Source organism: Halobacillus massiliensis, assembly GCF_900166625.1.
Classification (GTDB): Bacteria; Bacillota; Bacilli; order Bacillales; family Halobacillaceae; genus Halobacillus_A; species Halobacillus_A massiliensis.
The window spans coordinates 56,249-171,591 of sequence record NZ_LT800499.1; the positions used below are offsets into that span (position 1 = coordinate 56,249).

Here is a 115,343-nt window from a genome sequence, read left to right on the forward strand (position 1 = left end):
CAAATATAGTGTTCCGTTTACACCATCGCCGGTAAAGAGGCTGGGAAATGACGAGACTCCTGCAGGGAGATAGAGCCAAGGTGAGATCCGTGAGTGGAACGAGCTAGCTCACCGGCTTCTTGTGGAAAGCGAGTGATTTCCAAACCGTTTTTCTCTGTCTTAAACTAACGGAACATTAATTCAAGGGGTTAACATGCAAGCAGATCCCTTTTTAAGTGAAATACTCCAGAGAAGCTTCCGGAAAGAACTGATGGATGTAGCCGCCCAGCGTGTCCTTCATCTCATGCTGTTCATCCTTTTGATACACATACTTACCAATACCGTAACGTCCCCACTTGTACTGCCTTTTTTCTTCATCCATCTCAAGCTTTGTCATCGGATAGTTCTTCTGAATGACCCGCTTGGCTGGTTTAGTAAAACGGTGCTGAATGAGTTCAAATGTTAAGTCTTTTACAGCGTGAGGCGGGAGTTTGGCTTCAAGCTCTTCAAAAAGCTTCCGATAGCCCTGCTTCCAGTCATCATACAGGTAGATCGGAGCAATAATGAAACCAAGCGGATAACCGGCTTCGGCTACTTTTACAGCAGCTTCAATACGTTCATTCAGACGGGACGTGCCGGGTTCTAAAAACTTGATGACATAATCTGCATTTAAGCTGAAGCGGAATCTTGTTCTACCGTTGTGTTCGGCATCAAGCAGATGATCGACATGAGCGAACTTTGTAACAAACCTTAATCGCCCGTGCTCGGATTTTCCGAAATATTCGATGGCTTCTTTAAGTGTATGGGTCAGGTGGTCGACCCCAACGATGTCAGAGGTACAGGAGGCTTCAAATCTCGTTTCCTCTGGAGCTCTTTCCCGCATATATTTTTCGGCCGATTCAAAGATTTCATCTGTATTCACATAGGTGCGGATGTAAGGCTTGGTGCCCATCGTTGTCTGCAGGTAACAGTAATGACAGTGGCCCATGCAGCCGGTGGCAAATGGAATGGCATACTCTGCTGAAGGCTTAGACGTATCAAATTTTAACGTTTTTCGTACACCGACAACGAGCGTTGATTTAGCGACACGGTATTTTTGAAAGTCGTTTTCCCCCGGCAGGTTTCTCACCTGATTGTGGGAAGTCGTCTGTCTGATTTCTATATTCATATCTTCGAACTTTTTCTTCAGCTTCTGTCCAAGCGGGTACTCAAGCGCCCGCGGCTCCATATAGACGAGCTGAGGTACAAACGGCTTTACCATTCCAGTCCCCCCTCATAAGTAGAGCCGAAGCTTTCCTCGTAGGCCATTTCCGCTTCTCGCTCCGAAGAATAAATGGCGATTCCGGCGTCAAGCGGATAGTACGTTTCATATAAGAATAAAGCGAGCTCTCCTGGACGTTCTGGATTATTGACAACGGCTGCTTCCTGAACATTTGCGACATTGTACGTATGGGGATTGCGGTAAATCACATAGACGATATCTCCTGCTTGATAGTTTTGATTTCCTGGTTCCATCCATGACACACCCTAACTGTAGTGATATGTGTTCATTTTTCCACGGAAAGGTAAAATTATGTAGATTATTTCTTTGTTCTATAATTATAGAATATATTATTCGATATTTATGATATAGTAATAGGAGATAATATTAGAACAAAGAAAGGGTGGTACGATGGATCTTATCCATTCTACATATCGAAAGCGTGAAACTTATCAGATTACACTTTATTCTTCTCTTCTGTATGAATGCGCTCTTGGCATAGCGGCAGTAACGAATATTCCGTTAATCGATACATTGGAGCTGCCGTTAAAAACAACACGTAAATCTGTTTCAAAATCCCTGCAGAATCAATTAAATGAGGTAGAAACTCACAATTCGTGGAAAGCGCTCCTTCAGCTCCTTCACCAAGATTCCTTTTCCTCTCTCGATGCCTTTCTTTCTTATGTCAACAGCTTACCATCTGATCAGCTTCGATTGATTTGTCTTCCTTATCTCGGTCAGGCTCATGAAGAAGACCGTCAACAAGCATCTAAAGGAAATCAGTCCGCCATTAAGAGATGGCAGAGGGAAACAGCTGATCATCCTTTTTACTCCGACTACTTGGCATTTATTACATCCGAGGATACAAATAAGCTGAAAAAACATCTCACGAAGGTCATGACTTTATGGTATGAAGAGATGATAAGGCCTCAGGAAGAGAGTATGGAGACCATCCTCCATAACGACTTAAGAGAAAAACAGAAGATGTTAAATAAGCTGGATCCTGAAAGCTTCGTAAAATGGGTGACCGGAGGTATTGACTATAGGCCTGAGCCCAGTGTGTTTGAAGTTGTACTGATCCCTCACTATACGTATCGCCCATGGAACCTGGAGGCGGACTTGGAAGGGAAAAAGATTTACTATTATCCCGTTTCCAATCAAAGCATAGAAGGAAACGATGCGTATACTCCGAGCCAGTTTCTCGTTCAGAGATATAAGGCACTTGGTGATAAAAACCGCTTAAAGCTCCTGAAATATATCGCTGAAGGTGAAAAGACGCTTCAGGAGCTGACGGACTTAGTAGGCTTGGGCAAAACCACGGTCCATCATCATTTAAAAATGTTAAAATCAGCCCGGCTTTTAGAAAATAATCGGCAGACGTATAAGATACAAGGGCACACACTTAATATGCTGCCACATGAGCTTCAGCAGTTTTTAACAGGAGAAGAAAGTGAATAAGGGGGCTTATCAGCCGCCTCCCTGGAAAAAGAATTTCCCTGCGTTTCGACTAATCGGCGGCAGTGTCGTATCGTTTTTTGGAGATCAAGTTTATTTTCTGACCCTGCCGCTGATTGTGTGGGCACTGACCGGTTCTCCGCTTGCAATGGGCATCACAGCTTTTTTAGAAAGACTTCCGATTCTGCTGCAGCCTTTTCTTGGTGTATTAGCGGACCGCTATCCCCGAAAGCGCCTGCTTATTCTTTGCGATATCAGCCGGGGGATATTAATCGGCATCATCGGCTGTTTACATATCGCCGGTCAGCTTCAAATGTGGCAGCTGTACACGGCTGCTTTTGGAATGGGAATACTAAGCCAGCTTTATAACACGGCACAGTTTGCGTCCATTCCTTCCCTTGTTTTGAAAGCTGATCTTGAAAAAGCCAATGCGGTAAATGGCGGATTGTTTCAGGCAGCGGTTCTGCTCGGTCCGGGACTCGGGGGCATGATTGTCAGCGTGTATCACCCGGGCTATGCTTTAATAATCAACAGTATTAGCTTTTTCCTGGCCTTAGCTGCCGTGCTTACCCTGCCGATTCAGCCGCACGAAGCAGAAAGGAAAAATATGTGGCGGGAAATGAAGGAAGGATTTGCTCATGTGTTTCATATAAAGCCAATTCTTTATACAAATCTCGCTATGATGATTTCTGTTTTTGGTACGACACTGTTTTTAACGATCATGGTTTTTCATTTGAAAGAAGAAGCACAATTAAGTGCGACGGCTATTGGCTGGCTGTTGTCGTCAGGAGGAGCGTCGGCTGTATTCGGTGCGCTGATCACTCCATATCTTAAGAAAAAATGGAGCTACCGCCAAATTTTATGGACCGCTGCTTTTATAGGAGGACTTTCAATCATAGGTTTCAGCCAGACGAATTCATATTGGGTTCTTCTGGTAATGAATGCCACTGGTACGATGGCGGCTTCCATCCAGAGTCCATGTATTCTGACAATCCGGCAAAAATTAACACCGGCCGGGCTATTAGGACGAGTCCAGGCAACAAGCCGGTTAATCAGCTGGATATCGATGCCTGCTGCCGCCTTATCTGCGGGAATTTTTTCTGAAGCCATTAGTACAAACTTTACGATTTTACTGGGAGGATTGTTAGCCACAGCTGCATCGATGGTTTACTTACACCCTTCTTTAGCTTTATCATCAGAAAAAGAAGCAGCTTAAATGAAACCTGTTTAAGGAGTGAGACGTTTATATGAATATATCGCATGCAACTAGAGCAGAAATAGATGAGCTTTTACCGAGAGTTCAAGAATCACTGGAGGAAGGTTCCCGAGGTTATTACGAAGTGGACCAGGATAAAGCCTCTCGTATGATGGAGGATGTACTAAACCAGGACGGTCAGATACAAGTAGCTGTCGATGACGGACAGGTTGTCGGCTGGGTCGTCTATGGTCAGCAGGATGATAGTTTTTCTGGAGAAAAAGTGGGATTTATCTATGACCTATTTATGAGAAAAGAATTTCGTGGAAGAGGGCATGCCAAGGCTTTAATGGACAGTGCGCTGCGTGAGCTTCAGTTGCAGGGGATGGCGTCTGTAAGGCTTGTCGTCTATGCTGGAAACCATGCCCGCGAGCTGTATGAGAAGCTGGGATTTACAGACCAGCGGACTGTAATGGCAATGGAGCTTTAATTTAAAAAAGGAGCTGAAGCGATGAACCCGATCGTAAATGAAGTAGGCACTGTTTTTATTCCAGTAAGAGATGTGGAAAAGGCACGAGACTGGTATTGTGAACTTTTAGGACTGACGCCGGACGCAGAGGTGCTTCACGGCCACCTCTATGTTCTTCCGATGAAAGGCACAGGAGTGGTGCTCGACAGCAAAATCTTTTCAGAAGAGGCTGTTTTTAATGTGCCGGCTTTTCATTTTAATACAACAGACATTAAAGCAGCGTATGAGTTTTTAAAGGAAAAACAAGCCAATCTAGTAACTGAGATTGAGCATGGCCACTGGTTTAATTTAAAAGACCCTGATGGGAATATGCTGATGGTTTGCGAGTGCTGATGAAAGACCCGGTAATTAAGGAATATGAAAGTATTCATTTAGTCGGTTTTCGTGTCCTGTGTGAAGGCAGCGAATATGTACATGAAATCCCCAAAGCAGCAGAAAAACTGGATCAAAGAATAAGTGAAATACCCCGGCTAAAAAAGCCTGCCCTGCAGATCGGTGCCTTTAAAGTAAAGGAAACTTCTGCAGAAGAGGACGGGTACTGGGTTTGTTATCAAGTAGAATCCTACGATAAGGTTCCAGAAGGTATGGTCTCTTTGACGATCCCCGCTCAAGCCTACGCCGTGTATAGAGTGACAGGAGCAAATACGAAGATACCTCAAGCTTATGAACATATTCATCAATGGATGGAACAGGAAGGCTATCCCCGTCTGCTTGATCACTGGCATTTAGAAAAATATTTCCGATCGGGAAGAGCGGATGATATTGACGTAGAGCTGATGGATACGACAAAGGTTGATCGAACCTCGTCTATTACATTTAATTACATGTCGAGTAAAATGTTTGGAGAATATGCAGCAGCTAACCAGAGGAAATATGCAGAAGAGCTTTATAAATCGGAAAGGTTTTCCACCTTTGAAGAGGCGCTCGCTCACGCACGTAATCAATTTGCAGACCTGCTTCCAGAAGGGACATTAACGAAAGATCATCACCTGTTCACACTAAAGACAGATTTGATAGAAGACGCTGGAGTCCTGTGGGTTCACACCTTTATGGAAAACGAGGAAGCGATCCTTTTTATTTACGACATAGAAATTGTGGAATCTCTTCGCGGGCAGGGCTTTGGGAAAGCCGCAATGAAAGCTGTAGAAGAATTTGCGATTAAACAAAAGGCGAAGAAAATTAAATTACACGTTTTTGACCACAACGTGCGAGCCAGGAGCCTTTATGAAAAATTGGGATATGTTGCGGAAGGAAGAAACATGGTGAAAGATCTTCAAGGTTAGAACTGTTCCGTTTATCTTATATAGAGAAAAGCGGCTGGGAAATGACTCCCTTTCCGCGGGAGCCGATGAGCTAGCTCGGTACACTCGCGGATCTCATCATGGCTATCTCCCTGCAGGAGTCTCGAGATTTCCCATCCGACTTAACTTTAATAGGAAAAACGGCAAGCTATCGGTGATTTACCACTCTGTAAAAAAAGTTTTTTTTCTTACTAAATGTTCCGTTACTCTAAAAAACATAAAGGGCCGGGGGAAACGGCGAGACTCCTATGGGAGGATAGAACAGGGTGAGATCCCGGAAGGCTCTAGCCTGAGGACGCTCACCGTTCGCCCATGGAAAGCGAGTCTTTCCCCAGGCCCGCTTCTCTCTATTCAGGCAAACGGAACGCAACTTAAAAAGAATAAGAAAAAGAGCAGGGTTTTTAAAATCAATTATTTTCCTAATCTATTTATCCATTTTGATAATCGAAAAAATATTAAATATCTATTATAATATAAATTCAGTTTCAAAATTTATATAATACTGTCGAAAAGTGAACGATTAAATATTACGCTTCCTCGATACTTTAATATGCAAAATATGATAAAATAAATTAAGAGTAAAAAAGGCATATGAATGCGCAGCAGCTATTTTGCCTGCGGCGCTTTTTTCTATTGGCTGTGAATGTTCCACGTGAAACAGCTGTATGCCTGATCGCAAAAAGGTGGTGTTTGATCGTGTTACATCCTTTTAGCCGTCTGTTCGGACTGGGCGACAAGTCGGAAGCAGAACATGATGAAAGAGAAGAACAAATCGAACAAGAAGAATATAATCCAGACGAAGTCATTCAAGTTCCAGTTGATCGCGTTCAACCAAACCGCTATCAGCCGCGAGCTATTTTTAACGAGGAAAAAATCAATGAACTCGCCCAGACGTTACATACACATGGGATGATTCAACCGATTGTTATACGCAGGCTTAATGAAGAAGAATATGAGTTAATCGCAGGGGAACGGAGATGGCGTGCTGTTCAAACGCTTGGATGGGAGACAATCCCTGCGATCATTCGAGATATGGATGATGCGCAAACGGCTTCTGTCGCTCTAATAGAGAACCTTCAACGGGAAGAACTGACCGTAATTGAAGAAGCGGCGGCCTATGCCAGACTGCTTGAAATTCATGATTTAACACAGGAGGGCCTGGCACAGCGTTTAGGAAAAAGCCAGTCGACTGTGGCTAACAAGCTCCGATTATTAAAACTGCCGGAATCGGTACAAATGGCTGTTATGACTAAAGATATTACGGAACGCCATGCGCGAGCCTTAATCGCTTTAAAAGATGAACCGGAGAAGCAGGAAAAACTTTTGCAGGAAATTGTCGAGAAGCAGCTGAATGTGAAGCAGACAGAGGAACGGATTAAGAAGCTGCAGGATACGACCCCCAAGAAGAGAAAGCCGAGGCTCAAAGGGGTTAACAAAGATATGAGAATTGCCATGAATACAATTCGCCAGTCTCTTGATATGGTCACAGATACAGGCGTGGACGTGGAAACAAACGAAGAGGATCATGAAGACTATTATCAATTTACGATAAAAATACCGAAGAAAAAATCATAGAACTTAGACTTCAACCACCCATCTGCCTATATTTAGATGGGTGTTTTTAACACCGGCGATTGTACTCCAATAAAAAAGGCAGGTGACAGCATGGGTAAAGTGATTTCCATAGCCAACCAGAAGGGAGGCGTAGGGAAAACCACAACAGCCGTTAACTTAAGCGCATGCTTAGCGTATTTAAATTATAAAGTACTTCTCGTGGATATCGATCCGCAAGGAAATGCCACAAGCGGGGTGGGGATTGAAAAAGGCACATTGGATCAGTGCATTTATGATGTGCTCGTTGATAGTGTAAGTGCCGAAGACGTACGAACAGAAACAGTTGTTGGAAATTTAGATGCCATTCCGGCGACGATTCAATTGGCAGGAGCCGAAATCGAACTGGTGCCTACGATTTCCCGCGAAGTTCGTCTAAAACAGGCGATTGATGAAGTTAAAGCCAGCTATGATTACGTTATTATCGATTGTCCCCCTTCTCTAGGGCTTTTGACGATTAATTCATTAACGGCTTCTGATACTGTCTTAATCCCTGTTCAATGTGAGTATTACGCCCTTGAAGGATTAAGTCAGCTGCTAAATACAGTCCGACTGGTTCAGAAGCATTTAAACAAAAGCCTGATGATCGAAGGTGTCTTATTAACAATGCTAGATGCCCGTACTAATCTGGGAATTCAAGTGATTGACGAAGTAAAGAAATACTTTCAAGAAAAAGTCTATCAGTCTATTATTCCGCGCAATGTCCGTTTAAGTGAAGCGCCCAGTCATGGAAAGCCTGTGATGGTATATGACGCCAAGTCACGAGGGGCAGAAGTCTATTTAGAACTAGCGAAGGAAGTGGTAGCAAATGGCGAGAGGGTTAGGTAAAGGGTTAAATTCGCTGTTAAACGTGAAGGATGAAGATCAGTTAGAAGAAGTCAAGGTAAGAGAATGCAGGCCCAACCCTTATCAGCCCAGAAAGCATTTTACCGAAGCAGCGATTGAGGAGCTTGCCGAGTCGATTAAGGAGCACGGAATCCTCCAGCCGCTGATCGTAAGAAAAAGCATAAAAGGCTATGAGCTGATTGCCGGTGAGCGCAGATGCCGTGCGGCTAAGGCAGCAGGTCTTGAGACCGTCCCTGCCATCGTCAGGGAAATGACGGATCAGCAGATGATGGAAGTGGCCCTGCTGGAAAACCTGCAAAGAGAAGATCTGACACCAATTGAGGAGGCACAGGCTTACCAGAACTTGATGGTGAAGCTTAGTCTCACCCAGGATGATCTCTCGAAAAGGCTTGGAAAAAGCCGCTCTCATATTGCCAACCTCCTCAGGCTTTTAAATCTTGCACCGGAGGTTATAGAAAAGATTAACCACGGTAAGCTTTCTATGGGCCATGGCCGTGCCTTATTAGGTTTAAAAGATGAAGAGAAACTGCCGATGCTTCTTAGCAGGATTGAACGGGAACAGCTGAATGTCCGCCAGGTGGAAAAAATGATCGGTGAACTTAATGAGCGAAAGCCCCGTAAGAAGAAACAGCCGGCAGAAAAAGATATCTTTATTAAAGAGCGGGAAGAGACGCTGCAGGAACGTTTGGGAACAGGTGTAACGATTCATAAAGGGAAGAAAAAAGGAAAAATAGAAATTGAATTTTCTGATCAGGAAGATCTGGAGAGGATATTAAATTGGATGGAACAGAATAAGTAAAGGCCTGGTGGAAAGGCAGCCGGGCCTTTTCTTTGTTCGTTTCATATGAAACTTACATTGGAGAGGTAAAACATGGTTTTATTAGGCACGATAGTAAATGGAGTATGTATTATCATTGGGTCATTGCTTGGACTGTTTTTCACTAAAATTCCTGAGCGCTTTAAAGAAACCGTAATGTGCGGAGTCGGACTGGCAGTAATACTGATCGGTCTGCAAATGGGGTTTGAAACGAATAATATAGTGATTGTATTATTGAGCTTATTATCTGGTGCCATCATTGGGGAAGCTCTTCACTTAGAGGAGCGGCTGGAGTACATAGGGCGGTGGATTGAGCAGAAGTTTTCTTCACCGGAGAAAAAATCTACAATCGCCCAGGGTTTTATTACCGCTTCTCTTATCTTTGTCATTGGGGCACTTGCGGTAATCGGTGCATTAGACGGCGGCCTGCGTAATGATCATGAGGTATTAATTACAAAAGCGATTATCGATGGATTTGTCGCGCTTGTGCTTACTTCAACACTGGGCATCGGCGTTATTTTCTCAGTAATTCCTGTCATTTTATATGAAGGTTCGATTGCTTTATTGGCGACCCAGATCAACCGCTGGATTCCCCAGGATATGCTTGATTTGTTTATTATGGAAATGACGGCTACAGGAGGTTTGCTGATCGTGGCGATCGGCTTGAATTTATTAAAGCTGACGAAAATCAGGGTGGCGAACCTGCTGCCGTCTTTAATAATGGTCGGGGTCGTATTGTTCGTTGCCCAGTTGTTTAACTGATATTTTATGTAATTTCCTCATTTCGATAGATAATAAGACCAGCGAACGAGGTTTCTTTAGTTTTCAGTTATTTGGAAGAGTGTTTTCGTTTGTCTGTTTTAAGAGAGCCGGTCCGGGGGAACTCTTTGGTTCTCACTTAAAGGGAAAGGGAGTTCCGTTTACTATGATATAGAAAACCGGGCCAGGGGAAACAACTCGCTTTCCATGGGCGAACGGTGAGCTTCCTCGGGCTTTTAGCCCTCCGAGATCTCACCCTGTTCTCTTCTCCCATAGGAGTCTCGCCGTTTCCCCGGACCCTATATATTTTTTTGAGTAACGGAACCTTATCGTAAGAGGCCAAAGGTAGAGGAGCTTCTACAAACATAGTGTTCAGTTTACACCATCAACGGAAAAGAGGGTGGGAAATGGCGAGACTCCTGCAGGGAGATAGAGCCATGGTGAGATCCGCGAGTGCAACGAGCTAGCTCACCGGCTCTTTCTTTCTATTAAATAAACGTAACCCTATCTTATCCCCGGTCTCCTGTGAGAAATAAACAAGAAATCATGGACGAGACGTTCTCATTTCTGAAAAGAGCAGCACGATTTAGTGCTGCTCTTTTTTTGCTGTAATAAAGGTGCGTGGCGGCTGTTTTAAACGCGAGCTGATCCGCTTTTTTTCTGCTACTTTAATGGCAGCGGCGATCTTGGCGGCCATGTTCATGACAGTGTGCAGTCTCGTATTTTGTAAAACCGCATATTCCATAAAGCCTCCGACATTAACCATTCCGCTAATATGGTAATCTCCCACGGCCGGAAGATCTTTTTTTAGAGCGGCTCCTGGATTTAAGGAACCTTCAGCGAAAACGATATGGCCGATTGATGTTTTTTTACCAAGACAGGCGTCAATGGCCAGGATGGTCTGACCTTCATGCAGTTTTTTTATGGCAGATAACGTGTCTTTCAGGTTCAGTGCATGGACAGGCTCTTCAAGCGTTCCGTAAACGTGGAAGGTCTGCAGCCGCTGTTCTGATAGCATCGAGCCGACTAGTGGACCAAGGGAATCACCAGTGGAACGATCGGTGCCGATGCAGACGATGACAACTTTCTTATTGTAAGGCAGCGTGTTATGCAGATGATCGCTTAAGCTGTTGATCGTATGAGGATCATCAGCAGGTAAACGCAGATCTGTTTTTGTAAACTTGTCCTTCATACTCATAGCTTCTCCTCCACACACATATTAGTAACAGTATATAGAGGAAATCGTCGTTCTATACGTAGCAAAATACTTAGGGGCGGGGAGAGGTTCTGCATGCGGGCAGGGGTTAAATGGATTTTCTTAATAATAGGTACAACCATTGGAGCAGGGTATGCTTCCGGAAGAGAGCTGTGGCAGTTTTTTGGACAAGACAGCAGCCTGGCTATCCTTTTATTTGCGATTATGTTTATTATTTGCTGCGGATCTGTAATGACGATCAGCTATAGACAGCAGTCGATGCACTATGTGCCTGTGCTGCGGACGGTCGTTGGAAGGCACTTAACGGCTGTGTACGACTGGATGATAATCGTTTATTTATTTTCGACAACGGTTGTCATGCTTGCCGGAAGCGGTGCGACCCTGCAGGCTTACGATATCTCCTACAAGATTGGTGTGCTTGCGATTGTTATTCCTTTAATTCTGCTGTTTATTTGGGATATCAAAGGGATTGTCATTATGAACAGTTTGGTTCTGCCTGTGTTAATCGTCGGACTGGTGATGATTCTTACTTTGTTTATTACAGACCAGAAGCTGTCTTTATTTGCCCATGTCGGGGAAAACGCCAATTGGCTGGCTTCATTTCCCTTTACCGCTTTGAATGTCCTGCCGCTGATAGCGGTGCTTGGCGCGGTTGGCAGCAAGATAAAAAGCCGTGCCGAAGTATGGGTTGCGAGTATCGGCAGCGGACTATTACTCGGAAGCATTTCATTTCTTTATAACAGCAGTCTTATTCAAATCTCTGAGGAAATTCTTCTCTATGAAATTCCGTTGTTTGCAATATTAAAACACTATCCTTACTCAATGATGATCTTTATGTCGATTGTCATGTGGATTGCTATTTTTACAACAGCGGCTTCAGGAACACTTGGATTGGTTACGAGATTTAGAGAATACTGGAGACAGCCGCTCTGGCTGATCGCCTTCGCCCTTATCGCCGTAATGCTTCCATTTACTTCTTTTGGGTTTTCTACACTCATTCAATATTTATATCCATTGTATGGTGTCTTAAATTTGTACGTTTTAGCAGCATTACTTCTATATCCGATCACCCATCGATTTAAAACGAGCTGAAAACCTGTTAAAATAAGTTCAAACACTAAAGAGGCAGGGGAACAGCTTTGGTAGATGAAGCTTTAATAAATGTAGGTGAAGCCATAAATTATGTAACAGGGCCGGAACTTTGGGAAGCGATTGCCAGGGGTGCATTGAAGATTGTAATGATTATCATTATATCTTTCCTTATTATTAGAGTCGGCAGAAAGCTCGTATCCGAGTTTTTTGCCCAACGAAGGCAGGGACCCTTTTCAATCACTCAGCGCAGAGAAGCTACACTGAAAAAACTTATCATTAACACGTTAAGTTATATCGTTTATTTCTCGGCGTTTATTATGATTCTTGAAACCTTTACTCTCGACATTGGTGCATTGCTTGCGGGTGCGGGGATTGCCGGGCTTGCTATCGGTTTTGGTGCCCAGAACCTCGTACGTGATATTATCAGCGGATTCTTCATTATTTTTGAGGACCAGTTTTCCGTAGGCGATTACGTCATGGTCTCAGGCGCGGAAGGTTTTGTGGAAGAAATCGGCCTTCGCACTTCGAAAATTAAAAGCTGGACAGGCGAGATTCATATTCTTCCAAATGGCAATATCACTCAGGTGACGAACTATTCGATTCATAACAGTATCGCTGTCGTAGATATCAATATTGCGTATGAAGGCGATATTGACCGGGCAGAAAAAGTAATATTAGAATTGTTAGAGGAAATGCCGGATCGTTACGAGGAACTTGTAGCTACTCCTGAATTATTAGGGGTTCAGACGCTGGGGAATTCCGAAATTGTTTTGCGGATCATTGGAGAAACGTACCCAATGGAACACTGGGCAATTGGGCGTGCTTTACGAAAAGAAGTGAAAAACCGATTGGATCAGGAAGGCATTGAAATTCCATTCCCTCGCATGGTGATGTATTCACGCCACGAAGAACCGACTACACAGGACCCGCGTCAAAGCGATGAGTAAACAGGAGGAAGAATGATGGTGGAAAAAACCTATGAATTAAATGATGTTGTTCAAATGAAGAAAGCTCACCCATGTGGAGAGAACCGCTGGAAAATTATTCGAATGGGAGCCGATATCCGCATTAAATGTGAAGGGTGCGGACATAGCGTGCTGATTCCAAGGAAAAAATTCGAGTCGAAGATGAAAAAGGTACTTGAAACGAATTAAGTGTTAATCTTTCATTTTCACGTGATAAACAACCTCAATTTTTAAATTTAATCTCTGAAAGAAATAAAAGAACAAGCGCTGCTTGCGGGCTTGTTCTTTTATTTTGGCAAGCTTGTTATTTTCTATTAGAGTATCTATAATTGGTATGACCAACATACATGTATGTAAATCCTTAAGGAGTGGAATTTTAATATGGCATTAACAGCAGGAATCGTAGGACTGCCTAATGTGGGCAAATCTACGTTATTTAACGCGATAACGCAGGCAGGAGCACTGTCTGCAAACTACCCGTTTGCGACGATTGATCCTAATGTCGGAATTGTGGAAGTGCCGGATGTCCGTCTTCAAAAGCTGACAGAGCTTGTTAACCCGAAGAAGACGGTACCGACAGCCTTTGAATTTACGGACATTGCCGGGATTGTTAAGGGTGCGAGTAAAGGAGAAGGTTTAGGCAACCAGTTTCTTTCCCACATTCGTCAGGTGGACGCCATTTGTCATGTCGTTCGTGCATTTGATGATGAGAATATTACACACGTTTCCGGACAGGTTGATCCAATATCTGATATTGAAACGATCAATCTTGAGCTGATTTTAGCCGACCTTGAAACCGTATCGAAGCGGATGGACCGTGTGGCTAAAATGGCTCGTCAAAAAGACAAGGATGCAGTAGCAGAGCAAGCTGTCCTTGAAAAGATAAAAACTGCTTTAGAAGATGAACAGCCTGCCCGTGCGGTTGATTTTTCAAGCGATCAGAAGAAAATTGTTAAAGGGCTTCATCTCTTAACTTCAAAACCGATTCTTTATGTAGCGAATGTAAGTGAAGACGAAATTGGTGAAGAAGATAATGATAAAGTGAAGCAGATCCGTGAATTTGCGGCTAACGAAGATGCTGAAGTTATCGTTGTGTGTGCAAAGATTGAAGCGGAAATTGCAGAGCTGGATGGAGAAGAGAAGCAGGAATTCCTGGAAGATCTGGGAATTGCAGAATCAGGTCTGGACCAATTAATTAAAGCGACGTATAACCTTCTCGGTCTTGCGACTTATTTTACAGCAGGCGAGCAGGAAGTAAGAGCGTGGACATTTAAAGAAGGAATGACGGCGCCTCAGTGTGCAGGAATCATTCACACAGACTTTGAGCGCGGTTTTATTCGCGCAGAGACTGTTTCCTATGAAGATTTAACTGCAGCCGGTACAATGGCTGCTGCGCGTGATAAAGGCCGTGTCCGCTTAGAAGGTAAAGACTATTTAGTGCAGGATGGCGACGTGATTCATTTCCGTTTTAACGTATAAGCGAGGATCTCTCCGTAAACTATTGTATTTTTAATAGACTTTTGATATAATACAGCATTGTGAGTAATTATAGTTTAGATTACTCCTTGCTCCTTTATTAAAAAAGGAGCCGCTAAGTCCACAAGGAGGTGAACACGGATGAGAAAATACGAAATTATGTACATCATCCGCCCAGATATCGAGGAGGAAGCTAAAACATCAGTAATTGAACGTTTCAGCGGAATTCTAAAGGATAACGGTGCGGAAATCGAAGAAGTTAAAGAAGTAGGTAAGCGTCGTCTTGCATATGAAATTAACGACTATCGTGATGGCATCTATGTAACAGTTAACTTCAACGGCGATTCTGCTGCAATTAATGAATTCGACCGTCAAGCGAAGTTCTCTGATGATTTAATTCGTCATATCGCTGTACGCGAAGATGATCAATAAGGAGTGGTTCTGATGTTAAATCGTGTCGTATTAGCCGGCAGATTAACGAGGGATCCGGATTTACGCTATACGCCAAACGGAGTAGCTGTAGCCAACTTCACGATTGCGGTCAACCGTCCATTCTCCAACAACCAGGGAGATCGTGACGCTGACTTTATCAATTGTGTCGTATGGAGACGTGCAGCTGAAAACCTCGCCAACTTTATGAGTAAAGGCAGTCTTGTCGGTGTTGATGGACGTTTACAGTCTCGCAGTTTCGACAACCAAGAAGGCAAGCGTGTGTTTGTAACAGAAGTAGTTGCAGACAGCGTACAGTTCCTAGAATCAAAAGGCGGCTCTTCCCAAGGCGGAGGAGGCAGTCAAGGTTCAGGATTCCAGCCAAATCAGAATCAACCGTCTAACCAGAACAATAACAATTATAACCAAAACGATGACCCTTTCGCAGATAAAGGGGAACCGATAGATATTTCAGATGATGATTTACCATTCTAAAATAATGTAAGGAGGGAACGCCATATGGCACGTCGCGGACGCGGTAAACGTAAAAAGGTGTGTTTCTTCACAGCAAACGGAATTACACACATCGATTACAAAGATACTGATCTACTAAGACGTTTCATTTCTGACCGTGGAAAAATTCTTCCTCGTCGAGTAACTGGAACTTCTGCTAAATATCAGCGTAAATTGACTAGAGCAATCAAACGCTCTCGTCAAATGGCTCTACTGCCTTACTCTGCTGAGTAGGACAGGCCAGAAAAAAGCCACAAAGTCTTTTCATAGACTTTGCGGCTTTTTTTGTACTATTTTTTAAGTTGATTCTTATTTAATATCCATTAACTGCTTGAGTTCATCTTTATTGAGCAGCAGATCAGCGAGTGTATATCGCTCAAGAACCTCTAGAAATGCTTCCAGTGCATCGTGCAGCAGCCCTTTCAGCTTGCAGGCAGGAGTAATCACGCAATAATTATCCTTGCTGTTGAAACACTCCAGCAGGTAAAAATCATCTTCCATTGCTCGTACGACATGGCCGATATTAATCTCTGCAGGGTCCTTCGCCAGTTTAATTCCGCCGCTTCTCCCTCTAATTGTTTCGATATACCCAAACCTGTTAAGCTGATGAACAATTTTCCCAAGGTGATTTTCAGAAATGTGAAAGACATCAGAGATTTCTTTTTTACTTGAAAGCTCTTTTTCGGGCTTTGTAGCTGTATAAATCAGGACCCGCAGTGCATAATCTGTATATTTTTTAAGTCTCATAAGTTTAGACCCTCGTTTAGGTAAGTAGTTAGTTAACATTTTATCACAGGAATATCAGAGTGTCTGTACATCTGTTTTTCATCCATTGTTTCTTATTTTGTCACAAAAGATGTATTTTATATATTGCTTTAATTTATTCGAATTACATATAATAAAGGTGTAAATGAAATACATCTTTTAAAAGGAGTTTTTCAAAATGAGAACGGAAAATCAATATGCACTGGATGAAAAAACGATCACTACTGTGAAAGCAACTGTACCTGTCTTAGCGGAACACGGGGAAGCCATTACGAAGCATTTTTATAAAAGATTATTTGAAGCTCACCCTGAACTGAAAAATATCTTTAACATGACGAACCAGAGAGCCGGGCGTCAGAGCAAAGCTTTAGCAGGAGCGGTCTACGCAGCAGCAGCCCATATCGATAACTTAAGTGCCATCTTTCCTGCCGTGAACCAGATTGCCGAAAAACACCGCAGCCTGAATGTGCGCCCTGAACATTATCCTATTGTAGGAAAATATTTATTGATTGCCATTAAAGAGGTGCTGCAGGATGCAGCCACCCCTGACATCATGAACGCATGGGAAGAAGCCTACGGTGTAATTGCACAGGCATTTATCGACGTAGAAGCAGCGAAGTATAAAGATGCGGAAAACCAGCAAGGCGGATGGAACGGCTTTAGAGACTTTAAGATTGTGGAAAAAGTAAAAGAGAGCGATGTCATTACTTCTTTTTACTTACAACCGGAAGACGGAAAAGCGATGGCTTCCTTCCGTCCCGGACAGTATCTTACTGTTAGAATTGATATGCCGGGAGAGAAATTTACCCACCTACGCCAGTACAGCTTATCTGATGCTCCTGACAAAGGGTATTACAGAATTAGCGTGAAGCGGGAAGATGGCCAGTCAGACAATCCTGATGGAATTGTTTCTAATTATCTCCATGGTGAATATAACGAAGGGGATATACTGCCGATTACAGCGCCGGCAGGAGACTTTGTACTGAAAGAAGACTCTGATGCTCCATTAGTACTAATCAGCGGCGGTGTGGGGTTAACACCAATGATGAGCATGCTTCAGCGGATGAAGGATACACAGACAGACCGTGACGTCTATTTCATTCATGCCGCTCAAAACGAAGATGTTCATGCATTTAAAGAAGATGTGAAACAGGCAGCAGCGAAGATGAAATCCTGCCAGACTAAAGTCATCTACAGTGAGCCATTAGAAAAAGGAACAGCAGATAAAGAGGGAATAATCGAGTTAGAATGGCTGCAGACAGTTGTACCGAAGCATGCTGAATTTTACTTCTGCGGACCGACAGGGTTTATGAAAGCTGTAAATGGTATGCTTTTGGAATGGGGAATTCCGGAAGAACGTATTAACTTTGAATTCTTCGGACCGAAGCAGGAGATTTAGAAACAGGTATACTGGAGGAAGACGATTCCATACAAAAAACAGCAGCTGATCATCAGCTGCTGTTTTTATTTCACTTATTCTTCTAAAGACGCCCACTTGTATTCATATTCAGGCCCTGTTGCTGTAACGAATGCTCCTTTAATTGAAGGACGTAATAGCTGTGCTTTAGAATCCTGGTAAATAGGAGCAACGGCGGCATCTTCTTCAAGAAGAAGGCGCTCAGCTTCCATAAACGTTTCGAAGCGCTTATCCGGATCCTGGGCATATTCATTGTTTGCTTTTTCAATCAGTTCATCATATTTATCGCTGGAGTAGTTCATGTTGTTGTTTTGTCCATCTGTCAAGTACATGTTTAAGTACGTATTAGGATCTACATAGTCAGGTCCCCACGTAGCGGCTTCCATTTCAAACTCGGATTTTTGGTCTCGTTCAACACGCTCGTTAAATGGAACCTCCATTAATTTGATCGTTAATCCTTCAAGGTTTTTTTCTAGCTGGTTCTTATAATAAGCTAACACATCTTTGGAAGTTCCGGTGTCATCTCCGAGAAGTTCGATTTCTACAGAATCTGTTCCTAGTTCTTCAAGTGCATTTGCCCAAAGTTCTTTTGCTTGTTCTACGTCTGTCTTTACAAGAGGGCCTTGAGCATCTCTAAAGTCTTCATCACTGTCTGGCATATTTACGAAGTTAGAAGGTACATATCCTTCTGCAGGCACAGAACCGTCATTTAGAATGACGTCGACTAAGGATTCTCTGTCAATCGCCATGGAAATGGCTTTACGAACATTAACATTCGCCAGGGCTTCATTGCTTTCCTGGTTAAACTTAAAGAAATAAAGGTAAGGTTTTTCCGCTACATTAAAATCTTCCGTTGTAGAATATTCGTCTACAAACTCGGCATTAAGCTCTGTCTGGTCAAGTTGGCCGGACTGGTACAAGTTTACTCCTGTAGAAACTTCTTTAATAATCTGTCCGTTAATGGCATCTAATTGTACTGTATCAGCATCCCAGTACGTATCATTCTTTTCAACTTTCCAGCCTTCGCCGTGACTCCACTCGGTCATTTCAAAAGGTCCATTGGAAAGGATGGCATCTGCCTCTGTACCGAATGCATCGCCTTGTTCTTCAGCAAACTTTTCGTTAATCGGCATGAACGTACCAAATACAGTCATCGATTCAAAATATGGTATAGGTTTCTCAAGTTCTACTTTTAATGTATAGTCATCTTCAGCAGTTGCGCCTAGCTCGTCTAATTCCGCTTCGCCATCAGCAATCGCCTGAGCATTTTTAATAACTCCGCCTAAGAAATAAGGTCCGTATTCAGAACCTGTCTCCGGATTGACGGCACGCTGCCATGCATACACAAAATCGTTGGCTGTTACTGGATCGCCGTTAGACCATTCGGCATTCTCGCGTAACGTAAATGTCCAAGTAAGGCCGTCATCGCTTACTGAACTGTCTGTAGCAATTCCTTCAGATAAGTTACCGTCTTTGTCTAATCGGTAAAGGCCTTCTAAAGTTTCTCCAGCCCACTGAAAGGATACGGAATCAGTAATTAGGGATGGATCCATTGTGGCGATATCACTTTTGGCAGAGACGGTAATCTCTTGTGATGATCCGCTGTCAGATCCTTCTGCTTCTCCCTCACCAGAGGTATCGCTGTCTCCCCCGCTGCAAGCCGCTAAAAAAAGCGTTAAAAGCAAAGTGAATAACACCCATAGGCTTTTCTTGTTTCTCAAAAAAATCTCCCCCTAGAAATATTCAAATTTTCAAAAAATAAATACCTTTCTAATTATACTGATAAAACAAAAATCTTTCATTAATAGATAAATAGAAAAATAAGAAAAAAACTAATTTAATAGAAGATTCAAATTCGATTGACATTAAACGATCATTTGGTAGGATAGGATAATATCATTACTTTTCTACCGCACGGATATGTTTGTGCGTACAGAATGTACAGGAGGGACATATTGAGATGAATCGTGAATGGGAACTGCTTCAGATCCCTGGACCGACGCCGATTCCACCCAGTGTAAACCGGGCGATGAGTCAGCCGATGATCGGTCACAGAGGACAGAAATGTAAAGAACTGCTGGAAGATCTTGCGCCAAGGTTAAAACCGATCTTCGGAACTTCAGGAGATGTGCTGGTGCTGTCGAGCAGTGGTACTTCTGTGCTTGAGGCAGCTGTCGTAAACACGACAGAACCGGGCGATGAGGTTGTTGTCGTCGTTGCAGGAGCCTTTGGTGATCGTTTTGCAAAAATTTGTGAAACCTATGAATTAAACGTACACCGTATGGATGTAGAATTCGGAAAAGCTGTAGAAGTGGCAGCGATTGAAAAGCAGCTGCAGGACACTCCAAATGTAAAAGCTGTTTTTGTTACACACTGTGAAACTTCAACAGGGGTAATGCATCCTGTCGAAGCTGTCGCAAGAAAGGTTCATGAGCTTAGCGAAGCATTAGTTATTGTGGATGGTGTATCATCAATCGGCGGAGCTCCAGTCGATATGGATGGTTCTGGAATCGATCTCTTAGTGTCTGGTTCCCAAAAAGCGATGATGCTTCCCGCAGGTCTGGCTTTTGCAGCCGTTAGTGAAAATGCCTGGAAAGTGATTGACAGCAATCCAAGACCGAGATTTTACTTAGACCTCAGAAGCTATAAGAAGAGTCTGGATAAAGGTCAGACACCTTTCACACCTGCGTTGTCCCTCTTATTCGGTTTGCAGGAAGTGTTGCGTCTCATAGAAGAAGAAGGACTGGAGCAAGTCCACCAGCGTCACAAGATCATGATGGAAATGACGCGTGCAGCGTGCCGTGCCATCGATCTTCCTTTATTTGTCGATGATGAAGATGCTTCTACAACGGTGACTTCTATTAAACCAGAATCATTTAAAGCCGAAGATTTTAGGAAATTGGCAAACAAGGAATTTGGCTTAATGACAGCAGGCGGTCAGCAGCACCTTAAAGGGGAAATCTTCCGGATTGGCCATATGGGATACTCCAGGCCGACTACTGTGCTTCAATATATCAGCATCTTAGAACTTGTACTTCAGCGCTTAGGACATAATTTTGAACCGGGAGCTGGATCAGCTGCCGCACAGAAAGCTTATATACAAGCAACAAGGGAGATGGACAAAAATGTTTCGCGTTCTTATTAGTGATCCTCTAAGTGAAGATGGGATTAAACCGCTGCTTGAAGCAGCAGACATAGAAGCTGTTATGGACTCATCCTTAAGTCATGAAGAATTATTAAACGAATTAAAAAACAGTGATGCACTAATTGTAAGAAGCCAGACACAGGTCACCCGTGAATTATTCGAAAATGCTCCTAACCTGAAGATTGTCGGACGCGCCGGGGTAGGAGTCGATAATATAGATCTTGATGCAGCGACAGACCATGGCGTTGTCGTCGTGAATGCACCGGACGGAAATACAATTTCAACAGCTGAACATACGATGGCCATGCTTATGTCGCTGGCCCGTAATATCCCTCAAGCTTACCACCAGTTAAAACAGAACCGCTGGGAGCGTAAGAAATTTGTAGGGGTTGAGCTTAAAAATAAAACACTCGGCATCGTCGGCTTTGGCCGTATTGGCCGTGAGGTGGCTCACCGAGCGAAAGGTCACCGTATGAACGTGATTGCTTTTGACCCGTTTTTAACAAAAGAGAAAGCTGAAAAAGCAGGTGTCCAGCATGGTGAGCTGGAAGAAGTGCTGCAGCAGGCCGACTTTTTAACGGTTCATACTCCATTAATTGATAAAACAAAGCACCTTATTAACAAGGAAACGATTAAGCTCATGAAGCCTGGAGCACGGATTCTTAACTGTGCCCGCGGCGGTATCGTTGAGGAGGACGCCCTCTATGAAGCGATTCAAAATGGTAAGATCGCTGGTGCTGCCCTTGACGTATTTGAGGAAGAGCCGGCCATCGATCACCCGCTGCTGTCTTTAGAAGAAGTGATTGCGACCCCTCACTTAGGGGCGAGCACAGTGGAAGCACAGGAAAACGTTGCGACAGATGTAAGCTATGACATTATCGAACAGCTGCGCGGCGGTTCTGTGAAACACCCTGTAAATATGCCGTCTGTTTCTCCTGAAATGATGGAAAAACTGGCTCCATATTTCGATTTGTCTGAGAAGCTCGGAAGCTTTATTTCCAATGTCGCTGAAGGCGGGCTTGAGAGAGTTACGGTCTATTACTCTGGTGATCTTTTAGATATAGAGACGACCCCGCTTACAAGAACCTCAATTAAGGGGCTGCTTAAACGCTTTATCGGCAATCGTGTAAATGATGTTAATGCGTATAAGACGGCAGCTGATAAGGGCATCGTCATTAATGAGCAGAAATCTACTTCTACTAAAGGGTTTACGAACCTTATCACGATAGAAATTGAAACAGACAAAGAGAAGCGTACGATCTCCGGAACACTGCTGAACGGCTTAGGTGCTAGAATCGTCAAGCTGGACGATTATCCGATTGATGTTATCCCGCAAGGACATTTAATCGTAATTCATCACCAGGACCAGCCGGGTGCGATTGGACGGGTAGGAAGCCTGCTGGCTGACCACCATGTAAACATTGCGACAATGCAGGTAGGACGCGCCCAGCAAGGCGGAGAAGCGGTCATGGTGCTCACCGTTGATAAAGCGGTTGAAGAAGACTGCCAGGAAAAACTGTCAGGTGTCCCTAATATTAATCATGTTCAATGCTTAACAATTTAAAAATAAACAGGCAGGCTGCCAAGAGCCTGCCTGTTTCATTCTTTAGAAAAGCCCTGCTGTCCAAATGAGACAGCAGGGCTTTTTTAAGTTATAAGTTATCCAAGCTTTTTCGTTTCGCTTTTTCGCTGAGTAAACACGTGAACTTCGTCATATCCGACAGAGCGCGCGAAATCGATTGCCTGTCCATATTCGTAGCCTAAGTGATCTGGTTTATGCGCATCTGAGCAGAGAACGATTCCGATTCCTTTCTCCTTACAGATCCGGAGCAGCTCAGGATCGGGATACAATTCTCCAACAGGCTTGCGGATACCGGCTGTACTGATTTCGATGCATGTATTTGTTTTTGCGAGTGCTTCTGCCGCCCGTTCATACTGTTGGCGTAAAAATTCCTGATCATCCGGCTTGTAGCCAAATACTTTAATCACATCGATATGGCCGACAAAGTCAAACAGCCCTGATTCTGCCAGTGTTACAACTCTGTCAAAATACTGGCGGTACACTTCTTTAATATCTCGATTTTCGTACTCTTCGCGATATATCGCAAGATCGATTCCCCATTCGTCGATCCAGTGAACGGAACCAATGACATAGTCAAACGGATGGGCATCGATGAATTCTTTCATTTCTTTCTCTTTGCCTGGCATATAATCCATTTCTATTCCCATTTTAATAGGGAGTCCAGCCTTATTTGCTTCATCAAACATCTTCTGATAGGTGTCAAACTGAAGTGTGCGGCGATTTTCCACCCATGGATTGGAAAGAATTGGACGGGTTTCTTCAAAAAAGTAGGCGTGTTCGGAAATCCCGAGCTCTTCAATGCCTTCCTGCTTTGCTTTCTCGATATAAGTGCGTAAGTAATCGACGGATAGATCGCCGGTTTCTGCCATGTGTACATGATAATCTGTGCGCATGAAAAGCCTCCTATTTGTTCTGAATATTTCCATTAATCATACCAGACTCGTCAATTTCAGACAAAAATTATCCGGGAGGTCCGTGAGAGGAGAAAGAGAGGCCACGGCTATGTTAAACTAGTAAAGTTAGCATAGTTACATGAGGACGAGGTGCACTTAAATATGAACGATACGAGAAAAATTACAGAAGGGGCTTTAATGACAGGGGCTTATCTGCTATTGTTGTTGATAATTCTCTTTACCCCCATCGTCGGCTCTTTTTTAATATTTGTACTACCCATTCCCTTTATTTTTTACAGCTATCGTCACGGTTTTAAAGTCGGGATGTTAATGATGGTGGCGGCGATCGTTTTTACTTTAGTATTTGCCACCGTTTTTTCACTGCCGGCCACTTTGATGGCGGGAATCGGCGGCTTGTTTGTCGGGGAAGCGATGCATAAGAAGCGTTCGGCTTATGAAACATGGGCATCCGGCTCCCTCGGGTTTATAATAGGGCTTGTAAGCGTCTTTCTAATTACTCAGCTGCTCTTTGGCATGAACTGGATGGATGAGATTCAGACAGCTCTCGATGAATCATTTTCAATGGCTGAGAACATGATGGGGGCTTTTGGAAGCAGTGAGGAAGTCCAGCAGCAGCTGACAGGAATGGAAGAACAGATTCGAGCACTGCCTGACTACCTTCCGAGTATATTGGCGATTATGGGTATTCTGATTGCTTTTATCAGTCAGTGGGTCAGCTATAAAGTGATCAACCGGGTAGAAGGCAAAAAGTTTTATTTTCCTTCTTTCCGTCATTACAATCTTCCTGTATCCGTATTGTGGTATTACTTTTTTGCTTTGATTTTTTCATATGTCTTTGCTGAAAGTAATAACATTTGGTATCTGGCTGCAATCAATGTGTATACGTTAACGGGAGTTTTTCTCGTTCTGCAGGGCTTTGCTTTTCTTTTTTACTATGTCCATATAAAAGGCCAATCGAAGGCTCTGCCGATCGTCGTGATTGCAGGTTCCTTACTTTTCCCAACAATAGTAATGTATCTTATACGAATATTAGGTATAATTGATATAGGTTTCTCTCTTAGACAGCGCTTGGAGCCAAAGAAGTAGTGTACGTTTCGCAAACGATGGCAGGAGCTGAGTAAACATGCCGAATTTCTCTAAAAAACCAACAATGAGCGGTCACTTATGGGTGATCTACGTCATCTCCCTGATTCTGCTGAGCTTTATCTGGTATTACCAGTGGGTGCTCGGGTTATCGATGACTCTCTTGCTGGCAGGTTCGATCTTTTACAGTGTGCGTACGGAACAAAACATGATTAATGAAACAGAAGAATATATATCGACTCTTTCTTACCGCGTTAAAAAGGTAGGAGAAGAGGCGCTTTTAGAAATGCCGATAGGAATTGTCCTTTACAGCGAGAACTATAAAGTCGAGTGGGCGAACCCGTATATGAATAAGTTCACCGATCGGGACACAGTTGTCGGGGAATCATTAAACGAGCTCTCAGAAAGTTTAATCCCCAATATTAAAGAGGATCGCGAAGAAGTATGGCTTGAAATTGATAATTACAAGCTTCAGACCATTGTGAAAAGAGACGAACGTCTCCTCTACTTCTTTGACCGTACCAATCAGACAAAGATTCATAACCTTTATCAAGATGAGCAGACAGTACTTTCTGTAATTTTTCTCGATAACTATGAGGAAATTACCCAGGGAATGGATGATACGGCGAAAAGTCAGATTAACTCCCAGGTTACTTCCATTTTAAACAAATGGGCGGAAAACTTTGGGATCTATTTAAAACGGACGTCCCAGGAGCGGTTTATGGCTGTTTTAAATCAGGAAATTCTGCAGCGCCTTGAAAAATCGAAGTTTGAAATCCTGGATGAAGTCCGTGAATTGATTACAGATCAAAATGTACCGCTGACGCTGAGCTTTGGTGTCGGCAGCGGCCCTGTCAGCCTTCCTGAGCTTGGCGAACTGGCACAGTCCAGCCTCGACTTAGCCTTAGGGCGCGGAGGCGACCAGGTAGCGATAAAGGATGAAAGCGGGAAGGTCCGCTTCTACGGCGGGAAAACTAACCCTATGGAAAAAAGAACGCGTGTCCGTGCACGTGTTATTTCCCACGCTATGAAGGAACTCGTTCAGGATAGTGAAAGAGTGCTCATCATGGGCCATAAAGCACCGGATATGGATGCTGTCGGCGCTTCTATCGGGATTTTAAAAATTGCCCAGGCGAATGAAAAAGAAGCGGCGATCGTTCTGGACCCTGATGATATTGATTCAGGGGTCGGACGGATGATTGAGGAAATTGAAAAAGATGAAGAGCTATGGTCACATTTTATTACACCAGAGGACGCAATGGAGCTTGTAACAAACGAAACGCTGCTCGTTGTAGTCGATACCCATAAACCTTCTCTCGTCATGGAAGAGAAGCTTTTGTCAAAGACAGAGCACGTAGTGGTTATCGACCACCACCGCCGGGCAGAGGAGTTCATTTCCGATCCTACGCTCGTATATATGGAGCCATACGCCTCCTCAACAGCAGAGCTGGTGACAGAGCTTTTAGAATATCAGCCGAAGAAGCTGAAGCTCTCTATGCTTGAAGCGACATCCCTGCTGTCTGGTATTATTGTAGATACGAAGGCTTTTACATTAAGGACCGGCTCGCGTACATTTGATGCAGCCTCTTACCTCAGGGCAAAAGGAGCAGATACAGTGCTCGTCCAGAAGTTTATGAAGGAAGACCTCGATGTGTACGTGAAGCGGAGCCGTCTCATAGAACAGGCGAAAGTTTACCGGGACGGCATTGCCATTGCAGCAGCCGACCGGGGAGATGTATTTGGTCCGGTTATTATTGCACAGGCCGCTGATACGCTGCTGACGATGACAGGCATTGTCTGTTCCTTCGTTATTTCAGAGCGAAGCGACGGCCGTGTAGGAATCAGCGCCCGCTCACTTGGCGATGTGAACGTACAGGTGATTATGGAGCGTATGAATGGCGGGGGCCACTTAACGAATGCGGCCACCCAGCTTGAAGATACAACGATTGAAGATGCCCGATTACTATTACAAGATATAATTGATGAGTATTTTGAAGGAGGAGACGACGAATGAAAGTAATATTTACATCAGACGTTAAGGGGAAAGGCAAGAAAGGCGAAATTAAAAATGTCTCTGACGGCTATGCCCGTAACTATCTGCTGAAAAATAATTTAGCGGTAGAAGCGACAAGCGGTAACCTTAAAGCCCAGGAGGCGAAAGACGCCAAGCAGGAACAGCTGGCGGAAAACGAGAAACAAGAAGCCGAACAGTTAAAAGATAAACTCGCAAAATTAGAAGTAAAGCTTGTAGCAAAATCAGGGGACAGCGGACGTCTGTTTGGTTCGATTACAAGCAAGCAGATCGCTGAACAGCTGAAGAAGTCTCACAACATTAAAATCGATAAGCGTAAAATCGAGCTCGATGACCCGATTCGTACACTGGGTTATACCAACGTCCCTGTGAAGCTTCACAACGAAGTAACAGGAACGATTCGTGTTCACGTAGAAGAGAAGTAAATCGGTCCTTTTCACAAGTTTAGGGGAGGAAACAGCTAGTGAGTGAATTATTTAATGACCGGACACCGCCTCATAATATAGAAGCCGAGCAGGCGGTCTTAGGCGCGGTCTTTTTGGAACCAGATGCGATGTCGACAGCCGCAGAATTCTTGCTCCCGGATGATTTTTACCGGGCCAGCCACCAGCGCATCTTTGAAGTGATGCTCACACTCTCTGACCGCGGGGAGCCAATTGACCTGGTAACCGTGACAGCCGCCCTGTCGAATAACAAAGTGCTGGAGGAAGTAGGCGGCGTTTCTTATTTAAGCGATATCGCCAACTCCGTACCTACAGCGGCCAATGTTTCGTATTACACGAAAATCGTCAGCGAAAAGTCCACACTTCGCGGTCTGATCCGTACAGCGACGAATATCGTAACGAGCGGATTTGCGGAAGAGGAAAACATTGAAGACGTACTGAATGCAGCGGAGAAAGACATTTTAGAAGTTTCACAGCGTAAGAACTCCGGATCTTTTAAAAATATTAAAGATGTCCTGATCGATGTCTATGATAACATTGAAAATCTGCACAACAGTGATGGAAATGTAACCGGTATTCCAACAGGATACCGGGACTTAGATCATATCACTTCAGGATTTCAGCGTAATGATTTAATCATCATAGCGGCACGTCCGTCGATGGGTAAAACGGCTTTTGCCTTAAACATTGCCCAGAACGTTGCCGTTAATTCGGATGAAAATGTCGCGATTTTCAGTCTGGAGATGGGAGCTGACCAGCTCGTCTCTCGTATGCTTTGCGCAGAAGGTAATATTGACGCTCAGCGTCTGCGGACCGGCAGTATGGAAGCAGAAGACTGGAACAAGCTGACGATGGCGATGGGAAGTCTGTCTAATGCCGGGATTTATATTGATGACACGCCAGGTATCCGGGTCAGTGAAATCCGCTCTAAATGCCGTCGTTTAAAGCAGGAACACGGACTTGGCATGATTCTGATTGACTATCTGCAGTTGATTCAGGGAAGCGTGAATTCCAAGGAAAACCGTCAGCAGGAAGTATCAGAAATTTCCCGTTCCTTAAAAGGGCTGGCACGTGAGCTGAACGTGCCGCTGATCGCTTTATCACAGCTTTCCCGTGGGGTAGAATCACGTCAGGACAAGCGTCCGATGATGTCTGACTTAAGGGAATCCGGATCGATTGAGCAGGATGCCGATATCGTCGGTTTCCTATATCGTGACGATTACTATGACCAGGAATCGGAAAATCAAAACATTATTGAGATCATTTTAGCGAAGCAGCGTAATGGACCCGTCGGTACCGTATCGCTTGCTTTCGTAAAAGAGTACAATAAGTTCGTTGACTTGGATCACCGCTACAGTGATGCCGATGTTCCACCCGCTTAGCGGGGGGGCGATCAGCCGCTTAAGCACTGCTCTAAGCCGCATGAACTCAACAAAAAAGACTGAGCGCCTACCGCTCAGTCTTTTTTTATATCATCACTCTCCGTCACGCTTCCCTTGTTCAGGAGTTACGCCGGATGTGTGGATGAACTATTTTCAAGCCAGTGGTAAATCGCATGGGCGACCCCATGCTCATCATTGGACTTTGTGATCATATCGCTTGCTTCAATAACGGTCGGCTGGCCGTTTGCCATGGCCGCAGACCGGCCGGCCATTTGGATCATCGACAAATCATTGGGGCTGTCACCAATCGCTGCCGTTTCTTCCATTTCTATTCCTAAATGCCGGGCCAGCTTTTTAAGGGCCAGCCCTTTGGAGGCTTCCTTATGCTCCAGTTCAAAATTGTGAACACCCGAGCTTACAAGCGTCAGGTCTTCTGTGCCTTCAAAGCGCCTCCACCCTTCAGCCCGCTTTTTATCCTCAAAGGTAAAGGCAAGAATATTATAAAGCGGCTGGCCTGACTGGATGATGTCCTTATAGGACTTCACATGGGCGAATCCGCTCTGGCCGAATTGTTTAGCCATCGAATGTTCCAGTGTCTCAATGTCGGTCTGAGGATTGGCTGATTTCAAACGATCGAGCTCAATCTGCAGCAGATGGCGGCCGTTCTCAGGAGTTAAAATCGCTTCATCTGTAAAGACCTCATAATAAAACCCTTTGCGCTCCAGCCACTCCAGAGCTTCCTCGGCATGAGCTTGCGGCAGCGGCACAGAGTCAAAGAGCCGGCTTTCAGGTGTATGGATCGTCGCCCCATTTGCCCCAATTACCCATGTATTGATATTGGTTTTAGAAAAAACCTGACGGACGTCAAACTCTGCGCGGCCTGTAGCTACCACCACTTCTACACCGTTCTCTTGTGCCTTTTGGATGGCTTCCTCGTTTTCTCTGCTGATTTCACTATTATGGTTTAACAGGGTGCCGTCTAAATCGATCGCTATTAACTTCATCTTAATTTTCCTCCTCTGTCACAAGCAGCTCCACTTCATGTTGAGCCAGCACGTTCTGAAATTCCTCACTTGGAAGCTGATCGGTAATTAATAAATCTACATCCTCCAGGGAGGCATACCGATAAAAGTCTGTCACACCGATCTTCGTATGGTCTGCAAGCACAGTGACCTGCTTCGCCTGCTGAACCATTTTCCTTTTCACCATGCCGTCTTCTTCATGTGCCAGCGTCAGGCCGTTTTCTGAGATTCCAACTACACCGATAAAGGCATGATCCACGTGATAAGCCAACAGCCGTTCAATGACTGAAGCTCCATACAGGAATCGGTGCTGTTTCTCCAATTGGCCTCCTAATAGATGAATAGATGCATAAGGCTGGCTTGATAAAATATCCGCAATGTTAATCGCGTTAGTAATAACGGTGCATTCTATCTCAATCTGACTCGCACAAGATTGAACAGTGGTCGAAGCATCGAGAATAATATTATCGCCTTTTCCAATAAGGCTTGCGGCTTTATGCCCGATCGCCAGCTTTTCCTTGGAAAAGGTTTGCAGCCGGTTGGAATAATCCTTTACTTCGTGAGGCTGTGAAGGAAGAATGGCCCCTCCCCTCGTCCGCACAACAGCCCGCTGTTCTTCCAGCTTTACAAGGTCCCTTCTAGCGGTATCGCGAGACACACCAAACAGCTCGCAAATCTTTTCTACAGATATACGGCGTTCCTTATTTAAATAATTTTGAATTTCAATTAATCGCTCTTCCTGATACAAGTTATGGCACCTGCCTGAATTTTATTATATAAGTTATTTTAAGTAATTATGATGAAAAAATCAAGTTTAATAAGTATATGTAAGCAATTATAAGTTATAAGCTAAAATAAGATAATCGAACATTTTTCCTATTTCCAATAATAATGTTCGTCTTTTACATTGACTCCTTTCTATAAAATTGGTAAACTGACGATGGATATTAATTAGAAGTAAAATTATTAGGCGGAGGTGCCTTATGTCTTCAGTAGTAGTTGTCGGAACCCAGTGGGGGGACGAAGGAAAAGGTAAAATCACTGACTTTTTGTCACAGAACGCCGAGGTTGTCGCTCGTTATCAGGGCGGAAACAATGCCGGCCATACCATTAAATTTGATGGAGTAACTTACAAATTACACCTGATTCCATCCGGTATCTTTTTTGAGGAAAAAGAATGCGTACTCGGAAATGGAATGGTGATTGACCCGAAAGCCTTGCTTGAAGAACTTAAATACTTACACGATAAAGGGGTATCTACGGATAACCTGCGCATCAGCAACCGCGCTCACGTCATTCTTCCTTATCACTTAAAACTTGATGAGCTTCAGGAAGCAGACAAAGGAGCCAACAAGATTGGTACAACGAAAAAAGGAATCGGTCCTGCTTATATGGATAAAGCCGCTCGAACAGGCATCCGTATGGCTGACTTACTTGATAAAGAAAGTTTTGCCGAGAAGCTGGAGCAGAACCTTGCTGAAAAAAACCGACTTTTTGAAAAAGTATATGAAATTACACCATTTACAGTAGAAGAAATTCTTGAGGAGTACTATGAGTACGGACAGCAAATCGCGAAGTATGTATGCGATACGTCTGTTGTCTTAAACAATAACCTGGACGAAGGCCGCCGCGTATTATTTGAAGGCGCCCAGGGTGTTATGCTGGATATCGACCAGGGAACCTACCCGTTCGTAACTTCCTCCAACCCGATTGCCGGAGGAGTAACCATTGGTTCAGGAGTCGGCCCTTCTAAGATTAGACACGTTGTCGGCGTATCTAAAGCTTATACAACACGTGTAGGCGACGGACCTTTCCCGACAGAGCTTAACGATGCAACAGGCGACCAGATCCGTGAAGTCGGAAATGAGTACGGCACAACGACAGGACGTCCGCGCCGTGTCGGCTGGTTTGACAGCGTAGTTGTCCGCCATGCCCGCCGTGTCAGCGGAATTACAGATCTATCTCTGAATTCCATTGACGTACTGACAGGCATTGAAACATTGAAAATCTGTACCGCTTATAAATACAAAGGCGAAATCATGGAAGAGTTCCCGGCAAGCCTAAAAGTCCTTGCTGAATGTGAGCCCGTTTATGAAGAAATGCCGGGATGGACAGAAGACATTACAGGCGTTAAATCACTTCATGAGCTTCCGGCAAACGCAAGACATTACGTGGAGCGTGTCTCCCAGTTAACGGGAATTCCGCTTTCCATCTTCTCTGTAGGGCCGGACCGCTCTCAGACTAATGTCGTAAGAAGCGTATACAGCCCGCTATAAAAAGTAAGCACGTCTTCCCATGAAGGAAGACGTGTTTTATTTTTGGCCGATTTCGTTAAAACTAAAAGTGAGAGAAGGAGGAACAGCTATGAAGAAAATCAGTGTATTTGCCGGATCAAGTGAGGGTCATGATCCCGATTTTACTCAGCATGCAAAGCAATTAGGCCAGGCCTTTGCAGAAAAAAATATCGAGCTCATTTACGGTGGAGCTAAAAGCGGACTGATGGGCCAGCTGGCCGATTCCATATTGGAAGCTGGAGGTAAAGTGACAGGCATTATGCCGACACCTCTATTTGATAAGGAAATCGTCCATACCGGCGTCACTTCATTTATTGAAGTGGACACTATGCATCAGCGGAAAGAAAAGATGAACGAGCTGGCCGACGGTTTTATCGCACTGCCTGGCGGTTTCGGAACACTGGAGGAGCTTTTTGAAACGATCACCTGGGCCCAAATCGGCCTGCACGTTAAGCCGATTGGAGTTTTTAATATAAAAGGCTACTATACGCCCATTATGAAGCTTATGGATCATTCTATAGAAGCCGGGTTTGTTTCCCCGGAGCATAAAAATCTATTAATTGAGTCTTCTGATGCGCATGATCTATTAAGCCTGCTTGAAAATCACGGCGAGTTTTAAGAAATGTATTGCGTCTTGTTTAAATGATGTGATATGATATTCTTCGTTGCGGTAAAGAAGGATATCATTTCATGGTCCGGTAGTTCAGTTGGTTAGAATGCCTGCCTGTCACGCAGGAGGTCGCGGGTTCGAGTCCCGTCCGGACCGCCATTTTTACTTTAATAAATTGTATGGCTCGGTAGCTCAGTCGGTAGAGCAACGGACTGAAAATCCGTGTGTCGGCGGTTCGATTCCGTCCCGAGCCACTCTGAAGAAAAGGCGTCTGCTAATTTAAGCAGGCGCCTTTTTTTCTTATTGAGAATTATTTGTTCCGTCTGCCTGAATGAAGATAACCGGGCCTGGGGAAACGACTCGCTTTCCATGAGCGAACGGTGTGCTTCTTCAAGCTAAAGCCTTCCGGGAGCTCGCTCTTGTTCTGTGCTCCCATAAGGCTTCTGTGTTTCTCAAAAAGATGAGAATCTTGTTCCGTATGCCTGAAAATGAGAAACGGGCCTGGGGAAACGACTCGCTTTCCATGGGCGAACGGTGAGCTTCCTCGGGCTTTTAGCCCTCCGGGATCTCACCCTGTTCTATCCTCCCATAGGAGTCTCGCCGTTTCCCCCGGCCCTTTATGTTTTTTAGAGTAACGGAACCCTTAACGTAAGAGGCCAAAGGTAGAGGAGATTCCTACAAACATAGCGTTCCGTTTTCATTATAAAAGTTAAAGAGGCTGGGAAATGGCGAGACTCCTGCAGGGAGATAGAGCCATGGTGAGATCCGCGAGTGCAACGAGCTAGCTCACCGGCTCCCCGCGGAAAGCGAGCTATTTCCCAGCCGCTTTTCTCTTTCAACAGCAAACGGAACAGACAGATTTTTTCATAGTCTGAAAGAAATGGCCTCCACTCTATCAGCTCTTCAACTCCCTATGTAACATCCTTGTAATCTATTATGAATATTCAACCAATTATGAGAGTAAAATTACACAAAAAGTGTATGATGTAAACATTTACATGCGTAATCTGGAAGGAATATTATAAAACATTTACATCCTATTTAAATAGCCCACAACGTATTTTTCCTATGTTAAATTTATAAAGTGTCAATAAATACGAGAAAACGACAAACATACAGAAAATGAGACAGACTGAGTAAGAAGTGAGGGGAAGAGAAAGTGAAAGAGACGACCGGCCTTTGGAAAAAGGCGGCCGCCATTGCTTTCCTTGTAATGAGTTTAAGTTTTGGTACTGCTTATGCTGAGGGGAATGTAGAAACTATATACCACGTCTATATCGGTGATAAACCTGTAGGCTACGTAGATAGTAAACAACAAGTGCAAGAGCACCTAAACCAACGCTTAGATGATGAAGAGCGAAAGCATGAAGATTACGATTTGACAGTGATGAATGATATTCGTTATTACCCAGAGAAGCAGTTTGCTCCTGAGACAGACACATCAGAAACCTTAAACCGGTTAGATAAAGAGATAACCATCGGTGTGGAAGCTGTTGGTCTTAAAGTCGCAGGGGAAGCGGTCGGTTATCTTCCATCAGAAGAGAAAGCAGATTCTGTCATCAAGGAATATAAAGAGAAATTTGTTGATGAAGAAGACTTAGAAGAGGTGGAAGAACGACAAGAATCCGGGGAGAAACCTGAAGTGGATGAATCTACGGTAATCAATGTGAAACTTACAGATGAAGTGGAGCATGTGGAGAAGATCGTGGAGCCTGAAGAAATCATCGAAGTCAAGGAAGCGGCTGACCTTTTAGAAGAGGGAATTGATGAAGAGAAAGTCCATCAAGCAGAGAAGGGACAGGCTATTCAGGAAATCGCTCATGAATATGACCTTTCAGAAGACGACCTGCTTGAAATGAATCCGCAGCTTGAAGAGAAAGAAATCCTGGACACGAACCAGGAAATTAAAGTAATGAATAAAGGCCCTTTAACAGAAGTTTTAATTAAAGAAGAAGGGAAAAAGACAAAGAAAATCCCTCATAAAACAGAAGTGATTGAAACAGATAAGCTGGAAAAGGGTACAGAGAAAGTGAAGCAAAAAGGAAAAGACGGCAAAAAAGAAGTACATTACTATAAAACAAAGTTAAATGATCGCACCACGGATAAGGGTATAATTAAAGAGAGAGAAATTAAGAAACCCGTTAAAGAAATCGTATTAAAAGGCACTAAAGTTATACCTTCCAAAGGAACTGGAAGCTTCGACTGGCCTGCAGTCGGCGGTGAAATTACGAGTAAACAGGGAGAGCGCTGGGGATCTTTCCACAAAGGGATTGATATTGCCGGTGTTAAAGATCGTACAATTAAAGCCTCGGATAATGGAAAAGTTGTAGAAGCTGGAAAATCCGGTGCCTACGGAAACAAAATTGTCATTGACCATAACAATGGCTATCGCACAACTTATGCGCATTTGAAGTCCATTCGTGTAAATGTAGGAGATGTTGTGGAGAAAGGCTCCTCCATCGGCCAAATGGGAACAACGGGACGTTCGACTGGCGTCCATCTTCATTTTGAAATTCATAAGAACGGTTCACAGGAAAATCCTTTGAACCACTTGTAAAACAGCGGCTGCTATGTCACTATTCATGGCAGCTGCTGTTTTGTTTTTGCAGTATAAGACATTTTCATTAAAATGAGTTAAAATGAAGAGAAAGCGCAAAGTTGATGAAAAGGAAGTGACTTGAGATGGCGCAGAAAATTTTAGTTGTAGATGATGAAAAGCCAATTGCTGATATATTAAAATTCAATTTAGAAAAAGAAGGGTACGAAGTTGTATGTGCCTATGATGGGGATGAAGCGATCCGCAAGGCGGATGAGGAGAAGCCTGAGTTAATCTTACTTGACATCATGCTTCCATATAAAGACGGAAATGAAGTATGCCGCGAAGTAAGAAAGAATCATACAATGCCGATCATTATGCTGACGGCGAAAGATGCAGAGATTGATAAGGTGCTCGGTCTTGAAATGGGAGCAGACGACTATGTAACCAAACCGTTCAGCAACCGTGAACTGATCGCTCGTGTTAAAGCCAATCTGCGCCGTCATCAGCAGGAGCCTGAGGACACTTCTCAACAGACGAAAGACATCTCGATCGGACGTCTGGCAATCCACCCTGATGCTTATACGGTAACACGCGATGGTTCTTACATTGAACTGACTCATCGTGAATTCGAGCTGCTTCATTACTTAGCCCGTCATATTGGACAGGTCATGACGCGTGAGCATCTTTTGGAAACGGTATGGGGCTATGACTATTACGGAGATGTTCGTACAGTTGACGTGACCGTCCGACGCCTTCGTGAAAAAATTGAGGAGAACCCTAGTAATCCTATATGGATCGTGACTCGCCGAGGAGTCGGGTATTACTTGAGAAATCCTGAACAGGTTTAGGGCCGTGGAATGAAAAAGGTTGGATTTTTTCAGTCGGTTCGGCTGAAGTTTACGTTAGTTTATATACTGCTCCTTCTTCTTGGTATCCAGGTCATCGGATCCTATTTTGTGGGCCAGCTTGAAGATCAGCTGAAGAGTAATTTTGAAGAATCAATTGACGGTCGGATGCGTTCTTTAACGTACAGCTTGCAGAATACGTTTGAAACAGAGCGGGGAGATTCCGATCCCTCCCTCCAGTCCGAGGTTCAGAGTTTAATCAATGATTTTGACGAAAATGATATTCATAAGCTTCAGGTCGTGAACAGCAGCAGCCGTATTATTGCCACAGATGGCGGTGATTTTACTTACTCTGAAGTTGGTAAAAAAACAAATGATGCGAAAATACTGCGGGCTTTAATATACGGGGAGTCCACCCCTGAGATTATGCAGCATCCGGTAAGCGGTGACCGGCTCTGGGTGGGGGCGATTCCTGTCACAGCCAGTAATGGCGATGAAATCTATGCGGCTGTTTATTTTGAAGCGAACATGAGCAATATTTATAATCAGCTTCAGGAAATAAATAATATATTTGCCCAGGGGACGATTTTGGCTATTACGGTTACGGCTTTGCTCGGCATTTTAGTGGCCCGGACGATTACGCGGCCGTTATCTGAAATGAGGAGACAAGCGCAAATCATGGCGACCGGGGACTTTTCACAAAAAGTTACGGTCCATGCCAACGATGAAATCGGCCAGCTTGGGGATACATTTAATGATTTAAATGACAAGCTCAGACTTTCACAAGCAACGACAGAGGGAGAGCGGAAAAAGCTCAGCTCGGTTCTTTCCAACATGTCAGATGGCGTGATTGCGACAGATAGGCTTGGGGCTATTACGCTCATGAATGCTCCTGCTTCCAAGCTGATCGGCCAAAGCTTTGAAGAAGTGCAGGGCCAGTCGCTGCTGGACATTCTTGATCTTACCGATCAAATGAACGATATTTCGGAGATTGAAACAGGCGGCTCGATGATTATTGATTTTAGCAGTGAAGATCAGCCGCTTCTTATTAAAGCGAACTTCTCCGTTGTGGAAGATGAGCATGAGGAAATGGACGGCTTCATTACTGTACTGAGTGATGTAACCGAGCAGGAAAGAGTGGCACAGGAACGCCGTGAATTTGTGTCTAACGTGTCGCACGAACTGCGCACACCGCTTACGACGATGCGGAGTTACTTAGAAGCCCTTACAGACGGCGCGTGGGAAGATAAAGAGATCGCCCCGCAGTTTCTCGGTGTGGCCCAGAATGAGACCGACCGTATGATCCGTCTCGTTAACGATTTATTACAGCTGTCAAAAATGGATCGTAAAGACACAGGGCTGTTTAAAGAAAAAGTTGAATTCACCGGTCATTTTCATCATGTAATTGACCGTTTTGATATGCACCGAAAGGAAAATATCACATTTAACCGGGAATTATCCGAGCAGGAGCTTTTTGTCTGGATTGATAAGGATAAAATAACTCAGGTGTTAGACAATATTATCTCGAATGCGATTAAATATTCGCCAGAAGGCGGGACGATTACGTTTAGAACCGAAACCAGGAGAAAACAGCTGCTGGTCAGCATCTCAGACCAGGGATTAGGCATGCCTGCCAATACTGTAGACAAAATATTTGATCGCTTTTACCGGGTCGACAAAGCGCGATCACGTGAAATGGGCGGAACCGGTTTAGGTCTGGCTATTGCCCGGGAAATAATTGAGTCGCATCATGGTCAAATATGGGCGCACAGTAAGGAAGGCAAAGGAACGACGATATTCTTTACACTTCCGCTCATTAACCAGAAGCGGAGGAAATACAAATGAAAGTAGAAACGATAAAATCGATTATTCTCGTCATTTTAATCATGTTTAGTCTGCTTTTAACCGTCGCTTTATGGAATTTTCAGCCGAATTATGAAAGCCTGGAAAGTGATGAAAGCTTAATAGATGAAACAAGTATTCAAGGGGAAGTTGTGGATATGTCTTCCCTTATTTCCCCGAACAATTTTATTTTCCATAAGAATAACCAGCATTTTGCATTCAGCAATCCGGAAAATGTGTGGTTGCAGTTTAATGAGGTTCGTGAATGGACACTGAGAGACTTTATTCAGATCGAAAATTCAAGTGTACCAGAACTTGATAGCAGCATGGTGGAAGTTACGTTCCCTATCGAAATTCCGAGCCAGTTGATGACTGAGCTTTTTACGCTTGAAGATAAAAATCAAGGAGTCCCTCCAGGGGAATTCAACAGAATGTATTTTAAATTCAGGGAAAACGGAGGGGCAGAAGTGTATTTTACTTCAGACCGTCCGAGTTCTTCCGCGTACAGGGCTGTCATTTCCGAGGAGAATGCCGACAGGCTGAGAGCTGCTTCTAATGATGAAAGTCAGCTGACCGAACAGACAGTGTTCATCAAAGAAGAAGCAGATCCAATTTATATTCCGAAAGGTCCTGTTTCTGTGGAGAAGGATCTCGTGCAGCCGAAGCGAATTGAGACAACTCCCCTGCAGAACGAACTTTTTCCTAACCCCAGCTCGGTAAAAAACACATCTCCATCACCGTCTGAACAGCGATTAACCGACTACTACCGCAGACTTGAAGTATTGGCGGACGGCAAGCGGATGGAATATGTGGATTTAGTACCCGATGAATCAGATATGCAGTCAACGCTGAGCTCTTATGATGTATTAGACAACAGTGTGGAATTTATTAACGGTCATGAAGGCTGGACAGATACATTCAGGCTGACGAGCTTTAATCCTTCCCCAACAGATTCAACCGTCCAGTTTAATATGTTCTTTGATCATTATCCGCTGCTTTCAAGCAGTGATGATATTCATAAAATTGAGCTGGATTTTGAAGGAGATACTGTTCAGCGCTATATGCGGCCGCTTCTGGATTTTGAGTCCTACTATCAAAGCCCGAACCAGTCTGAGCAGTTAACGGCTGGAGAAGACGTGATTTCATTTTTGGAAAGTTCGAATCAGTACAGCCTCCGCTTAATTGAGGACATTCAAGTAGGCTACCGAATTGAGCCTCAAAGGCAGGGATATCAGGTATATGAGCTTGTACCTGCCTGGTTCGTTCTGGAAAATGGCCGCTGGAAAGAAATCACTGAGCTGACGGAAGGAGGAGATCTAAATGCAATGGGGCCAAATTAAAATGCTGTTTATTATCAGCTTTCTCATTTTAGATCTATTTCTCCTTCAGCAGTTCCTGTCAAAGCAGGACCAGGCGGAAGGCTTGGGGACGGTTCAGGATACCACGCTTGAGGAAAGCTACAGAGATCAGGATATCGAAATAGGTGACGACGTCCCTGAAGAAACACCGGAAATTGAATCCTTAACTGCATCACCTGGAAAGTTTTCCGATGCGCGTGTGGAACAGCTGCAAAACATTAACGACCAGGATGTTCAGATATACGGTGGAGAGCTCCTCGTAGCTGCATTAGATGATCCTGTACCGATTGATGCTGATAATGCGGCAGAAGTCGTTGGGGATACTGTGCCTTTTGGCAGCCAGTATTCTTACTGGGGCTGGAGTGAGGAGCGCGACCGAATTTTATTTTTCCAAACTTCCAATTCAAATACGATTTTTTTCAACTCTGCCGGGGTATTGATTATAGACGTAGCAAATGGGGAGATGACAGGATATAAAGCCACGATTTTAGATCCGGAAGATGCAGAGGGAACTATCTCTGAAGAACTGCTCAGCCCGTCTGAAGTAATTCAAATATTGTTCAGCGAACAAATCATCACTTCCGGAGATGAAGTCACAAGCATGACGCTCGGCTATCATTCAGCAGCCAACCTTGACCCGCTTCAAGTTTTCGCGCCGACATGGAAAGTAACCGTCAATGGAGAAGAAGACCATTTTGTGAACGCCCTTGCCGTTGAAGGACAGATTTTAAAAATTGATGAAGAGAATTTTATTCAAAAAACGATGGAGTCCTTCCAGGAGATTATTGATGAAAATGAAGAAGATGTCGTTTCTAACCAGGAAGCAGATAAGGCCGGTGAGGACCGGCCTTAGTGACTACAGAAATATGGAGTGACATATAATGACGATGCAATTTAGTGTACTCGCTTCAGGCAGTACAGGAAATGCGTTTTATATAGAGTCGGGAGAGGAAAAAATTCTAGTAGACGCAGGACTCAGCGGGAAGAAAATCGAAGGACTGCTGCAGCAGGTCAATATCGATCCGAAGACGTTATCCCGCATCCTCGTTACTCATGAGCACAGCGACCATATTAAAGGGCTTGGCATTATGGCCCGGCGCTATAATCTCCCAATCTATGCAAATGAGAAAACGTGGAAGGCGATGGAAGGCCAGCTTGGAAAACTATCACTGGACCAGAAGTTCTATTTTAATATGGAGCAGACCCAGAATTTCGGGGGTATTGATGTCGAGTCATTTGCTGTATCGCATGATGCCGCTGACCCGATGTTTTATATTTTTAGAAAAGATGGGAAAAAGGTGTCCCTTGTAACCGATCTCGGCTATGTATCTGAACGGATTAAGAAAAGTGTAGAGGGCTCAGACGCGTTTGTTTTTGAGTCCAATCACGATGTAAGTATGCTTCGCATGGGACGCTATCCGTGGAATGTAAAACGAAGGATTCTTGGCGATTCCGGCCACGTCTCCAATGAAGACTGCGGGCTTGCTCTAACGGATGTAATGGATGACCGGACGAAACGGGTGTACCTTGCCCACTTAAGTTTAGATAACAATATGAAAGATTTAGCGAAAATGTCTGTAAAAAACGTCCTCGAAGAAAGGGGATTTGAAATCGGAAGCCGCATTCAGCTTCATGATACAGATCCCGTAACAGCCACGCCGCTCTATAAAGTTTGATCGTTTGAAATTCTGTTTTTAAGGCAACAATAGGGTAGAAGAATAGAAAGGACAGGTGATAGGCGTGGGTTACTACGACGATCATTCACCAGCCACCAGGCAGCAGAAGAAACGCCGGGGGTACATGATGCCAACCGTAATCGGCCTTGTGCTCGGAGCGGTTCTCGTTCTGCTGGCGCTGCCTGCGCTGGTTCAAACCAATTTGCTTCCTTATAATATTACCGTACCTGATGATGAAAACGAATCCACTGAGGATGGTGGAACGATTCGAAGTGAACAAGTCGAATACGATGTCAATACACAGATTACGGATGTCGTGAAAGAAGTCACCCCATCTGTCGTCGGCGTCGTTAACCTCCAGAATCAATCGGACTTCTGGAACAGTCAGAATAATCCTTCACAGGCTGGTGAAGGATCGGGTGTCATTTACAAAACAGAAGGCGAAACGGCCTATGTCGTTACAAATAATCATGTCATCGAAGGAGCCAGTGAAATTGAAGTGGTGCTTCATGACGATACGAGAATTCCGGCCGAACTCATCGGCGGTGATGTGTTTACAGATTTAGCTGTACTTAAAATGTCGAGCGACCAGGTCGAAAAGGTGGCAGAGATCGGTTCATCCGATTCGGTGAAAGTCGGTGAACCGGCCATTGCGATCGGTAACCCGCTAGGCCTTCGTTTTGCCGGCTCTGTTACAAAAGGCATTATCAGCGGCACGCAGCGCGCGATTCCGCAGGATTTTAACAATGACGGACAGGAAGACTGGCAGTCCGAAGTTATTCAGACGGATGCTGCGATTAACCCGGGGAACAGCGGTGGAGCCCTTATCAACATTAAGGGTCAGCTGATTGGCATTAACTCGATGAAAATCGCCCAGTCTTCCATTGAAGGCATCGGTTTTGCCATCCCCATTGATTCGGCGATTCCTATTATTGAAGAGCTTGAAAAGACCGGACAGGTGACCCGTCCGTTTATCGGTGTAGAAGCCTATGGTTTAAATGAAGTGCCTTCTTCTGAATGGCAGTCCACGTTGAACCTTCCAGAAGAGGTGGAGGGCGGCTTATACATCCGCAGTGTTTCCCAAATGTCTCCAGCAGCTAAAGCAGGACTTGAGCCGCTCGATGTCATTACAGAGCTTGATGGCGAGCCGGTAAATGATATTATCGACTTGCGTAAGTATCTGTATGATAAGAAGGAGCCTGGAGAAGAAATTAAAATTACGTATTATCGTGATGGTGAGCAGAATACGACGACATTAACACTGGATACACAGGAATAGGGTGAAAAGGCTGCCGAATCTTTTCGGCAGCCTTTTTGTTTGATTAAAAAAGGAAAATATAGAGATTCACAGCCATCCAAAAGGGGATTTTCTTTATCCACACCCTGTGTATACGATTCTGGATAAGGAGCATATATGGTAGCGAACATACATACGAAATACAATATGCGCTCGGCAAATTGTGCATATGTGTATATTATTGTGGATAAGATGTTTATTCTTTTGGATAACTTGTGAATAGCCCAAAAGTCACAGGTGCTGTGTATAAGTCTGTGGATAATTGTGGGTAACTCATGTCGTTAGTCGAGTTACCCACATGTGCACAGTTTTTCCCCAGACGACTTCTACATAAAATAAGGTTTCTTGACAGGAAACGACAGAATTCAACTCTCCGATACTAACGGCTATCGAGAGTTAATTTTTGTTCTTTTTCAGAAAAATTTGTATAGTTATCCACAGTTACGTACAATTAAAAGAGATGAGGAGGAAAATACATATGATTGATTTAAGAAGTGATACAGTAACGAAGCCTACGGCTAAAATGAGGCAGGCTGCTTTTGAAGCAGAAGTAGGGGATGACGTCTATGTGGAAGATCCTTCAGTTATTCAATTGGAAGAAAAAGCGGCAGAGATGCTCGGAAAGGAAGCCGCACTGTTTGTAACGAGCGGAACCCAGGGAAATCAGATTGCCGCATTGACGCATTGTAAGCCGGGAGAGGAAGTGCTCCTTGAAGCAAGCGCCCACCTTTTTCTTTATGAAGGAGCTTCTATGTCCGCTTTCGCGGGTGTACAGCCGCGGACCATTAAAGGAAACCGTGGCGCAATGGATCCCGCTGAAGTAGCAGCGGCCATTCGCCCGGATGATATTCACTTTCCAGAAACCGGCATGATCTGCCTGGAAAATACTCATAATAAAGCGGGCGGCGCCATCGTCCCACTTGAAAATATGCAGCAAATTTACGAAACAGCCCGGGAACATACTATTCCTGTCCACTTGGACGGAGCGCGGCTGTTTAATGCAGTGGCAGCTTCTGGAGTCTCTGTTAAACATTATGCCTCACAAGCTGATACTGTGCAATTCTGTTTATCAAAAGGCCTCGGAGCTCCCGTCGGATCCATCATTACAGGATCGTCTGCCTTTATTCGAAAAGCGCGCAAGTGGAGAAAGCGTCTCGGCGGAGGTCTTCGCCAGGCTGGCGTCATTGCCGCACCCGGCTACATAGCTTTAACCGAAATGACCCAGCGGTTAGTGGAAGACCATGAGAACGCACGTCTTCTGGCAGAGCAGGCAGCTGCCATGCCGGGATTGTCTATTGAAAATCAAGTCGATACCAATATCATTCTCATCAACGTGGCCGGCCGGGGGGAGACGGCTGGTGAATATCTAGAAAAACTAAAATCAAACGGCATTCTCGCTGTCCCCTTTGGCCCGCAGACTATCCGGTTTGTCACTCATTTTGATGTAAGCCGGGAAAATATTCAGACAGTCATCGACCGGATGCATCGCTTATAACGGAACGATCACAAGTGTTTTTCCAAAATCTTTCCCATGATTCCTAGGTTTTTAGATATACTATAAATAAAAGAAGAGTGTGAGGAGGCCCCATCATGAAGAGGCGCTGGCTGATTCTTGGAGCAGCTTTATTGATCATTAGTTTAGGATTTAACTACTACCAATATCAATCACACAAGACAGAGCTCACTGAAATTAAACAAAACGACGTCACTGCGATGAGAGGGCTTGCCACCGAACTGGCTGTACTAATCGGAGATGAAGACGCCGCTGAAGGAGAAATCCGTGCTCTGGCATTTTCGCTCAATCGCATGACATCCGATTTAGGGCAGAGCCAGCATTATTATCCCGGCAGCCATTCAGATCATGACTTTTACCAAAAACTCGCACGGACTCTGCTCAGCTTCGTCTCTCAAAATGATGTGACTGAAATGCCGATGCAAACGAGAGATCTTATTTTCCAAACCGTTATGAGCAGCCTGGGCACGAAGGACGCGGAGTATGTAGAGCAGCAGCTCGCTCAAGTAATGGAGCGTCAACAGACACAGTAAGCTGGCTGGGAAACGAACCTTTTTTGATAAAAGATTGAGTTATTTAAGAATCGTGTGGAGTTATTTGAGAATTGAGCGGGATTATTTAAGAATCCCCCGGCGTTATTTACGAATAACACGAGGTTACTAGAGAATCTTTCCAGGAGATCTGTCAAAAAATGACGAATAACCGAAAGGCTGAAGGAAAAAATAAGAAATAAAGTCAAGAAGTAGTCTTCGGCCTGTTGACAATAAATTACAGGGTTCTATAATGGAAATAACGGCCGATACAAGCACGTTCTTGTATCGGCTCTTTTCCTTTATTTGATGGATAAATTATACTATTCTGCCAGAGAATAATTGAGATCGATTCCTTAAAAATTAGACATAGCAGATAAAGAACTTCATATAAAAAAAGAAACCAAATAAAGGGATCCATCGTATTACCAGTAAGACGAAAAACCATGGCCTCCGATCTTTTAACTGTAGGGATTCCATGTGATTGAAACGTCTAAAAGGAAGGGCCTTTTAATATAAAAAGAAAGCGGCTCTTTCTAAATATACAGGGGAGAAATCAACAGCAAAAAGGGGTAATGAATCATGTGCGGATTTATAGGGATTTTGCACAATAAAGGTAAGTTGACAGAGCAGGAAAGACGTTCGTTTGTTGAGGGGAATAATTGGATTAAACACCGCGGACCTGATGATGAGGGATATTATTATGATGAACAGGTCGCACTCGGATTCCGCCGCTTAAGCATTATCGATATAGAAAGCGGCCATCAGCCGTTCACCTTTGAGGATGCACGTTATTGGATGGTTTTTAACGGCGAGATATATAACTATGTAGAGCTGCGCGAGCAGTTAATAGAAAGAGGCTATACGTTTAATACCGAATCGGATACTGAAGTCATTGCTGTCCTTTTCCAGGATAAAAAAGAAGAAGCGTTTAAGCACCTGCGCGGAATGTTCAGTATCTTGATCTGGGATAAACAGAACAAGGAATTGTACGGCGCCCGTGACCCGTTTGGCATTAAGCCGCTTTTCTATTATGAAACAGAGGACGAAATCGCCTTTGCTTCTGAGAAAAAATCACTGAGCGGAAGCATGAATGATGTGTCTCCACTTGCGCTGCAGCACTACTTGAGCTATCAGTATGTGCCTGAGCCGATGACGTTGACAGAAGGTATACATAAGGTAGAGCCTGGCCACTACTTTGTGAAAAAGCCAAGGGAACCACTGAAGATGGAGCGTTATTTCCATGCGACATTCCAGCCGACCATCTCTGAAGAATCACGTCAGATCAAGCGTATCCAGGACGTTCTGTGTGATTCCGTGGATGTTCATATGCGCAGTGATGTGCCGGTCGGCTCCTTTTTATCCGGTGGGATCGACTCCTCGCTGATCGTTTCAATTGCGCGTAAGTTCAATCCTAATATAAAAACATTTTCTGTCGGATTTGAACGCGAAGGCTATTCCGAAGTAGATGTCGCCAAAGAAACGGCTTCTGTGTTAAACGTAGAAAATCATGATTACTTAATTACAGCGGATGAATATGTAAGCAAGCTGCCGAAAATTATGTGGCACATGGATGATCCATTAGCAGATCCAGCCTGTGTTCCGCTTTATTTCGTAGCCCGTGAAGCACGCAAGCATGTGACGGTAGTCCTTTCAGGAGAAGGAGCCGACGAACTGTTTGGTGGATATAACATTTATCGCGAACCAGAATCTCTTAAAGCCTTCCAATCAATGCCGTGGCTTTTGAAAAAAGCGATCAACCAGGTGGCCCGCGTGCTTCCTGAAGGCATGCGCGGAAAGAGCCTGCTTGAACGCGGCACGACACCGCTTAAAGACCGCTATATCGGCAATGCGAAAATGTTTGAAGAAGCGGATAAACAACAGCTGCTTTCCAAATATGCAAAGGAATATCCATATCAGTCGATTACGAAGCATATGTACGAAACAGCCCACGAATATCATCCGACACACCAGATGCAGTATGTGGATATTCACACATGGCTGCGTGGAGACATTTTATTAAAAGCCGATAAAATGACAATGGCCAACTCTCTTGAACTTCGCGTACCATTCTTAGATAAAGAAGTATTCAAGGTGGCCCGTGAATTATCAGTCAGTAACACGATCGCTGACGGCACAACGAAATCCATTTTAAGAAAAGCGGCAAGAGGCATCGTGCCGGATCACGTGCTTGACCGTAAGAAGCTCGGCTTCCCGGTGCCGATTCGCCACTGGCTGCGTAACGAGCTGTATGACTGGGCAAAAGACCTGATCACCAACAGCCCGACGGACTACCTGATCAACAAGCAGGTTGTTTTAGATCTTCTGGAAGCACATCTTCAGGAAAGAGGAGACTACTCCCGTAAGCTCTGGACGGTACTTATGTTCATGGTATGGCACCAGGTTTACATCGAAGGCGTCTATTCTTTTGAAGAGCTGCAAAAAGTGGATGAAACAGAAAGTAAAGTTCTTGAACAGGCAATGCTGGCACAATAAGTAGAAGGAAACGGGCGTTAGCGTTCGTTTCTTTTTTTGTTTGCACTGGTTTCCTTTACTTTAATAGAAAGCCGGGCCATGGGAAAGACTCGCTTTCCATGGGCGAACGGTGAGCTTCCTCGGGCTTTTAGCCCTCCGGGATCTCACCCTGTTCTTTTTTCCCATAGGAGTCTCGATGTTTCCCCCGGCCCTTTATGTTTTTTTGAGTAACGGAACTTGGAGGTAAGAAAAATCTTTTCCATCGGATCGTTAAGTAAAATTACGACGTTTCGTTTTCACTATTAAAGTTAAAGCGGCTGGGAAATGGCGAGACTCCTGCAGGGAGATAGAGCCATGGTGAGATCCGCGAGTGTAACGAGCTAGCTCACCGGCTCCCCGCGGAAAGCGAGTCATTTCCAAGCCGATTTTCGTTACACATAATAAACGAAACAGCTCATTCTCTACTACCATTAAAAATATGTTAAGCCTCCTACAGGGGAGATAAAGCCATGGCGAGATCCGAGAGCGCAACGAGCTAGCTCACCGGATTCCCGCTTAAAAGCGAGCTATTTCCCAGCCGCTTTTCGCTACACACGATAAACGGAATCGTCTTTCCTAGTCCACCGCACATATAAACAAAACAGAGCACTTCTACTGGTAAATAAAAAGAGCCAGCACACCTAAAAAGGACAGGGCTGACTCTTTTTATAATTCCACCGTTTCTTTTAACATCTGCAGATCCTTCGATACGAGCACAGCATCCAACAAGAAGTCCTCTTCAGAAACCTCAGGCAGCTGGTACAGCGTAAAAATCACTTCACACCCAGACCCGTTTGGAACGACGCGCATCGGATTTAAAATTTCGGCACCTGTGCCCATCGTTACATAATGATCAAGAACTCCATACTCATTCTCCGGTACGAACTCGACCTTGGCCCAGCCGTCCTCGGTTTCGGCAATCCAATCTCCCTCTTTTTTTGCGACAGACAGGCAGAACGATTTTGCCCATGCTGCCAGGTTCATTGGCTCAAGCACAAACTGGTACACTTCCTCCATCGGCCGGTTGATTGAGACACTCACAGTTTTAGATTCATACATTAGCAAGCAACTCCTTCACCCAATTGATACCCTATTTTGCATAAAATTGATCCTGGAAATTTTATAAAATTGGAAAAAGGAGGATAATGGCTATCGTTTGCGATCAAATTTCATGAATCCGATAAAGATGAAAAGCGACCCTGCCATGTTACACAGGACACGGAATCCGTGGACGATCAGGAACTCTCTCGCCGTCTGTTTTAAGAAAGCGGCACTGTGAACGTCCGCTCCTTCAATAAACATAATTTCATTGCGCGGCCATTCAAACAGAATCGAAGCAGAACCCTCAAGCATGATCATCAGCATGCTCGCAATCACCCACCATCGGGTGGATTTATGACGCCACACAAGTAAAGCAGCAACGGCTCCGGTTACGATACTTAAAAAGCCAAGCGGCGGAAAATACGTGTTAGGCGCTGCCACTTTCATGAATTCCATGCCTACTTCAAAGGAATGCGGGATATTATAAAAGATGTTTGGGTACACCATAAAGGTCTGTAGTAAAATACTGCCAAGCATAATCAGCTGAATCCATAAGTGTCCGGCAATTGAACCAAAAGTAAATTTTTCTTTCATTTTTGTTCCTCCTTTGTTTTTTGCAAGCCGGCGGCAATAACACCTGCAGCCAATCCCCAGATCGCGTTTGTAAGGAGCACGCTGAGTGCTCCAAGCGAATGAGTCAGCGGTCCCTGCAAGTCACCAGTAACAATCGGTGACAGCACTGCACTGATAACGATGGCAAACATTCCATAAACAAGGCCGGCTCCGATCAGCGTTTTAACGGGCTGGTCGATATCCTTCCAGACAGCGGCCGCCACCCATACGATCGTGATCACAAAGGTGACAGCCTGGCTGGCTGCGGGCTTGCCTATCATTTCAAGCAGTCCAAGACCGCTGAAGAGCGGACGAATAAGCGCAAGGGCGCCGAGGGTAAATATAAATGTATAGTTCATTTCTAGCTTCACTCCTTTGCTGTCTCTATCATAGAAATCATTTCTAAATAAACCCTTTCTCGATTCTTAAATTTTTCTTAAATCGCCTTAAGAAAAATTTAAGATTCAGGGATTAGAATAAAGAGAGAGTGTGAGCTCGCGTCCATTTCCCTTCAAAACTTAAAAAGAAAGCAGGTGAGGAGCGTGTCAATTCGAAAGAGATTAATATTATCCAATCTCGCCATGATTGTTTTACCAATAATCGCGTTGATCCTTATGGAAGTTTTTCTAGGTGTTGTCATGTTCCACGTGTTTAACATGGAGCCGGGGAGCAGTCTGGAGTTGTTTACACAGATTCGTTTTCTCGGCATGATTCTAATCCTTATCGTGACGAACGGGCTCTTAACCTTTTATATGTCTAAAACGATCATTAAGCCGGTCAGGAGGCTCTCGGAAGCATCAAAAATAATTGCCAACGGAGAGCTCAATTTCAGTATTCAACCTGAGCGCCGGGACGAATTAGGTGAGCTGGCACAGAGCTTTGAAGTGATGCGCAGGAAGCTGCAGGAGGCTGAACAGCTGCAGAAGAAATATGAAAACGACCGAAAAGAACTGATTGCCAGCATCTCGCATGATCTAAAAACACCCATTACATCGATCAAAGGCTATGTCGAAGGGATCCGCGACGGCGTGGCCGATACGCCGGAGAAGCAGAATCGCTATATGAACACGATTTATAAAAAAGCGAATGAGATGGATCATTTAATTGATGAGCTGTTTCTGTATTCCAAACTTGAGGTTCAGCGTGTGCCGTTTCATTTCGGGAAAGTAGATCTCTATGCTTACTTTGAAGATTATTTAGAAGAGGCGGCTCTCTATAACGATATAAAAGGGGAGCTTCAGCCAAAAGAGAAGCAGAGTTTTTTCGTAAAAGCCGACCGTGAACAGCTCAACCGTGTCGTAACAAACCTGATCCAAAACAGTCTCAAGCATATGGAAAAAGAAGAGAAACAGCTGAAGGTGGAGCTTAAAGAATACGGTGAAAAAATTGAGACACGTCTCACAGACAATGGAACGGGCATACCAGAAGAGCATCTGCCCCACATTTTTGAACAATTTTACCGTGGAGATCAGGCGCGAAGCGGGGCAGCCGGAGGCAGCGGTCTCGGTCTGGCCATCGTGAAAAAGATCATAGAGGAGCATGGCGGGGATATCAGTGCCGAAAGCGAAGCAGGAAAAGGAACGACGATTATCTTTACATTGGAAAAATGGGAGGACGACCAGGATGGAGAGAATTCTCATCATTGAAGATGAGCGGGAAATCGCTGAGCTGGAACGCGACTATTTGGAAATGAACGGATTTACGGTCGATATCGAAGGAGACGGAAAGATCGGCTTAAAGAAGGCCATGGAAGAGGAGTACGACTTGCTGCTGCTCGATTTAATGCTGCCTGGTCAGAGCGGTTTTGAAATCTGCAAAACCGTTCGAAAGGAAAAGGAAATCCCCATCCTTATGATCACAGCGAAAAACGATGATATCGATAAAGTCAGAGGCCTCGGTCTGGGAGCTGATGATTACATCGTCAAACCCTTCAGTCCAAACGAGCTCGTCGCCCGAGTGAAGGCCCATTTAGCCAGATATAACCGTCTGGTGAAAAAGAAGGTTAACGAAAACGGTATTCGCATAAGAGGGCTGCACATTGACCGTGCATCGCGCCGGGTGTTTATGAACGGGGAAGAAAAAACACTGACTGCGAAAGAGTACGATTTGTTTTTATTCATGGCGCTTCATCCGAACCGTGTGTTCAGCAAGGAGGATCTGTTTGAGAAAATCTGGGGGCTTGATGCGCTCGCAGACAACACGACAGTGACGGTCCATATCAGAAGGATCCGTGAAAAAATTGAACAAGACCCCTCAAAACCAGAATTCATTGATACGATCTGGGGTGTCGGCTACCGTTTTCTTAAATAATCAGTGCCGTTTTTACACTGCCTGGCAAAGTCATAAAGAATTAACCCATATTCTCTTATGACCCTGAATATATCCCCATATTTTGGCATTGGCAGACGTTAGATGGATTACAGTAGGAGATGCTGTTTCTCATTGTGTTTTAGCGGCACATGCATTTTTGGACTTTTCTGACAGATGCGTTATGATTAAAAGCGTGAGAGATTTTATAACAAACAAGGAGGCGGATTAGTTGTTTAAAACACTCACTCTCGAACGCACCGCATGCGAAGGAGAGTCCCCTGTTTATAAAGTAAACATCTCAAGTGATGGAGACGTCGATTGGGAAGGACGGGAACACGTCCGAATGGATGGTCACCATACATGGACACTGGACGAAGAAGAAGTCCAGCAGCTGAATGAGCTCATTGAAGACTTCAACTATATGTCCTATCAATACATTCAAGGCGATCGGCAATCGGACTCCGCCCACCCCTACTGTAAAACATCCGTGCAAAATGAAAAAGGATGTTACCGGGAAATCAACCACTACCTCGGAGATACCCTTCAGATTGGAAGAGACCTCGAAGTATTTGAAGAGAAGGTTGAAGAAATTGCTGGCACCCGCGCCTATATCGGCAACCTGAATCCCAGCTAAAATTAAATCGGGGCGAAGCGGCCGCTGTCAGATCGATTCCAGCGTCATTTTTAATTGCCGCAGGTCACTTGCCGCCATCGCCCCATCTAATAAAAAGTTCTCCTCAGACACTTCAGGCAGACGGAAAAGCGTCAGCATCACTTCACAGCAGTCACGATACGAAACGACCCGCATCGGATAGTACAATTCCTCTCCATTAGCCAGTGTTAATGAAAAATCCAGCACTCCATAGGAATTATCTCCAGTAAACTGAACACATGCCGAACCATCCCCTGACTCTACATACCATTTCTCATTTTTCTGAGCGACCGACACACAAAAAGACTTTGCCCAGGCCGCTAAATTCATCGGCTCCCGTACGAAGCTATGTACCTCACTGCTTTTTTTATCGATCGTCATCCCAATCGTTCTCGCCTCAAGCATACCCTTCCTCCTCAGCCGCATCACGTTTTCGTCCCTATAGTCTTTAGCCAACTGAGCTGAAAATATTTAAAGTTGTTATTGGTGATTTTTACCCCCTTATGTATAAAAAGTGAGAAAACACACAGTACTAACATGAGGTGGTAGAAATGGCATTTATTATCATTGTTGGATTTGTCCTTCCATGGCTTACAGGCATTTATTTATATAAAAAAGCACCTAAAATTTTTTATACGACGGCACCCATTACTGCGTTGATTGCCGTTGTTTTGAACCAGGCAGGCATTCATATAGGACTGTGGGAAGTGAATCATATGCCGACGATTGTTTTACTGGATTCCTTATTTTTGGATTTAGGGATCTTTACTATCGCTGGAGCCTGGTTCACTTATATGCTGGTGTATAAAAGCGTAAAGCCTATATGGGTTTATATCATATTCATCGGCGGAATGGCGGGATTAGAAGGGCTGGCTCTTCTAGTAGAAACCATCAATTATGATCACAACTGGAACTTTTTTTATACCTTCCTGATGTATGTCGGCGGATTTCTTATAATTGGATGGATTATAAAAATATTAACGAAGCTAAAAGTTTTTCCGTAACTAAAAAAGGTTGAAGGAGTAGATCCTTCAACCTTTCTTTCGTATATTCAAGAGAATTTATTTAGTCAGCGATTTTTCTAATTCGTCTGCAAGAATGCGCATCCCTTTTGGACTCAGCCAGATCCCGCCTTGAAATTTCTGGTTATCGTCGGAAATTTCCCCTGTTATGACACAAGCTTGATCCGCTTGATACTTTTGCAGCACCATGACCTCGTCATCTACAAATATTTCTAAAGGGTCTTTTTCGTGGATATTCAAGGTTTTTCTTAATTCCATAGGAATGACCACTCGTCCCAGTTCATCCACATTCCGAACGATTCCGGTGCTTTTCATAATAGAAACCCCTTTCAAGATTTTTTTGGACACCTTCCTCATTGACTTATGTGCATCATTTACTAATCAAGTATCCTCTTCTCCATCGATTAAAACCAGTAATTTTAACCCACCTCATCAAAGAACAGTCACCTCTGAAATATCATCAAATAAAAGAGAGACAACCTTTTTCGTCTTCGGATCAATCCCTCTCACTTTTTTCGTGCCTGGGTCCATATGGGTTACTTTCACCTCTGCACAGCTAAAGTCAAAGCCATTATGGTACTTGACTTTAACGGTCAAATTATCGGCCATCGAACGCTGCAGCGCAAAGCTGTTTTCTTCCATCTGCTGTTCATCGATCACAGGCTTTTCCACTCTATCTAATTCTCTCCATATCTCCTGAATCATTTCCACGTGCTCGGGAAGCATAAGCGATGTCCATTTAATTGTTCCCCGGTCATTTGTCTTCCCCATCATTTTCCCCTCCTATACATAGGAACGTTTGTTCTTATTATATGTAGAAGTGGGAGAGCAATACAATAAAAGATTCCGTTAGTTTAGATTGCCCATTCGTTTATAAGGACAGGATCGAGGCCCCCCCCAATACTGTCTAAATTTTTAAATTCATTATTTGAATTAATTGGATGTACATGATTACTGGTTTATATTAGGAATATAATCTGATTGAGAGGAGATCTTCTTATGATGGTTTATGCACCTTTCTTAGTGGTTCTCATACCAGGGATTAGTGTTTTGATGCTTACCTTGTGGTTTAGTAAAAAAGGATCTTCGATATTTCTAAGAATATTGCCTAGCATTCTTTTAACAATTGCTGCTGCCATTCTCTTTTATATCGGTTATGTTAATATTAGGGGATTTGAAGGAGCGGCTTATAGCTTGCTCAGCTTCTCTCTCATCATTTTTGCTAGTATTTCTTTAGCAATTGGAATGAAAAATAAAACCACAGTAAACCATTAGAAGGGAAGAGGAGGGGATTAGGATCGATAGCAGCAACCAGGTCATTTGTGATAAAAGAACATACTCCAGGGAAATGCATTCCCATCAACATGATTTCGGCCAGTTTCTTTTTCCTTTGCAAGGTTCTTTAGATATTCATACAAACTCGCAAAATATAAATCTCACTTCTGATTATTGTTTTTACCTGCCCCCTTCGTTTACTCATGACTTTCGTTCTAAGGATAGAAATGAATTTCTCATCTTAGATATCCCCACTCACTTTTTGCTTTGGGATACAGAAAGTATGTATGTACAGATGGATGAGCAGTGGAAAGCGATTCGGTTTCTGCTGTTAGAAGAGGCGGGGAATAAAAATACAGAATCAGCCGCACTTAATGATCTAACGAGATACGTGACTCATCAATTAAAGAGCTCTACACCTGCATCCATTCAATATATTCATGATCATTACAAAGAACCGATCAGCCTAGAGACATTAGCTGGAATAGAAAACTACCATCCCGTTTATTTCTCCAAGTGGTTTAAAGAAAAAACAGGGAAGAGCCCTAAAGTATATATCAACGAAATGCGGTTGAAAGAAGCGAGAAAGTTATTAGTGAACACGTCCTGGACGATATCGTATATCAGCCAGGAAATCGGCTTTGAAAACTCCTCCTCCTTTACAAGGTGGTTTTCCAAGTGGGAAGGGACTACCCCGCAAAAATACAGAAGGATTAAGAATGGATAAAAAGAAACTTAAACTCAGTAAAGATGAAGAAGCAGGATTCATCTACAATGGGTTTAAGTTCTTTTTTTTAGGTGGTGAAGAAGATGGAAAAAATGTGGGCTCCTTTTTTGGTTTTACTGGCCGCTGTGTTATGGGGAACAACAGGGACAGCTCAAGCCCTCGCTCCAGAGAGTGCACACCCTGTTGTTATTGGAGCGGTTCGCTTAGCATTTGGAGGGATTCCTCTATTCATTCTCGTCCTTTTGTTAGGAAAGCTGAATTTAAAAAATTGGCCCGTAAAGGAAACGCTGCTTGCTTCTTTAAGCATGGCCTGTTATCAGCCCTTCTTTTTCTCTGCCGTCACATTGACCGGAGTAGCCATAGGCACCGTTATAGCGATTGGAAGTGCACCGATTTTAGCCGGGATGATCGAGTGGATTTTTTATAAAAAACGTCCTCAGCGCGTATGGTGGATTGCTACCATTTTATCGATCACAGGCTGCTTGATGCTCTTTATTAATAAAGAATCTGTAACGGCAGACCCTTATGGCATTGCAATGGCATTGATCGCAGGATTAACTTTTGCCATATATACGCTTGTCAGCAGAAAATTAGTGGAGAATCATTCCTCTCTTTCCATAGTGGCTGTCGTCTTTACGCTGAGTGCCATCTTCCTGTCTCCTTTGCTATTTATCTATGACATCTCGTGGATCACAGAAGGAAGAGGTTTCGCCGTAAGCCTCCATCTTGGAATTATCGCTACAGGGCTTGCCTATTTTCTGTTTGCAAGAGGTCTTGTAAACGTCCCTTCATCAACGGCCGTCACTCTGGCATTGGCAGAACCGTTGACAGCTGCATTGTTAGGCGTATTTTTCCTTGGAGAACGTCTGGCGTTTACTTCATGGATAGGGATCTTTTTCTTACTATTAGGGATTGGGATGTTGATTCTTAATACCAGGAATGCGAGTAGGGGTGTGGAAAAGAATCTGCGCTCCGCTGTAAGTAAATAAAGAAGAAACCTTCTACTTGGGGAAGTAGAAGGTTTCTTTATGTTTAGAAAGAAGACTTTTGCATTTTCCGTATATAGACAATTTGGCCAATGTGGTAAGCGTTATGGGTGGCGGCATTGGAAACAAGGTGCCACCATTTTGCATCATCAGGGAATCCATTGACCTCTAACTCCAGCTGTTCTGATGTAATAAGTTCCTGCCATTGCAAGAGGACCTCTAATAACCTTTCTTTAAGAGCCGAGAAAGAAACGTCTTCATTAAGAAGGAAAGTATCATCATTATCAGTTTTTGGAACCGCATTTACGTGGGATTTCTGGTACCTCAGCTGCCACGTTTCATTCCAATAAATCAGATGCTGGACAATCTGGGCAATGCTGTGGCTGGAATCATCGGGCTTCCAAAATGCTTCGGTCTCAGAAACACCTTCAACGGCTTCGATAAAGGATAGGTACCAGCTGCGATCATTTGCATTTGCCAAAAGTTGATCTAACAATAAGGTTTTCATATCAGCCATTTCCTTGTCATCTCATATGCGCTTATTATTGGAGCGATCTTCCATTATGTCCATTATAGAGGAAACCGGAGGTAAAAGAATAGCCTTTCTTTTGTTGTGGAATTCAGTTCAATTGCTTCTACGTTGACGACTTTCATGGAAGGTGGTAAGCTTATAATTAATTATAGACAATAAGAGTCCTTAATATCTTTAATAGGAGGAAATGATGAAATACTCAAAAGCGACGAACTACGCATTACACACCATGGTGTTCTTAATTGCTTTGCCGAAAGGAAGCACGATAGGGGTCCAAAGCCTGGCCGAAATGCAGGGTCTTTCTCCAACGTACCTTTCAAAAATACTCACGAAGCTTGCTAAAGGGGGGTTAATTGAATCAACTCCCGGCGTGAAGGGAGGTTATAAGGTTTCTAAAGCGAAAGATAAAATTTCATTTTTAGATGTGATCAAAACCGTGGAAGGTGAGTCCAATTTATTTAGCTGCTCCATGGATCATAAGGAAGGCTGTATGATTGAAAACGTCATGATTGAGGCTGAACAGAGCATGAAGGAAGATCTGGCTAACAGGTTTCTCGTTGATATTGCCAACAAGATGGATGAAAAAAGCATGAACCATATAAAAAGTAAAGCAAATTAAGGAGATGATGAAGTGAAGGGTAATCTTAGAAAAAAGGTAGAGTACCTGGACAGCAGCAAAAGAAAAGAGCTATTTCCGCCTGAAAGTTTATTAGAGCTTCTGCCTTTCGATAGCAGTAAAGACATTTTAGATGTGGGGGCAGGAACAGGTTTCTTAACTATACCATCAGCCAGAAAAACGAGCGGAACCGTTTACGCCCTTGATCCAGATCCCCGCATCCTGGAAATCCTGAAATCCAAAGTCAGGGAGGCAGAGCTTGAAAATATTCAAACCTTTCAAGGGGAAATGAAAGATTTAACCCTGGAGAATTCGATTGATATCGTAATAGCCTCCCTTGTCCTTCATGAAATAAAGGATTTACCTGATACTTTACAGTTAATCCACCAAGTGCTGAAAGCCAACGGTGCCTTTGCATGTGTGGAATTAGAAGATGGCCAGGATCAGACTCATAACCATCCAAGAATCTCCTCTGAAAAAATGGAGCAGCAATTAAATAAAGCAGGTTTTGAAGTAACGAAGAAGCTTTATCCGGCAGAATCCATCTATGTTTTGATCGCTCTAAAGTCTAATTGAGTGGAATATTTTTTGGTTTAATTATAGATATTAAGGGTCTTTAATATATGGTTTTAAGTCAGGGAGGCAAAAGAATTTGCCTCTTTTTTTCTATGGATAGGGTAAAGTTAAAAAACTTGGTTTCTATAAATTGGTATAATATTGAAACCAATAGTAAAGCGGAACGTACAGAATGTTAAAGTGATTTCATAAAATACAGCTAACGATTGGAGGAAGAAATGAGCATCTTTTTAGAATACGTAGCAGGAATTCTCCTCGTACTGGCACTATTAGGAATAGCTTTTATGGTAATGTACATAGGCTTTAGAGGATTATATAAATCTTTTAAACGGATGAAAAACTAGCTTGGAATAAGAATCTATAAAGATTAATTGGAAACCTCTGATACATAAAAGGAGAGATTCTAATGGATTTTACTAAAATCCTGACTCTACTCGGTATTATCATTCTGCTTTTATTCGGGTGTAGTAACAGTGGAACGACACGTAATCCCTCCCCTGAAGATTTTTTGAAGAATGAGGATGCTGATATCTTCTTGCTCGATGGGATCGTTTATTCAAATGTCCACGACGTGGAATGGGTGCAAGAATTAGACTACACGTTAGGCGGTCAAATCGGAGAAATAAATAAGCAAAGCGACAAGGCTTGGAGCTTTAACAACGGATCAGCCAATAAGCTGCCTGTAGGTACTAAAATATATGAAACAGACACTCCCGTCAGCATTGCTATTGTAAACGCCACCCATATACCCTATTTGAAAATGATTGAAGGATAAGGAATAACAAAATGAGGGAGGGGCTATTTTATTTTGAGTTACATCAAATCAATGCTATATCCAATAAAAAACGGCAAATCCGTACTTATAAGAACAGCGCTCGTTGAAGATGCCGCTAAAATCCTTACATATAACCAGGCAATCATCAGCAACTCCCCATATTTACTGACAACTGAAGAAGAATTTAATGTAACACCCGAGCAGCAGGAAGACTTCCTTGAAAAGATGTTAAACGAGGAAGGAAAGCTTGCCATTTTAGCCGAATACGAGGGAGAAATCATAGGGTTTTTGGATTTTCATAATGGCCATAAGAAAAGGTTACAGCATCAAGGCAGTTTTGGTATGAGTGTCGCTGCTGAATTTAGAAATCAAGGCATTGGTAAAGCTTTGGTGACGGAGCTGCTAAATTGGGCGGAGAACAACACTCTCATTGAAAAAGTTTCACTCGAAGTATTTGCTGAGAATACGATTGCTATATCTTTATATAAGAGAACAGGGTTTACGGTAGAAGGGCAAAAACGAAAGGCAGTTAAAGTGGATACCAGAAAATACTTTGACTTAATCGTAATGGCTTATTTTACAAGATAGAAAGCCTAGCATTTCGTTCAAATCGGGGGTGAGAAAATGAAGGTTAGATTAAGTGAGTATACGGAAAAATGGAAGCTGATGTTTGAGCAGGAAGCAGTGAAACTGAAGGCTATTTTTGGAGATGAAGTGATTTCATTTGAACATTTCGGCAGCACTGCCGTTCCGGGTATGAAAGCAAAGCCAGTCATCGATATGATGGGAATTGTAAAGGATATTGAAAAAATTGCTACATACAATGTCCACATGGAGTCTCTGGGATATGAAGCAGCAGGTGAATGGGGGATTGAGGGACGAAGGCTGTTCCGAAAAGGCGGAGAACAAAGGACTCATCACCTTCATCTCTATCAATTTGATAATCCTCAGATTAAACGGCATTTAATATTGCGAGATTACCTCCTTGCCCATCCAGCAGAAGCAAGCAGATATAGTCAATTCAAAGAAAAGCTGGCGGAGAAATACGAATTCACCAGGGAGTACAGTCCGGCTAAGAAAGAATTTGTTTCAGAGATGGAAAAAAGGGCATTAGACTGGTATAAAAGCAAAAGGTAAACAGGTTTAGAAAGCGAAAAGGAGAGGGTTATGATTAGAACGAAGAATGCTCTATCAGGACATAAAAAGAACAAAGGCTTGTCTTCCTCCAAAACAATCGGAGCTCTGGGCGCTTTACTCTTTATGATGATCTTCTATGTTTTTACAGATCCGACTCTTCACCCCTTCTCAGAAACGGGCTCTCTTCGAACGGGTGGTTCGTTTATCCGCTCAATACTCCCGCTGATGGATGTATTGAAAACCATAGGGTGGTTGTTCATTAAGTGATTAACCTTTAAACTATTAAAAATCTTTGGAGATTAGAATCAAAGAAAAGATGAAGAAGACACAGAAAGAGGCAAACTTTAGTTAGAAGACCTGTGGTCATAATACAGTTTTCTATTCCCTAGTCTCTTTATCAGTCCTTCTTCCTCCGCCTTTTTCCAGCGTTTTACCGATATGATGTCCAATGCCTCTTTCTCTCCTTTTGATCGAGGCTTGGAACGTTTTCGCCTTCCGTTTCGGCTTTCAGCAATCTGTCTATTGGCTTCTTTACGGTTAGACTCAATCCGATGATTTAGATCGTTTAAACTTACTTTTTTCAATGGGCAGCCTCCTTGTGTAAGACTAGTATGGCTCAGCTATTAATCTTTTATGATGAGGAGAATAAAAAAAGAACCCACAGATCAGATATCTGTTGATTCTTTAGGGTTAAACCACGGTTCAATAAAACTGGCAATATTCACTTGTTTGGCTTGTTGAATCAAGTAATCCTTGTCTATGTCGTCTTTATGAATTAAGAACATTCTATAGGCCCATTCGTAATCTTCATCTTCTTCAGGGTACTTTAAAGTAAAAGCAATCCCTTCTATGCGGTGGATAATGATATCTTCTACACCTATGACATAAAGTTTTTTGCCATTAGGAAGGCTTATCTCATACACCCGATCAAGGCTTCCTTCAAGCTTGTTTGAGGGAACTTCAATGGCTATCTCTGATTCTAAGTGGTACCATGCCCGTTGTGTTCGCTGGAATCCTAATTCAGTAAGAAGTTCATCAAATAAATCCCAACGTTCACTTACGAAATCAATATCATGGGTATGATAATCATTTCGAGTATAGATCTCAACCGACAACCCGCCTACAACAATAGGAGTGATGCCTTTATTTTTGAAATAATCTGTAATAAGTGAAGCGAACTCAAGCTGCCGTTCAAATTTAGGCTTATCTCCTAACGTTTTAAGGGCTTCTTTTAAATCGTTAACGGTAGTCATAGTACATAGACCTTTGCCCTGTTTTAACGATCTTGCCTGCTTTAACGGCTTTTTGCCACCGGGCTACAGATATTTCGTTTAATGCTTGAACTTCTCCAGGTGCACGGGTGCGAGACTTCTTCCGTCGCCCATAGGGCCGGACTGAAGTTTTAATCACAGCATTTGCCACTTTACGGTTCACAGTGATATTTTGATTGATCCGTTCAAAAGTAACCGTACGCATAAATCTCCACCCACCTTTTAAGTAGTTGTTTACCTATATAATACCGAATATTCCATTGATTGAGAAGTCTCCGAGATACTAGAATGGCCGTATGAATTCTTCTTTGAAAATTGTTAAACTATAAGAAAACCAGTTTCATTCATTGGAATAAGGAGCTGGCTCGGTGATCGGAAGATGAACATCAGGGTAAAAGTAATTACAGTTTTTTTAAATTAAGGGGGAGATCATGAAGAAAGCTTTGTTGATTATAGACGTTCAAAATGGGATGTACCAGGAAGGTCATGTGGTACATGAAGGAGAAAGGCTGTTACATAATCTAAAAGAACTCATAGCCAAAGCCCGGGCTGCCGGGTCGCCGGTATTTTACATACAGCACAATGCACCGGCTGGTACGCCTTTAGAAAACGGTACAAATGGGTGGGAAATCCACCCGGAAATTGCTCCAACCCTTCAGGATCCAGTTATTCAAAAAAATACGCCTGACTCATTTTTCAATACATCTTTAGATGAGGAACTGAAAAAACAAAGAATTGAGCATTTAGTTGTGACGGGTATTCAATCAGAAGTCTGTGTAGATACAACTTGCAGGAGGGCGTTTAGTCTAGGCTACAAGGTTACTCTCGTTTCGGATACACACAGCACGTGGGGTGCAGAAGAGATTTCGGCTCAACAAATAATCAACCATCACAATCGTGTGTTACGCTGGTTTGCTGATGTCAGTCCAAGTGAACATATTAGATTTGCCACATAAATGTTATAAATGGCCAAGTCTATCGTTGAAACAATTCGGAGGTGATAATTTTGCGGCTGCTCAAAAAACATAAAGGTATGGCCACGATTATTTTCATTGCCGTGGTCTTTCTGGCTATGAACTTTACCTTTCCATTCTCAGTAGTTAGTGTGGAAAAATCTTTCAGCCATACGCCGGACCCGGTATTTTTAAAGGAATACAAACAGGAAGTCGATCAAACGGAAACATACTTATCATCTATAGAGGAAAAAGATGAGATTCTCACCCTATTAAGTAACATCACTGCCCAGTTAAAGCATCCGTATTTTACTCAAGAAAAACCCACAGTGAAAATAGAGGAAATAAAACAACTTAAAAAAGACTGGGCAGACCTATCTGAACAGTTAAACTCTCTACAGGGTACACAGCATTCTTACGATGAAGATTATATGGAAAATCTAAGTGAAATGGTTGAGCTTCAAATTGAAAACTTAAAGGAGATCGAGAAAGATGGGACGATGAAGTTTAATACAAGATCTGATCTTGAAAATCTCTTTGATCATGTTCATAAGACAGCCTGGAGTTCAAACTTAATGGTTCAATCGATTTGCCGTGAGATTGAATAATGGTTTTTTTTACGTGATGAAATGATATAAGATTTAAGATTTAAGAGTTTAGCCAAATAGGATTCTGTATTTCAAAGAGTGGCTGTCCCTCACCAAAGAAACAGGCACTCGTTTTATTGATAAAGCTGGCCGGTGTAGTTGCATGAGGAATTAGCCCAAAAGCAGACCAATATAGGACTACGAATATGCATCTGTGTAAGAATATATAAAAATAGTTTCAATCCCACCTTTAATATTCTAGTATGTAACCTATAGAGTAAAAAACAGCGGAAAGTGATGGCGAGTACGAATGAAATTAGTGACATTAGAGAACGTTATGAAGCAGCAGAATAATCGTACAGTCTTAAAAGGTATCGACTTAGTGATTGAAGAGCATTCCCAAATTGGCATTAAAATGTCAAGGGAGGAAAGTGAGCTTTTTTTTGAGTTGCTTTCTGGGAAAATTACTCCTTCGAGCGGGCATATCCAGAGAGAAACAGATTCCGTACTGGCGGATATTAGAGAAGATGGCTTATATGAAAGCTTAACCGTTCAAGGCTATTTGAACTTCTTTAAAAAGGTTTCGGGCTTTGAAGCGTCTTTAGAGGAGTTTATCGCATCTTTCTCGCTGTCGGATGTTTGGCAGACAAAGATCAAGCGGTTGACGATCGACCAGCAAAGAAGGGTCCGTTTATTTCGGGTGTTTATCCTTTCTCCAAAGCTCTTATTAATTGAAAGTCCTTTAACGAACTTAACGAATGAAGGCATTGAGCTGTACTTAAAGGCGCTGGCCCATCTGCGCTCCGCAAACATCACCACGTTATTTACTTCCCACTACACAGAAGAACTGCTGCTGTTAAGCGAGGAGATTTATCGTTACCATCCGCAGGCCGGCTTAGAAAAGACCGATCTTGCTGTTGAGGCAGAGCCTGAGACTGCGGATAAAGATGAGACGAAAGAGATGCAGCCCCGCAATGTGTACAAGGTTTCTTCGAAAATGGCAGATAAGACGATCTTTTTTAGTCCGGATGAAATTGATTTTATTGAAAGTATAAACAGTGTGAGCAATATTCGAATCGGCGATGAATATTTTCCAACCGATTTGACGATGAATGAATTGGAAGAAAAATTAGCGACGTTCGGTTTTTTTAGATGCCACCGTTCCTACTTAATTAATTTGCAGCGTGTGTCCGAGTTAGTCAGTTATTCCAAAAACAGTTATACATTACTATTAAAGGGGAATCCTAAGGTGAAATTGCCTCTTTCCCGCTCACGCTTAGAAGAAATGAAGGAATTAATAGGTTTTTAACGTACCGTTGAGGTTGAAATAGTATATTTCAGCCTCAATTTTTTACATTTGAGCACTTTTGGGTACTGTTCAGCGGATTTTTACGACTTTTCCATGTCTTCCTTTTAATATGAATACCAGGAAGTCAACTTCACGAATTACAGTTCGAAATTAATGAAGGAGAGATAAAATGGAAAAACGAAAAGTCATTCACGTTGAACACTTATCCAAGAAGTTTCAAAAAGAAACGGCTTTAAAGGATTTGAATTTTTCAGTCCATGAAGGAGAAATCATCGGCTTTCTTGGTCCTTCGGGTTCCGGGAAGACAACGACGATAAAAATATTGACCGGCCAGCTGCCCCAGACCTCTGGTAAAGCTTCAGTATTAGGGAAGCCGACCGAACAAATCGATGAAGAGATTTACGAGCAGGTGGGCATTGTCACAGATAACAGCGGGCTGTATGAAAGAATGACGGTTTACAGCAATCTGACCGTATTTGCGAAGTTGTTGAATGTAGAGAAGCAGCGTGTGGACTTTCTATTAAAAAAGGTTGGTTTGTATAATCATAAGAATAAACTGGCGAGCAAGCTGTCCAAGGGCATGAAACAGCGCTTAATCCTGGCGAGAGCGATGCTGCACGAGCCGAAGGTACTTTTCCTCGATGAACCGACGAGCGGATTAGACCCCGTGACTTCTGAAGCCATTCATGAGCTGCTGCTCGAATTAAAAGAGAACGGCACGGCCATTTTCCTGACCACCCATAATATGGAGGAAGCGGCCAAGCTTTGTGACCGGGTGGCGCTGCTAAATGACGGACTGATCGTGGAAAACGACGCTCCTAAAGTATTAACGCTTAAGTTCAATCAGAATAAACAGTACCGCGTTTTATTAAGAGACGAAATCGAACATGTGCTGCCACACACGGAAGAAAATATAGCAAGAATCCACCAGTGGATGGCGAGTGACGAGCTGTTAACGATTCATTCGAGTGAACCGACGTTAGAGAAAGTGTTCTTAGAAGTGACAGGGAGGGAATTAGTGTGAAGGTCTCGCTGAAAAAAATCAACGCCATTTTTCAATTGAAATCACAGCTGCTGCTAAGCAATATGAGTGTCATCTTAACCCCGGTCTTTGCGATTGGATTTGTTCTGCTTATGAAAAATCTGATACCGGAAGTAAGCGTGGAGGAGCAGGGGGTCAGCTTTTTTACAGGGGCCTTTCTACTTGGCTTCGGACTGATCTTTAATATCGGCATCGCCGGCATTTCGATGAGCAGTCACCCGATCGCTGAAGAAAAGGAAAAGAACACCTTACGAGTATTAATGACTTCCTCCGTAAATGGAGTGGAGTATTTTATCGGCAGTATGCTGCCAACGTTAATCATCCTGATGATCGTCAACGTGCTATTGATTCCTGCCAGTGGAATTGCTTTTGGAGACATCCAGATGCCAACCTACCTACTCATTACAGGAGCGGCCAGCATCATCAGTATTCTAATCGGTTACATTATCGGAATCATCTCGAAAAACCAGACACAGGCCGGACTTGTAGGGATGCCGATTTTGCTTGTCTTAACTTCAGCCCCATTGTTTCGCATTTACAATGAAACCATTGCCGATATCCTAAACTACACTTATGCAGGTGTCCTTACCAATTTATCGCAAGGATTGTTTTCCGGCGGCTATCAATGGAGTGTATTAGACAGCGGTGTGCTAATATGCTGGTTCGTCGTTTGCTTAGGGTTGTTTGTGTTCATTTATAAAAGAAATGGGTTAGACAGTTAAAATCCTGGAAGGAGGATGAAGAATGTTTAAAAAACAAGAAGGACGCTTTCACGTGAAGTCTTCGGAATACTTTTCAAATACGCAATTAACGGTGCTGGTGGACAAAGAAACGGGCGTTCACTATCTCCACTCATGGATTACTTCAGGGGGCGGCGGGATTACGCCTCTGTTAGATGAAAATGGCCATGTGATTATCAATAAAGATTTTTAAAAGGTGTACCAAGACACCACAAAAAGTGCCTGATTCTCCTAAAGGAACAGGCACTTTTATTTTGCGTATCGCCGCCTCAGCTCCAGTCCTGTCATCTTTACTCCCCAGCCCCATGCTCCGTACCCCAGAGGTGCATCTGCTCAAGAATCGGCATGACCGTCTTTCCCATTTCCGTCATCGAATACTCTACTTTAGGCGGGATCGTATTATATTGCACGCGCTGAATAAACTGATCCTCTTCCAGCTCTTTTAGCTGCTGGCTCAATACTTTATGAGAAACGCCGGGGAGCAGCCTCCTTAATTGGTTATACCTTAGCGTTCCGTCTGTACCTAAATGCCATAGAATGACTGTTTTCCACTTGCCTCCAATTTTATTTAAGGTATATTCAATCGAGCATTTCAATTTCCCATCTTTATCTAATGGAGCATCCATGGAATCATCATCCTTTCTTACCTTTAGGTTAGTGTCTCACCAAAAAGTGCATACTTACATAACTCTTTTGCCATTATTATAATAGATGTCGTAAGCAGAAGGAAACAAGGAGGAAAATCAGTATGCAGCCATATCCAAGAGCATTTTCTCATATAGGATTATCTGTACCCAATCTGGAGGAGGCCGTCCGTTTTTATACCGAAGTCTTTGGCTGGTATGTGATGATGGAGCCATCTGATGTAGAGAATGACAATACGCCCATCGGCCAGATGTGCCGTGATGTATTTGGGGACCAGTGGGACAAATTCAGAATCGCTCACTTATCCACCGGAGATAAAATCGGGATCGAATTGTTTGAGTTCCCGGACAATCAACAGCCTGACAATAACTTTGAATATTGGAAGACAGGCATCTTCCATTTCTGTGTGCAGGATCCGGATATCGAAGGCATCGTGGAAAAAATTAAGGAACACGGCGGAAAACAGCGGATGCCGATCCGGGAGTATTACCCTGGAGAAAAACCATTTAGAATGGTGTATGTAGAGGATCCTTTCGGGAACATCTTTGAAATTTATTCACACAGCTATGAGCTGACATATTCAGAAGGTGCCTATTAAATACGCCCTCAATTAAAAAGTGCCTGTCCCTCATCAAAGGTACAGGCACTTCTTTTATTGATAATTCACAATCGCCGGGCTTGGATCCATCTTTACAACTTCTTCAGGCGTCAGAACCGGCTGGTCTTTATCATAGAAAATCTTAAAGCCGCCATACTGGGAAGGCTTATCACGTACATATTTTTTATACAGTGCCATTTTATCGATAGAATTGCCCCAGCCGTCAAAGTTAAGCGCGACTTCGACGTTGTCTGTCGGCTGGATGGCATCTTTATTCGTCAGCACGTGTTCCGTGAACTGGTGGACGAGTACGAACTTATCAGGCAGGTTGTTTTCCTCCGTCAACTGGGAAAGGTATTCAACGGCTTCCTGAACTTCCTGGCCGTCGACCTGGCCAAGGTCTTCACCTGGCACTTCCCCTTCATCGACCTGGAATTCCGTATCGATCGCCAGATGAACGTTCGGGTGCTTGAGCCATTTCTCAAGGCTCTTCACCTGGTTCATCACTGTATCGGTTCCGAGCTGAACATCAAGAAGGACAATCGCATCGTGCTTCTCCGCTAATTTTACATACTCCTCGATTTTTTCATCGGGAAGCTGGCTGACGTACGTTCCATCAGGGCCTGGATCGCGGTGGGCCATCGTCGTGATCAGCTCGATCGTTGGAATCGCCGGCCGGTCAGGATCGGCATCTGAGTAGGCCTGTGTCTGTTCTTTCAGCTGTCTCATAAACTCCTCGGGCTCAAGTGTTCCGAGAATCCCCATATTTGCTGATTGAGGGGTGCCGTAATAAGCGACAAGCCGATGATCCTTCAGCGGTCCGTTCGTCTTATCTTCCATATCTTTAGCCAGTGTTTCACCGGCAGGAACAGCACGTGCAGGGTCACCGCCTAGCGCCATCTGCTGCTCGGGCATATTTTGCAGCTCTTCTTCTGTTAAGGTTTCCTTTAAGGGAACGGCATCTTCCGAGGGCTCTAACGCTTTATAAGGAGGCTCCGGCTCCTTCTTTTTCTCTGGTTGAGTTTCTTCTTCTTTTTCCGGATTCTCCTCTGCCTCTTTGGACGTCTGCTGGGAACAGGCTCCGAGAAGCAGAATAAATAAGGCCGCCACCAGCAGCCACGTGATTTTTTTCATGTTGTTACTCCACTTCCTTTGCAATGTAAAGATTGGGTATACAGGAACAATCTAGAAGGAATCCTAACACATTTTTCAGCAGCTGAGGCTATTGTAATCGTATTGAAATAAAATCATAACAAGGTGTTTATGAACGCTGCTCAATCTGCTGAACGATCTCCTCACAGATCTCATGAGTAATCAGTGAATCCTCAATGGACGGATCCGGCGTCTGGTCGTTCTTCACACAATCGATAAAGTGATCGACAATCTGGAAAAAGCCACGCTTCGATAACGTCGGCTCCCAGCCTCCGTATGTAGAAATATTCACTTCCTTATCGTGATAGTGCGTCGTATCTGTCAGGTTATCGACGACATATTTATGGTGGCCGGCATGATATTCAATGAGCTCCTCCGTCACACCGCCATTACGGTTCATAATGCCAAGAGCCTGGCAGCCTTCACCGATCAGCTGCACGACAATCTGATTCAGCAGCTCCCCGTCCCGCTGGAAATCCACCTTTACATCCTTCACTTCGGTATCCATTAAAAAGCGAAGCGTATCCACGACATGAACGAAATCCTCCACGACAAACCGTCTCGGATCATCTGACTCATTAAAGCGGTTCTTCTGCATAAGCAGCAGGTTCGGCTTCCCATGCTCCTTCAACTCATTTATCGTTGGAATAAACCGGCGGTTAAAGCCAACCATCGCCATCTGTCCCATTTCACGCGCCAGCTCGACAATGCGCTTCGTCTCATGAAAATTCAAGGAAATCGGCTTATCTATGTACATATGAATCCCCTGGTCAAGCAGCTTCTCCGCAATCTCCGCATGAGCCTCTGTCGCTGCACTGATAAACACCGCATCCACTTTTTTAGCAATCAGCCCATCAATCGACTCTACCTTCTCAAGGATCCGATACTTATCACCCAGACGCCTCAGCTCCTCCGTATTTCTCGTACAAAGGACGAGCTCAATCTCTTCCTTCTGCGAAAGTACCGGCAAATACGCCTTCTTCGCAATATCACCGAGCCCAATAATCCCAACCCTCATGGTAAACCCTCCCATATTAAAAACTAGTACCCTTCTCATACCCCAAATCAAGAGGAGGGAATCTCTTAAATCCCACACTTCATGATAAAATGGAAACAGAATGACAATACGGAGGATTACTTTATGAAAATTACCATTATCTCGGTCGGAAAACTAAAAGAAAAATACTTAAAACAGGGCATTAACGAATACGTTAAGCGTCTTATCCCGTATGCGAAGGTTGATATCGTTGAAGTCCCTGATGAAAAAGCACCCGAAAATTTAAGTGAAGCGCAAATGCTGGAAGTCAAGCAGAAGGAAGGCGAGCGGATCCTGGCAAAAATCCAGCAAGACACTTATGTGATTACACTGGAGATAGAAGGCAAGCAGCTGACTTCAGAAAAACTCGCCAAGCAACTTGATGACCTGGCGACGTATGGCAAGAGCAAGATGGCGTTTGTGATTGGAGGATCACTGGGATTAAGTGATGAGGTGCTGCAGCGGAGTGATTTTGGTTTGTCTTTTTCAAAGATGACGTTTCCTCATCAGTTGATGCGGTTGATGCTGGTAGAGCAGGTTTATCGGGCGTTTAAGATTAATCGGGGGGAACCGTATCACAAGTGAAGAATTGACTTTTGGTCTATTTAGCTAAAGGGGTATAATTGAATATACCAATATTTGTTATAATTAAGATAGTAGCAGAATAATAAATACAGGTGTGATAAAAATTGATAGTTTACGAAGCAACAAAAAAAGACTTCTGTAATGATGTCTTCCAAGACACTCTCGTATCAAATATTGTTACCAACTACACCAACAGAATTGGTCATATTAATCAAAGCGAAGTAAGGTCTTGGAATAATTCTATGCAATATATGTATCGTGTCCTTATGGATAATGAAATCCCTGACGATGCAGGGATAGCTATAGAATTTCAAATTCCTCATACTTCTAAAAGAGTTGACTTGCTTATCTCTGGAAAGGATGGGGAAGGTGACTCTGTTGTTGTTGTGGAGTTAAAACAGTGGGAAAAAATTGAGAAGATAATAGGTAAAGAGGCCATAGTTAAGACATTTATAAATCGTGGGTTGCGAGAGACTACGCATCCTTCTTATCAAGCATGGTCTTATGCTGCCCTTATAAAAGATTACAATGAGAATGCACAAAAGGAGAATATAAACCTCTATCCTTGTGCTTATCTTCATAATTACAATAAATTAGGCACTGAAGATCCTTTGACGGATAAAATTTATGATTACTATGTTGAGAGGTCACCTGTATTTGTAAAAGGTGGCGCAGCTGATCTACGCTCCTTTATTAAGCGGCATATAAAGTTTGGAGACAATAAAGAAAACTTATATAAAATAGAGAGTGGTCGCATTAGGCCTTCAAAGTCGTTACAAGACTCCTTAAACAGCATGCTTAAAGGTAACGAAGAATTTATAATGATTGATGACCAAAAAGTAATCTTTGAAACCGCGTTGCAATTGGCTGAGAAAGCAACCAGAACGGGCACTAAACAGGTACTTATCGTACGTGGTGGACCAGGGACTGGGAAGTCAGTTTTAGCAGTAAATCTCCTCGTTGAGTTAACGAACCGAAGTCTTGTTACTCAATATGTCACTAAAAATGCAGCGCCTCGAAAAGTATACGCCAATAAGTTAAAAAAAGATTTCCGTAAAGGCCATATCGATAATTTATTTAAAGGGTCAGGTAGTTATGTGGATGCTCCTGATAATGAATTTGATGTTCTAATAGTTGATGAAGCTCACCGATTAAATGAAAAGTCAGGAATGTTCCAACATCTGGGTGAGAACCAGATGAAAGAAATCATTAATGCTTCCAAACTATCAATCTTTTTTATTGATGAGAGACAGAGAGTCACTTTAAAAGATAAAGGTAATGTTAAGACGATTGAGGAGTTTGCCCAAGCAGAGAAATCAGAAATTACGCTAGGGTACTTGGAATCGCAGTTCCGGTGCAATGGGTCAGATGGTTTTCTAGCATGGGTAGATGATGTATTAGAAATTAGACAAACGGCAAATGCCGACTTTATTGATAATAGTTATGATGTACAGATTTTTTCAGATCCAAATGAACTGTTTAATACCATTAATGATTTAAATAAGGGAAATAATAAATCTCGCCTGGTTGCCGGTTACTGTTGGGACTGGATTAAAGAGGGGAAAAACCAATCTGAAGTGCACGACATTCAAATAAAAGAGAAGAATTTCGCTAAAAGCTGGAACTTAGGTAATTCTGAAACATGGGCAATAGATGAGGAGTCTATCCATGAAGTAGGTTGCATTCACACCTGTCAGGGGCTGGAATTTGACTATGTGGGTGTAATTATTGGTGATGATTTAACCTTTGAAAACGGTAAGATAAAAACTGATTATACTCAAAGAGCTAGTACTGATAGTTCTCTTAGAGGTATCAAGAAAATGGCAAAAAGCAACCCACAGAAAGCTGAGCGTGTGGCGGATGAAATTATTCGTAATACTTATAGAACTTTAATGACTAGAGGGCAAAAAGGTTGTTATATTTATTGTACTAACAAGGATCTGGAAGAGTATTTAAAGGATAGAGTAAATAATTTATCTATAACTTATAGCGATAAAGTTGCAGAAGAAATAGAAAAATACAAGTAATTTATAATAAAAAAATCCATTGTTTATGGGTTTTTTATATTTTAACATAGTAATTTATTGTAAATAATAGTAAAATATTCTTGCGACTTACATAGGAGGTGAGAATATATGACCTTATTCTTAATTGGATTCTTAGCATTAATAGTTGCCCTAATCTATTTAATATTCCATTTTGTTAGCAAGATAAAGTATAAAGAGAGAATTTTATCAAAAAAGTTATTTTTTCCTCTTTTATTCGGTGGACTCTTATTTATGATTTTTGGTATAGGGTTTTCGGAAGACACTTCTGCAGCAGAACTTCAAGAGGAACTCAAAAAGAATGAAGAATTGTCAAATGACCTCAAGCAGTTCAAAGAAGAAAATGAAGAGTTAAAACTCCAACTTGAAGAACTCGATACCGCAAAAAAAGACTTAGAAGATGAGTTAGTAAGTACACAGGAAACTTTAAATACAAATTCTGATAAATTGAATGAGTTTAAAGCTTCATCTAAAGAACGCGATAAAGAGAAGAAGGAATTAACAGAAGATAAGAAGCAATTAAACGAAGAAGTAGATAAGCTTAATTCAAAGGTCGATGAGCAAAAAGACTTAATTAGCGAACTAAAGGATGAGAAATCATCCCTTCAAGCAGAAGTAGACAACTTACAATCAACAACTACAGTTTCTTCCAGTGAATCTAGTAAAACTGTTTCTACAGGAAGTAGTACTTCAAGCAGTGGTAATAGCAATACGTATTTTGACAACTGTAGTGCAGCTAAAGCAGCTGGCGCTGCACCTGTTTATGAGGGAGATCCTGGTTACGGCCGTCACTTAGATCGAGACGGTGACGGGGTAGGGTGTGAATGGTAATAAATATAAAAACTTTAAAATAAGCATATCTTTGAGATATGCTTATTTTTTGATTGTTTCTTTATTACTAAAAGATGGTTGTTCTATTAGGGGAAGCTCTACCCTTTATAAACTTCTCTAATATGCCAGTCCGTGTAGTCCTGACTAGGCTGGTATAAAGAAGACACAGGGTTTCGTGCTTTATGCATATGGAAAGAAGTGACCAGATCTTCAAAAGTTCCAAATCCTGTAGCATGGGAAGAAACTAAAATTAAATGTTCATTAGTAACCGTCATTATTCCCTGGTCAAATAGCTTATGGTGCAAGGAACATAAGGCTAAACCATTTTCTTCTACATCTGGACCATTGAATTGGTGCCATTTAATATGGGCGGCTTCGATGCCCACTAATCGATTGTGAATTTTTGCGTTAAAACCACAAATAGCACACCTCTCTTCATAGGCTTCAAGTATTCTTTTCCGAAACTCAGGATCTCTGCGCTTCCTGGACAGTTTATAGGCTTTGTTAAGTGAGACCGCTTCAAGAAGGTCATCATGAAGAGTAGTGGGAAAATGCTCCTCTAAAATCTGTTGTGCCGTATCAAATATTAGGTTTTTATCCTTTTCCAACAGAGCTTGAACTTCCGGTGTAAACCCTCCAGTGATTTGATTATCTAATAACTCCCGCCTAACTTTTGAGTAATTAGTGCTTTTGTAATCTACAGAAGTGCTTAATGTCCAGATCCCATCGTTAGGTAATCGGACAAATGGTTGTTCAGGGTGTTGAGATTTCCGGGGAGGACCGAATTCAATTAAAAGGGCTTTAAGATCCGAATCTGCTTCGGAAAAAGGAATAGCTGTTTGCTTGTAAGTATGTAGCTTGCCCAGCGCGTATAAAATCAATAAAGGTTTATGAGGAGCTCGTTGGTCGTATTTTTTCCAAATGGTAATCTGTTCTACTCTTCTCCTGAATTGATTTATATTCAAAGGATTATACTCCCCTCGTAACAAATTTTTTTAATACTTATAACTCTATTAAACAATTCCGCTAGACTTAAACATACAAAGTAACATTTTTAAGAGCTAGTTATGTTAATATTTAACATATAAATTAGCAGAACTTATAAGAGGAGAGTTAACGTGGGGTGAGTCTTAACATTTTTTGTAAATCATAAGCCTTTATAAAAACTTAAGGCTACCTATTAAGTAATAAGAGATTTAATCTTTAAGGAGAGTCTAACTTATGGATAGTCAAGTTAATGAAAGTACTAAAGATAAACTTAATTCGGCATTAACCAAAATTACAAGTGAATATCTATCAGAAAAAAACACTCCGTTTAAATCTAATTTATTGGGGAAGTTTGTTCGTTCTGAGGTTCCAGCCATGATTAATTCCCTGGAATTTATCAGCCAATCCCGGTTTATTGTGAAAGGATCGGTGGGCCAAGGCAATTGGGCGCAGGTGCCTTGGATATCTATTTTAGATAAACACGTAACGACAAGCACACAGCGAGGCTACTATTTAGGGTACTTGTTTAGTGAAGACATGGAGAGGGTTTATCTAACGTTCACTCAAGGAATTACTGAATCTTCGAAGGAACAGATTAAGAACATTAGAGAAGATATTAGAAGAACGATTCAGACAGATCGTTATCCTACTTCGTTACCTATACATAAAGATAATACAATTAACCTCGGGAGCAGCTCGAAGGGGAAGGGTTATGAAGAGTCTGCAGCACTATATATTCAATATGATCCAAAATCTCTGCCTTCTGAAGCTGACCTGCAACAAGATTTAAAGTCAATGATTGATATATATGATTTCTACGTTCAAGTTCAAAGTGATCGTGTAAAAGAAAATGATACAGAAGATAACATAGAATGGTCTGATGAAAAAATTATAACTCACATTCACACTTATATAAGGAAGCAAGGCTTTTATTATGAGTTAGAAGATGTAAAAAATTTATTTCTCTCGCTTAAAACAAAGCCTTTTGTAATTTTATCTGGTATTTCTGGTACAGGAAAAACAAAAATCGTAGAGTTGTTTTCAGAAAGTTTAGGAGCAACAGAGGAAAATAAGCAATTTACCTTAATTCCTGTAAGGCCCGACTGGAGTGACGGTTCTGACCTTTTAGGCTACACAGATATCAAAGGGGAATTTCAGGAGGGTCCGTTAACCTCTGTTATTAAGGAAGCGACCTTAAACAAAGATCGTCCTTACTTTGTTGTGTTAGACGAAATGAACTTGGCACGTGTAGAGTATTACTTTAGTGATTTTTTAAGTGTAATGGAAAGCAGAAAATGGGTAGATGGAGAAGTTCAAACTTTCCCCATCATAAGTGAGAATCAAGTTGGGGAACGCTTAACGATCCCTCCTAATTTATTTATTATTGGGACGGTGAACATGGATGAAACTACTCATCCGTTTAGTAAAAAGGTGTTAGATCGTGCCAATACGATTGAATGTAATGACGTTCATTTAGATACCTTATCTTTTCTTGAAGAAGAGGGAGGGCGAGATGAACCGATATATCTTACAAATGAACGGTTGCAGTCTAAGTATCTTCGTTTGAAAGATGCTTATGTATCAAATAAAGAACTCGTTGGAAACGTAACAGAAGAACTAGTTAAGATCAACGAGCTTCTTAAGGCTATTCAAGCACAGGTTGGTTACCGCGTTCGTGATGAAATTTGCTTTTATACGATTTATAGTCGCTATATAATGTCTCAGGACGAAGCGTTAGACTTTCAATTTTATCAGAAGATTCTTCCGCGACTGACAGCTAGTCATGGCCAAGCCTTTCAGGTGTTGAAGAACTTATTTACTTATTTTACAAACTACACTTACGATGAGGATTTATCACAAGATCAGATCGAGGACATGCTTGATAAGGCGCGTTTTCCGAGAAGTGGTCAAAAGGTTTATGAGATGATCTTGCGAGGTGAGTTGGATGGATTTACTTCCTTCTGGAACAGCTGACGAGAGAGAATTAATAGAAATAGAGACGGATCTGTTTTCCCTATATATTAAGGGGAAACCTTATCACAGTCGTTATGAAAGTTTGAAACAATATAAGGCTATTCAGCCAAATGAATCCATGTACTTTTCAGCAACTGGGGAAGCTGTCGAGTCCGTGAGAGTCTTTGATGTTAATGAAGAAAAGCTCGTGGATCATACTACTGTGCCGCCTTTATTTTTTGAAAATGGGGTTTATCAACTCGTTGTAACACCTAAAAGTCATGCTTCGTTAGAATTTGAACATGAACATCCTGCCATAAGGAATGCGGTCAGTAGGGTGGGAAAGCATCCTCATCAACTCTTAATGGGTAATTTGTCCTTTACGAATGAAGTAGGTTACACCACCTTTTCTATTCTTAGAGAAGGGAAAAAGCAGTTGGAGGTTACCTTGGAGGTCTTTCCATCCAAGCTATCTTATAAGCAAGATTATCAGCAGCTGTTAGAAGAAGTGAATGAAGAAGTTTATAACCTAGCCTATCATTTCGTTAAGAAAACCTATTTAGGTGCTACCACCACGCATACAGCCGATTCCTCTTGGACAGAGTTTTATCGTTTAGTAATGAAATACTTTCAACAATTTGCTAAGGCTGTCTCCCAAATCGAAAATCAGCCTCACCATCAACTAAAGAGAGAACATCGCTTAGTGCGAGGAGACCAGCTAAAAAGGCAAGACACGGCTGGTTTAAAATATCTACGTAAACGTCCCGGTCTATTTGTGGAATCTACAAATGGTATGCCAATTCATGAAAAGAAGATGTTGCCTACAAAAGGGATAAACGTCCAAAAAGATCAAACCTATGACACACTGGAAAATTGCTTCGTCAAATGGATGATGGTTAGACTTTCTCATAAAATGAATTCATTGAGACGAAAGTTGGAAGAGGGTCGTACGCTTTATCAACAAAATCCTCACAACGATAAAATAAAACTAGTAAAAGATATAGAGTCTTCTTTACAAAGGAAGCTTGCTTCCTCCTTTTGGAGAGAAATAGGAAAGCTTGATCGATCTGTCATGACACTTGTGCTCCAAATGGCTCCAGGATATCGAGAGGCTTACCAAACCTATTTGACGCTATCTCGTGGCTTAGTTTTACATGGGGAGTTAGCGAGGATGTCAGTCAAAGATGTTTCTACACTCTATGAATATTGGACGTTTTTAAAATTAGGGCAGATACTAGCTTCTAAGTACAAGATGATCAGTCAAGATATCATTAAGGTCAAACGTGATGGTCTTTTTGTAACTTTGAATCAGTCGAAGGCCGCCAAAAGGGTCTTTCGTCATCCTCATACGAATGAAAAGATCACCTTACACTTCCAAAAGCATTCAGGAAAATTGCCGACGGTAAGGCAAAAACCTGATTCCATGTTAAGCATAGAAAAAGTAGGAAAAGATCACACGTACGAGTATGTTTTTGATGCCAAGTACCGAGTCGACTTTGCTGCAGAAGGAAGTTATTATGGACGGACTTATGGTAGTCCGGGTCCACTTGAGGAAGACATTAATACGATGCACCGCTACAGGGATGCAATAGTAGAAAGTAAAGCTAGCAACTATGAGCGTACTACTTTTGGTGCCTATGTGTTATTTCCGTGGGGTGGAGAACATGAATACGAAAAGCACTCCTTTTACAAAAGTATTCAAAAAGTAAATATAGGTGGCTTTCCTTTCTTGCCTCAATCAACCGCACTAGTGGAACGTTTCTTAGACCGATTAATCGAATGCTCTCCTAAACAATTACAAGAAGAAGGAATTCTGCCTAAAGGCACGCTTGAAGAATGGAGCTCTAGGATAGAAGAGAAAGTGTTGATCGTAAAGGTAGACAGTGAACAACAGTTACGAAACATTAACCAAACTGGTCACATGTTTATACCTGATTCATACTTTTGCAAGGGGTGGAAAGAAGCGAATTATATAGCCTTATATAAACCAAAAACTATCTTTGAAGATGAGGGGGGGATCTCTCAATACGCCAAAATAAGTGATTCAGTAGTAGATTATGAGCAAAGTGGAATCAGTCTTTACATGGATGCCTGGGAAAGGCTTAAACATTCGATAAAGCCAGTGGGCTATGGAATTAGTACTTCCACTTTAACTACTTTATCCAATTTGAAAGCATCCAAAGAATTACCTCAGCTCTATATGAAGAACTCTAGAGAGAAACAGGTATGGCTAGTGTTAAGGAGGTTTTCTAGGGAGATTCGTGTGGAACTTGATCATAAGGATATGGATAGTGTAAGGAAAGTTAAATCTTTTCAGTCACTAACTAATGGATTAACGGTAGAGGTGCACGAATCGGTTGTTAAGGTACGTTCAGATAAAAGTGAGTTGTCTTTTTCGTATGAAGATGTGATGCACAGCGTTAATAAAGTATTTAGGCAAATAGTGAATATTCTATCGATCCATGACTGAAATATCAGAATTTAAGAAAGGGCCTTTCCACTACGGAAGGTCCTTTATCTCTGAGTTAGATGATTAGGGATCTTTCCGATTTATTAGATTTAACTATTATCATAACTCCAATCTATATACTGCTTTGCCTTCTCAAAAACCTCATCTCTTGTTGTGGTAATCTCAAGATCCCCTGTACCATAGTGACCCTCTAACATCACGGCTAAATCCTGGCTCTAGGTCCACTTTTTTAAGCGTTATTTGTATTTATGAAATCCGCTACATCCTGTAAAAGCTCTCGTGGCTCTTCAGCGGTTTTTCTTCTATAATTTTTCATATCCTAGGCAAGGAAAATAATGACGCTGATACTATTAATATAGCAGCGGTCCTTAATCTTTTAAAAATAATTAAAATTTTATTAAATATAACGTCACCTCCCATCACCCTTCTTTCGATTATAGAAGTGAGGGGCATTATTATGCCCAAAAATAGTAGAGGAGAGATGACATGAATTACTTAAAAGAACTAAACGCGTTTTACGATCTTATCGAATTGGATTCCTTATCCGACGCTGCGATCAGCATGTGGCATACGCTCATGCTGATCAATAACAAACGGGGCTGGGAGAAGGAGTTTACGGTCCCTGCCTCAGCGATACTGACAAAATCAGGACTGACGGAGTCTTCCTTTAAACGAGCCAGAAAGGAATTAAAAGAAAAGGGCTATATCAAACACCGCTCCGCCGGACGCAATAAAGCTCCTTTCTACCAAATGATCTCCCGAGTCAAAACCTACCAGGGTGAAGATCTTCAAAATGCCACGACAAACCTCCAGGCAGCCCCATCTGCGAACACCCACGTGACCCCTCATGCGAACCACCCGACGGCCCCCGACACGGTCTCTTTATTTAAAAGAAAAGAAGCAAATGAAAATGAAAAAGTAGTATGCAGCGTGCCTGATTCCTGCCATGCCTTTTATGAACAGAATATCGGCATGCTGAGCCCGTTTATTGCGGAGCGGATCACGGTGTGGATCGAGGAAATGGGCGAAGAGCTTGTGAGTGAGTCGATGCGAATTGCAGTGGCTCAGGAGAAACGGCAGTTTCAGTATTGTGAAGGTGTCTTAAATCGCTGGCAGTCGCTGAAGGTTAAGACGCTTGATGATGTGCGGCGGGAAGAGAGGCAGTACCGCAAGGCTTCCACTTCTAAAGCAAACTCAGCGGATACAGCTTCCATTTTTGATGAACTTAGAAAGGCGGTGCAAGCATGACGTATGAAGAAGCGGTTGATGTATTGGAAGCGATGAGTCATTTGTATCCTGGCAGGTTTGAGGTCACGAAGCGCCGGGCCGAGATTTTCATTCCTCAACTGGAGAAGATGGTTTATGAGGGTGTGCTCGCAAAGCTGACGGATTATGCGCTCGATAATCCTTTTCCTCCAACGCTTTCTGACATTGCGGTCTATCCTCCAAAGGAAAATGAGTATTTAGCGAGGATGAAGCAGTGGGAGGAAGAGGCGGCAAAGGTGCCGCAGGAGACGAAGGCTCTTTTTCAAAAAAAGTTCGATGAGCTCGTAAGGAGGCTTTCTCAATGATTCACAATCAGGAAGCAGAACAGGCGGTGCTTGGCACGATTTTACTGGAGGGGGAGGTGATGAAGGATGTGACGCTCTCTCCCGAGCATTTTTACATACCGAATCATCAAATGATCTACGTGGCGATGCAAAGCATTTACAAGCGGCAGGAGCCGATCAATCTTGTGACCGTGACGACGGAGCTGAAGGAGAAGATTAACGTTGTGGGAGGCGTCAGCTACTTAAGCCAGCTCGTTGAGTCAATTCCAACCGTTGTGACTCTTAAACCTCACCAGCGCCTCGTCTATGATGCGTTTCGCAATCGCAAAACGAGAGAAGTGGCGGTTGACTACGTCAATAACCCGAGTGGGGTAGCTCTTGAAGATTTAATGATCAAGCTGGAGGAGTACCGCGAACTTGGGGTATCAAAGAAAAATCCTTCGACGTATGAAGCGTTAATGGAAATTGCACGTGAGATCGCGCACCCTCCAGAAGGGAATATGACCGGCTTCTCTACAGGCTATCACGACCTCGATCAAATGACAGGCGGCACCCAGAGAGGCGACTTAATCGTACTTGCCGCTCGGCCGTCGATGGGGAAAACGGCATTTGCCTTAAATATTGCCGCCAATCATTGCAAAGCAGGAAACAGTGTTCATCTTTTCAGCCTGGAAATGGGAATGAAATCACTTTTGCAGCGTCTCATTTCTTCAGAAGGCAAGATTAACGCGCAGAAGTGGCGGACTATGACCTTTTCGGAGAGAGATTACACCCGCACGATGGACGTGATTGGCGGCATGGCGCAGTGGCCGATCCATGTACATGAAAGCGAGCGGACGGTGAGTGATATTAGAGCCGTCGTCAGAGATACAGTAAAGAATGAGGAGAGCGACAGCCGGCCACTGATCATCATTGATTACCTGCAGCTTATGTCAGCGACTGGCAGAGCGGAGAACCGCAATATTGAAGTCGGCATGATTACGAGAGACCTAAAAATGTTGGCCCGTGAGCTGAATGTCCCTATCATGGTCTTGTCCCAGCTGTCCCGGGCGGTCGAGCAGCGTAAGGACAAGCGGCCTGTACTTTCCGATTTAAGAGAATCCGGCAATATCGAACAGGATGCCGACGTTATCGCCTTTTTGCACAGAGATGATTATTACAACTGGGATTCTGATGCAGGCGGCGAGGTCGAGCTGCTGTTAAGCAAGCAGCGGAATGGTCCGATTGGGACTGTTAGGCTGGAGTTTATGAAGGAGTATGGACGGTTTGAGGGAGTGGTTAGTCATCGCAAATCCTCTCCTGGCATTCTTTCTTTAGGTTAGGAAATCCTTCTTTCTCCCCGAGGCTGTTTACGGTAAATTCTTCTGGATCGACACTGGCAGAAAGTCAGATTCGCCATTTACTAGTCCCCCGGATCATCAAACCACTAATAGGCCCCCTGTAACCCGTTTGAATATTATAGTTGTTATGCAAAATTAAATTACATCCACTTAATAGTATGATGGATGCACTTTTTAAATTTTCCACCTTTTAGAAAACGATGTATGTTAAATTCTATTGTATATGATCGCTGGTCTTATAGCTTACATATATTAGGGTGAAAACAATCATCTCGGAAAGCTATATTGCTAAGGTCCTACTTAAAAGGTTTACAAGGAGGAATTTGATGAAAAGAATACTTTTAATAGCTTTTACCTTAACATTAGCTATCCTACTGCCACAATCTGTTTTGGCCAATGAATTATTACCTAATGAGCATGAGAATCCAAAATTCAAGGAGAATCCTAAAGGTGTAGAGGTCAACAAAGCCGCTGACCACACATTTACTACGCCATCTAACACTGATGGGATGGTTACCCCTTTTATGGATGAATGTGTATGTTCAGGAGGCAGTTATAGTGATCCAGTAGACCTAGATCCTAATAAATTGAATGTAGAAGGGATCCCGCTTGAGTATTCAATAGCTGATGGGGAGTTAGTCATATTAGAAAGAGGGGAGTACCATTATTACGTTCAAAGTGCTGAACAAGGTTACTTTAATTATGTAACAGGAAATATAGCTAAAACTGTAGCCAATGGCTATGGTACTTTCGTTTTAAGTAAGGGAATCAATAAAACTCCATATATTAATAAGATTTTTAACACAACAAGTAAAGAAACACTTCACAATTATGGTGGTTATGCTAAAACAGCTTCAAGTGCAATGATTCAGTATAAAACTCCCTTATGGGGAAGAATAGCCTCAGCTCCCGTGCCTGGTGTTGGTTCTAAAGAAGTCATCGTTTATATTAGTAAAACGGGAAATGATTACACATGGAATAACCGTGCTAGGTTTGTTGTAAATAGTGATAACTCTATTACTACATCAACATGGTACGTTGATTAAATCATTAAAGTTGGGTTACTCTGTTAAATGGAGGAATAGGGATGATTAACAAACCGTCGGATATACTATTTGTTTTTCTTGTTATTATCGTTTATTACATAATTAAAAATGCTTTGGACAAAAATCGAAAGGATAGAAAAATACTAACGCTTAAGGATGTTGGCCAATCATTGATTGTTACTCTTATCATTAGCGTTGTCTTTCTATTTATTAATATTTTTTAAGAAGGAATCCAAACAAGGACAATTCCAGAAGTCCTTGTTTGGATTTAAATTTTATCATTGCTTTATATATTCATGCGTTTCTCCTAAAGTATGGTTATAAAAAGTAAGTACATCTCCACTTACGGTTGCTGTGGCATTGATATCGCTCACAACAAACTCTATTTTATTCCCATTCACTGTATAGTAGCCCTGTACGTCTGGAGTATACATCGTACCGTCTTCATTAAAAGTGATGGAAGAGTTAAGTTCACTGCTGGTCCAAATGGTACCCGCTATCGATTCAGTCACTTCTGCTACATCTTGTTCTACACTAGGCTCGGGAGCAGGTTGGTCTTTAGAAAAAATCATACCTCCAACATCTAAAGTCTCCCCATCAACATACCCTTGAACTACACTACCGTCTGGGAGGGTTAGGTCTACTTGAGATTCAGTAACAGTGTATGAACCACCGTTAAATTCACTAGCATCGCTTATGTAGGCGAAAGAGCCGTCTTCAGCAAATTCATAGTAATCATTTGGCGAAGTAGGGTGGTACCATTGCCCTGCTATCGACACATTAGGAATCTCCTCAGTCTCTTGGACTGCTGCTTCCTCTGTTTCTGCATTGTCACCAAAAACCTTATAATCAACCAAAAGGGTGAAGTTATCTTTATTTGTTCCGCTTAAAACAGGAATGCTGTATCCACAAGAACCGGACCAATTCATTAAATCCTCGCTAGGAAGTGTTTCAGGATAAGGAGCAACGCAATTCTCTCCTACACTTAAGTCCCACGGCTGGTTAGTTTCAGCTGATAACTCATCAACAATTTCGTAGACTCCTTCTGCCCAGGCAACCAGTGAATCCATTTCTCCATTATCATACACGCCAAATATATCCCAGAGGTTTTCCTCTGATTGAGGGGCGGTTACGACAAGGGTATTATCTTCCAAGCCAATATTCCACTCTCCAGTGGCGATCCCTTGAGGCTCTATCTTCAGCTCGTTTAATTTACTTGTATAAAGAGCTAGTAGTTCTTCTTCAGATAACTCATCATCTTTTGTCTCTTCTTCTATTACTTCCTCTTCTTTTTTAGTTTCTTCTTCTTTCTCAACATCTTCTTTTGTTGAATCTTTTTCTGATTGATCCTTATTTTCCTCAGCAGCTTTTATTTCTACAGGTTTGCTTGATTCTGCTTGTCCGCCACACGCTGCTAAGAATAGAAGAACCAATAGTACGGTAATTCCTTTAATAACTTTCAATATAACCCCTCCTTTTTCCTTTTATATAAGCAATAAGTCCTTTATGAATTTAATTATAAGGTTAAAGATGCCTATATTTATGTCGAATAAGAAAGATTATGAAAATTAAATAATCGTTGCAAAACGACACCAATGTCGTTATAATAAAACTAACAAAAAGACATTCGTGTCGTTTTAAAGAGAGGGCCAGCATATGAAGCGTTTATTAAGTAACAAAGGGTACCTGACGTTAATGTCCGCGCAGGCGATTTCAAGCATCGGCGACTGGCTGAGTATTGTGGCCATTATTACGCTTGTCGGCTTAAAGTGGGAGGCGTCACCGTTTGAAGTATCGTTCGTCTTTCTCTGCCTGGCGGTGCCTATGGCATTGTTTGGTCCTGTGGCCGGTATGGTCGCTGACCGTTTCAGCCGTAAAGCGCTGATGATCATTTCTGATGTTGTCCGGGCGGCTTTAATTCTCGTGCTGACAATCGCTTCTTCGCTTTGGATGGTGTATGCGACCCTGCTGACGATCGGTATTTTTTCTGCGGTGTTCATTCCGGCGAAAAACGGGAAGCTGAAGGAGATTGTGCCACAGGAGGATATGAAAGGGGCAATGTCGATCACCTCGATGATCGATTCCTCTACAAAAATTCTCGGGCCGCTCATCAGTGGACTGCTTGTAACGATGGTGGGTGCCCAGCAGGTATTCATCATCGACTCAGCAACATTTCTCATATCCGCAGTGATTCTGCTGTTTATTCCGAATGCTATCTCCTTGGAATCTGAAGAAAGTGATGAGGGAGAGGGCTCATTTAAAAAGGAATTTGTGCTCGGGCTTTCTTTCCTGAAATCGAGCCGCTTCCTAATGACGGGCTTACTTCTCATGGGGCTCAGTCTTTTAATTCTCCAGTCCGCGGACTCGCAGCTGATCGTGCTGCTGCGTGAGCTGACAAATGCCTCGCCTGATTTGTTCGGTTATCTCGTTACAGGTTCTGGGATCGGCATGTTTTTAGCCGGGTTTCTTTTGGCGAAAAAGACGGACTATGTGCCATACCTGCTCATGCTGTTTGGCGTCTTTGGCATCGGGGCGAGCTTTGGTGTTATGGGGCTGCTGACACATTACGATCTCGGCTATTCGAGTCTATGGGCGCCGGGGCTTGGGTTTACTGCCGGTTTTTCAGCCAGTTTGATTCTCGTTCCGTTTCAGGCGACGGTTCAGGTGACCACACCTGTACATATGACAGGCCGGGTATTTGGAGTGATTAACAGCGTTCTGACGAGTGCTACGATTATCGGGCCGCTGCTTGGCGGATGGCTCGCTACAGTGATCGGTGTCATTCCTACCTTTACGATTACCGCTGGACTGCTTGTGCTTGTGGCCCTGATCGGCCGCTTAGCGAGACGAAAAGTAGAAGGAGGGGAAGCGCATGGCGCCAAGGGTAAGCGAGGAACACCTGAAGCAAAGACGAGCTGACATTATGGAAGCTGCGGTTCAAGTGTTTATACAACATGGCTATGAACATACGACGATGAAACATGTGATGGAGGCGGCAGGCGTGAGCCGAGGCGGTCTCTATCAGTACTTTTCCAATAAAGAGGATTTGTTTGAAGCGCTGCTTGAGGAGGATCTTACCGGGGAAGCGGGTGCCGCTCAGCGGCCTTTAGAGGAAGTGGATTCATACTGGAAATTGTTGATTCAGCTCATGTTTGGAGAAGATGGCCAGCCGGATAACAGAATGGATCCGCTGGCACCGTGTAAGCTGGAATTTTTCATTACCGGACGCCGGGATGAGCGCCGCAGGGCTTATGCAGAAAAGCGGTATCGCCTGGCGCTAAGCGTCTATATAGAAGTTCTAAAAGCCGGACAGAGATCCGGGGAATTCAGTGATCGTCATGACCCTGAGCTGATCGCCCGCTCCATCATCAGCTTCACGGATGGTCTTGGCCTCGATCACGCGATATTGCCGGAAGAGACGGTCAAGCTGAAGGAACAGTCGGTTTTGTTTGTGGAATATTTGAAATTGGCGTTGTCCTCCTCTTAAATGAGGGGGATTTTTTTATGGTCTCTATGAAGTAACTATATCTCACCTTAATAGAAATAGGCGGCAGAAGAGCTGATAAAATTCCAAGAGATTATCCTACGCATGGAAAAGACCTTCTCTTACAAAATAGAGAAGGTCCTGGTTATAATTACACTTCTTTGTTAAAAGATTTCCAGTAATGAATGGGGCGGATTTCAATTCCCCAGTCAAACTGTTCTCCTGCTTTTACTTGTATAGTTGGATGCAGGGCAGCTATTTGAATGGCCTCCTCCATGTCCTCTGCTTCTATAAGAAAGGCACTGCCGATTAACTCCTTCGTTTCTATAAAAGGTCCATCTGTAACATCCATCTTGCCATGCTTCCGTTGTAAATATTTGGACTCTTTATCTAGCCCGGAATCCAATTTTACTTGGCCACTGTCATAAAACTCTTCAAGGTGAGGGGGACATTCACTTAAAATAGCCTCAATCTCCTCCTCAGGGCGATCATCCATTTTTTGAGCATTGAAATAGCCAAAACAAAGAAATTGCATTCTATCATCTCCTTTATTATATGAATTTTGATTTTATTCTTTCTGCCAGGTTCTGTGTAAGTAAATACTTGAAACTCTTCATATGCTTTGCATAGGCGCCCAGCCGTTCTTAATGATTAATCATTCTTCAGTAATAATTCTTCTCTCCCCTCTATTTCTCCTTCTATTTAAACAACGAACTAAGCTTTATAATTTCGACATGTGAAACAGAATTTTTAAGATTTTTTATTTGTACTCCTCTAATATTTTTAATTATAAACCTAGGGCAGATAGTGATTTGTTTAGCCAAACGATTGTAAACTCTCTACCGTTATTGTTACTGATCGGCTGTTTACTGAGACGGAAGGGGGTTTTTTATGCCCTCTATGAATCAACGATTGTCCAAACGAATGAAGAAGCTTTTTCATACTATAAAAGGATAGGAGGTGAAAGTAAGATGAAACATCATCACAACTACGATCGAGAGCATTCGTGCGGCTGCAATCACTGCAGAAAACACAGGGGTATCCCTGTATGCCGGGAACTGGCTTATGTGACGAACACTGGGACGGAAGACTTGCCGGGAAATACAGTGACCGTTATCGATACAAAAACAGATCAATTGATCGATACAATTACAGTAGGGAATAACCCTATAGGAATTGAAATCACTCCAAATGGCCGGAAAGTGTACGTGGCTAATCAGTTGGACGGCACTGTGTCTGTCATTGATACCGTAAACCATATAGTTATTGATACTATCCCATTAGGAAATAATCCAGTTTCAATGAGAATTACTCCTGATGGTACGAGAGCCTATGTGACGCTTTCTGGTTCAAATACGGTAGCTGTTATTGATACAGAAACCAATACGGTTACGGATGCTATTCCTGTAGGAAGAGGGCCTTTAGGACAAGCGATAGGCAATACCCCTTTTGGCACGAGGGATTATGTGGGGAATTTTGAAGATGATACCGTTTCGGTTATTAATGCCAACCCTGACTCGCCGGCTTATAATACCGTTATTTTTACCATTGCAGTAGGAGATGGACCTTTGAAAGCAGATATGACGCCTGACGGTACGACCGTTTATGTATTGAATTACAATGGCAACAGTGTGTCAGCGATTGATACAGGAACCAACGCCGTAACATCCATACCGGTAGGAATTAGACCTATCGGTGTTGGCATCGGAAATACGCCTTTTGGGATGCGAGCCTATATTACGCACGAGACTTCACAGGACATTTACGTCATAGACGCTGATCCAACGTCTCCCTCTTTTAATTCAGTCGTCGATATCATTAAGAATGTAGGCAGCGAGCCTAGTGATGTCGACTTTACAGCTGACGGCCTGAAAGCCTATGTTCCAGATTACATGGGGAACAACGTGACGGTCATTGACACATCGACAAATAAGGTGATTCGTAAGATCAAAGCAGGTGCCTATCCTAATATCATTACGATTGGGAGAGTGTGCGGCTTCCCACATCATTGCTAAGTGTAGTCAGCTCCAGTTATCACAAAATGATGACGGGGGCTTTTTTTATAGTAAAAAGGTTAAAACCAGCGTCCAACTTCCTCAATTCCTCTGCATTTGTCTAAACCAGGTAGACTTCCTTTTCATAGACTATAAGATAGACGAATGATAGGGGGTGAAAGAGAAATGAGAATTGATCATAACAATGATCGGAAGCCTTCTTGCAGCTGTAATTACTGCAGAAAACACCGTCCAATCCCTGTGTGCCGGGAGCTCGCTTATATTACGAACACAGGTACGCAATCCTCGCCGGGAAATACAGTAACCGTCATTGATACAGAAACAGACCAGGTGATCGATACGATTACGGTAGGAACTTTACCATTAGGCATCGGAATCACGCCAAATGGCCGGAGAGTGTATGTGGCCAATCAACTAGACCGCACCGTCTCTGTGATTAATACAGCAGAAAATGTAGTGATTAATACCATTCCCTTAGACAATTATCCGATTTCCTTAGTAATTACGCCTGATGGCACGAGAGCGTATGTAACGCTTTCCAATGGGGAGGATACGGTGGCGGTTATTGATATAGAAACCAACACGGTTACAGAGACCATTCCTGTAGGAAGAGTGCCTTTAGGACAAGCGATAGGCAATACCCCTTTTGGTACAAGAGATTATGTAGCAAACTTTGAAGATGATACGGTTTCTGTTATTAACGTCAATCCTGACTCGCCGCCTTATAATACCGTTATTTTTACGATTCCAGTAGAAGACGGGCCGGAGGATGTAGTGATGACACCTGACGGGACGACCGTTTATGTTACGAATTACAATGCTAACAGTGTGTCTGCGATTGATACGGGAACCAATGCAGTGACAACCATACCGGTAGGCATCGGCCCTGTCGGCGCTGGTATCGGGAATACGCCTTTTGGGGTGAGAGCCTATATTACACACGAGACTTCACAGGACATTTACATCATAGACGCTGACCCGACTTCACCAGCCTTTAATACTGTCGTAGATATTATTAAAAAGGATGTAACAGGCCAGCCGAGTGATGCCGCTTTTACAGCGGACGGCTTAAAAGCCTATGTACCGACTTACAACGGAAACACCGTGCTGGTCATCGACACATCGAAGGATGAAGTGATCCGTACGATTAAAGCAGGTGATTTTCCTAATATTATTACGATTGGGAGAGTGTGCGGCTTCCCGCATCACTGTTAATCGCAGGCCGAACTCCGGTTATTAAAATAGTAAAAAGTTAAGAGCAGCGTCCAACTTCTTTATTTCCTCTGCAAGTGTCTAAACCAGGTAGACCTCCTTTTCATAGACTATAAGATCGACAAATGCTAGGAGGTGAATAGAGATGAGAAATCATGATAACCACGCTCAAGAGCCTTCGTGCAGCTGCCATCATTGTCGTAAACACACACGTATTCCTGTATGCCGTGAGCTCGCTTATGTGACCAATTCGGGGAGTGAAAGTTCTCCTGGGAATACCGTGTCTGTCATTGATACAGAAACAGACCGGGTGATTGATACAATTAAGGTAGGATCCCGCCCGACGGGAGTGGCGATTACGCCAAATGGCCGCAGAGTGTATGTTGTCAATCGCTTCGATAACAATGTCTCCGTCATTAATACAGCATCAGGCAAAGTGATTGATACAGTAGCTGTTGGGCTGGGTCCTTCAGCGGTTGTGATTACTCCTGACGGAACGAGAGCCTACGTGACGAATACGAGGGAGAATACGGTCTCGGTGATTGATGTTCCTAGTAATATCGTTACAGATACCATTCCTGTAGGAAACAATCCGCTGGGAGAAGCGGTTGGCAATACGCCGTTTGGTACGAGAGATTATGTAGCAAACCTGAATGACGATACCGTTTCCGTCATTAATGCCAACCCTGACTCGCCAGCTTATAATACCGTCATTTTTACTGTTCCTGTAGGGGATGGTCCCGTCGATGTGGCGATGACGCCTGACGGTACTACCGTGTATGTGACGAATGAAAATGCCAACAGCGTATCTGCGATTGATACTGGGACAAATGCGGTCGTAACCATTCCAGTAGGAACCACACCTAGCGGAATTGGCATCGGCCATACACCTTTTGGGGTGAGAGCGTATGTTACGAATGAGAACTCCGATGACATTTACATCATCGATGCAGACCCGACTTCACCAGCCTTTAATACTGTCGTTGATGTAATCACTAAGAATGTCGGAGACTCGCCAAGTGACGCAGCTTTTACCGCTGACGGCCTGAAAGCCTATGTGCCGAATAATCTGGATAACACCGTATCGGTCATCGATACATCGACAAATGAAGTAATCACCACGATTAAGGTCGGTGTGTATCCAAATATTATTGTGATAGGAAGAGTGTGCAGTGTCCCTCCTCACTGTTAAGCCTTCGGTGGAACTCCGGTTGTCCTCAAACGATGACGGGAGCTTTTTTACAGTCTTCATGAGTCTATACCGGTTCGGTCTCTTTTTCATAGACTATGAGGGAGATGAATAGTAGGAGGTGAATAGAGATGAGAATTCATCATAACGATGAACACGAAAATGCATGTGAAAAACAATGCCAGAACGAATGCCATACACACCGGCGTATTCCTGTATGCCGGGAGCTGGCTTATGTGACCAACTCGGGGAGTGATGATGCTCCTGGGCATACCGTGTCTGTCATCGATACAAAAACAGATCGAGTAATAGATACCATTAGAGTAGGGGCAGGGCCGCTTGGTGTGGCGATTACACCAAATGGAAGAAGAGTCTATGTAACGAATACGGAGGAGGGAACGGTCTCTGTTATTGATACTGCCGCCGGAATGGTGATCGATACGATCCCTGTAGGAAATGCTCCCATTTATGCAGCGGTGACCCCGGATGGTACAAGAGTTTATGTGACAAACTATACGGATGGTACGGCTTCCGTGATTGATACCGAAACCAACACGGTCACGAATACCATTTCAGTTGGAAACACACCTTTAGGACAAGCGATAGGCAATACCCCATTTGGCACGAGAAATTATGTAGCAAACCTGCAGGAAAATACGGTTACGGTGATTGACGCCAACCCTGACTCGCCCGCCTACAATACCATTATCCTCACCATTTCAGTAGGCACTGGGCCGGTGGAGTTAGTGATGACCCCGGACGGTACCACGGTTTATGTGACGAATGTAAATGATAATACCGTGTCTGCAATTGATACCGGAACCAACTCAGTGACGACGATCCCGGTAGGTGTTAGTCCTTCCGGCGCTGGAGTGGGCAATACCCCATTTGGAGTTCGGGCTTATATTACCAATGAAGGTTCTGATGAAATTTACGTCATAGACGCTGATCCCACGTCACCCGATTTTAATACTGTCGTTGATGTAATCGCAAAAAACGTAGGAGATTCGCCGAGTGATGTGGCTTTTACCGCTGACGGGCTCAAAGCCTATGTTCCGAATAACCTGGATAACACGGAGTCTGTCATTGATACATCGACGAATAAGGTGATCAGCACGATCAAAGTTGGTGTGTTTCCCAATTTAATAGCGATCGGGAGAGTGTGCGGTTTCACTCATCACTGTTAGATGAAAGCAAAAGCCCGGCTATTGTTAGAAACAGCCGGGTTTCTTTCTATGTAAAAAAGCGGACAAGCTCCGGCTCATCCGCCTGTGTCAGTCTTTTTTAAAATAATGGGGATACAGGCTTTGATGTGACTCCACCCATTGCTTCATCTCAACTATCATTTGTTCATAGCCTGGAACCTCAAAGGAAAAGTCCTTACGCTGGTTGATCAATGTTTTATCGATTTGGACGCTATTGCAAGGCGTAATTTCCACAGTGCTGTCTTTAAACGTTTTGTTGAAGAGGTGAAGCAGGTCATATTTGCTGATGCTATCATTATTTACGAGGTGATAAAGGCCTGTCAGGTTTTCTTCGGCTGCTTTTTCGATCGCTTTTGCCAGTGTTAATGTCGTCACACCGGTCCATATGGCACCGGTGTAACCGCGGATCGGTCCGGTTTGTTTCATAAACCAGTTGAATAAACCAATGCCGTTACTGCTTGGATCGGGTCCGATGATCGAATTTCTAAAGGTTAAGTGGCGGGGATGCTGAATTTCTCCAAGCGCCTTCGTTCGATCATAAAAAGTTTCCCCGTCAGGAAAGCTTTTCTCTCCGTAAGGTGCTGATTTTCCCGAGAAGACGCAGTCTGTACTCATATGGATCAGCTTCGTTTCGGAGTTTTCCAAAAGGTCTACGAGCATGTGGGGAAGGTAGCTGTTTACATAGACCGCACGGGCCCGATCCTGATCACAGGCTTCGTTTAAAACGCCGACCGCGTTAATAATGACATCATAGTCATTTTGTAAGAGTGCTTCCAGCAGCGGCTGATCCATCACGTCACCAATAATATTCTCTCCATAAGGCAAAGGTAGGCGGGAAAAGGTTGTGACATCATGCCCTTTATTCAGTAAGTACAATGAAATCGTGTGACCGGCCATGCCGGAAGCGCCAAGCACTAAAAATCTCACGTTCCTCGCCCTTTCCACTTGCGCAATTCTTCCTGAATATACGGAAGCTCCAGCAATTTTTCTTTAATTTCTTTTACGGAAAGAATTTGAGTGTTATTGGAATTGTATTCATTCGTTAACGTAATTTTCGGTGAGCCTTCCTCCAGGTATTTTCCGTAATTCAAATCACGGTTGTCGGCAGGTACTCGAAAGAAATTCCCTAAGTCAATGGCTTTGGCTGCTTCTTCTTTCGTCAGCAGCACCTCGAAAATTTTTTCCCCGTGGCGTGATCCGATAACTTCAATTTTGTTATCCGCATGAAATAGTTCTTTAACGGCCTGCGCTAAGTCTCCGATATATGAAGCGGGCGATTTCTGTACCATAATATCGCCGTTTTCCGCATGTTCGAAAGCGTACAGGACGAGATCGACCGCATCTTCAAGACTCATTAAGAAGCGTGTCATCTTAGGATCTGTAATGGTCAATGGTTTACCCGCTTTGATTTGCTCAATGAACAGGGGAATGACAGAGCCGCGGGAGGCCATCACATTTCCGTAACGGGTGCCGCAGATTAATGTCCGTTCCGGTGAGGAAAATCTCGCCTTGGCGATGAACGTTTTTTCCATTAAGGCTTTGGAGATGCCCATAGCGTTGATCGGGTATGCGGCTTTATCGGTGGAAAGGCAGATGATTTTCTTAACACCTGCATTCATCGCTGCACTTAATACATTATCGGTGCCGAGCACATTGGTCCTGACCGCTTCAATCGGGAAAAATTCGCAAGAGGGAACCTGCTTCAGGGCGGCCGCATGAAAAATATAATCGACTCCATGCATCGCATTGTTTAAGCTGTCGATGTTTCGGACATCGCCGATAAAGAACTTAATTTTGTCATTCTGATAGAGCATGCGCATATCATTTTGTTTCTTCTCATCTCTGGAAAAAATTCTAATTTCTTTTATATCGGTATTCAAAAATCGTTTGCAGACCATATTTCCAAAAGAACCCGTTCCCCCTGTAATGAGGATGGTTTTATCTTTAAACATTCGCTTTTTCTTCTCCCTTTCCTCCAGTCACAATCCCCTTAGCCGTAAATTGCTTTCTGAATTAAAACGGGGATAATTGTACCAGTAGGCAAATATGTTCGTATATTTGCACTTGGGTTTTTTATCTACTAATGCTCTATTAAAAAAGTAGTCTCCGTTTCTCACACCCAGGGGAAATCTAGCATCTCCTATAAAGCTTCTTCTTATAATTTTAAAAGCTCCCGGGGAAGTGTATCCATCTGTTTCCTTCTTTAGAAGCTGCCTCCCGGTTTTATCAATCATATTATAATAATAGATATCATAATCTCCATTGACCTGCGCCAATACCTCTCGAATTTCCGGCAGATACTTGTCATCACTATCAATGATCGCAATGTAATCTCCGGAAGCTTCCTCAATACAGCGATTGTAGGAGTAACTGGCACCCATATTTTTTTCATTGGTTAGTACCTTTAACTGAGGGCACGTTTTTTTGTATTCCTCTAGTATCTCTAACGTACAATCGGTAGACTTATCGTCACATATAATAATTTCAAAAGCATAATCTTTAGGAATGCTGTCTAACATCGTTTGAATCCACTCTGCACTGTTAAAAGCAGGACTTAAAAAACTTATTTTCAATAGAATATTCACTCCTTTTTCTTCGAATTTTTTTAGAACATAGATGTTAAGTAATATATGTCGTCTTTTCTTATAACGTTACGGCGGGTTAAGCCGCTGGGATGTCTTTTGGAAGGGTTGATCAGGTTGTTCTCTACTTTTGTCTTTTGCATAGGAGTCCTTTCGTCATGTCACACTTTTAGAGGGGGATAATATTGTATAGCGTGTGTGTTATGCCATTCTGAGAATGGGTGTGTAGAGGAAGAAAGGATTGAAGAATGTGGCAAACGTAAACTGGCATGAAGATTTTATCATTCATCTGGTGAAGGTTATTCGCCCGAAGGTCTATGTGGAACTGGGCATCCAGCGCTGTCTTCTGTTTAACCGGGTCATTGATCACGCAGAGAAACTTATAGGAGTGGACATCGACAAAATGGCCGGCAGCTATATGAGTGAATCTCCAAAGGCTCAATTTTTTCACGGACCGACAACGGAGTTCGCGAAAAAGCTGGAAGCTGATCCACTGGAGATTGATCTGCTTTTCATCGATGCGGATCATTCAAAAGAGGCGGTACTCGAGGATTTTAAAAATTATTTCCCGTTCGTTGCCCCGCACGGCTTAATCTTATTGCACGATGGGCATCCGGGATCTTCCAGGATGATGGATCCGTTGTATTGCGGAACAGCCTACCAGGCGATTGAAGAATTATCCAAACAAACCGATGCTTATGAAATGATGACCATTCCCGTAAGTCCGGGATTAACGCTGTGCCGAAAGCGTAAAGAACAATTATCGTGGCATGAAAAAAAGGAATAGAAAAAGGAGCCTGAACGGATGGGTAAACCGGTTCAGGCTCCTTTTTTTATCCTGCCGCATGCTTCGCTTCCAGCTCGTCTTTTCGTTCCAGCTTTTTGTAAATAATCGCAATCAATAAAGATGGAATCGTTGAGACGATCATGCCAAGAAAGGCATAGCCTGGCTGTATTTCATATAAATATCCACCGAAGATCGTAAAGACGGCGGTACTCCAGCTTAAGGCCAGTGCGGAGTAAATGCCCTGTGCTTTCGGGATTGCTTCTGGTGCAATATTTTTTATTAAGTATTGCATAAACGCGTAGTGTCCCATCGCAAACGAGCAGGCGTGCAGCACTTGCGAGATCGAGAAGACGGCCACATTTGGAAATGCAAAAACAAGAATCCAGCGTATCGTTGAACCAAGGGCTGCTAAAATCAGGAGTGCGCCTGGTGTAAAGTTGCGAAACGCTTTGTCCGCCATCATGAAAAAGATGATTTCTGCAGCCACAGCGATGTTAATGATAACACCGATTAAGTAGGTCGGTGCATTGATTTCCTGCAAGTAAATATAGCCGTAGTTATAATAGGAAGCATGAGCGGCCTGAAGCAAAATAACGATGATCAGGACGATGCCAAAGTGCTTCACTTGAAAGACCTTCAGCATGCCGCCTTTTTCGCTCTCCTCAACCTGTGGCTTTTCTGACAGCACATTCGGTGCGCGCAGAAGACCAAGGACGATAAAGATAAATAAGCTGACTAACAAAGCCCAGAGAATGGCTTCATCCCCAAACTGCCCGGTAAACAGGGTAAGAATCATTCCGCCGGCGACAAACCCGATCGATCCCCAGGAACGGCTCTTTCCATAATCACGCAGCTGCCTATGCTGTACGAGCACACCGGCTGCCGTATCTAATGCCGGCATTAACGTCGGATAGAAGAAGTGTAAAAATAAAACAACGACCATCAGGCTTATAAACGAATCCACTGGAATCGATAACAGCAGGGCAATAAACGTGCCGATCGCCATTACATTAATTAAGAGCTTGCTGCTGAATTTCTCAGAAAGCTGAGGGAAGGCAAATAAGGTGGACAAACCGCGAATCACAAGTCCTAAGCTCATAATTAAGCTTGCCTGTGCCACCGACATTCCCTTTGCATGGATCATCCATCCTGTAAAATAAGGGAGAAAAATCCCCCATGTTAAATAAAAACTAAAAAATTGTCTGCTCATCCAGCGGTGTGAATTCATTCTGTATTCCTCCAATGATTGCATCATATCAGGAAGAGACATACAATAATATGAGAAATCTCACAGTTTGGATGGATAAATATGAAAAAAATAAACAATCAAAAGCGGAAACACTATGTAAAAGAGCGGCCGATTGACCATTTGTTTTCATTTGATATAGAAGAATCTCTGGAAATCCTTGAGTATGAGCGCGATGAATGGATCATAAAGGAAGGCATGCGCCCCGACTATTTATTTTATGTGATCGAAGGCAGAGCGAAGATTTATGTCACCTATCAAAACGGAAAGAGCTCCCTGATTAATTTTATCAATGCCGACGAATACATCGGGGAAATGGAGCTCGTGAACGAAATTTACTATACAAAAGGGATCCAGGCTTCTACGAAAACGGTATGCTATGCGATTCCGCTCCAACGCTTTCGAGACACGCTGTTGGAGGATACAAAATTTTTGCGCGAGCTGACGAAGTTTTTAAGCATTAAAGCAAGCAGAATGGCTGAGAAGTATTCACAGAGCCTCTCCTTTCCACTCGAAAACCGGCTCGCTGACTTTATTCTGCAGACAGCGGATGGCCAAGTATATAAGGAAAAGCACGTCACCGTCTGTGATTTCCTCGGCGTTTCTTATCGCCACCTGCTGCACGTGTTGTCCCAGTTTTGTGAAAAGGGATATTTGCAGAAGGAAGGGCACGAGTATCGGATTAGGGAACGGGGGCGGCTGCTTGAACTGGCCGGGGTGTTGAAGAATGGGTAGTCGTCACTCTTCATTTTCTTTGTTTCATTTTTGGGGCAATATGGGTATAATATAGATAGAAAGCACATAATAAAAAAGGCTGCTGGCGGTAACCAGTAACCTTTGATGGACAGCAAAACTGCATAAAGTGCAGCGGCCTTGAGTCGTCAAGCGAAGGAAAAGTAACCTACCTAAACAACATCGGGCGGATGGTATAGGGGGTTACTTTTTTTGTTATTTTAAAATCACTTCAACAGCTTCTTCATCTGAAACTGAAACAACTCACTCTGCATCCCATATTCCCTTAAGAGCTCGCATTCCGGCTGGCTTGTGATTAAGTTGCTGAGCTGGATCCTCACACCAGTCCCCCTGGAACTTAAGCTATGTAAAATATTCTCGATGTGCTCCTTGCTTTCTTTATGGAGCACAAGCTGTCTAATGGAAACCATCTTCTGTCCGTTTTCTTTTTGAGACTCTGTGAAGAAAATATAGCCGATGTTTTCTCCCTCTGCGTACATATGATAAACGGTGCTGTTTTCATCCAGGCGATTCTGCCATGGCGTTAACTCATGTTCCTGATTTTTTAATTCTAAAGGGTCTGCTTTCTCAAAGGTGATTAATTCACCTTCGGCGGGAGCCTGGTTCAACTCGCCGACGATTAACTCGTTCATCATCGAAAAACCAAGGCCTTCGTAAAGCGCATAGGCACGGGCATTGCCTTTAATCACTTCAAGAAGGATATCATCACAGTTGTGATCAATGGCGGACTTTTGGGCGTGATCCATTAACGTTCGGGCGATGCTCTGCCTTCTAAATTCAGGGATGACGGCCATACCGCCTATCCATAACTGTTTGCGTTCTTTAAATGGCTGGATCCCGGCCAGCATTATGCCTGCATATCCTTCTTTTTCGGTCTTATAAACACAAGACAGCTCCCATGACAGGTGGAGGGATTCGATTCGGTCTTTGATCATTTTTTCCGTCATGTACATAGGGACAAAATAGTCGGAAAAGCCGAGATTCCACGTTCTTGTAGCTAGTGCTGTATCTGCGGATAGTAAAGGTTGTAGCATTTGAACACCTCGTCGATTATTTTATTTGTTTAAGAATTTTATTCATCATCAAAGCGGCTGTGCGCTGGCCGTAAAACTGGTTGATTGTTCCTGAAAAATAAAGGTCTGATGGTTCATGGTAAAAGGCAAACGCCCCGCTTTGGCCCCAGTGACCGATTAAACCGCCTCCCTTTAAATCCTTACTGGACATCGGCTGGCTCGTTAAGCCGACGCCGTAATAAAACACTCCCGGCCTAAAGAGAAGTTTCCAGTCCATTAGTTGTGAAAAATCCTCCTGTGGAAAGAAGCGGCCATTCATAAAGGCTTTAAGAAACGTCATCGTCTCTTTTGCTGTCGATACAATGCCGCCTTCTGATCCTACTGATGCCATATATTTCGGCAAATGGAGCTCATTGTTCTTTACATATAATGGTGCTGGCCGCAGATCAGTGGGATCATCATATACGTACGTTTCCTTTAAGTGCAGCGGCTCAAAAATATATTCTTTAAAAACCGTGGAAATATTTTCATTTGTGATCGTTTCAATCATCCTGCCGAGGAGACGGTAATTTGTATCAGAGTATTGGGCTTTTTGGCCGGGAGGGAATTTAGCTCTTCTCTTTTTAGCAGCATTCATCACTCGGTCAAAGTCCCAGCACTGGTCCTTCCCCTTTATTAACTCAGCAACAGCCGCTCCTGTAAAGTAATCGGGGATCCCGGAAGTATTGGCCATTAACTGCTTCACTGTAATCTCCTTTGAGTAATCGACTCCTTTTCTAACGTGTAACCCATCTAAAATATCTTGTGAAATGTACTTGGAAATTTTATCATTTAAATGCAAGCGGTTTTCAGATTTCAATTTCATCAGGACAGCAGTTACATACAATTTAGTGACACTTGCGATAAAATAGGGAGTATTCGCATTTAAATTCCCCGCTCCGCTTATCAACGATAAGGAATCATCGCCTTTTTCTATACATAGAACAGCTCCGAATATATTTTTCTTGGCAGCTGCCCTCGAAACCAGCTGATCCACATAGCTTTGATTGATTTCAGCCACTGCACGGCCTCCCGTTAAAAGAGATATACTTCTATTATAAAAAGGAATTGTGGGAATTCATAGATATATTAATCGAGAACCATTCACCAGAAGGAGGGAAAGGATATGGAACAGGACGTTGTATTAAAAATGGAAAATACAGGTAAAGTAGAAGGCGATAAAGTATGGTTTCGTCCCTTTGATTTCCAGCTTAAGCATGGGGAAGCGGCAGCGATCCAGTGTGATCATGTGACAGGAAAGCTGCTATTTCAGCTGCTGATCGGGCAGGAAGCGGCCTCCGGTACGATCGCTTACTTCAATGAAGCGAGCGCTCGCGAGCCAAAAAAATATCGTCATCGCATCGGTGTCGTTATGCATGAGGAAGGGCTATATGAGCGCTTAGCGCCTGCCGCTTACTTGAAGTTTTTTCAGACATTGTACGGAGCGGCTGGCGATATCGATGAGCTGTTACATAAAGTGAATCTCTACGGAGTGAGAGCAAAGCCGATTAAGCACCTCGACTATTCGCAGCGTAAGCGGCTGGCGTTTGCCAAAGCGCTCATTCATAATCCGGAGCTTGTTATTTTTGAAGAACCTGATCAGAATATCGACTTAGAAAGCAAGGTGATCCTGCGCGGGCTGGTGAGCGGCCTGAAGGAGCAGGGCAAAGCGGCGCTCATTATTACTAGCAATATGGAGAGTGCGGTTATTTTAACAAGTAACGTGTATCGCCTGAATGAAGCGGGTTTAAAGCAGATAGCGGTAGTCGATCAGTCAGAAATTTTAACGGAAGATGCTCTCACAGAGAATGGAGAAGCTGACACAAAGGAAAATCAGTCCTTTCAAGTACAGCTTGAGCGGATACCCGCTAAGGTGGAAGAAAAGATTATCCTGTTTGATCCAACAGAGATTGATTTTATTGAAAGCATGGATGGTACCGTGCATCTGCATGTGAAAGAGAATTCGTTTCCTTGCACGATTACTTTAAATCAGCTGACAGAAAGACTGGAGCCGTTTGGCTTTTTCCGTTGTCATCGTTCCTATATCGTAAACCTGCAAAAGGTGCGGGAAGTGATGACATGGACGCGAAACAGCTACAGCTTGATCCTCGATGATCATAATAAAAGTAATATTCCTTTATCGAAGGGTAAACTGCAGGATCTCAAAAAAGTGCTAAGAATGTAAAAATATTTCCCGGGAAATGTCGGGACAAGTCGTTATTTACTCCATTCAGCTTTTTCGCTGATCGCTCACCGATTAACCCGCTCCATTCACCACGAAAATTACTCCCTTCATCCTTTTTTTAATGATCGCCTGCCGCTGACGGCGTACACTTAAGGCAGTGATAAGCCAAAGAGAAAAGGGGAATGAAAGTGAGCGAGTTAATTGAAGTAAGCAATCTGCAGAAAGAGTTTGAGGGGAAGAAAGCGCTGGACGCTCTCTCTTTTACTATTAAAAAAGGAGAAACGTTTGGCTTCCTGGGGCCGAGCGGCTCAGGAAAAACGACGACAATTAAAATACTAACCGCCCAGCTGTCCTACAGCTTAGGAGAAGTGAGCGTGTTTGGTCAGTCTGTCAAGCAGTTAAAGAATCCCGCTCAAATGAAACGGTTGGGGGTATTGACTGATAATACGGGCTTGTATGAGCGCCTGACGATACACGATAATTTAAAGCTGTACTGTGACCTTTACGGAGTTTCCTATAGCCGGATATCGGAGGTGCTCGAGGAGGTCGGACTGAGCGGAGAAGAGAAAAAGCAGGTTAGTAAGATGTCTAAAGGTATGAGGCAGCGGGCGACGCTCGCTCGCACGATTTTGCACAAGCCGGAACTGCTTTTTCTTGATGAACCGACGTCTTCCTTAGATCCGGTAAGCACGGAGCGCATTCACCGCGTTTTGCGAAAGCTGAATGAAGAAGGCACGACGATTTTCTTAACGACTCACGATATGCATGAAGCTGAGCGGATGTGTGATCGTGTCGCTTTCTTAAATAAAGGGCGCATTCAAATTCAAGGAACCCCAAAAGAGCTGCGCTTAAGCTATACCGATTCTTCGATTACAATCGTATTAAAAGACGGACGTGAGCAGCTGCTCGGCAAGGATTCAGAAAGCGCTCAGCGGATTGCCGAAGCGATCACGAGCCAGCAGTTAGTATCCATTCACTCGAATGAACCAACTTTAGGAGAAATATTTGCCCGTGTCACAGGGAAGGAGCTATTGCAATGATCTCAGTTAAACGAATTCAGGCCGTTGTAACGAAAGACTACAAAGATCTTATGAAAAATTCCTATATGCTTTCCACCGCTCTCATGCCGCTGCTTTTTGCTTATTTATTCAGCAGAGAAGGAGGAGCAGAGATTTCTGCCATGATGGTGCTGTGTGTGACCCTCACGATGGTTATCGTCGGCTCGTTCATTCAGGCGGCTATGATTGCGGAAGAAAAGGAAAAGAACACATTACGAGGACTGCTGCTGTCCCCGCTGAACATTGGAGAACTTTTTATTGGTAAAAGTATCCTTTCAGCAGCGCTGACCGTCATAATGGTTGCTGTCGTTATCCTCGTTGGCGGCTTTACACTTCCTGAGCAAACCGGAATCTTCACAACCGCACTGGTCATTAATCTCATCATTTATATTGCTGTCGGTACAATCCTCGGTCTCGTTTCGCGTACCGTCATGGAAACATCTGTCGCCGGCTTACCGGTACTGCTTATCTTAGGAATGGGCTCACTGTTTCGCAGCCTTTTGGATGTGGAGTGGATCACTACCGTTTTTGAATATCTGCCAGATTATCAGCTGACCCAGATCGTTGAGCATTTAAGTACAGGCGAGTCTGTAGCGAGCAGCTTCATCATTCTGTCCGTATGGGCTGTGGTTTCTGTTGTTGTGGCGGGTCTTACTTTTAAGAAACGGCGTTTTGATTAATGGAAAGCGCTGAAAAGTAGTTTAGAAGCGTCGAAAGAAATTGAGGAAGTGCCAGAAGTGAGAGGGCGAACGTCGAAAGGGTTCAGAAGCGCTGAAAGGGAGTGCAGAACTGTCGAAAGCGATAGGCTGAGCATCGAAAGAGTCCAGAACCGCTGAAAGAGAGCGCCTAAGCGTCAAAAGCGGGAGGCGCTCCGTCGAAAGAATACCCCCTCCCGCCTCAAACCCAATAAAATAAATAAAGCGCTCATCTCCATAAGGAGATGAGCGCTTTATTAAATGCATTCAATTAAATGAAAGTTACTGTACTTTTAGAAAGAGCTTCTTCAACCGTTGCTAATTCATATCCAAGGTCACGGGCAACTGCGCTGTAAGTAACAGCACCGTTTGCTGTGTTTAAACCTTTAGCGAGTGCAGGATTTTCTGCGATGGCTTGGACAACGCCTTTGTTGGCAATTTGCTGGGCGTAAGGAATCGTTACGTTCGTTAAGCCGATCGTCGACGTTCTTGGTACAGCACCAGGCATATTAGCTACGGCGTAATGAACGACTCCGTGCTTCGTATATGTCGGGTTATCGTGTGTCGTGATTTTATCGACTGTTTCGATAATGCCGCCTTGATCAATCGCTACGTCGACAACGACTGAACCGTCGGACATGGATTTGATCATATCTTCGGTTACGAGCTTAGGAGCTTTAGCACCCGGGATTAGTACGGCTCCGATCACAAGGTCGGATTCTTTCACAGCTTCAGCAATGTTCAGCGGATTGGACATCAGTGTCTGGATGTCACGGCCAAACAGGTCATCGAGCTGGCGCAGGCGATCTGCACTTAGATCGATGATCGTTACATCGGCACCTAGTCCAATGGCAAGCTTCGCTGCATTTGTTCCTACAACGCCGCCGCCGATGATCGTTACTTTTGCGCGTTTCACTCCTGGGATGCCTGAAAGCAGAATGCCTTTGCCGCCTTTTGACTTCTCAAGGAACTGTGCTCCAATTTGTGAGGCCATGCGTCCGGCTACTTCACTCATCGGTGTAAGAAGTGGAAGCGTGCGGTTCACTTCTACTGTTTCGTAGGCAATGGCTGTCACACCGGAATCTACGAGAGCTTTTGTAAGCTGAGGCTCAGCTGCTAAGTGCAAGTAAGTGAATAGGATTAAGTCTTCGCGGAAGTATCCGTATTCAGAGCTTAGCGGCTCTTTTACTTTCATGACCATCTCTGCTTTTGCCCAAACGTCCTTCGCTTCAGGGATGATCGTCGCGCCTGCTGCGGTATAATCGACATCTTCAAAGCCGCTGCCGATGCCTGCGCCCTGTTCGATCAAAATTTCATGTCCGCTCTTCGTCAGGGCTACAACACCAGCTGGAGTAATTGCTACTCGGTTTTCGTTATTCTTAATTTCCTTTGGAATGCCAATAATCATAAATGTCGTCCTCCTCAAAGGGATTTGTAGTGTATACCTTCAGTATATCTCCCTTCAAGGAAAAGCACATTGTGTACTCTATTAAAAAATGTAAGCGTTCTTTTGTTGAATTTAACAAACGCTACTTTCTGCCGGACAGTTTAATATCTAAAAATAATCCCAGCTTTTGAGCTGGATCCTTCAGCTGAATGGATGTGAGCTCCTGAATTCGCTTCATCCTGTAATTTAATGTATTCACATGGCAGTGCAGTATCTTTGCCGCTGCATTCATATTGCCGTCTTTTTCCAGTATGGCCTCGAGGGATTCTAGTAAATTTGTCCGGTTCTCTTTATCGTAGGCTGCCAGCTTCTGGATCGCCGGGTTTGCAGGCATTTTCTGCACATCGTCATATTTTTTCAGTATGTTGATATAACGGAAGATACCGAGCTCGTGATAAAGGTTCGCTTCCGCCAGCTCTTTAGGGTAGCTCTTTTTAAGAGAGGCAACCTGAACAGCTTCCTCATAGCTCCGTTTTATAAACCCGTAATCTTCATATATATATCCACAGCCGGACTCGAGGTCGGAAATGGCGAAGCGTTCTTTTACCTGCTGTTTAAAGGTATGGATAAAGTCCTGCGCCTCCGAAAGGTTATTTTCCTGAAAAAGCGGAGAGACAAGAAAGACTAGCCGGTTTTCATCAAGCGTCTGAATCAGGATATCCAACTTCTGAATCGTTTTGGCCGCGTAGACCAGCTTTTTGTATAAGTCGCGGTCCATTTCAGAAAAAGTAAAGACAATAATTCCTAACGCTTTGTTTGTATTGATGCCGATTTTAGACAGCTGCTCGGCGATCGGATCGTGTTCACGCAGGTCGCTTGTGAGAATCTGCCAAAGAAGCTCCTGATGGTTTTTCTCCTTCTTAGACCGTTGTTTTTTAAGCTGCAGCAGCAGGCTTCTCGCTTTTCCGGCGAAAAGCTTCAAGTCGCCAAGGTCCTGTTCACTTAAGTTACGGCCGACTTCAAGCACCCAAATATAGCCGAGCACTTCATTGTTCTGGCGGATTGAAATGGCCACACGGTTTCCGAGGCCGATTTCGCTGATCTGAGAAATGACAAGGGGTTCATCGCTTTGATTCAGTGTCGGAATGACACCTTCTTTCCAGAAACGGTTGATCACCTGTTCAGGCACGCGGCGGCCGATAATCGTTCGAACTCTCGCCGAATCTGTCTCATCATCGTGTGTGCTGTAAGCGAGAAGGCGGTGATTGGCGTCTTCAATCGTGACCGGGCACTGTAAATGCTCGCTGATGGCATCTACATAATCCTCAAGCGTTTCAAATGATTCATGAAAAACGGGCTGGTGTTTATCATTCATTATAAAAACTCCTCATTATAGAAGAAATTGTAGTAAAATGTTGTATTGTGGGTTGGGCACAAGTGAAACGCTTTCAATTTGTGCGGTTTTACATACCCAATAAGTTTATCATCATGCTAGAATAGCATAGGTAAACGAGAAAATATAGATGATAGCGCTATCATGTTGGAGGGATTTTATGGACATCTTAGAGATACTGGGAAAGATCAATGATGTACTCTGGGGCCCGCCAAGCTTAATCTTATTATTTGGGACGGGCTTATTTTTAACCATAGCATTAAAAGGACTTCAGTTTAAACGGTTACTTTATGCATTTAAAATCGGTTTTGGTAAAGAAGACAAAGAAGATGCATCCGCCGAAGGGGATGTCAGCCACTTTAAGGCGCTAATGACGGCGCTTGCCGCAACCATTGGAAACGGAAATATAGCGGGTGTCGCTACAGCGATCACACTTGGCGGCCCGGGGGCGATCTTCTGGATGTGGATTGTCGGTCTTCTCGGGATGGCAACGAAGTACGGGGAAGCTTTGCTTGCGGTGAAATACCGTGTAAAAAACAGCCAGGGCGAATATTCAAGCGGTCCGATGTACTATATCGAGCGCGGGCTTGGCCGTAAATTTAAATGGCTGGCGATCGCTTTTGCTTTGTTTGGCGCCTTTGCCGCTTTAGGTATCGGAAACAGTGTGCAGTCAAATACGATTGCAGATGTTACGAGTTCAAGCTTTGGCATGTCCAACTGGCTGACAGGGGTCATTCTCATCGTGCTCGTCAGCTTTATCGTGTTTGGCGGGATTCAGCGGATCAGCACGGTAGCGAGCTTTTTTGTACCTATTATGGCTTTTCTTTATATAGGCGGTGCTCTTTTAATACTTATCTTAAATTACGATCAGATCATCCCGGCTTTTGAATTGATTTTTTACTATGCGTTTAATCCTGTAGCAGCCGCCAGCGGTTTTCTTGGCATTGTTGTAGCAGAAGCGATTCGTAACGGGGTTGCCCGCGGAATCTTTTCAAACGAAGCAGGGCTTGGTACGGCAGCTTTAATTGCTGGAAATGCGAGAGCCGATCACCCGGTAAAACAGGCGCTTGTTGCGATGACCGGTACTTTTATCGTGACGATCGTTGTTTGTACGATGACAGGTTTAACATTGATCATTACAGGGTTCTGGGATCCATCCGGCGGAGAGCTGTCAGGTATTGCTCACAATGCGTCACTTGAAGGCGGAGCTCTGACAGGAGCTGCATTCGGCTCTGCACTTGGCATCATCGGTGAATACATCGTGTCCCTGTCTGTTATTTTCTTCGGTTTCTCTACCATTGTCGGCTGGTATGTCTATGGAGAGAAGTGCTTTGAATATATCGCCGGACCAAAAGGAATTGCGGGTTACCGCGTTGTTTATATTGCGGCCTGTGGGGTCGGTACGATTGCCAACCTGGCAACTGTTTGGGCGTTTGCAGATATGGCGAATGCATTAATGATGATTCCGAACTTGATCGCCCTTCTTCTTCTATGGAAGGTGATCGTGGCGGAAACGAATGATTACTTTAACAATTTCTATCAAAATGCCAAAGCTGCTGAGCGAAAAGCAAGCTAAAAATCAGCCGCTATGGCCGTTGTTTATCCAGCCCCTCCGGTTTCTTGTGATGAAGAAAGGGAGGGGTGTTTTTTTCCTTTTTTTTGCAAGCAGTATGACTATAAAAATTTTAATTTTTGTGATAATAATGGTACACTTGCTTATAGGTTAAATAACTGGAAGGATGTGTAACCGTGCGGAACAGCCGGCGGCTACATCAACTCTGTATAACGTAGGGAGTTTGAAGGAAATGAGCAAACAACACAGTAAAACAGACGTTATTTTAATAGGTGCAGGTATTATGAGTGCAACATTAGGGTCACTGTTGAAGGAACTGACCCCTGGCTGGAAGGTTCGCGTGTTTGAAAAGCTCGAAAGTGCAGGAGAAGAAAGCTCCAACGTATGGAATAATGCAGGAACGGGCCATGCGGCACTCTGTGAGCTGAACTATACAAAAGAAAAACCGGACGGCACGATCGATATGACGAAAGCCATTAAGGTTAACGAACAATTTCAAGAGTCCCAGCAGTTCTGGTCTTACCTTGTAAAGCGCAGACTGATCGAGAATCCTCGCGACTTTATTTTGGCCCTGCCTCATTTAAGCTTCGTTCGAGGCAAGGAAAATGTAGAGTTTTTACGTAAGCGTTTTACAACAATGTCAAGCAATCCTTTATTTAAAGATATGGAATTCACGGACAATCCGGAAAAATTGAAAGAATGGATTCCACTTATGATGGAAGAACGAAAAGTAACCGAACCGATCGCCGCTACGAAAATTGATGCGGGGACAGATGTGAACTTCGGTATTCTTACACGTAAGATGTTCGAGCATTTGGAAAATGAAGACGTAGAAGTTAACTATAAACACAGTGTAAAAGACATTAAACGGGCAAGCGACGGTTCGTGGGAAGTCAAAGTCCATGACCTTGTGGAAGATAAAATTGAATACCACAGCGCTAATTTCGTCTTTATCGGAGGCGGAGGCGGAAGTCTTCATCTGCTGCAAAAAACCGGCATTCCTGAATCCAAGAAAGTTGGAGGATTCCCGGTAAGCGGCCAATTTATGGTGTGCAAAAACCCGGACGTAGTAAAAGCCCACCATGCCAAAGTTTACGGAAAAGCCGATGTAGGAGCACCGCCGATGTCTGTGCCGCACCTGGATACCCGCTTGATTGACGGGCAATCCTCGCTGTTGTTCGGACCATTTGCCGGCTTCTCACCGAAGTTTCTTGTAAAAGGTTCCCTCTTTGATTTGATGAGATCTGTTAATAAAGACAACCTTGTCACAATGGTAATGGCAGGCGTCAAAAATGCTTCCTTAACGAAATACTTGATTGAACAAGTGATTCAATCTAAAGATAAGCGGATGGAAGAACTCCGCAAATTTATTCCAAACGCGAAAAGCGAAGACTGGGATCTCGTCACAGCCGGTCAGCGTGTCCAGGTGATCAAAGATACGAAAGAAGGCGGCAAAGGCACCCTGCAATTCGGAACAGAAGTCGTTACGTCAGCGGATGGTTCCATTGCAGCCCTGCTAGGAGCCTCACCAGGAGCCTCCACAGCCGTTTCAGTTATGTTCGAAGTTCTGGAAAGATGCTTCCCGCAGCATGTTAAAGAGTGGGAGCCGAAAATTAGAGAAATGGTCCCATCCTATGGCAAGAAGCTGTCAGAGCATCCGGAGTTGATCGAAGAGATTCGCAGCTCTGCAGCAAGAACGCTTGATTTAAGTAAAAAAAAACTAGTCTTTAGTTAATGTTAAAAAGAAGCACTTGTTCTTCACCTAAACATTTGGTGAGGAGCAGGTGCTTTTTTTGCACAAATATACAAAGTGTCATTAAATATTCAGAAAAATTATACAATTTGTCCAATGTATACTATAAATGACTATTATATAATTTAATGTAAATTATGGTAAAATCTGTTGACCTGAAAACGAGGATGAGATTTTAAGGCTTTTAGAAAGGATCTTGAAAACATAAGGAGGTAGGAATTTGAGGGAACAATCCGTTTCGTTGCTTCAACAATTAGAAAAGAATTTTGAAGAAGCTAGGCCGTCTTATAACTATGCAGAGGCTATGGATGAATCAAATCGCTGTCTATATTGTTACGATGCTCCTTGTATTAAAGCTTGTCCAACGGGAATTGATATTCCTTCTTTTATTAAAAAAATCGCTTCAGGCAACTTAAAAGGATCGGCACAAAAAATTATGGAGGCCAACCCTGTCGGTGCGAGCTGTGCGAGGGTTTGTCCAACAGAGGAATTATGTGAAGGGGCTTGTGTGTTAAATCATTCGACGAAGCCGATTATGATTGGCGACCTTCAGCGCTACGCCACGGACTGGGCGATTAAGAACGAAGAGCTGCTTTTTAAAGCAGGAAAATCAAATGGAAAGAAAGTAGCTATCATTGGAAGCGGCCCGGCTGGTTTAGCGTCAGCAAGGGAATTGGCCCGGCTCGGTTATCAAGTCACTATTTTTGAAGCCCAGAAAGAAGCTGGGGGGTTAGATACATACGGAATCGTGCCTTTCCGGCTTCCGAAGTCTGTTTCTCTTTGGGAAGTACAGCAAGTGGAAGACCTGGGTGTTGAAATTAGGACAGATGTAACGGTTGGCAAGGATATTTCTTCTGAAAAGCTCGTGAAAGAATATGATGCGGTTATTGTAGCGGCCGGGATGGCCAAGGTTCCAATGCTCGGTATTCCGGGAGAGGATTTGGAAGGAGCTTATGACGCGATAGATCTCGTAGAGAAGACTAAAACAAATCAGTATCCTGAAAACTTCGTCGGTAAGCGTGTCGCTGTGATTGGGGCAGGTAATACCGCCATTGATGGAGCGACCAGTTCTGTACGGTTAGGAGCGGAAGAAGTAAAGATCGTCTATCGCCGAACAGCGAATGAAATGACCGCTTATGATTTTGAATATGAGTTTGCCAAGCAGGAGGGTGTTCAGTTTAAGTGGCTCACTTCTCCTAAGCGTTTGATCGGTGATGAAAACGGAAGAATTAAGCAGATGGAGTGTGTGCAAATGGAGCTTGGACCCGCCGCTCCTGATGGACGTAGAAGCTGTAAAGAGATCGAAGGTTCCTCTTTTATGATGGATGTCGATATTGTCGTGAAAGCGATTGGCCAGGAACGTCATCACCAGCTGCTGGAAGAGCTGGGGCTCGTCAACGACCAGGGAGTCGTAACGATTAATCAAGAGACTTACCAGACGTCTGAACCTAACGTATTCGCGGCGGGAGATGTGATTTTTGGAAAAGGCCAGGGAGAAGCGATGGTCGTTTCCGCTGCTCAGCAAGGTAAAGAAACAGCGTATTCCATTCATCAATATTTGACCAGCAGTGTCACTGAATCGGTCTAATGTAATCTATCAAATTACTTCTGAGGAGGAGTTGTATGGCTGACTTAAGTATTAATCTTGGAGGAATTAAATCTCCAAATCCTTACTGGCTTGCTTCAGCACCACCGACGAATACAGGTTACCAGGTACAGAGAGCCTTTGAAGCAGGGTGGGGAGGCGCTGTCTGGAAAACCCTCGGAGAACCGGTCTTAAATGTAACCTCTCGTTTTGGAGCCCATCATTTTAATGGCCAGCGTGTCGCGGGGTTCAACAATATTGAGCTTATCTCCGACCGTCCGCTTGAACAAAATTTAAAAGAAATCTATGAAACGAAAAAGCTTTTTCCTGACAGGGCATTAATTGCGTCGATTATGGTAGAGCCTGAGCGGGAGAAGTGGCATGAAATTGTGAAAAGAGTTCAGGATGTGGGTGTCGATGGGTTTGAATTAAATCTTGGCTGTCCTCATGGAATGTCTGAGCGGGGAATGGGCTCGGCGACCGGCCAGCACCCGGATATGGTAGAAAGAGTCACGATGTATACGAAAGAAGCGTCAGAGGTTCCCGTCATTACTAAATTAACCCCTAACATTACAGACGTGACGGCCACTGCTCGAGCTGCTTACCAGGGCGGAGCTGACTCTGTTAGTTTAATAAATACGATCAATAGTCTCGTAGGCGTCGATTTAGATACATGGGATACAGTGCCAAACGTAAATGGCAAAGGGGCGCACGGCGGCTATTGCGGACCAGCTGTCAAACCAATTGCCTTAAATATGGTAGGAGAATGTGCACGTGACCCGGAAATTAACCTGCCTATTTCGGGAATTGGCGGTATCTCAAACTGGCGGGATACTGTTGAGTTTATGCTGATGGGCGCTTCTGGTGTTCAAGTATGTACGGCAGCTATGCACCATGGATTTAGAATTGTCGAGGATATGATTGAAGGTCTTGATAATTACCTGGATAGTAAAGGAATTTCCTCTGTCCAGCAAATCATCGGAAAATCGGTGGAAAGATATACAGATTGGAGCCACTTAGACCTCAACCATAAAATTGTCGCCCGTATCAATAATGATGTATGTATTAATTGCAACAAGTGTCATATCTCATGCGAGGATACGTCACATCAGTGTATCGATATTTTGAAAAATGAAGATGGCAGTGAATATTTAAAAGTTCAGGAAGAAGAGTGTGTAGGCTGTAATCTATGTTCCATCGTCTGTCCCGTAGAAGGAGCGATCAACATGGTTAATCTGCCACAGTCGGCACCTCCAATGTCATGGCATGAGCGGCAGGCAGCGATTCAACTGCGGTAGATCATTTTAAAATCCTAGGAGGCAAATCTATGAAAAAGATAGTAAAGAATGGAACGATCGTAACTGCAAGTGATAGTTATCAAGGAGACATTCTAATAGAAAACGGAAAAATTGCTGAAATTGGATTAAATCTAAATGAGCCGGAAGCGGAAGTGATCAATGCCGATGGGCTGTATGTGTTTCCGGGTGGAATCGACCCCCACACCCATATGGACATGCCGTTTGGAGGCACTGTGACGAAAGATAATTTTGAAACAGGCACAGTGGGAGCCGCTTATGGCGGAACAACGACCATTATTGACTTCTGTTTAACAGAGAAAAACAAACCACTGCGCCATGCGTTAAAAAAGTGGCATGAAAAATCAGAAGGACAGGCGGTGATTGATTACGGCTTTCACCTTCAAATTAGTGAAATCAACGAGGAAGTCCTTCGTGAAATCCCTGAAGTTATTGAAGAAGACGGTGTGACTTCCTTTAAGGTTTTTATGGCTTATAAAGGAGTCCTTCAGGCAGACGACGAAACACTTTTTCAAACATTAGTGAAAGCTAAAGAAAGCGGCGGCCTTGTTATGGTTCATGCCGAAAATGGCGATGTGATCAACCATTTAACACAGAGAGCATTGGCAGAAGGCAAAACAGATCCGATTTATCACGCCTTAACCCGTCCGCCAGAATTAGAAGGTGAAGCGACAGGGAGAGCTGCTAAGCTGACAGCACTGGCTGATTCCCAGCTGTATGTCGTTCACGTTACGTGTAAAGAAGCGGTCGAGCAAATCGCGGAAGCCCGCAGCAAAGGATTCAGTGTGTATGGGGAAACATGCCCGCAATATTTAGTGCTTGACCAAAGTTATTTAGAAAAGCCCGATTTTGAAGGAGCTAAATATGTATGGTCTCCGCCGCTTCGCGAAAAGTTTAATCAGGAAGTGTTATGGAATGCGTTAAAAAGCGGGGAGCTGCAAACGATCGGCTCGGATCAATGTTCGTTTGACTTCCATGGCCAGAAAGACCTTGGAAAAGGAGACTTTACGAAGATTCCAAACGGCGGACCGTTTGTAGAAGATCGTTTCTCTGTTCTCTTTTCTGAAGGTGTTAAAAAAGGCAGAATTTCGCTGAATCAGTTTGTAGATATGGTCTCTACTCAGGCTGCTAAGCTTTTTGGTCTTTTTCCGCAAAAAGGAACGATCGCTCCAGGAAGTGACGCAGATCTTGTTTTATTCGATCCAAATAAAGAGCGGACGATTTCTGCAGAAACCCATCACCTGGCCGTCGATTATAGTGCCTTAGAAGGCCTGAAAGTAACGGGTGAGCCTGTTTCCGTTCTGCTGCGTGGAGAATACGTCATTAAAGATAAACAGTTAGTGGCAGAGCCGGGGACTGGGAAATTCATCAAACGGGCTCCTTTTTACAAAAATTCCCCGGAGAAAAAAGCAGCAAGCCTATTGAGAGGCTAATGCCTTATAGTCGTGCGGGACGTTGACAAATAAATGAGGGAGAGGAAAAGTTCATACATGAGCAAGGATGCGAATAGTACTTATTTAAAATCTCCAGATTTGCTGCCCGTCAGTCATGATCAAAGAAAAGTAAGTGTTCTCGGTTTTTGTGCGATGTGGGTCGGTATGGCTATTCTGCTGGCAACCTTTGATATTGGAGCATCCGGCATCATGAACTTACCCCTTCCCTTGGTTGTAGGAGCTACGTTAATTGGTACTTTAGCAATCGGCGCAGTGATTACAATTATCGGGGATATTGGAGTGGAGCATGGTCTTTCTTTTCCCGTGTATATGAGGGCTCCATTTGGAACGGTGGGGACTCATATTCCATCCGTCACACGGGCGACGGCCGCTTCCTTCTGGTTTGGGATTAATACGTATTTTGGGGCGACAGCGATCAATGCAATTTTAAACACCTTCACAGGGTTTGATAACCAATTGTTGTGCTTTATCTTATTTGCGATTGTGCAATTAATTAATTCAGCGTCCGGCATTAAATGGGTCGAACGGTTTGCGGATTTATCTGCACCGATTATCATCATTCTTTCCTTAATTATCTATACAACATTGGTAAGCGATGCTGCGGCCCAGGGACAGAATGTATGGGCATGGGTGGACAGCCCGGTTACCGGAGGGGCTGCTTTTACAGCCTTTATGGTGGTAATCTTTGCGAATATGGGCTTTTGGGCAACACTTGGGACCGATATTCCAACGATCTCTCGCTTCTTTAAAGCTCCTAAATACGAAAGAAACTGGTTTAAGCGGAATCGGACGACATTAGTGGGAAGCCTTGTTGCCCTTCCTTTAACAGAAGCTTTTATGATTATGATCGGGGCGGCTTCCTTTGTTGTCGCCGGAACTTCCAATCCTGTGTTTGCTTTACAGGAAGCTGCTTCAGGCTGGATGCTTGCCATGCTTCTCCTTATGGTCATCCTCACCCAGTGGTCGACCAATATAAGTGCAAATATCCTGCCGGCGTCTGCTGTTTTTTCAAATGTGTTAGGCCCTAAAGTATCCAATGGAGTCGCCGTTTTTATTGTAGGAATTGTCGGTACTGTTATACAGCCGTGGAATGTGTTCGAAGTGCTGACACAAGTTCTGCTGCTGATCGGTGCTATTCTCGCTTCCATTACCGGCATTCTTTTTACCGACTATTACGTATTGCGAAAGCGGAGAGTGAACGTCCCTGAGCTGTATTCCAATCGTGGTCAATATAAATTTCACGGCGGGGTGAATCTGGCCGGATTTATTTCATGGATCATTGGAGGTGCAGCCGCTACTTTCATGATGGAATATTCATTTGTCATCGGCTTTTTTGCCTCTGCCATCAGCTATTACTTCCTTGCGAAATATTGGTATTTCAAAAGATTTCCCCAGCACGAGATGGAAGATCCGAGTGATGAACAGTATTTGGGAATTACGGTAGGCCGTGATTGGATCACAGAAATCGACCGGCCGATTAAAAAGACGGCTTTAGACAGATCAAGGGAGGTTCAATAAATGGGTGAATATGAAATCTTTGTTGAGGAAAAGCAGCAAATCGATCAGCTGATCGAAAAAGGCTTCCGCATTGTCAAAGTGACCGAAAACCTGGATGGAGCGCTCGTTGATTTTCAAAAAGGTGAGGAAAAAGAGCAGCTGGCTATAAAAAATGCAGAAACGAGAAAATATTTTACGACACTCATTTTAAAACAAGCGGATGTAAAGGACCCCGCTCGATAGAAACGTCTATTTCTTAGGAGGCAAAAAACATGGAAAAGCAGCAAGTGCTTATAAATGGGGAACGCCTGAAAGAAACGCTCGAGGAGTTCGCGAACTTTGGGAGAACGGATAACAACGGAGTAACGAGACTGTCTTTATCTGAAGTCGACCTGAAAGCCCGCCGCCATTTTCAAAAGTGTTGTGAAGAGCTGGGAATGTCCGTAGCCTATGACGATATGGGGAACATGTATGCTGTGTTAAGCGGTCAGGATGATTCCCTTTCTCCTGTAGTCATCGGCTCGCATCTGGATAGTGTGACAAAAGGCGGCCGCTTTGACGGGGTATTAGGAGTGGCGGCCGGGCTGGAAGCTGTAAGGAGTATCGTTGATCACGATGTGAAGCCTAAGCGTCCGATCGTTGTCGTTAACTTTACGAATGAAGAAGGCGCACGATTTGAACCATCGATGATGAGCTCTGGTGTTTTATCAGGAAAATTCGATAAGGAAGCTATGCTGCAATCCACTGATTCAGAAGGTGTTCCATTTGAGAAGGCCCTGCATGAGAGCGGGTTTATGGGAAGTGAAGAGAATCGATTAAAGGAGGCCAAAGCTTTTTTAGAATTACACATTGAGCAAGGGCCTATCCTGGAAAATGAATCACTGAAAATCGGTGTCGTCGAATGTGTTGTTGGTATGGCTTGTTATGAAATAGAAGTAAGCGGCGAATCTGATCATGCAGGAACGACACCAATGAGCATGCGAAAAGACGCACTGTTTGCGGCGAACGATCTTATTATGGACATTCGCAGTAAGCTTAATGAACTGCCTGATGATTTAGTGTATACGATCGGCCGCATGGAGGTTTCCCCTAATATTCATACGGTCATCCCTAACAAAGCCGTCTTTACATTAGAAGCGCGACATCAGGATATGGATATCATTAAAGAGGTGGAGCATATCGCTCAAAGCCTGGAAAAATCAAGCGGTGAATGCCAGGTGAATGTCAGAAAACTATGGGGACGAGAAACTGTCTGGTTCGAAGAGAAAGTAGTGAATCAATTAGAGGCTTCTGCAGACACGCTCGGGTATTCTTATAAAAAGATGGTAAGCGGCGCAGGTCATGACGCACAGTTTATCGCCTCTTACCTGCCGGCAGCTATGGTATTCGTCCCTAGCATTAATGGAAAAAGTCACTCAGAGGATGAGTTGACCCCATGGGAAGATTGTGAAAAAGGGGTGAATGTTATTTTGGAGAGTGCCCTTTCGCTCGCCAATGATTAAAGCAAATCCCGAATGAGGGCTTAGCCCTGATTCGGGATTTTTTACTTGCCTTTACCCGTAATAAAATACCTGCAGATGGTCCTTTCCATCTATCGTCGCCAGCAGCACATCTTTCAGCTCGGCCTGGAACTGTGTTTTCAGCTCCGATTTTACCCAGTCCTCACTTTTCCCTAACGCGAGCAGTTCTTCCTTTAAAAGCTTGCCTTCTTTAATGATAGTCCTCGGAAGGTTAAAGGCTTCGACTGAGATCCTTAGATCATCAGGTGTGACAGCATCATATTCCGGTTTAAGAAGAACAGATAGCTGGCCGCTGGCTTCCCATGTAGCCAGGCCGACATTCTCAATCGATTTCACCTGCAGCATCCGCAGTTCTTCTAAGAGAAGATCCATCGATAGCCGGGCTTTTTTCATTCCTTTGTATGAAATTTCCCCGTTACGAATGACAGGAATCGGTGAGTTGGTAACAAGCTTATTGAATAAGTTCCATTTTAGCGTGCCATAGGTGGTCACAATGTAAAAAAGGACAAGGGCGAGGGTGGTAATTAAAGATCCTTTCAAGCCGACTTCGTGGTCAGACAGCGGGTTGGCGATAATATTTCCTATGATTAACGCCAGAACAAAATCAATCAGCCTTAATTGCGAGATGGCGCGCTGGCCTAGCATGCGGGCAACGATTATCAAAAAAAGATAAGCGACAGCAGCTCTAAGTATCCATTCGCCGGCCGTCAGGTGTTGATGGGCTTGAAAGAAATCCATAACACTCACTTCCTTTTGTATGTAAACTCTTCTTAGTTTGTACGTCTCTTCTTTTCTTACTCCTTTTGGTAATTTATCTTGGCAGTAACAGATATATCTTGCGTTTTTTGACTCCTAAATGATGAAAAATTCTTAAGTGAGTTTCCAAAATGAATAATAGTAAGCAAATCTTTGAAGTACATGTATCTGAGTGAGTGATCTATCTTAAGATGCTGGGGAGGCCTGTTATATGAACACATACAATTGGGAATGGTGTGAAGTAAAAACGAGATTGCTTTTCAGGAATAAAAAAATGAATTGATAAAAACACTCTAAGCATTTTTTTGCAGCCAATGATGCAAACTTGCTGAATTCATTAAAGAGAATCTCCAGATCGAAAAAATATTAGTAACTGTGTCCTATTGAAGATTCCTCTTTTAAAAAATACAATTACGGGGTAATGGTATAAAAGGAGGCAGAGAAATGAAAAAACTTTTACTAGCTATCACATTGCTGCTGTTGTCAGTGGTTTTCGCAGCATGTTCAGATAACGGCGAAAGTAATGAAGAAAGCTCTGATTCAGGTGAGGAGATGGAACAGGAGCAGGAGCATGCAGAGATGGACCATTCCAGCTCTGGTGACGTGCCGGAGGATTTAAAGGAGGCTGAAAACCCTAAGTTCGAAGTGGGCAGCACGGCCATTATTAATGCAGAACATATGCCGGGAATGAATGGAGCGGAAGCTGTTATTTCAGGTGCATACGATACCGTCGCATATGTGGTCTCATACGATCCGACGAACGGCGGTGAGCGGGTGACAGACCATAAATGGGTCATTCACGAAGAAATAGAAGAAGCAGGTGAAGAACCGTTTAAGTCGGGGGATGAAGTGACGCTTAATGCCTCCCACATGGAAGGAATGGAGGGAGCAGCCGCGACGATTGAGTCGGCTGAAGAAACAACGGTTTACATGGTTGATTTTGTGAACACAGAGAGTGGAGAAAAAGTAGAAAATCATAAGTGGGTAACCGAAGATGA

119 protein-coding genes, 2 tRNA genes and 1 pseudogene (1 of these 122 cut by a window edge) are annotated in these 115,343 nt (G+C 43.5%); 88 read left to right on the forward strand and 34 right to left on the reverse strand.

Translation table 11 applies throughout. The features are described 5' to 3' along the window. Positions 1 to 211: 211 nt before the first annotated feature. Both splB and B7E06_RS00415 read right to left on the reverse strand, forming a co-directional pair. On the reverse strand, positions 212 to 1,240 hold the full coding sequence (splB, locus tag B7E06_RS00410; RefSeq protein WP_082231988.1) for a spore photoproduct lyase: 1,029 nt from the start codon (positions 1,238 to 1,240) through the stop codon (positions 212 to 214). Beyond that, positions 1,234 to 1,494, reverse strand: a complete 261-nt coding sequence (locus tag B7E06_RS00415) for a transcriptional regulator SplA domain-containing protein (protein ID WP_082231989.1) — start codon at positions 1,492 to 1,494, stop codon at positions 1,234 to 1,236. Before B7E06_RS00415 ends, splB begins: the two co-directional genes overlap by 7 nt. 157 nt (positions 1,495 to 1,651) lie before the next feature. Here B7E06_RS00415 and B7E06_RS00420 point away from each other — a divergent pair, with 157 nt between their 5' ends. The 9 genes from B7E06_RS00420 to B7E06_RS00465 all read left to right on the forward strand — a co-directional run bounded on the left by B7E06_RS00420 (position 1,652) and on the right by B7E06_RS00465 (position 9,756). After that, positions 1,652 to 2,698 (forward strand): ArsR/SmtB family transcription factor, encoded by a 1,047-nt coding sequence (locus B7E06_RS00420; RefSeq protein WP_082231990.1) that lies wholly within the window; start codon positions 1,652 to 1,654, stop codon positions 2,696 to 2,698. After that, positions 2,691 to 3,911 carry an MFS transporter gene (locus B7E06_RS00425; RefSeq protein WP_082231991.1) on the forward strand — a complete coding sequence of 407 codons (1,221 nt, stop codon included), beginning with the start codon at positions 2,691 to 2,693 and terminating at the stop codon, positions 3,909 to 3,911. The genes B7E06_RS00420 and B7E06_RS00425 overlap by 8 nt, the downstream gene beginning before the upstream one ends. Before the next feature lie 31 nt (positions 3,912 to 3,942). Then, positions 3,943 to 4,380 (forward strand): GNAT family N-acetyltransferase, encoded by a 438-nt coding sequence (locus tag B7E06_RS00430; RefSeq protein WP_082231992.1) that lies wholly within the window; start codon positions 3,943 to 3,945, stop codon positions 4,378 to 4,380. Positions 4,381 to 4,401: 21 nt separating this feature from the next. Continuing rightward, positions 4,402 to 4,752 carry a VOC family protein gene (locus B7E06_RS00435; RefSeq protein WP_082231993.1) on the forward strand — a complete coding sequence of 117 codons (351 nt, stop codon included), beginning with the start codon at positions 4,402 to 4,404 and terminating at the stop codon, positions 4,750 to 4,752. Continuing rightward, positions 4,752 to 5,702 carry a GNAT family N-acetyltransferase gene (locus B7E06_RS21640; RefSeq protein ID WP_245807785.1) on the forward strand — a complete coding sequence of 317 codons (951 nt, stop codon included), beginning with the start codon at positions 4,752 to 4,754 and terminating at the stop codon, positions 5,700 to 5,702. The genes B7E06_RS00435 and B7E06_RS21640 overlap by 1 nt, the downstream gene beginning before the upstream one ends. A 714-nt stretch (positions 5,703 to 6,416) precedes the next feature. After that, a complete protein-coding gene (gene noc, locus B7E06_RS00450) occupies positions 6,417 to 7,295 on the forward strand; it encodes a nucleoid occlusion protein (protein WP_082231995.1) in 879 nt (292 codons plus the stop codon). A gap of 90 nt (positions 7,296 to 7,385) precedes the next feature. Next, the gene (locus tag B7E06_RS00455; protein ID WP_082231996.1) at positions 7,386 to 8,159 is read left to right on the forward strand and encodes a ParA family protein; all 774 of its coding nucleotides are present in this window, start codon (positions 7,386 to 7,388) and stop codon (positions 8,157 to 8,159) included. Next, complete coding sequence (locus tag B7E06_RS00460; RefSeq protein WP_082231997.1) at positions 8,140 to 8,976, forward strand: ParB/RepB/Spo0J family partition protein; 837 nt, start codon at positions 8,140 to 8,142, stop codon at positions 8,974 to 8,976. Before B7E06_RS00455 ends, B7E06_RS00460 begins: the two co-directional genes overlap by 20 nt. 72 nt (positions 8,977 to 9,048) lie before the next feature. After that, positions 9,049 to 9,756: a DUF554 domain-containing protein gene (locus tag B7E06_RS00465; protein WP_082231998.1), complete on the forward strand. Its 708-nt coding sequence runs from the start codon at positions 9,049 to 9,051 to the stop codon at positions 9,754 to 9,756. 583 nt (positions 9,757 to 10,339) lie between these two features. Here the strand turns inward: B7E06_RS00465 and yyaC are convergent. Beyond that, positions 10,340 to 10,951, reverse strand: coding sequence for a spore protease YyaC (yyaC, locus tag B7E06_RS00470; protein WP_082231999.1), 612 nt, complete (start codon positions 10,949 to 10,951; stop codon positions 10,340 to 10,342). Between the two features lie 93 nt (positions 10,952 to 11,044). On the opposite strand from yyaC, the gene B7E06_RS00475 reads away from it, so the two are divergent. The 3 genes from B7E06_RS00475 to B7E06_RS00485 are packed head-to-tail and all read left to right on the forward strand — an operon-like array spanning position 11,045 to position 13,215. Beyond that, positions 11,045 to 12,061 (forward strand): YkvI family membrane protein, encoded by a 1,017-nt coding sequence (locus B7E06_RS00475; RefSeq protein ID WP_082232000.1) that lies wholly within the window; start codon positions 11,045 to 11,047, stop codon positions 12,059 to 12,061. Between the two features lie 47 nt (positions 12,062 to 12,108). Further along, positions 12,109 to 13,008 carry a mechanosensitive ion channel family protein gene (locus tag B7E06_RS00480; protein WP_082232001.1) on the forward strand — a complete coding sequence of 300 codons (900 nt, stop codon included), beginning with the start codon at positions 12,109 to 12,111 and terminating at the stop codon, positions 13,006 to 13,008. 15 nt (positions 13,009 to 13,023) lie between these two features. Then, complete coding sequence (locus B7E06_RS00485) at positions 13,024 to 13,215, forward strand: DUF951 domain-containing protein (protein WP_082232002.1); 192 nt, start codon at positions 13,024 to 13,026, stop codon at positions 13,213 to 13,215. A 3-nt stretch (positions 13,216 to 13,218) separates the two neighbouring features. Here B7E06_RS00485 and B7E06_RS21645 read toward each other — a convergent pair whose 3' ends face one another. Then, on the reverse strand, positions 13,219 to 13,371 hold the full coding sequence (locus B7E06_RS21645) for a hypothetical protein (RefSeq protein WP_179133908.1): 153 nt from the start codon (positions 13,369 to 13,371) through the stop codon (positions 13,219 to 13,221). A gap of 36 nt (positions 13,372 to 13,407) precedes the next feature. On the opposite strand from B7E06_RS21645, the gene ychF reads away from it, so the two are divergent. From ychF to rpsR, 4 genes are all read left to right on the forward strand, one after another. Continuing rightward, complete coding sequence (gene ychF / locus B7E06_RS00490; protein ID WP_082232003.1) at positions 13,408 to 14,505, forward strand: redox-regulated ATPase YchF; 1,098 nt, start codon at positions 13,408 to 13,410, stop codon at positions 14,503 to 14,505. A 138-nt stretch (positions 14,506 to 14,643) separates the two neighbouring features. Then, positions 14,644 to 14,934, forward strand: a complete 291-nt coding sequence (gene rpsF / locus B7E06_RS00495) for a 30S ribosomal protein S6 (RefSeq protein ID WP_082232004.1) — start codon at positions 14,644 to 14,646, stop codon at positions 14,932 to 14,934. Between the two features lie 12 nt (positions 14,935 to 14,946). Then, complete coding sequence (gene ssb / locus B7E06_RS00500) at positions 14,947 to 15,426, forward strand: single-stranded DNA-binding protein (RefSeq protein WP_082232005.1); 480 nt, start codon at positions 14,947 to 14,949, stop codon at positions 15,424 to 15,426. A gap of 24 nt (positions 15,427 to 15,450) precedes the next feature. Further along, positions 15,451 to 15,678 (forward strand): 30S ribosomal protein S18, encoded by a 228-nt coding sequence (gene rpsR, locus B7E06_RS00505; protein ID WP_082232006.1) that lies wholly within the window; start codon positions 15,451 to 15,453, stop codon positions 15,676 to 15,678. A gap of 75 nt (positions 15,679 to 15,753) precedes the next feature. On the opposite strand, the gene B7E06_RS00510 is transcribed toward rpsR, so the two are convergent. Then, on the reverse strand, positions 15,754 to 16,191 hold the full coding sequence (locus B7E06_RS00510) for an Rrf2 family transcriptional regulator (protein WP_082232007.1): 438 nt from the start codon (positions 16,189 to 16,191) through the stop codon (positions 15,754 to 15,756). Between the two features lie 196 nt (positions 16,192 to 16,387). Here B7E06_RS00510 and hmpA point away from each other — a divergent pair, with 196 nt between their 5' ends. Further along, the gene (gene hmpA, locus B7E06_RS00515; protein ID WP_082232008.1) at positions 16,388 to 17,608 is read left to right on the forward strand and encodes an NO-inducible flavohemoprotein; all 1,221 of its coding nucleotides are present in this window, start codon (positions 16,388 to 16,390) and stop codon (positions 17,606 to 17,608) included. Between the two features lie 74 nt (positions 17,609 to 17,682). Here hmpA and B7E06_RS00520 read toward each other — a convergent pair whose 3' ends face one another. Then, positions 17,683 to 19,347, reverse strand: a complete 1,665-nt coding sequence (locus tag B7E06_RS00520; protein WP_082232009.1) for a peptide ABC transporter substrate-binding protein — start codon at positions 19,345 to 19,347, stop codon at positions 17,683 to 17,685. A 239-nt stretch (positions 19,348 to 19,586) separates the two neighbouring features. Between B7E06_RS00520 and B7E06_RS00525 the strand changes: the two genes are divergently transcribed. Both B7E06_RS00525 and serA read left to right on the forward strand, forming a co-directional pair. After that, positions 19,587 to 20,771, forward strand: a complete 1,185-nt coding sequence (locus B7E06_RS00525) for a pyridoxal-phosphate-dependent aminotransferase family protein (RefSeq protein ID WP_082232010.1) — start codon at positions 19,587 to 19,589, stop codon at positions 20,769 to 20,771. Then, a complete protein-coding gene (gene serA, locus B7E06_RS00530; protein WP_082232011.1) occupies positions 20,752 to 22,335 on the forward strand; it encodes a phosphoglycerate dehydrogenase in 1,584 nt (527 codons plus the stop codon). The genes B7E06_RS00525 and serA overlap by 20 nt, the downstream gene beginning before the upstream one ends. A 95-nt stretch (positions 22,336 to 22,430) precedes the next feature. Here serA and B7E06_RS00535 read toward each other — a convergent pair whose 3' ends face one another. Continuing rightward, positions 22,431 to 23,246: a histidinol-phosphatase gene (locus tag B7E06_RS00535; protein WP_082232012.1), complete on the reverse strand. Its 816-nt coding sequence runs from the start codon at positions 23,244 to 23,246 to the stop codon at positions 22,431 to 22,433. A 162-nt stretch (positions 23,247 to 23,408) separates the two neighbouring features. On the opposite strand from B7E06_RS00535, the gene B7E06_RS00540 reads away from it, so the two are divergent. Genes B7E06_RS00540 through dnaB (B7E06_RS00555) form a run of 4 tightly spaced genes read left to right on the forward strand, consistent with a single transcriptional unit; the run spans position 23,409 to position 28,207 of the window. Beyond that, the gene (locus B7E06_RS00540) at positions 23,409 to 24,353 is read left to right on the forward strand and encodes a YybS family protein (protein WP_082232013.1); all 945 of its coding nucleotides are present in this window, start codon (positions 23,409 to 23,411) and stop codon (positions 24,351 to 24,353) included. Between the two features lie 37 nt (positions 24,354 to 24,390). Continuing rightward, entirely contained in the window at positions 24,391 to 26,364 is a 1,974-nt protein-coding gene (locus B7E06_RS00545) for a DHH family phosphoesterase (protein ID WP_082232014.1), read from the forward strand. Continuing rightward, positions 26,361 to 26,807: a 50S ribosomal protein L9 gene (gene rplI / locus B7E06_RS00550; protein ID WP_082232015.1), complete on the forward strand. Its 447-nt coding sequence runs from the start codon at positions 26,361 to 26,363 to the stop codon at positions 26,805 to 26,807. Before B7E06_RS00545 ends, rplI begins: the two co-directional genes overlap by 4 nt. A 38-nt stretch (positions 26,808 to 26,845) precedes the next feature. Then, the gene (gene dnaB, locus B7E06_RS00555) at positions 26,846 to 28,207 is read left to right on the forward strand and encodes a replicative DNA helicase (RefSeq protein WP_082232016.1); all 1,362 of its coding nucleotides are present in this window, start codon (positions 26,846 to 26,848) and stop codon (positions 28,205 to 28,207) included. A gap of 125 nt (positions 28,208 to 28,332) precedes the next feature. Here dnaB (B7E06_RS00555) and B7E06_RS00560 read toward each other — a convergent pair whose 3' ends face one another. Then, the gene (locus B7E06_RS00560) at positions 28,333 to 29,211 is read right to left on the reverse strand and encodes a Cof-type HAD-IIB family hydrolase (protein ID WP_082232017.1); all 879 of its coding nucleotides are present in this window, start codon (positions 29,209 to 29,211) and stop codon (positions 28,333 to 28,335) included. A gap of 1 nt (position 29,212) precedes the next feature. Further along, the gene (locus B7E06_RS00565) at positions 29,213 to 29,977 is read right to left on the reverse strand and encodes a DeoR/GlpR family DNA-binding transcription regulator (protein ID WP_082232018.1); all 765 of its coding nucleotides are present in this window, start codon (positions 29,975 to 29,977) and stop codon (positions 29,213 to 29,215) included. Positions 29,978 to 30,212: 235 nt separating this feature from the next. Here B7E06_RS00565 and B7E06_RS00570 point away from each other — a divergent pair, with 235 nt between their 5' ends. From B7E06_RS00570 to asnB, 14 genes are all read left to right on the forward strand, one after another. Next, entirely contained in the window at positions 30,213 to 31,505 is a 1,293-nt protein-coding gene (locus B7E06_RS00570; protein WP_082232019.1) for an adenylosuccinate synthase, read from the forward strand. 88 nt (positions 31,506 to 31,593) lie between these two features. After that, positions 31,594 to 32,142, forward strand: a complete 549-nt coding sequence (locus B7E06_RS00575; protein WP_082232020.1) for an LOG family protein — start codon at positions 31,594 to 31,596, stop codon at positions 32,140 to 32,142. Between the two features lie 73 nt (positions 32,143 to 32,215). Then, positions 32,216 to 32,292 (forward strand) — tRNA-Asp (locus tag B7E06_RS00580). 22 nt (positions 32,293 to 32,314) lie between these two features. Then, a tRNA-Phe gene (locus B7E06_RS00585) sits at positions 32,315 to 32,387 on the forward strand. Between the two features lie 905 nt (positions 32,388 to 33,292). Next, positions 33,293 to 34,690, forward strand: a complete 1,398-nt coding sequence (locus B7E06_RS00590; RefSeq protein WP_082232021.1) for a peptidoglycan DD-metalloendopeptidase family protein — start codon at positions 33,293 to 33,295, stop codon at positions 34,688 to 34,690. A gap of 125 nt (positions 34,691 to 34,815) precedes the next feature. Beyond that, on the forward strand, positions 34,816 to 35,520 hold the full coding sequence (gene yycF, locus B7E06_RS00595) for a response regulator YycF (RefSeq protein WP_082232022.1): 705 nt from the start codon (positions 34,816 to 34,818) through the stop codon (positions 35,518 to 35,520). Positions 35,521 to 35,529: 9 nt separating this feature from the next. Continuing rightward, entirely contained in the window at positions 35,530 to 37,362 is a 1,833-nt protein-coding gene (walK, locus tag B7E06_RS00600) for a cell wall metabolism sensor histidine kinase WalK (protein WP_082232023.1), read from the forward strand. Then, complete coding sequence (locus B7E06_RS00605; RefSeq protein WP_082232024.1) at positions 37,359 to 38,699, forward strand: YycH family regulatory protein; 1,341 nt, start codon at positions 37,359 to 37,361, stop codon at positions 38,697 to 38,699. Before walK ends, B7E06_RS00605 begins: the two co-directional genes overlap by 4 nt. Further along, positions 38,680 to 39,570, forward strand: coding sequence for a two-component system regulatory protein YycI (locus B7E06_RS00610; RefSeq protein WP_082232025.1), 891 nt, complete (start codon positions 38,680 to 38,682; stop codon positions 39,568 to 39,570). The genes B7E06_RS00605 and B7E06_RS00610 overlap by 20 nt, the downstream gene beginning before the upstream one ends. A gap of 28 nt (positions 39,571 to 39,598) precedes the next feature. Beyond that, a complete protein-coding gene (locus B7E06_RS00615; protein WP_082232026.1) occupies positions 39,599 to 40,393 on the forward strand; it encodes an MBL fold metallo-hydrolase in 795 nt (264 codons plus the stop codon). A 64-nt stretch (positions 40,394 to 40,457) separates the two neighbouring features. Next, on the forward strand, positions 40,458 to 41,672 hold the full coding sequence (locus B7E06_RS00620; protein WP_082232027.1) for a S1C family serine protease: 1,215 nt from the start codon (positions 40,458 to 40,460) through the stop codon (positions 41,670 to 41,672). A gap of 496 nt (positions 41,673 to 42,168) precedes the next feature. Next, positions 42,169 to 43,185 (forward strand): low-specificity L-threonine aldolase, encoded by a 1,017-nt coding sequence (ltaE, locus tag B7E06_RS00625; protein WP_082232028.1) that lies wholly within the window; start codon positions 42,169 to 42,171, stop codon positions 43,183 to 43,185. A 95-nt stretch (positions 43,186 to 43,280) separates the two neighbouring features. Then, entirely contained in the window at positions 43,281 to 43,736 is a 456-nt protein-coding gene (locus B7E06_RS00630; RefSeq protein WP_082232029.1) for a hypothetical protein, read from the forward strand. 579 nt (positions 43,737 to 44,315) lie between these two features. After that, a complete protein-coding gene (gene asnB, locus B7E06_RS00635) occupies positions 44,316 to 46,229 on the forward strand; it encodes an asparagine synthase (glutamine-hydrolyzing) (RefSeq protein ID WP_082232030.1) in 1,914 nt (637 codons plus the stop codon). Positions 46,230 to 46,913: 684 nt separating this feature from the next. Here the strand turns inward: asnB and B7E06_RS00645 are convergent. From B7E06_RS00645 to B7E06_RS00655, 3 genes are all read right to left on the reverse strand, one after another. Next, a complete protein-coding gene (locus B7E06_RS00645; RefSeq protein WP_082232032.1) occupies positions 46,914 to 47,306 on the reverse strand; it encodes a hypothetical protein in 393 nt (130 codons plus the stop codon). Positions 47,307 to 47,396: 90 nt separating this feature from the next. After that, on the reverse strand, positions 47,397 to 47,882 hold the full coding sequence (locus B7E06_RS00650) for a hypothetical protein (RefSeq protein ID WP_082232033.1): 486 nt from the start codon (positions 47,880 to 47,882) through the stop codon (positions 47,397 to 47,399). Continuing rightward, positions 47,879 to 48,259, reverse strand: a complete 381-nt coding sequence (locus B7E06_RS00655) for a hypothetical protein (protein ID WP_082232034.1) — start codon at positions 48,257 to 48,259, stop codon at positions 47,879 to 47,881. Before B7E06_RS00655 ends, B7E06_RS00650 begins: the two co-directional genes overlap by 4 nt. A 183-nt stretch (positions 48,260 to 48,442) precedes the next feature. Between B7E06_RS00655 and B7E06_RS00660 the strand changes: the two genes are divergently transcribed. The 3 genes from B7E06_RS00660 (at position 48,443) to B7E06_RS00670 (ending at position 50,844) form a co-directional block, all read left to right on the forward strand. Next, positions 48,443 to 49,546: a sensor histidine kinase gene (locus tag B7E06_RS00660; protein WP_082232035.1), complete on the forward strand. Its 1,104-nt coding sequence runs from the start codon at positions 48,443 to 48,445 to the stop codon at positions 49,544 to 49,546. After that, positions 49,524 to 50,210, forward strand: coding sequence for a response regulator transcription factor (locus B7E06_RS00665; RefSeq protein WP_082232036.1), 687 nt, complete (start codon positions 49,524 to 49,526; stop codon positions 50,208 to 50,210). The genes B7E06_RS00660 and B7E06_RS00665 overlap by 23 nt, the downstream gene beginning before the upstream one ends. 229 nt (positions 50,211 to 50,439) lie before the next feature. After that, positions 50,440 to 50,844: a DUF6438 domain-containing protein gene (locus tag B7E06_RS00670; RefSeq protein WP_082232037.1), complete on the forward strand. Its 405-nt coding sequence runs from the start codon at positions 50,440 to 50,442 to the stop codon at positions 50,842 to 50,844. Between the two features lie 27 nt (positions 50,845 to 50,871). Here B7E06_RS00670 and B7E06_RS00675 read toward each other — a convergent pair whose 3' ends face one another. After that, on the reverse strand, positions 50,872 to 51,267 hold the full coding sequence (locus B7E06_RS00675; RefSeq protein ID WP_082232038.1) for a hypothetical protein: 396 nt from the start codon (positions 51,265 to 51,267) through the stop codon (positions 50,872 to 50,874). A 146-nt stretch (positions 51,268 to 51,413) separates the two neighbouring features. On the opposite strand from B7E06_RS00675, the gene B7E06_RS00680 reads away from it, so the two are divergent. Beyond that, positions 51,414 to 51,866, forward strand: a complete 453-nt coding sequence (locus tag B7E06_RS00680) for a hypothetical protein (protein ID WP_082232039.1) — start codon at positions 51,414 to 51,416, stop codon at positions 51,864 to 51,866. Between the two features lie 57 nt (positions 51,867 to 51,923). On the opposite strand, the gene B7E06_RS00685 is transcribed toward B7E06_RS00680, so the two are convergent. Continuing rightward, positions 51,924 to 52,199: an AbrB/MazE/SpoVT family DNA-binding domain-containing protein gene (locus tag B7E06_RS00685; protein WP_082232040.1), complete on the reverse strand. Its 276-nt coding sequence runs from the start codon at positions 52,197 to 52,199 to the stop codon at positions 51,924 to 51,926. Positions 52,200 to 52,316: 117 nt separating this feature from the next. Continuing rightward, positions 52,317 to 52,658, reverse strand: a complete 342-nt coding sequence (locus B7E06_RS00690; protein ID WP_082232041.1) for a YolD-like family protein — start codon at positions 52,656 to 52,658, stop codon at positions 52,317 to 52,319. A gap of 225 nt (positions 52,659 to 52,883) precedes the next feature. Here B7E06_RS00690 and B7E06_RS00695 point away from each other — a divergent pair, with 225 nt between their 5' ends. The 3 genes from B7E06_RS00695 (at position 52,884) to B7E06_RS00705 (ending at position 54,875) form a co-directional block, all read left to right on the forward strand. Beyond that, positions 52,884 to 53,159: a YesK family protein gene (locus B7E06_RS00695; RefSeq protein WP_082232042.1), complete on the forward strand. Its 276-nt coding sequence runs from the start codon at positions 52,884 to 52,886 to the stop codon at positions 53,157 to 53,159. Between the two features lie 283 nt (positions 53,160 to 53,442). Continuing rightward, positions 53,443 to 53,886, forward strand: a complete 444-nt coding sequence (locus B7E06_RS00700) for a helix-turn-helix domain-containing protein (protein WP_245807643.1) — start codon at positions 53,443 to 53,445, stop codon at positions 53,884 to 53,886. A gap of 83 nt (positions 53,887 to 53,969) precedes the next feature. After that, positions 53,970 to 54,875 (forward strand): EamA family transporter, encoded by a 906-nt coding sequence (locus B7E06_RS00705; protein WP_082232044.1) that lies wholly within the window; start codon positions 53,970 to 53,972, stop codon positions 54,873 to 54,875. A gap of 43 nt (positions 54,876 to 54,918) precedes the next feature. On the opposite strand, the gene B7E06_RS00710 is transcribed toward B7E06_RS00705, so the two are convergent. Next, positions 54,919 to 55,389 carry a DinB family protein gene (locus B7E06_RS00710; protein ID WP_082232045.1) on the reverse strand — a complete coding sequence of 157 codons (471 nt, stop codon included), beginning with the start codon at positions 55,387 to 55,389 and terminating at the stop codon, positions 54,919 to 54,921. A 202-nt stretch (positions 55,390 to 55,591) separates the two neighbouring features. Between B7E06_RS00710 and B7E06_RS00715 the strand changes: the two genes are divergently transcribed. The 7 genes from B7E06_RS00715 to B7E06_RS00740 all read left to right on the forward strand — a co-directional run bounded on the left by B7E06_RS00715 (position 55,592) and on the right by B7E06_RS00740 (position 58,775). Beyond that, entirely contained in the window at positions 55,592 to 56,023 is a 432-nt protein-coding gene (locus B7E06_RS00715; protein WP_082232046.1) for an Rrf2 family transcriptional regulator, read from the forward strand. Positions 56,024 to 56,035: 12 nt separating this feature from the next. After that, positions 56,036 to 56,596, forward strand: coding sequence for a class I SAM-dependent methyltransferase (locus B7E06_RS00720; RefSeq protein ID WP_082232047.1), 561 nt, complete (start codon positions 56,036 to 56,038; stop codon positions 56,594 to 56,596). 218 nt (positions 56,597 to 56,814) lie between these two features. Then, the gene (locus B7E06_RS22180) at positions 56,815 to 56,940 is read left to right on the forward strand and encodes a hypothetical protein (protein WP_281249025.1); all 126 of its coding nucleotides are present in this window, start codon (positions 56,815 to 56,817) and stop codon (positions 56,938 to 56,940) included. A 62-nt stretch (positions 56,941 to 57,002) separates the two neighbouring features. Continuing rightward, positions 57,003 to 57,371: a hypothetical protein gene (locus B7E06_RS00725; RefSeq protein WP_082232048.1), complete on the forward strand. Its 369-nt coding sequence runs from the start codon at positions 57,003 to 57,005 to the stop codon at positions 57,369 to 57,371. A 33-nt stretch (positions 57,372 to 57,404) separates the two neighbouring features. Next, positions 57,405 to 57,959, forward strand: coding sequence for a GNAT family N-acetyltransferase (locus tag B7E06_RS00730; protein WP_245807644.1), 555 nt, complete (start codon positions 57,405 to 57,407; stop codon positions 57,957 to 57,959). Positions 57,960 to 57,995: 36 nt separating this feature from the next. After that, a complete protein-coding gene (locus tag B7E06_RS00735) occupies positions 57,996 to 58,508 on the forward strand; it encodes a GrpB family protein (protein WP_082232050.1) in 513 nt (170 codons plus the stop codon). 30 nt (positions 58,509 to 58,538) lie between these two features. Next, a complete protein-coding gene (locus tag B7E06_RS00740; RefSeq protein WP_082232051.1) occupies positions 58,539 to 58,775 on the forward strand; it encodes a hypothetical protein in 237 nt (78 codons plus the stop codon). A 77-nt stretch (positions 58,776 to 58,852) separates the two neighbouring features. Here B7E06_RS00740 and B7E06_RS00745 read toward each other — a convergent pair whose 3' ends face one another. The 3 genes from B7E06_RS00745 to B7E06_RS00755 all read right to left on the reverse strand — a co-directional run bounded on the left by B7E06_RS00745 (position 58,853) and on the right by B7E06_RS00755 (position 59,984). Beyond that, positions 58,853 to 59,092 carry a hypothetical protein gene (locus B7E06_RS00745; protein WP_082232052.1) on the reverse strand — a complete coding sequence of 80 codons (240 nt, stop codon included), beginning with the start codon at positions 59,090 to 59,092 and terminating at the stop codon, positions 58,853 to 58,855. Positions 59,093 to 59,173: 81 nt separating this feature from the next. Beyond that, a complete protein-coding gene (locus B7E06_RS00750) occupies positions 59,174 to 59,761 on the reverse strand; it encodes a hypothetical protein (RefSeq protein ID WP_082232053.1) in 588 nt (195 codons plus the stop codon). Then, the gene (locus B7E06_RS00755) at positions 59,748 to 59,984 is read right to left on the reverse strand and encodes a hypothetical protein (RefSeq protein WP_082232054.1); all 237 of its coding nucleotides are present in this window, start codon (positions 59,982 to 59,984) and stop codon (positions 59,748 to 59,750) included. Before B7E06_RS00755 ends, B7E06_RS00750 begins: the two co-directional genes overlap by 14 nt. 226 nt (positions 59,985 to 60,210) lie before the next feature. On the opposite strand from B7E06_RS00755, the gene B7E06_RS00760 reads away from it, so the two are divergent. The 6 genes from B7E06_RS00760 (at position 60,211) to B7E06_RS00785 (ending at position 64,603) form a co-directional block, all read left to right on the forward strand. Beyond that, positions 60,211 to 60,735 carry a cysteine hydrolase family protein gene (locus B7E06_RS00760; protein ID WP_179133909.1) on the forward strand — a complete coding sequence of 175 codons (525 nt, stop codon included), beginning with the start codon at positions 60,211 to 60,213 and terminating at the stop codon, positions 60,733 to 60,735. Positions 60,736 to 60,785: 50 nt separating this feature from the next. Further along, entirely contained in the window at positions 60,786 to 61,340 is a 555-nt protein-coding gene (locus B7E06_RS00765) for a hypothetical protein (protein ID WP_082232056.1), read from the forward strand. Between the two features lie 289 nt (positions 61,341 to 61,629). Continuing rightward, complete coding sequence (locus B7E06_RS00770) at positions 61,630 to 62,628, forward strand: LytTR family transcriptional regulator DNA-binding domain-containing protein (protein WP_082232057.1); 999 nt, start codon at positions 61,630 to 61,632, stop codon at positions 62,626 to 62,628. Between the two features lie 169 nt (positions 62,629 to 62,797). After that, positions 62,798 to 63,652 (forward strand): ABC transporter ATP-binding protein, encoded by an 855-nt coding sequence (locus tag B7E06_RS00775; RefSeq protein WP_082232058.1) that lies wholly within the window; start codon positions 62,798 to 62,800, stop codon positions 63,650 to 63,652. Continuing rightward, the gene (locus B7E06_RS00780; protein ID WP_082232059.1) at positions 63,649 to 64,392 is read left to right on the forward strand and encodes an ABC transporter permease; all 744 of its coding nucleotides are present in this window, start codon (positions 63,649 to 63,651) and stop codon (positions 64,390 to 64,392) included. The genes B7E06_RS00775 and B7E06_RS00780 overlap by 4 nt, the downstream gene beginning before the upstream one ends. A 22-nt stretch (positions 64,393 to 64,414) precedes the next feature. Beyond that, complete coding sequence (locus B7E06_RS00785; RefSeq protein WP_082232060.1) at positions 64,415 to 64,603, forward strand: DUF6440 family protein; 189 nt, start codon at positions 64,415 to 64,417, stop codon at positions 64,601 to 64,603. A 97-nt stretch (positions 64,604 to 64,700) separates the two neighbouring features. Here B7E06_RS00785 and B7E06_RS00790 read toward each other — a convergent pair whose 3' ends face one another. Next, positions 64,701 to 65,036: a winged helix-turn-helix transcriptional regulator gene (locus tag B7E06_RS00790; protein WP_082232061.1), complete on the reverse strand. Its 336-nt coding sequence runs from the start codon at positions 65,034 to 65,036 to the stop codon at positions 64,701 to 64,703. A 122-nt stretch (positions 65,037 to 65,158) separates the two neighbouring features. Here B7E06_RS00790 and B7E06_RS00795 point away from each other — a divergent pair, with 122 nt between their 5' ends. Next, positions 65,159 to 65,653: a lactoylglutathione lyase family protein gene (locus B7E06_RS00795; RefSeq protein WP_082232062.1), complete on the forward strand. Its 495-nt coding sequence runs from the start codon at positions 65,159 to 65,161 to the stop codon at positions 65,651 to 65,653. 54 nt (positions 65,654 to 65,707) lie between these two features. Here the strand turns inward: B7E06_RS00795 and B7E06_RS00800 are convergent, their stop codons facing one another. Together B7E06_RS00800 and B7E06_RS00805 are read right to left on the reverse strand one after the other, a co-directional pair. Then, positions 65,708 to 66,787, reverse strand: coding sequence for a hypothetical protein (locus B7E06_RS00800; protein ID WP_082232063.1), 1,080 nt, complete (start codon positions 66,785 to 66,787; stop codon positions 65,708 to 65,710). 127 nt (positions 66,788 to 66,914) lie between these two features. Then, positions 66,915 to 67,823, reverse strand: a complete 909-nt coding sequence (locus B7E06_RS00805; RefSeq protein ID WP_082232064.1) for a Gfo/Idh/MocA family protein — start codon at positions 67,821 to 67,823, stop codon at positions 66,915 to 66,917. Positions 67,824 to 67,946: 123 nt separating this feature from the next. On the opposite strand from B7E06_RS00805, the gene rlmH reads away from it, so the two are divergent. The 3 genes from rlmH to B7E06_RS00820 all read left to right on the forward strand — a co-directional run bounded on the left by rlmH (position 67,947) and on the right by B7E06_RS00820 (position 71,302). Next, a complete protein-coding gene (gene rlmH / locus B7E06_RS00810) occupies positions 67,947 to 68,426 on the forward strand; it encodes a 23S rRNA (pseudouridine(1915)-N(3))-methyltransferase RlmH (RefSeq protein ID WP_082235853.1) in 480 nt (159 codons plus the stop codon). Positions 68,427 to 68,530: 104 nt separating this feature from the next. Further along, entirely contained in the window at positions 68,531 to 70,453 is a 1,923-nt protein-coding gene (locus B7E06_RS00815) for a DUF2075 domain-containing protein (protein ID WP_082232065.1), read from the forward strand. Between the two features lie 108 nt (positions 70,454 to 70,561). After that, entirely contained in the window at positions 70,562 to 71,302 is a 741-nt protein-coding gene (locus tag B7E06_RS00820) for an excalibur calcium-binding domain-containing protein (protein WP_082232066.1), read from the forward strand. Positions 71,303 to 71,400: 98 nt separating this feature from the next. Here B7E06_RS00820 and B7E06_RS00825 read toward each other — a convergent pair whose 3' ends face one another. Further along, the gene (locus B7E06_RS00825) at positions 71,401 to 72,267 is read right to left on the reverse strand and encodes a phosphorothioated DNA-binding restriction endonuclease (RefSeq protein ID WP_082232067.1); all 867 of its coding nucleotides are present in this window, start codon (positions 72,265 to 72,267) and stop codon (positions 71,401 to 71,403) included. A 256-nt stretch (positions 72,268 to 72,523) separates the two neighbouring features. On the opposite strand from B7E06_RS00825, the gene B7E06_RS00830 reads away from it, so the two are divergent. From B7E06_RS00830 to B7E06_RS00855, 6 genes are all read left to right on the forward strand, one after another. Then, positions 72,524 to 74,263, forward strand: a complete 1,740-nt coding sequence (locus tag B7E06_RS00830) for an MrcB family domain-containing protein (protein ID WP_082232068.1) — start codon at positions 72,524 to 72,526, stop codon at positions 74,261 to 74,263. Beyond that, positions 74,235 to 76,712, forward strand: coding sequence for a restriction endonuclease-like protein (locus B7E06_RS00835; RefSeq protein WP_082232069.1), 2,478 nt, complete (start codon positions 74,235 to 74,237; stop codon positions 76,710 to 76,712). The genes B7E06_RS00830 and B7E06_RS00835 overlap by 29 nt, the downstream gene beginning before the upstream one ends. Positions 76,713 to 77,198: 486 nt before the next feature. Then, positions 77,199 to 77,960, forward strand: a complete 762-nt coding sequence (locus B7E06_RS00840; RefSeq protein ID WP_082232070.1) for a DnaD domain-containing protein — start codon at positions 77,199 to 77,201, stop codon at positions 77,958 to 77,960. After that, on the forward strand, positions 77,957 to 78,283 hold the full coding sequence (locus B7E06_RS00845) for a hypothetical protein (protein ID WP_082232071.1): 327 nt from the start codon (positions 77,957 to 77,959) through the stop codon (positions 78,281 to 78,283). The genes B7E06_RS00840 and B7E06_RS00845 overlap by 4 nt, the downstream gene beginning before the upstream one ends. Next, on the forward strand, positions 78,280 to 79,584 hold the full coding sequence (gene dnaB / locus B7E06_RS00850) for a replicative DNA helicase (protein ID WP_082232072.1): 1,305 nt from the start codon (positions 78,280 to 78,282) through the stop codon (positions 79,582 to 79,584). Before B7E06_RS00845 ends, dnaB (B7E06_RS00850) begins: the two co-directional genes overlap by 4 nt. Before the next feature lie 344 nt (positions 79,585 to 79,928). Beyond that, positions 79,929 to 80,648, forward strand: coding sequence for a hypothetical protein (locus tag B7E06_RS00855; protein ID WP_082232073.1), 720 nt, complete (start codon positions 79,929 to 79,931; stop codon positions 80,646 to 80,648). Between the two features lie 278 nt (positions 80,649 to 80,926). Here the strand turns inward: B7E06_RS00855 and B7E06_RS00865 are convergent, their stop codons facing one another. Next, positions 80,927 to 82,111, reverse strand: coding sequence for a hypothetical protein (locus B7E06_RS00865; protein ID WP_082232075.1), 1,185 nt, complete (start codon positions 82,109 to 82,111; stop codon positions 80,927 to 80,929). A gap of 193 nt (positions 82,112 to 82,304) precedes the next feature. Here B7E06_RS00865 and B7E06_RS00870 point away from each other — a divergent pair, with 193 nt between their 5' ends. Beyond that, positions 82,305 to 83,567 (forward strand): MFS transporter, encoded by a 1,263-nt coding sequence (locus tag B7E06_RS00870; RefSeq protein WP_082232076.1) that lies wholly within the window; start codon positions 82,305 to 82,307, stop codon positions 83,565 to 83,567. After that, the gene (locus B7E06_RS00875; protein ID WP_082235854.1) at positions 83,521 to 84,135 is read left to right on the forward strand and encodes a TetR/AcrR family transcriptional regulator; all 615 of its coding nucleotides are present in this window, start codon (positions 83,521 to 83,523) and stop codon (positions 84,133 to 84,135) included. Before B7E06_RS00870 ends, B7E06_RS00875 begins: the two co-directional genes overlap by 47 nt. Positions 84,136 to 84,283: 148 nt before the next feature. Here B7E06_RS00875 and B7E06_RS00880 read toward each other — a convergent pair whose 3' ends face one another. Then, a complete protein-coding gene (locus B7E06_RS00880; protein ID WP_082232077.1) occupies positions 84,284 to 84,667 on the reverse strand; it encodes a YciI family protein in 384 nt (127 codons plus the stop codon). Positions 84,668 to 85,103: 436 nt separating this feature from the next. On the opposite strand from B7E06_RS00880, the gene B7E06_RS00885 reads away from it, so the two are divergent. The 5 genes and pseudogenes from B7E06_RS00885 (at position 85,104) to B7E06_RS00900 (ending at position 89,735) form a co-directional block, all read left to right on the forward strand. Continuing rightward, on the forward strand, positions 85,104 to 86,147 hold the full coding sequence (locus B7E06_RS00885; protein WP_082232078.1) for a beta-propeller fold lactonase family protein: 1,044 nt from the start codon (positions 85,104 to 85,106) through the stop codon (positions 86,145 to 86,147). Between the two features lie 165 nt (positions 86,148 to 86,312). After that, a complete protein-coding gene (locus B7E06_RS00890) occupies positions 86,313 to 87,362 on the forward strand; it encodes a YncE family protein (RefSeq protein WP_179133910.1) in 1,050 nt (349 codons plus the stop codon). A 232-nt stretch (positions 87,363 to 87,594) separates the two neighbouring features. After that, positions 87,595 to 87,972: pseudogene (locus B7E06_RS22365) on the forward strand (YncE family protein); the annotation flags it as partial. A gap of 141 nt (positions 87,973 to 88,113) precedes the next feature. Beyond that, positions 88,114 to 88,551, forward strand: a complete 438-nt coding sequence (locus B7E06_RS22370; RefSeq protein WP_425432218.1) for a YncE family protein — start codon at positions 88,114 to 88,116, stop codon at positions 88,549 to 88,551. 128 nt (positions 88,552 to 88,679) lie between these two features. Continuing rightward, complete coding sequence (locus B7E06_RS00900) at positions 88,680 to 89,735, forward strand: YVTN family beta-propeller repeat protein (RefSeq protein WP_082232081.1); 1,056 nt, start codon at positions 88,680 to 88,682, stop codon at positions 89,733 to 89,735. An 87-nt stretch (positions 89,736 to 89,822) separates the two neighbouring features. Here B7E06_RS00900 and B7E06_RS00905 read toward each other — a convergent pair whose 3' ends face one another. From B7E06_RS00905 to B7E06_RS00915, 3 genes are read right to left on the reverse strand one after another with little or no spacing between them, the layout of a single operon-like run. Then, positions 89,823 to 90,680 (reverse strand): SDR family oxidoreductase, encoded by an 858-nt coding sequence (locus B7E06_RS00905; protein WP_082232082.1) that lies wholly within the window; start codon positions 90,678 to 90,680, stop codon positions 89,823 to 89,825. After that, on the reverse strand, positions 90,677 to 91,705 hold the full coding sequence (locus B7E06_RS00910; RefSeq protein ID WP_082232083.1) for a polysaccharide biosynthesis protein: 1,029 nt from the start codon (positions 91,703 to 91,705) through the stop codon (positions 90,677 to 90,679). Before B7E06_RS00910 ends, B7E06_RS00905 begins: the two co-directional genes overlap by 4 nt. Positions 91,706 to 91,732: 27 nt before the next feature. Next, positions 91,733 to 92,326, reverse strand: a complete 594-nt coding sequence (locus tag B7E06_RS00915) for a glycosyltransferase family 2 protein (RefSeq protein ID WP_082232084.1) — start codon at positions 92,324 to 92,326, stop codon at positions 91,733 to 91,735. Between the two features lie 259 nt (positions 92,327 to 92,585). Between B7E06_RS00915 and B7E06_RS00920 the strand changes: the two genes are divergently transcribed. Next, entirely contained in the window at positions 92,586 to 93,122 is a 537-nt protein-coding gene (locus B7E06_RS00920) for a class I SAM-dependent methyltransferase (protein WP_143414538.1), read from the forward strand. A 46-nt stretch (positions 93,123 to 93,168) separates the two neighbouring features. Here B7E06_RS00920 and B7E06_RS00925 read toward each other — a convergent pair whose 3' ends face one another. After that, positions 93,169 to 94,350, reverse strand: coding sequence for an MFS transporter (locus B7E06_RS00925; protein ID WP_082232085.1), 1,182 nt, complete (start codon positions 94,348 to 94,350; stop codon positions 93,169 to 93,171). An 81-nt stretch (positions 94,351 to 94,431) separates the two neighbouring features. On the opposite strand from B7E06_RS00925, the gene yeiL reads away from it, so the two are divergent. Next, entirely contained in the window at positions 94,432 to 95,103 is a 672-nt protein-coding gene (gene yeiL, locus B7E06_RS00930; RefSeq protein ID WP_082232086.1) for a transcriptional regulator YeiL, read from the forward strand. 224 nt (positions 95,104 to 95,327) lie between these two features. Here the strand turns inward: yeiL and B7E06_RS00935 are convergent, their stop codons facing one another. Together B7E06_RS00935 and B7E06_RS00940 are read right to left on the reverse strand one after the other, a co-directional pair. Then, positions 95,328 to 96,155, reverse strand: a complete 828-nt coding sequence (locus B7E06_RS00935; RefSeq protein WP_082232087.1) for a GNAT family N-acetyltransferase — start codon at positions 96,153 to 96,155, stop codon at positions 95,328 to 95,330. Between the two features lie 16 nt (positions 96,156 to 96,171). Next, positions 96,172 to 97,194 (reverse strand): serine hydrolase domain-containing protein, encoded by a 1,023-nt coding sequence (locus B7E06_RS00940; protein ID WP_082232088.1) that lies wholly within the window; start codon positions 97,192 to 97,194, stop codon positions 96,172 to 96,174. 105 nt (positions 97,195 to 97,299) lie between these two features. Here B7E06_RS00940 and B7E06_RS00945 point away from each other — a divergent pair, with 105 nt between their 5' ends. The 3 genes from B7E06_RS00945 to B7E06_RS00955 all read left to right on the forward strand — a co-directional run bounded on the left by B7E06_RS00945 (position 97,300) and on the right by B7E06_RS00955 (position 100,096). Beyond that, on the forward strand, positions 97,300 to 98,358 hold the full coding sequence (locus B7E06_RS00945) for a LytTR family transcriptional regulator DNA-binding domain-containing protein (protein ID WP_082232089.1): 1,059 nt from the start codon (positions 97,300 to 97,302) through the stop codon (positions 98,356 to 98,358). A 188-nt stretch (positions 98,359 to 98,546) separates the two neighbouring features. Then, positions 98,547 to 99,398, forward strand: a complete 852-nt coding sequence (locus B7E06_RS00950) for an ABC transporter ATP-binding protein (protein WP_143414427.1) — start codon at positions 98,547 to 98,549, stop codon at positions 99,396 to 99,398. Beyond that, positions 99,395 to 100,096, forward strand: coding sequence for an ABC transporter permease (locus B7E06_RS00955; RefSeq protein WP_082232091.1), 702 nt, complete (start codon positions 99,395 to 99,397; stop codon positions 100,094 to 100,096). The genes B7E06_RS00950 and B7E06_RS00955 overlap by 4 nt, the downstream gene beginning before the upstream one ends. Before the next feature lie 286 nt (positions 100,097 to 100,382). On the opposite strand, the gene ald is transcribed toward B7E06_RS00955, so the two are convergent. Together ald and B7E06_RS00965 are read right to left on the reverse strand one after the other, a co-directional pair. Further along, entirely contained in the window at positions 100,383 to 101,519 is a 1,137-nt protein-coding gene (ald, locus tag B7E06_RS00960; RefSeq protein ID WP_082232092.1) for an alanine dehydrogenase, read from the reverse strand. A 121-nt stretch (positions 101,520 to 101,640) separates the two neighbouring features. Beyond that, a complete protein-coding gene (locus B7E06_RS00965) occupies positions 101,641 to 102,873 on the reverse strand; it encodes a PucR family transcriptional regulator (protein WP_082232093.1) in 1,233 nt (410 codons plus the stop codon). A 178-nt stretch (positions 102,874 to 103,051) separates the two neighbouring features. Between B7E06_RS00965 and B7E06_RS00970 the strand changes: the two genes are divergently transcribed. The 8 genes from B7E06_RS00970 (at position 103,052) to B7E06_RS01005 (ending at position 113,571) form a co-directional block, all read left to right on the forward strand. Beyond that, positions 103,052 to 104,467, forward strand: coding sequence for an alanine/glycine:cation symporter family protein (locus tag B7E06_RS00970; RefSeq protein ID WP_082232094.1), 1,416 nt, complete (start codon positions 103,052 to 103,054; stop codon positions 104,465 to 104,467). Between the two features lie 163 nt (positions 104,468 to 104,630). Beyond that, entirely contained in the window at positions 104,631 to 106,199 is a 1,569-nt protein-coding gene (mqo, locus tag B7E06_RS00975; protein WP_082232095.1) for a malate dehydrogenase (quinone), read from the forward strand. Between the two features lie 238 nt (positions 106,200 to 106,437). Then, positions 106,438 to 107,805: an NAD(P)-dependent oxidoreductase gene (locus B7E06_RS00980; RefSeq protein ID WP_082232096.1), complete on the forward strand. Its 1,368-nt coding sequence runs from the start codon at positions 106,438 to 106,440 to the stop codon at positions 107,803 to 107,805. Between the two features lie 35 nt (positions 107,806 to 107,840). After that, positions 107,841 to 109,100, forward strand: coding sequence for an NAD-dependent dihydropyrimidine dehydrogenase subunit PreA (gene preA / locus B7E06_RS00985; RefSeq protein WP_082232097.1), 1,260 nt, complete (start codon positions 107,841 to 107,843; stop codon positions 109,098 to 109,100). Between the two features lie 29 nt (positions 109,101 to 109,129). Next, complete coding sequence (hydA, locus tag B7E06_RS00990; RefSeq protein WP_082232098.1) at positions 109,130 to 110,551, forward strand: dihydropyrimidinase; 1,422 nt, start codon at positions 109,130 to 109,132, stop codon at positions 110,549 to 110,551. Positions 110,552 to 110,608: 57 nt separating this feature from the next. Then, complete coding sequence (locus B7E06_RS00995; RefSeq protein ID WP_082232099.1) at positions 110,609 to 112,090, forward strand: NCS1 family transporter; 1,482 nt, start codon at positions 110,609 to 110,611, stop codon at positions 112,088 to 112,090. Continuing rightward, positions 112,091 to 112,312, forward strand: coding sequence for a hypothetical protein (locus B7E06_RS01000; protein ID WP_082232100.1), 222 nt, complete (start codon positions 112,091 to 112,093; stop codon positions 112,310 to 112,312). A gap of 29 nt (positions 112,313 to 112,341) precedes the next feature. Beyond that, positions 112,342 to 113,571 (forward strand): Zn-dependent hydrolase, encoded by a 1,230-nt coding sequence (locus tag B7E06_RS01005; RefSeq protein WP_082232101.1) that lies wholly within the window; start codon positions 112,342 to 112,344, stop codon positions 113,569 to 113,571. Positions 113,572 to 113,622: 51 nt separating this feature from the next. On the opposite strand, the gene B7E06_RS01010 is transcribed toward B7E06_RS01005, so the two are convergent. Further along, entirely contained in the window at positions 113,623 to 114,327 is a 705-nt protein-coding gene (locus B7E06_RS01010; RefSeq protein ID WP_082232102.1) for a DUF421 domain-containing protein, read from the reverse strand. 462 nt (positions 114,328 to 114,789) lie between these two features. Between B7E06_RS01010 and B7E06_RS01015 the strand changes: the two genes are divergently transcribed. Continuing rightward, on the forward strand, positions 114,790 to 115,343 hold the 5' portion of the coding sequence (locus B7E06_RS01015) for a YdhK family protein (protein WP_082232103.1). Its footprint extends 16 nt past the window's final position; 554 of the gene's 570 nt are visible here — the first part of the coding sequence; its start codon is at positions 114,790 to 114,792; the stop codon falls past the right edge of the window.

Coding starts and splice junctions, on each gene's coding strand:
- B7E06_RS00460 (WP_082231997.1), top strand. CDS start 8,140: ATGGCGAGAGGGTTAGGTAAAGGGTTAAATTCGCTGTTAAACGTGAAG.
- B7E06_RS00605 (WP_082232024.1), top strand. CDS start 37,359: ATGAAAGTAGAAACGATAAAATCGATTATTCTCGTCATTTTAATCATG.
- splB (WP_082231988.1), bottom strand. CDS start 1,240: ATGGTAAAGCCGTTTGTACCTCAGCTCGTCTATATGGAGCCGCGGGCG.
- B7E06_RS00750 (WP_082232053.1), bottom strand. CDS start 59,761: ATGACTACCGTTAACGATTTAAAAGAAGCCCTTAAAACGTTAGGAGAT.
- B7E06_RS00545 (WP_082232014.1), top strand. CDS start 24,391: ATGCCGAATTTCTCTAAAAAACCAACAATGAGCGGTCACTTATGGGTG.
- mqo (WP_082232095.1), top strand. CDS start 104,631: ATGTGTAACCGTGCGGAACAGCCGGCGGCTACATCAACTCTGTATAAC.
- ald (WP_082232092.1), bottom strand. CDS start 101,519: ATGATTATTGGCATTCCAAAGGAAATTAAGAATAACGAAAACCGAGTA.
- B7E06_RS00830 (WP_082232068.1), top strand. CDS start 72,524: ATGGATAGTCAAGTTAATGAAAGTACTAAAGATAAACTTAATTCGGCA.
- B7E06_RS00525 (WP_082232010.1), top strand. CDS start 19,587: ATGAATCGTGAATGGGAACTGCTTCAGATCCCTGGACCGACGCCGATT.
- hmpA (WP_082232008.1), top strand. CDS start 16,388: ATGAGAACGGAAAATCAATATGCACTGGATGAAAAAACGATCACTACT.
- B7E06_RS00570 (WP_082232019.1), top strand. CDS start 30,213: ATGTCTTCAGTAGTAGTTGTCGGAACCCAGTGGGGGGACGAAGGAAAA.
- B7E06_RS00575 (WP_082232020.1), top strand. CDS start 31,594: ATGAAGAAAATCAGTGTATTTGCCGGATCAAGTGAGGGTCATGATCCC.
- B7E06_RS00900 (WP_082232081.1), top strand. CDS start 88,680: ATGAGAATTCATCATAACGATGAACACGAAAATGCATGTGAAAAACAA.
- B7E06_RS00785 (WP_082232060.1), top strand. CDS start 64,415: ATGTTTAAAAAACAAGAAGGACGCTTTCACGTGAAGTCTTCGGAATAC.
- B7E06_RS00415 (WP_082231989.1), bottom strand. CDS start 1,494: ATGGAACCAGGAAATCAAAACTATCAAGCAGGAGATATCGTCTATGTG.
- B7E06_RS21645 (WP_179133908.1), bottom strand. CDS start 13,371: ATGTTGGTCATACCAATTATAGATACTCTAATAGAAAATAACAAGCTT.
- preA (WP_082232097.1), top strand. CDS start 107,841: ATGGCTGACTTAAGTATTAATCTTGGAGGAATTAAATCTCCAAATCCT.
- B7E06_RS22180 (WP_281249025.1), top strand. CDS start 56,815: ATGAGCATCTTTTTAGAATACGTAGCAGGAATTCTCCTCGTACTGGCA.
- B7E06_RS00955 (WP_082232091.1), top strand. CDS start 99,395: ATGATCTCAGTTAAACGAATTCAGGCCGTTGTAACGAAAGACTACAAA.
- B7E06_RS00870 (WP_082232076.1), top strand. CDS start 82,305: ATGAAGCGTTTATTAAGTAACAAAGGGTACCTGACGTTAATGTCCGCG.
- ychF (WP_082232003.1), top strand. CDS start 13,408: ATGGCATTAACAGCAGGAATCGTAGGACTGCCTAATGTGGGCAAATCT.
- B7E06_RS00655 (WP_082232034.1), bottom strand. CDS start 48,259: ATGAACTATACATTTATATTTACCCTCGGCGCCCTTGCGCTTATTCGT.
- B7E06_RS00430 (WP_082231992.1), top strand. CDS start 3,943: ATGAATATATCGCATGCAACTAGAGCAGAAATAGATGAGCTTTTACCG.
- B7E06_RS00710 (WP_082232045.1), bottom strand. CDS start 55,389: ATGGCTGATATGAAAACCTTATTGTTAGATCAACTTTTGGCAAATGCA.
- B7E06_RS00615 (WP_082232026.1), top strand. CDS start 39,599: ATGACGATGCAATTTAGTGTACTCGCTTCAGGCAGTACAGGAAATGCG.
- B7E06_RS00805 (WP_082232064.1), bottom strand. CDS start 67,823: ATGAGGGTTGGGATTATTGGGCTCGGTGATATTGCGAAGAAGGCGTAT.
- B7E06_RS00890 (WP_179133910.1), top strand. CDS start 86,313: ATGAGAATTGATCATAACAATGATCGGAAGCCTTCTTGCAGCTGTAAT.
- rplI (WP_082232015.1), top strand. CDS start 26,361: ATGAAAGTAATATTTACATCAGACGTTAAGGGGAAAGGCAAGAAAGGC.
- B7E06_RS01005 (WP_082232101.1), top strand. CDS start 112,342: ATGGAAAAGCAGCAAGTGCTTATAAATGGGGAACGCCTGAAAGAAACG.
- B7E06_RS00925 (WP_082232085.1), bottom strand. CDS start 94,350: ATGAATTCACACCGCTGGATGAGCAGACAATTTTTTAGTTTTTATTTA.
- B7E06_RS00855 (WP_082232073.1), top strand. CDS start 79,929: ATGAAAAGAATACTTTTAATAGCTTTTACCTTAACATTAGCTATCCTA.
- B7E06_RS00995 (WP_082232099.1), top strand. CDS start 110,609: ATGAGCAAGGATGCGAATAGTACTTATTTAAAATCTCCAGATTTGCTG.
- B7E06_RS00540 (WP_082232013.1), top strand. CDS start 23,409: ATGAACGATACGAGAAAAATTACAGAAGGGGCTTTAATGACAGGGGCT.
- B7E06_RS00885 (WP_082232078.1), top strand. CDS start 85,104: ATGAAACATCATCACAACTACGATCGAGAGCATTCGTGCGGCTGCAAT.
- B7E06_RS00675 (WP_082232038.1), bottom strand. CDS start 51,267: ATGCTTGAGGCGAGAACGATTGGGATGACGATCGATAAAAAAAGCAGT.
- B7E06_RS00510 (WP_082232007.1), bottom strand. CDS start 16,191: ATGAGACTTAAAAAATATACAGATTATGCACTGCGGGTCCTGATTTAT.
- B7E06_RS00755 (WP_082232054.1), bottom strand. CDS start 59,984: ATGCGTACGGTTACTTTTGAACGGATCAATCAAAATATCACTGTGAAC.
- B7E06_RS00690 (WP_082232041.1), bottom strand. CDS start 52,658: ATGATGGGGAAGACAAATGACCGGGGAACAATTAAATGGACATCGCTT.
- B7E06_RS00705 (WP_082232044.1), top strand. CDS start 53,970: ATGGAAAAAATGTGGGCTCCTTTTTTGGTTTTACTGGCCGCTGTGTTA.
- walK (WP_082232023.1), top strand. CDS start 35,530: ATGAAAAAGGTTGGATTTTTTCAGTCGGTTCGGCTGAAGTTTACGTTA.
- B7E06_RS21640 (WP_245807785.1), top strand. CDS start 4,752: ATGAAAGACCCGGTAATTAAGGAATATGAAAGTATTCATTTAGTCGGT.
- B7E06_RS00740 (WP_082232051.1), top strand. CDS start 58,539: ATGATTAGAACGAAGAATGCTCTATCAGGACATAAAAAGAACAAAGGC.
- B7E06_RS00465 (WP_082231998.1), top strand. CDS start 9,049: ATGGTTTTATTAGGCACGATAGTAAATGGAGTATGTATTATCATTGGG.
- B7E06_RS00845 (WP_082232071.1), top strand. CDS start 77,957: ATGACGTATGAAGAAGCGGTTGATGTATTGGAAGCGATGAGTCATTTG.
- B7E06_RS00435 (WP_082231993.1), top strand. CDS start 4,402: ATGAACCCGATCGTAAATGAAGTAGGCACTGTTTTTATTCCAGTAAGA.
- B7E06_RS00715 (WP_082232046.1), top strand. CDS start 55,592: ATGATGAAATACTCAAAAGCGACGAACTACGCATTACACACCATGGTG.
- B7E06_RS00820 (WP_082232066.1), top strand. CDS start 70,562: ATGACCTTATTCTTAATTGGATTCTTAGCATTAATAGTTGCCCTAATC.
- B7E06_RS00700 (WP_245807643.1), top strand. CDS start 53,443: ATGTATGTACAGATGGATGAGCAGTGGAAAGCGATTCGGTTTCTGCTG.
- B7E06_RS00965 (WP_082232093.1), bottom strand. CDS start 102,873: ATGAATGATAAACACCAGCCCGTTTTTCATGAATCATTTGAAACGCTT.
- B7E06_RS00560 (WP_082232017.1), bottom strand. CDS start 29,211: ATGAAGTTAATAGCGATCGATTTAGACGGCACCCTGTTAAACCATAAT.
- B7E06_RS00485 (WP_082232002.1), top strand. CDS start 13,024: ATGGTGGAAAAAACCTATGAATTAAATGATGTTGTTCAAATGAAGAAA.
- B7E06_RS00610 (WP_082232025.1), top strand. CDS start 38,680: ATGCAATGGGGCCAAATTAAAATGCTGTTTATTATCAGCTTTCTCATT.
- B7E06_RS00840 (WP_082232070.1), top strand. CDS start 77,199: ATGAATTACTTAAAAGAACTAAACGCGTTTTACGATCTTATCGAATTG.
- B7E06_RS00685 (WP_082232040.1), bottom strand. CDS start 52,199: ATGAAAAGCACCGGAATCGTTCGGAATGTGGATGAACTGGGACGAGTG.
- yeiL (WP_082232086.1), top strand. CDS start 94,432: ATGAAAAAAATAAACAATCAAAAGCGGAAACACTATGTAAAAGAGCGG.
- ssb (WP_082232005.1), top strand. CDS start 14,947: ATGTTAAATCGTGTCGTATTAGCCGGCAGATTAACGAGGGATCCGGAT.
- B7E06_RS00680 (WP_082232039.1), top strand. CDS start 51,414: ATGGCATTTATTATCATTGTTGGATTTGTCCTTCCATGGCTTACAGGC.
- B7E06_RS00650 (WP_082232033.1), bottom strand. CDS start 47,882: ATGAAAGAAAAATTTACTTTTGGTTCAATTGCCGGACACTTATGGATT.
- B7E06_RS00770 (WP_082232057.1), top strand. CDS start 61,630: ATGAAATTAGTGACATTAGAGAACGTTATGAAGCAGCAGAATAATCGT.
- B7E06_RS00970 (WP_082232094.1), top strand. CDS start 103,052: ATGGACATCTTAGAGATACTGGGAAAGATCAATGATGTACTCTGGGGC.
- B7E06_RS00935 (WP_082232087.1), bottom strand. CDS start 96,155: ATGCTACAACCTTTACTATCCGCAGATACAGCACTAGCTACAAGAACG.
- rlmH (WP_082235853.1), top strand. CDS start 67,947: ATGAAAATTACCATTATCTCGGTCGGAAAACTAAAAGAAAAATACTTA.
- B7E06_RS00735 (WP_082232050.1), top strand. CDS start 57,996: ATGAAGGTTAGATTAAGTGAGTATACGGAAAAATGGAAGCTGATGTTT.
- B7E06_RS00475 (WP_082232000.1), top strand. CDS start 11,045: ATGCGGGCAGGGGTTAAATGGATTTTCTTAATAATAGGTACAACCATT.
- B7E06_RS01010 (WP_082232102.1), bottom strand. CDS start 114,327: ATGGATTTCTTTCAAGCCCATCAACACCTGACGGCCGGCGAATGGATA.
- B7E06_RS00835 (WP_082232069.1), top strand. CDS start 74,235: ATGGATTTACTTCCTTCTGGAACAGCTGACGAGAGAGAATTAATAGAA.
- yyaC (WP_082231999.1), bottom strand. CDS start 10,951: ATGAGTATGAAGGACAAGTTTACAAAAACAGATCTGCGTTTACCTGCT.
- B7E06_RS00910 (WP_082232083.1), bottom strand. CDS start 91,705: ATGTTTAAAGATAAAACCATCCTCATTACAGGGGGAACGGGTTCTTTT.
- B7E06_RS00795 (WP_082232062.1), top strand. CDS start 65,159: ATGCAGCCATATCCAAGAGCATTTTCTCATATAGGATTATCTGTACCC.
- B7E06_RS00665 (WP_082232036.1), top strand. CDS start 49,524: ATGGAGAGAATTCTCATCATTGAAGATGAGCGGGAAATCGCTGAGCTG.
- rpsR (WP_082232006.1), top strand. CDS start 15,451: ATGGCACGTCGCGGACGCGGTAAACGTAAAAAGGTGTGTTTCTTCACA.
- B7E06_RS22370 (WP_425432218.1), top strand. CDS start 88,114: ATGACGCCTGACGGTACTACCGTGTATGTGACGAATGAAAATGCCAAC.
- asnB (WP_082232030.1), top strand. CDS start 44,316: ATGTGCGGATTTATAGGGATTTTGCACAATAAAGGTAAGTTGACAGAG.
- serA (WP_082232011.1), top strand. CDS start 20,752: ATGTTTCGCGTTCTTATTAGTGATCCTCTAAGTGAAGATGGGATTAAA.
- B7E06_RS00695 (WP_082232042.1), top strand. CDS start 52,884: ATGATGGTTTATGCACCTTTCTTAGTGGTTCTCATACCAGGGATTAGT.
- B7E06_RS00800 (WP_082232063.1), bottom strand. CDS start 66,787: ATGAAAAAAATCACGTGGCTGCTGGTGGCGGCCTTATTTATTCTGCTT.
- B7E06_RS00630 (WP_082232029.1), top strand. CDS start 43,281: ATGAAGAGGCGCTGGCTGATTCTTGGAGCAGCTTTATTGATCATTAGT.
- B7E06_RS01000 (WP_082232100.1), top strand. CDS start 112,091: ATGGGTGAATATGAAATCTTTGTTGAGGAAAAGCAGCAAATCGATCAG.
- B7E06_RS00645 (WP_082232032.1), bottom strand. CDS start 47,306: ATGTATGAATCTAAAACTGTGAGTGTCTCAATCAACCGGCCGATGGAG.
- yycF (WP_082232022.1), top strand. CDS start 34,816: ATGGCGCAGAAAATTTTAGTTGTAGATGATGAAAAGCCAATTGCTGAT.
- hydA (WP_082232098.1), top strand. CDS start 109,130: ATGAAAAAGATAGTAAAGAATGGAACGATCGTAACTGCAAGTGATAGT.
- B7E06_RS00875 (WP_082235854.1), top strand. CDS start 83,521: ATGGCGCCAAGGGTAAGCGAGGAACACCTGAAGCAAAGACGAGCTGAC.
- B7E06_RS00455 (WP_082231996.1), top strand. CDS start 7,386: ATGGGTAAAGTGATTTCCATAGCCAACCAGAAGGGAGGCGTAGGGAAA.
- B7E06_RS00420 (WP_082231990.1), top strand. CDS start 1,652: ATGGATCTTATCCATTCTACATATCGAAAGCGTGAAACTTATCAGATT.
- B7E06_RS00535 (WP_082232012.1), bottom strand. CDS start 23,246: ATGCGCACAGATTATCATGTACACATGGCAGAAACCGGCGATCTATCC.
- B7E06_RS00880 (WP_082232077.1), bottom strand. CDS start 84,667: ATGCAATTTCTTTGTTTTGGCTATTTCAATGCTCAAAAAATGGATGAT.
- B7E06_RS00760 (WP_179133909.1), top strand. CDS start 60,211: ATGAAGAAAGCTTTGTTGATTATAGACGTTCAAAATGGGATGTACCAG.
- B7E06_RS00775 (WP_082232058.1), top strand. CDS start 62,798: ATGGAAAAACGAAAAGTCATTCACGTTGAACACTTATCCAAGAAGTTT.
- rpsF (WP_082232004.1), top strand. CDS start 14,644: ATGAGAAAATACGAAATTATGTACATCATCCGCCCAGATATCGAGGAG.
- B7E06_RS00945 (WP_082232089.1), top strand. CDS start 97,300: ATGGAACAGGACGTTGTATTAAAAATGGAAAATACAGGTAAAGTAGAA.
- dnaB (WP_082232072.1), top strand. CDS start 78,280: ATGATTCACAATCAGGAAGCAGAACAGGCGGTGCTTGGCACGATTTTA.
- ltaE (WP_082232028.1), top strand. CDS start 42,169: ATGATTGATTTAAGAAGTGATACAGTAACGAAGCCTACGGCTAAAATG.
- B7E06_RS00790 (WP_082232061.1), bottom strand. CDS start 65,036: ATGGATGCTCCATTAGATAAAGATGGGAAATTGAAATGCTCGATTGAA.
- B7E06_RS00725 (WP_082232048.1), top strand. CDS start 57,003: ATGGATTTTACTAAAATCCTGACTCTACTCGGTATTATCATTCTGCTT.